Consider the following 115343-nt stretch of genomic DNA (forward strand, 5'->3'; position numbering starts at 1 on the left):
TTTAATAATGTTTTCACAATACGTCTTATTACTTATATTATAACAACAAGCTTTATAGTTCAAGTTTTCACATACAAACTTTCGCGTAAATCTACCGATTATCATATTCCTGAGACCGCTATAATGCAAATAAACATCTTATGTATATTAGACTAATCCGTTAATTATGTTTTCACAAAGTCTACAATTAAATCCTAAACCCGCTTTTTGTGTTTGAAATCACAAGTAGCTTTATAAAAAAGCTCCACTACAAATTTTCATCAATTTATATTGGAGTATTATTCTAATCTTAGCGTCTGTTACTCTTTTCTGATTTAGGTAAAATAAGTGTTGCTTCAGGATAAGTAAAACGTGAGTCTTTGCGATATAATTGACGATAGTTTTCTATAATTGCATTTTGAGCGACATCTTTACCTTTAATTATGCTTGAAAAATATTTAGTATTCATTCTAAATCCTCCTGCTTTTGCTAGTTTAATACAATGTATAATTTACCATATAGGTCTGACGTCTTTCTTTAAAGTATAATAAGAATCCTCTACTCTTTTGATTAAATATTTTTATTACAAAATGTGATTTTCTTATATATGCTTATTATTTGCTCATTCTTTCCCATATATTGGCAAAGAAAAAAACAGCTGTAAAATACAGCTGTTCCTTTAAAACTTTTTAAAAATTACTCTGCTGACTCTTCAACTGGCTCTTCTTCAGTTGTTTCTTCCGCAGCCTCTTCTTCGGTCGCTTCTTCTTCTGTAGTTTCCTCTTCAGTCGTTTCCTCTGTTGATTCTTCAGAAGTTTCTTCTGCTGCAGCTTCATTGTTAGCATTTGCTAAATCAATTAAATCTTGTACAGCACCTTGAAGATCTTCGTCGTTAATTTCATAACCAGTATCTTGAATTAAGTTACCAATTACTCCATAAGCAAATTGGCTATCTGCAAAGCGAGAAGTAACATACTGCTCTTCAACTTCTTCACGGATATCTTCTAATGGTTGCTTTTCACCATTGTTAATAGTACGAATAACATGGAATCCATATTGTGATTCTACAGGAGTTTCTGTCATTACTCCGTTTTCAGAATTCTTAACAGCTTCTTCAAACTCGGGAACCATTTGACCAGCAGGGAATGGTTGTAATAAACCACCATTTTGAGCTGTTGAGTCCAATGATACCTCTTGAGCAACTGCGTCAAACTCTTCCCCATTGTTGATACGTTCAATCGCATCTAAAGCTTCTTCTTCAGTTTCAACTAAGATATGTTGAGCTTCCATTAATGGTGAATATTCGTTTTCGTAGTAGTTTGTAATTGCTTCGTCAGACATATCAATCTGACTTTCCACTACTTCTTGGAACATATTTCTAACAAAAATTTGGTAAGTGTATGTTTCAATATCACTTAAACCTTGGTAAGCAAGTAATTGTTGGAAGACTTCTTCTCCACCAGCTTCATCAATTTGAGCTTGAACTTCTTCTTCCGCTGCTGTTCTTAATGCTTCTGCATCAGATACATTTTGTTCTAGGACAGTTTCAAGGATGATCGTTCTCAATGTTGTATCGCCAGCGATAGCTTTCATCGATTCATATAATTCATCTTTTGTAATATCTTGTCCACCTACAGTTGCAATGACCTCGTCTGTTGATTCTTGTGCCATTACAGGTGCAATATTACCTAGTCCTGCAAGTAACAATGTTGATGTTAAAGCAACTAATGTCACTTTTTTTAGCGTTTTTTTCATAAAGTTTTTTGCTCCTAACTATTTTTAAATATGTACTATAATATATCATACATTTCATATTTGAACTCTATGTTAATATATTAGTCTAGAAAACTTCAAACATATTGCTTTAAGTTCATTTGATTCAGTTTTTAGTTATATTAATTTCTTCAGCTTGCTCTTCTAGATTTTCCGTCAAGTCTTCAATATGTTGTTGTATACGATTAATGCGTGGCGAAGTTTCTTCTTCGAAGTGTTGTAGGGAAGTTTGAATACCATCAGTAGCAGTCTTCACGCTTTCCATACCTTCTTGTGTTAGCTTTTGAACGGACACTCTCAAATTATCTATTTTATAACGAACATCGTTAACGTCATCCGTTGTTATTTCTATATAGTGTTTTAGATCTTCCCGCGTTTCTTTTCCACTTTTTGGTGCATTCATTAATCCAGCTAAGCCACCGAAGAACGCTCCCCAAAATAATCCTGATTTAAAACTAGCCATAAATATACACCTCTCTAATTTTCTTTAATATATGATCTAATTAATGCTGCTCGCTCATTAAATTCTTCTTGTGTATAGCTATCTTGATTATTACTAAATTCTATTGAAAATTTATCTTCTTCGCTGTATCGTGGTAAAAGATGCCAATGTGTATGAAATACAGATTGATAAGCTAATTCCCCATTATTATTGACAATATTCATACCTTTCATTTCTGGATACGCTGCTTTAATTGCATTCGCAACGTTTGGTAAACGTTTTGCAATCTCCACCGCAACAGATTCATCATATTCAAAAATGTTCTCCACATGCTTTTTTGGAACTACTAAAGTATGACCTGGTGTAGCTTGGGACATATCTAAAAATGCAACCACTTCATTATCTTCATATACTTTTGCTGATGGTATTTCACCATTTACTATCTTGCAGAAAATACAGTCTGTCATCTTAATCTTCCTCTCGTATATTACTTTCCTTGTTAATCATACTAGATTTAATTGAAATTACAAAAAATAATATATTAAAATAGAAATTAATTTCACAGTTTATTCATAAACTTTAATATTTTTAGTAAAAAGTTCAATATTTATTACCCGAAATCTTTACACACATATAGATTGTATATGATATACTTTTATCACAGTAGAAGTAAATGGAAAGTAGGTGGCTATTTTGCGCATCAAATTTGATGTCAACATGCGTAAATGTTTAACCGTTTTTTTAACAGTAATTTTATTAAGTATATATAATGAGCAAGTTATTCACGCCCAAGAAAATGATTTTGATCGTTCACAGGAATCAGAACTAGTCGAAACCTCTATGGATGAGGATTCCGATGATGTGGAAAACTCTGTGATTACTAATCCAGAATCTAATTTATCTTTTGAAGACTTTATCCCTTATGCAAATTTCACGAATTATCAATACCAAGGTGATCACGTGTACTTCGGTGCTCAAGATATTATTATGGAATATGCTCCAGATAATAATGGTATCTTCCAAGTAACATCTTTCAGTGGTCAAGAGGCAATCGCCTATGTTTATCAGATTCGTGAAACAGGTTTTTATGAATTAGCATCTTTTAATGACTATTATGTCGTAGAAGATTTGAGATACTCACCGGAAGCAAGTGACAACAGTGAATCGCTTGTTCTTTCAAGTGATTTATCAATTGGCTCAAGCTTTTCAAGTGGCTACAATAATGAAAATAGACGTACCGTATCTGAAGTGATTAATTCTTATGCAGTTGGAGGACAAACATTTAATGATGTTCTTCGGATTGAGGAACAAGCACAAGATGAGAGTGGCCCAGTCACTTATAATTACTATTTCGCACCTACAGTGGGTATAATTGTTGTAGAGCGAACTGGTACTGATGGTACGACTCAGCGTGTACTACAACTGATATCTGCACAAGGTTCAATTAACTAATTATAAAAAGAAGTCAGTGTCATGAGCTCATGACACTGACTTCTTTTTATTTTCTCATCATTTCTTATCAAAGAGCCAATTCTCTTGTTCCGTATTAGCTACTAATTCCTTATGATACATCTGTAATACTGTAATTCGCTCTAGAAGAAAATTACCCAAAAAGCCCACGACAAACCCAGCTAAAATTCCAGAAAATGATAGTACTGGTAAGTAATTCATAACCGAGAATGATCTGGCAAACAAAGCCGCAACACTTAGTTGCCCAACATTATGCATGACCCCACCAAGTACAGAAATACCAATAATACTTACTTTTTTGGGTCCTAATTTCTTCGAGAATAGCATCGCAAAGTAACTCAATAACCCTCCTGATAAACTATAAAAGAACGTCGATAAATTCCCTCCAATTAAAGCAGTTAATATGATACGTATAAAGACGACTTGTATACTTTTGGTAAAAGGTAAAGTAAATATAGCTATAACTGAAATTAGATTAGCTAAGCCTATTTTAGCACCTGGAGCGAAGGAAAGAGGTGAAGGTATTGCTCCTTCTAGAATACTTATGACTACTGCTTGTGCAGCAAGCATAGCAATATAAACCATAATTTGATAACGACTGCGTCTCATCTTACTCCTCCAATAAACACCTTTGATTATAATAACACCTAAAAGTTTTAACTCGATTAGTTATGACTATATAACTTAGTCACCTATTGTCATAGTATACACATATTTATTTATATTGTTAACCGTTGTATATAATTTAAACTGATAAAGTTAGCCATACACGAAAAAAGACACTTTCCAAAATGGGAAAGTGTCTTAAATCATTAATAAATCGAACGCCGCCAGAAGGAATCGAACCTTCATTATAAGAATCGGAATCTTATGTGATATCCATTACACTATGGCGGCCTAACTACTCTATTATATCTGTCTTCCCCTTACTTATCAAGATACAAAAAAAGAAGTAGTAAATTATATAACTACTTCTTTCTCTACTTAATTTTAATTTTACAGCGCTTGAATGACTGCTTCAGTAAATCCTTTCGTAGACATGCTACCTCCAAGATCACCTGTGTAGTTTGTTGAGTCGCTTAAAACAACGTCTAATGCGTTTCTTAATTGTTCAGCTGCGTCGCTCTCATTAATATGGTCCAACATCTGACATACGCCTAATAGAAGTGCTGTCGGATTCGCTACACCTTTTCCTGCAATATCAGGTGCAGATCCGTGCACAGCTTCGAATATCGAAATATCATTCCCAATATTAGCGCCTGGAACCAAACCTAGACCACCAATTAATCCAGCCATTAAGTCTGACAAGATATCACCGTATAAGTTTTCGGTAACGATAACATCGAATTGTCTTGGATTAATAACTAATTGCATAGCCATGTTATCAACTAAAATCTCTTTGAATAACATTGATGGGTATTCTTTCGCTACTTCACGGGCGACATTTAGAAATAGTCCGTCTGTTAATTTCATAATATTCGCTTTCGTAACCACTGTCACGCTCTCACGATTATTCTTCACTGCATACTCAAAAGCTTCACGCACTATACGCTCTGAGGCAGAACGAGTAATTATTTTTATACTGTGAGCTTCATCATCTGAAATTTGTTTCTCCACACCAGCATATAAATCTTCAGTATTCTCTCTAAAGAGTATAAGATCAAGCCCTTCGAACAACGAAGGAACTGTACCTAAGCTTTTTACTGGTCTAATGTTAGCATATAAGTCGTACTTTTTACGTAATGATACGTTGACACTTCTAAAACCTGTTCCAATGGGTGTCATAATTGGCCCTTTTAAAACAACTTTATTCTTTTCAATACTTTCATACACTTCATTAGGTATCAACTCACCAGAGTTATTATAAACTGCTTCTCCAGCCTCAACAACATCCCACTGAATGCCTAAGTCTAATGCATCAACTATACTCCGTGCACTTTCAGTTATTTCGGGACCAATCCCGTCACCTGGTATTAATGTAATATTCACACTAATTGCTCCCTTCGTTTTCTAGATATTATTATTTATAGAGATATTGGCATAACACCTGTAAATGCTCCAACTATAACAAAAATAATAAAGATTCCTAGTGACACAACCAAACCTTTTTTCTGCCACTCGCCCCACTCTACTCCCGTCATACCTAATAATACGTAAGCGAAAGGTACTAATGGACTGAATAAGTGGAATGCTTGCCCCATTAATGAAGCAAATGTTAATTCTAAATTTGTAAACCCATAAGCAGTTCCCGCTTCTCCTAAGATCGGCATCATACCATAATAAAAGGCATCGTTATGTAAGAAGTAAGTACCAGGAGCTGATATTAGAGCAACGATAATTCCAAAGAAGCGACTCAAGCTTTCTGGTACCACAGCAATTAAACTTGATGCAATCCCATCATTCATACCTGTAGCCTGTAGTATTCCCATGAATACCCCCGCACCAAACACAGTCATAACAACTTGATTCGCTTCACTAGCGTTATTATCAATTCGTGCTTTTTGAAGAGACATCGAACCATAGTTAACAAGTAAAGCAATCACTGTCCCAACCATAAAAATAATAGCAGATGGCACAACGTTTGCAATTAGTAAACCAATTGCCACAAAAACAATAATAGCATTTATCCAAACATTTTTAGGTCGACGAATTTCAAGTGTTTCTTCATCTTCAATTACCATTAATTTCTCTAAATCATTAGATGATAAATTTACTACTCCTAGACGCTTACGTTCACCACGTCCAATAACATAAGCAACAATAAACATGTAAATCACACCGGCAATCATCATTGGTGTTAATCCTCGCATAACCTCAGCTTCATCTACATTCATAACAGCAATCGCACGTGCTGTTGGCCCACCCCATGGTAGTAAGTTGATTATTGAATGTGATGTCATAGTTAGTACAGCTAAATCTAACATCTTTAAATTTAATCGTTTGTATATCGGTACAAAAGCCGTACAAACAATAATCATTGTTGTTGTTCCATCACCATTCAATGAAACTGCTGCAGTTAAAGCTACAGTAGCTAACATCACTTTCAATGGATCCCCTTTAGCAAAGCGAATCATTGCATTGGACAATGGATCGAATAGCCCCGCATCAATCATAATAGTAAACATATAAATTGCAAAAAATAACATAATACCTGTCTGCGCAGTAGTCATCAGACCATCCATCGCAGCTTGTCCAATATCAATATTCCATAGACCAAGCAGTTGGCCCACTATCGCCCATATAATTGGTAGAAAAACTAACCCAACAAATGGCGAGATTTTTTTCCACATGATTAAAATCATGAAAACAATTATTAACGAATATCCCATCGTAGCAACCATTTAAACACCTCTTTATTTCATGTTAATTTTAGATGAAGAAATTGTGATTATAACATCTAATTTTAATTATTATTTAATTATATATAACTTACTTAATTTTGACAAGCTCGCTCTTGTTTTTACTTATAACTTCTAGTTAAAAATGTATTATTCATCCTATTCTTATTGAATAATATTACTTTATCAAATTATATATATTTTTATATGTGCTTAATTTACGTAAAAAAATATGATACGCAGTAGAAAGTATTATAACTCTCTACTGCGTATCATCATAAAAGGATTTAGTCTAATAGTGCTTCAAACTCAGATAATCTTTGTTCAAATACATCTAATGTTTGTTCAATATAATCAGATTGGGTCATATCTAGACCAGCGGTCTTCATAGTATCAATCGCGTATTGACTTTTACCTGATTTTAGGAAGCCTAAATAACTACTCAATGCTTCAGAATCACCTTCTGCAATACGATCAGCAAAAGCAGTCGCTGCAGCAAAACCAGTTGCATACTGAAAAACATAGTAATTCATGTAGAAGTGAGGTATACGACTCCACTCGTTCTTAATTTCTGAATCTGAATTCACAGAAGGTCCGTAATATTTAGCGTTTAATTCTTTATAACTTTCTGAAAGAAACTCAGCTGTTAAAGGCTGTCCTTTCGCATCTTGATCATGCATAAAGTGCTCAAACTCTGCAAACTGTGTTTGACGGAAAACTGTTCCTTTTAATCCATCTAAGAAATGATTAAGAACATAACGTTGAACTTCTTTATCTTCATACGTTTTCAACAGATAATTCGTTAATAAGTTTTCGTTCGTTGTTGATGCAATTTCTGCCAAGAATATTGAATAACTTCCATATTCATAAGGTTGATTCTCGTGTGTTAGATAGCTATGAGCACTATGGCCTAGTTCATGAACTAATGTATATAATGAATTAATGGTATCTTGCCAATTTAATAAAATATAAGGTTTACTATCGTAAGTTCCTGATGAATAAGCTCCACTACGTTTACCTTTATTCTCATAAACATCAATCCACTGGTCATCAAAAGCATTCTGAATAATTTCTAAATATTCTTTACCTAAAGGTTTAAGAGCTTTTAATGTGATTTCTTTCGCATCTTCATAAGTAAAGGTAATTGGAGGTTCTCCAAGTAATGGTGTGTACATATCGTACATTTCTAAATCAGTAATATTCAGTAATGTTTTACGCAAATCTACATAACGGTGTAATAAGTTAAGACGCGTACTTACAGTATCTAATAATGTGTCGTAGACTGATTCTGGAATATTATTCTTGAATAAGGCAGCTGCTCGCGCTGACTCGAACCCTCTTACTTTAGCGTAGTAATTATGAGTTTTAATTTCAGTTGTTAATGTTTGAGCTAATGTATTCTCAAATTGTTTATAAACTGAATAGAATCCTTCAAACGTATCTTTTCTCACACGTCTGTCAGTACTTTCTAACAATTTACCATATAAACCATGAGTCAATTGAACTTGGTTACCTTCAGCATCTTTAACTGTAGGAAATTGAAAGTCAGCATTATTTAAGTAACCAAAAATACGTGTTGCTCCACCAAAGACCTCGCTAGCACTTGCTAATAAAAGTTCTTGTTCTGGCGGTAATACGTGTTCACGATTACGTGCAATATCGTCAATAAATTGCCCTAATTCTTGAAGTCTATCGTTTTTAGCAATCATTTCTTGAAGCTGATTTTCTTCTATTGCTAGTAACTCTGGTCGGAAATATGAAGTAACTTGACTATATTTAGAATAAAGTTGATCAGTTCGCGCATTCATTTTTTGATATATCGGATTTGTTTGATCTTGATCATTTTTCAAATGTGCATACACACCTAAGTTAGAAACTTCACGTCCTAAATCTAATAAAGTATCAATGGCTTCACTAAGTGTTTCTGCATTTTCATCAAGCTTACCTTGGTAAGATGTGATCTTATCTAAATTCTTTTCGGCCTTAACATAACCATCTTCAAATTCTTGATCTGACGCAAATAATGGCGTTAAATCCCATTGATCTTTCGCATCAATTTGTTCTCTTGCTTTTACTTTTGATTCTGTCATCGTTATCCCCCTTGTTAAAAATCATAAGACTAGTGTATCATATGCCGTTTTTCTAAACCAATTTGATGAATTAATTTTTTACAATCCATATGTGTTTACTTTTCATTTCGATTATTCCCTTTCTCATAAACAATACTAGAATCGACATTGATAAGATTGAATATACATCTTCATGAATGAGTGGCGTATCAGCTAATTGGATTTCAGTACATGTTCTAATTTTTTCAGTAAATTCCTCAGTATTGAATGTGCCATTCATCTGTTTAAGCAATGTCAATATCCATGAAAAAACTAACCAACTTGGTGTTTTTGTTATTAATATTTGCCACTCATCTATAAATACCCACTTTGGCAACTCAGCCAAAATTGTACCATGTTGATATAATAGGTATATATTCTGTCGATATGTTTCACTGTTCGTTATGCTGTTTAGCTGACGGAAATATTGTTTTTCTTTAGTTTTTGAACTTGATACTCTAATTATTTTGCTATGACTATTCTTTGCTCTATTAATTTTCTGAAAATCTTCTAAAGTTACTCTTCTTTCTTTATATTCAATATTATCCTTTTTGAATATTACAGGTAAGTTATGTTGAATAACAATCTCCTTACTGTGTAAATCCAATAGCTTAAGATGAAATCCGTCATCTGCACAGTAATTTAACATTGTCTGTATCCATCTTTGGTTTATCTGTAACTTTTTAGTTGCATGGTAATCAATTAGCCAATGAACTTGATCAACCTCTTGTTCATAATTATAATTCCTCAAATATACTTCATGTGCCGGTATAATTGAACGCTGAAATTCAAATATTATTGTGTTTATACTATGTCCCGTTGTTTTAACAAAAACGTCCGCATGTTGGTTAATCTGTGAAAAAAAGAACTCCGATTGAACATATTGATTATCGACACTTTGTAACTCACTTAAAATTATCTCTTTACCAAGTAAATGTTCCTCTGTTTCAAGAGGCTTTATCCGTGACTCGTTATGATTACATTTTGTAAGATGGCTAAAAAATGACTTTCCCCTATGACTAACTTTAAAAAATACACGTTGTGAACAGTGTGGACAATAGAACTCTGTTGTACTTGTATACTTTGATTTAACTTCACTTGCGTAAATTAATTCACCTTCTGTTGATACAGCGACTAACATATTATCATTCCTCCTTCATGTATAAATACACAAAAAAAGGCTGTTTCCATTATTAAATTTTTGTTAAAAAAAAGAGCTAACCAGATAAATCCAGTTGGCTCTTTAATATAGTCTTAGAAATTCTCTCCAAAATATTTCAAAGCATCTTTACTTCTTAACACTTCACCGTGTTCTTGGAGTACTGACTCAGTCACTTTGACTTTCTCACCATATTCAAGCATTGTTAATAGTTTATTGTATGCATACTCCTCAACAATTGAAGAATCGACAAAATCAATTACTAAGAAATAATTTGAATTCATATGATAAAGATCAGCATGAATTAAATCGGTAGTTACTTCTCGTGATAAATTAAGAAAATCCTCTAAGTTAGCGAATTTTATAATTTCACCTTCAACAGATTGTTTGATTTCAGCATCTTTGTTCTTATCTTGGTTATCAAATAAATCTAAAATTGTTTTTTCTGATTTATTCTCATCTTGGTTTGATTTTTTATCATTCATTTTTCGTTTACGCTCTATGAGATGTTTTGTTAATTCATCTTCCCATATTTCATCCATTTCATCAAAATTTGTTCGGCTTATATATAATTCTAAACCATTTTGATTAGGCATTACTTGGAAAGTGACAGCTTCTGAGCCTTGAAAATGCTTATCAACATCTACCTCTTCTAATATCGAGTAGAAAAAGCTCTCAATACTCGATTGATCACCTATCAAATCTAAAAAGTCTATTCCACGCTCTTCCAAATCTTCCTGTCGTATTAACACCTTAATTAAATTTTCATTAATGTGTTCCATTTCCATATCCGTACACCTCCTCAAATCTACTTACCTCTATTATACGAGTTATCTATCAATATACAACTCAATAGTGTGACGTTATCATACCAATCAGAATGTCATGTTTCAAGTAAAAGAAACAAAAAAAAGACCGATTATGAGATAATCGGTCATAGTTATAATTATAGGTTTTACTCGTTAACCAATGCGCGTGCTTTTTGTAACTCTAATGCACGAACTGCTCGTGGTAAGAAACGACGAATTTCGTCTTCGTTATATCCAATTTGTAGTCGTTTATCATCAATGATAATCGGACGACGTAATAGCCCAGGCTTTTCTTGGATCATACCAAAGAAATCATTTAAAGGAATTTCACTTAATTCTACATCTAATTCAGAATATGCTTTTGAACGTGTAGAGACAATATCCTCTGTTCCGTTTTCTGTCATACGTAAAATTGACTTAATTTCTGTAGTTGATAATGGCTCAGTAAAAATATTACGCTCCTCGTAAGGAATTTCATTTTCTTCTAACCATGTGCGAGCTTTTCGACATGAAGTACAGCTTGGAGTGATGTATAAAGTAACCATAATATAGTTGCTCCTTTCAATTTAAGACAAAGTTTATATTAAACTTTGCGGCCCCTGTTTAGTACACTAGCAGCTCTTTTGTGAAAAAATAAATTGATACAAAGACAATAAAATTACACTTTATTTCTAATGTGTTTTCACAATTTGTATCGCTTTATGTTTATCATTATAGCATTTCTAAATGATAAAATCAATTTTATTTCTAATGTTGTCTTATCGTATTATTAAGTTTTTAACAACAATTCACAAAGTCGAACTATGATTAATATGATAGGCCTTACAACTTATTAATTATTTTTATTTTTGTCCTTTTTCAATAAGTACGTTATAATAATTCTATAATTTAAGAAATATTTAACATTTGAAATGAGGCTATTTTATGAAAGAAAAAGTTTTTTCGGGAGTTCAACCTTCTGGGATACCAACAATTGGAAATTATATAGGTGCAATGAAAGGGTTCGTTGATTTACAAAATTCTTATGATGCTATTTATTCTGTGGTAAACCAACATGCAATCACAGTCCCACAAGATCCTAAACTTTTAAAACAAATGACCCGTCAACTTGCTGCATTGTACTTAGCCATCGGAATTGATCCAAATAAAGCTATATTATTCGTTCAATCTGATGTCCCTGCTCATGCACAAATCGCTTGGATTATCCAGTGTATGACTGGTTTAGGTGAATTAGAACGTATGACTCAATTTAAGGACAAGGCAACAAAACAAGAAGCAGTCAATGCTGGATTACTTGCTTATCCTACATTAATGGTAGGTGATATCGTCTTATATGATGCTAAGTTCGTACCAGTTGGTGACGATCAGAAACAACATTTAGAATTAACACGTAATTTTGTAGACCGTTTTAACTCACGCTTTGGTGACAACTTATTAGTGAAACCAGAACCACTTATTCCTGAAGAAGGCGGACGTATTATGAGTCTGCAAGACCCTACGAGCAAGATGAGTAAGTCTGATACTAATACGAAATCGTTCGTATCAATGTTAGATACTCCAAAACAAATTACTAAAAAAATCAAGAGTGCTGTGACTGATTCACTAGGTACAGTTAACTATGACAAAGAAAATCAACCTGCTATCGCAAATTTACTCCAAATATATGCAAGTTTCAGTGGTAAATCAATTGATTCAATTGTTGCTGACTATAGTGGACAAGGTTACGGAAACTTTAAAGGTGATTTAGCTGATCTTGTTGTTTCTAATCTTGAACCTATTCAAGATCGCTACGAAACTTTATTGACGAGCTCTGATTTAGATGACATCTTACATGATGGTGCTAAAAAAGCTTCGGTTATTGCAGAAACTACATTAGCTCGTGTTGAGAAAGCAATCGGTCTTACTTATTAACTTTCTTATATTACTAACTATGAAACAATACGTTCGATTGATTTAAATCCAATCGAACGTATTGTTTTATTTTCTAATTACCTATTTATACTTCCTTTTTTGTAATATCTTTATAACGATAAGAACCTTTACTATTACTCAAATTTTCATTATAATCAGTAACATTATATTTAGTTAACTCTATTTCTTGAATTTTTCTGAAAAACGAGTAATATTAAGTTAATTAAAATCTACATTAGGAGAATAAAAACATGAAAATTGGCGCGCGGGTCTTAAAAACAGGACTAGCGATTTCACTTGCGACATACTTATCCATGCTACTCATTCCAGATAATAGTGCAGCTTTAGCTGCGATTGCCGCAGTAACAACAACGATGCCCTCTGTAAAAAAGTCTTTCGATATGTTTACTCGTCGATTAGTCGGTAATATTATCGGTGGTCTCGTGGCTGTATTTATGTTATTTGCAATAGGTAGTAATCCAGTTGCAATTGGTATTGCTGCTGTAGTAACAATTGCAGTTTTAAATGCCTTAGGTTTGTCTGATGTTTTATCTTTAGCAGTCATCACTGTGGTAGCAGTGATGTTGTCTTCACTTGATAATTACTACCTAGCTGCCCTATACCGTGTCTTAGAAACAACGATTGGGGTAATTGTATCTTTTATCATTAATTGGTTAGTGTACCCACCTCAACATGATAAACCCTTCTATTCAACTTTAGTCAATCTAACAAACGAAGTCTTAATATTTATCCGAGCTACTTTAAGAAAGAATGTAACCTTTTCAATTTTACATCGAGATATTCAGTGGGCCAGAAAAGAATATTCGTCTTTAACTAATTTGTTTGATTTGATGAACAATGAAGTGACATTTTCAAAATCTGAACGAATGGGTAAAGCTAGACGTTTAGTGATATACCGTCAGATGATAAAAACTACTAAAACTGTCATCGATTTATTGGACGCACTTCATTCCAATGATCATGTATTCCAAAGTTTCCCAGTTGATTTGCGCATTATGCTTCGTGAGCATATCGAAACACTAATGGTAGGTCATGAACAAATCCTTCTTAAATTCAGTGGTCGCGTTTCAGCGAGTGAAGTAAATTATATTCACTCTCAAAAAGACTTTAAATTAGAATTTATGAAGCGATTCTTTGATCAAGCTTGGGATGAGTTGGAAGCTGATAGTAGTTATGAAAATGATAGTAACGGTGTTATTCATATTATGTCAGCTACTTACAATTACGAAGAATCTCTGATTAAGCTGAATAATATTATTAGAATCTATAAAGAACGTTACATTGAATACCATGATGAAGATGAACAACTTGGTAATGAACATTTCTAAACTATTTACATTCCATTTAAATAAAGAGCCATATATAAATTAGATCAAGCTAATTTATATATGGCTCTTTATTTATTTAACTGACTTAAAATACAATAACTGGCATACCATATTCAACTAATTCAAATACTTGCCCCATCATACCCGGCGGTGTGTTAATACATCCTAGTGATCCCGCAGTTTGATAAGCATTTCCTCCGAACGAAGATTGCCATCCAGCATCATGAATACCTTGCGCTTGGTCATCAAATGCAATCCAATACGAAACCGGCTGAACGTAATCTTGTTCTGTAATTGTATTGTATCCAACTAAATCTGTATCTCGTTCCATATTCCAGACTTGATACGCTCCAGGAACTGTTTCAGCACCAATGATTCCTGAAACAATTGGTGTATCGAGCACAAGTTGTCCATCCCTATAAATGAACATCATTTGGTAAGCTATATCCACTTCGACATAATTTTCACCAATATAGTCCCCCATACCATAGCCACTACCACCAATGACCGGTTCTCTAGTAACTTGAGCACCATTATGAATATCTTCAACAATTAAAGCCGCTTCATCATAACGATCAATAAACCATCCATAAGTTCCTGGTTGAACCTGTACTTCACCTTGGTATGTACTATTAAACCATCGTGGTAAGAATAAACCTGCATACTGTTCATTTAAGGATAAAATATATTCTTCAACTGCTTCTTGATCCACTTGTGGGTTATTTTCCTCATCCAGATAAATCCAAGATACAATTTGATCTTGAGGTATCTTCACTGAATTCCCATCAATTTCTAAAGTGATCGATGTACCTTTCATTGTTTCAATAGTATCTGCTCGTTGAATCAGGCTGTCACTTTCAGTTAATTCCTTAGGTTTAACATAAGCCTCTTCAATATTTAACTGTCCGCTCCCTTTACCAATTGTCTGAATAATAGCTTGAGTTAACGTTTCTTTTGTTACTTGATTTCCATATTCTTCTTGAGAAATATTAATAGTACCATCAGAACTCTTCACTAACATAGCATCGACCGTTGGATCTCGATCGTCATTATTAATTCCTAAACTAGGAACAAGCCCTGCCACAATATCTTCATTGATTTGAATTTGATCTTGTATATTAACAATTTTTTCCCCAGTAAAGAACGCAAATGGCCATATCCAGCCGTTCTGATTATCCAATGACTGAGACATCAACTCATTCACTTCAGCACTTATATCTAGTTGATTTAATTCTATATACCCGATATTATTTTCATTTTCGTTAAAAATCAAAGTACTTGCTTCAATATCTTCTTCTACGGCCTCAGCAGCTCTTTGTGATGTCATCTGACTAACTTCAACAGGCCCTGCATAAGTACTCGGTAAAAAATGTGAATTGAAGTAAAAAGCACCAACAAAATAAATCAGTAAAGTTAAAAGAATTACAATCGCAATAATGACATATCGCTTAGGAAATTGTCTAATTTTATCCAATAAATCCACCTCCTGTATATATTGGATATTATGATTCTGATGCAACTTGGTCTAATACATTTTTAAAGACCTCTACAGGTTGAGCACCTGAAACTGCATATTGATTATTAAATACAAAGAAAGGAACGCCTTGAACTCCAATTGAGCCCGCAGTGGAAATATCTCGTTGAACTTCTTGATGATTCACTTGGTTATCATTTAAAATAGATTTGACCTCATCCAGATTCAGTCCTACTTCAACACTTAACATTTCGATTGTCTCACTATCTTCAAGATTCAATCCATCTACAAAGTGAGCTTTATAGAAACGAGTAAAATACTCATTACCTAAGCCTTTTACTTTAGCGTATTGAAATACTCGGTGTGCGTTCAATGTATTAGCGTACTTTGCATTGTCATAATTAATTGGCAAATCAACTTCTTTAGCCATGTTTTTAACACTTTCCATCATTTGTTGAACTTTCTCATTCGGCATTCCTTTTAATTGTGAAAAAGTCTCGTAATAGTTTAAGTCTGGATTATGCTTTCCAGTAGGATCTAATTGAAAACTATTATATTCTACAGTTACATCATCTTTTCCTTCAAATATATCTAGTGCTTGCCTCAAGTGCTCTTCCGCTATGTAGCAGAACGGACAAACAAAATCAGACCAAATTGTAATTTTCATAGTAATAATCCTCCTAAATGATGTATTCGTACATTAAATATTCTGCTAAACCAGTATCCTCGTAATATAATTCCACTGTATCGACTAATACAAAACCAGTAGATGGATATAATTTCTTCCCTGCTTCATTAACACCGTAAACATCGATTCGAATTGCTTTATAATTATGGGTCTTCCCGTAATCTTGAGCAAACTTAACGAGTTTCTTTGCGATTCCTTTTCCTCTAGCAGTTGGCATAACACCCAGCGCATGAATAGATATAAATTCACCCTCACGAGCTGCTATTTGCCATTCTACACTCTCATAGCCATCTGTATAAGCTTCGTTAATAATCATTCCACCAACTATTGTATTGTCTAATTCATAGACATAATATTGGTTGTTATCAACAGCATCTTGAATCATATTATCATCAGGATATATACCATTGACCCAGCCAGCACCAGAATCCACTTGTCCTGGATATTCTGTCATAATTAAATAATTATCCATTATTTCATCAAAGTCTTTCTTTGTAGCTAACCTTATCGTCATCCATACACCTCTTATTAAGTAATCAGTTAATTAATTATTCCTTAAGTAAATAAAACTACTTATGGATTAATTTACCATAGTATCGGCTTTGATACCATGATAAAGCTTGACTTAAAAGTCTTTTCTAATATATATACCAATATATCATCATTCAAATGTAGTTTGAACAACTCATCTTCTCTAAAGAAGCTATCCTTGTGCGAAAACGAAAGAATTCCACTGACAGCGTGGAATTCATCGCCGCTGTTACTCCAATATGCTTTATTCGTATTTTAATTATAGATAATTCTTCAAATGTATTTTTTCTATTTTATTGTATGTTGCATTAATTCAAATATCTGAAATTATGCTTATGAAAGAGTGAATGGTGAGGAACCACAGTATCAGGACGACTGTATGCACATTAGTACTGGAGATGTAGGCGTTCAAAGACGGTTACCGAACCGTTCTCATTGAAATAAGCACCTAACTTTAACTAATACAAAACGATATGTTCCATATACTGAACTATGAAAAAACGACAGATTATGATTATCTGCCGTTTTTTATGCATATTAATTTTGTAAACTTGCTTGGTAAGTTAGGATTGGCTTACGAGCAGCTGTTGTTTCGTCCAATCTTCTTACTGATGTTAAGTAAGGAGCTTGTTTAACTTTTTCTGGATCTTCCATAATTTCTTTAGCTATATTAATAAACGCATCTGCAATTTGATCTAATTCTCGGATTGATTCTGTTTCGGTTGGTTCAATCATCAGGCATTCCTCTACAATAAGCGGGAAATAGGTCGTAGGTGAATGAATACCATAGTCTAAGAGACGTTTACCAACATCTTTCGCATTCACATTATACTGAGTTTTTTGTTGCTTACAACTCACTACAAACTCATGCATACAGTGCTGAGCAAATGGTACATCATAATAATTTTTGATACGTTCTTTAAGGTAATTTGAGTTTAGGACTGCATCTTTAGAAACTTGAGTCAGACCTTTTGCTCCCATTGTTCTAATATAAGAATATGCACGAACATTGACTCCAAAGTTACCAAAGTTCCCCTTAATTCGACCAATACTTTGAGGGTACTCTGAATTAATCACAAACAGATTGTCTGCCTTTTCAATTCTAGGAACAGGTAAGAAAGGTTCTAAGAACGCCTTTACTCCAATAGGTCCTGACCCTGGTCCTCCACCACCATGAGGTCCAGTAAAAGTCTTATGTAAGTTCAAATGAACCGCATCGAATCCCATTGTTCCAGGATTTGATATCCCCATAATTGCATTGGAATTGGCTCCGTCATAGTAAGCTAAACCACCAGCTTCATGAACAATATCTACAATTTGTTGAATATCTCGCTCATATAGACCAGCAGTATTCGGGTTCGTTAACATTATTCCCGCTGTCTCTTCATTAACTACTTGTTTTAAGGCTACAATATCGATAATTCCTTCACTTGTAGATGGAATTTCAATTGATTCGTAACCAGCAACTGTTGCGGTTGCTGGATTTGTTCCATGGGCTGAATCGGGAACAATTATATTCTTACGCTGTGCGCCTTCACCATTTGCTTCATGGAATGCTTTAAACATTAAAATCGCAGCGAGTTCTCCATGGGCACCTGCAGCAGGTTGTAAGGAAATACTATCCATTCCCGTAATTTCTGCAAGATGGTCTTGTAAGTTATATAACAATTCCAGGGCGCCTTGAGCCGTTTCCATTTCTTGTTGTGGATGAATCTGACTGAATCCATCTAACGCTGCAATCGTTTCATTCACTTTTGGATTATACTTCATCGTACATGATCCAAGTGGATAAGGTCCTGATTCAATTCCAAAGTTTTTAGTCGACAAAGCTGTATAATGTCTTACTAATTGTAGTTCCGACACTTCTGGTAATTTCGCATCATCCTGACGAATTAAGTACTCTGGCAAGTCTTTTGTTAAATCATGCGTTGGTACGTCATTTTCAGGGAGATCATAGCTGACATGGCCTGGCTGTGAAATTTCAAAGATTAAATCATTGTATTCTTTAAGCATGGCCATTCACCTCCACTAAACTTGATACAAACGCATCAATTTCTTCTTTTGTACGTTTCTCAGTCGCACATAGTAAATATGAATTCACTACGCCGGTTGAATCAGATGCATCATAACCACCAATAAAGCCTTTTTGATGAAGTGCGATATTAACCTCTTTGACAGATTGTTCTAACTGAACAACAAACTCATTAAAGAACGGTGACTTATTCAATACTTTAAATCCTTTTGCTTCTAATTGAGCTTTTAAATAATGGGATTTATTAATATTTTGTCTTGCCATTTCCACAATTCCTTCTCGGCCTAAAGCAGACATAGCAATCGCAGATGCGAGTGCGTATAATGCTTGGTTAGAACTATAGTTACTCGTTGCTTTCTCCCGACGTATATGTTGCTCACGTGTAGCTAAAGTCATAACAAAGCCGCGTTGACCGTTTTCATCATTTGTTTGTCCAACAATACGGCTAGGAATTTTACGCATAAGTTTTTTAGTTGTAGCAAAGTAACCACAGTGTGGTCCCCCGTAAGACATTGGTACTCCAAACGGCTGAACATCCCCAACAACAATGTCAGCACCTAAGTTACCCGGTGCTTCTAAGACACCTAAAGCTAACGGGTTAGCAGATACAATTAATAACGCTTTTGTGTGACTCATTGTTTCTTTTATTTCTTTAAGATCTTCAATTGAACCTAAAAAATTAGGGTATTGAATAATCACTGCTGCTACTGAATCATCTAATTGCTCTTTAAGTTGATTGATATCTGTCGTATCATTATTTAAAGATATTTCTTCGATATCGTATTCCTTACCAAAACCATACGTTTTTAAGGTGTCAATCCCTTGCGGATTCACTCCTTTAGAAATTAAGATTTTTGATGATTTTCTGACAGATCCAATTGCTAAGTTAGCTGCTTCAGCAATTGCATTATAACCATCATACATACCACAGTTAGACACTTCCATTTGAGTTAGTTCACAAATCATTGACTGCCACTCAAATAAAGCTTGTAACTCCCCTTGACTAATCTCAGGTTGATACGGAACATATGCAGTTAAAAATTCTTGTCTTGATATAATGGGTTGAACAATTGATGGGATGTAATGATCATAAGTTCCTGCTCCAATAAAATACGGCACTTGAGTCGCATTTGTATTCTTACCAGCTAATTGTCTAGTATGCTTAAGTAATTCAAGTTCACTCAACTCTTTTGGTAAGTTCATAACTTCCTTCGTTCTTACTGCTTGTGGAACATCTTCATACAATTCATCAACGGATGTAACTCCAATAGTATCCAACATTTTCTTTCTGTCTTCCTCTGTATGAGGCAGATAACGAAACTTTTTCAAATAATTCATCCTTTCACATTAAAGAGCATTGTTTATGCTCTACTGTATATGGTATAAATTTTAATCTTTATTAATAAACACAGTGTACTCTTCTAATGATATTAAGTGCGATGTATCTACAGCATTTTCACTTGTCATCTCACAAATCCACCCGATTTCGTATGGGTCTTCATTTACATTCTCAGGTTCATCTTCGAGTGTTTCGTTAACTAATGTAACTGTTCCTGCGATAGGTGCATAGATTTCTGATGTTGATTTAACTGATTCAATATTTGCAAAAGACTCTTCTAAGTCATATGTTTCGTCCATTTCTGGTACTTCTACATAGACAATGTCACCTAATTGTTCCACTGCATAATCAGTAATACCAATACGTACCTTGTTGTCATCTAATAATTGAACCCACTCATGATCTTCTGTATAAAATAATTTATTCTTTTCCATTATTAATTCCCCCTATTATTTATTTTTTAACCAATCTTTTTTAGTAATTATTGCTGGTATCCGCTTATTTCGTATTTCAATAAAGAAATTATTGTTTAATTTAGCATATGGTTTTCTTATTTGAACAAAGCCAAGTGCTTTCTTCAAGGTTGGAGATTTCGTTCCAGATGTCACCTCACCGATAATTTCGGTACTATCTTCTGTTTCATAGATTTTGTAGCCTTGGCGAGCAATTCCTTTTCCAAGTAGTTCAAAACCACGAGACATGAAGCGTTTCGGATCGTTTTTTACTTTTTCTAATGCCTCTTTACCAATAAAGTTCTCTTTATTAAAGTCCACAGCGAATGAGATTCCGCCTTCAATCGGAGTGATTTCTTCACTTAAATCATTCCCGTATAATGCCATACCCGCTTCAAGGCGCAATGTGTCCCTTGCTCCTAACCCACATTCTTTTAGGCCATAACGCTCGCCCACTTCAAGCAATGTCTTCCACACTGTAGTTGTTTGGTTCCAAGGTATATATAATTCATAACCTAATTCACCAGTGTACCCTGTTTTGGAGATATGTACAGATCCCACCCCAGCAACTGTTTGATTTTGTAGAATCTGATAATAACCTAATTCAGTCGCTGCCCCATCCGTGATTTCTTTTAAGACTGCGTCAGATTGAGGTCCTTGTACAGCAATCAGACCATATTCGTTTGATTGATCAATAATTTCTACAACACCATCTGTATTATGATTATTCAACCAAGCCAATACTTTATCTTTATTTCCCGCATTAGGTGTAACGAATAATTGATTATGATCGATATAATAATAAATCAAATCATCTAAAGTATACCCATCTTCATTCACGATGGCTGTATATTGAGCACCATTTAGTTTATTTTTTAGTGTATCATTCGTGATAATTTGATTAAACCATTCAAGTACGGTAGGACCGGTAATTAATATCTCACCCATATGTGATACTTCAAAGATACCTACTGCTTGACGCACTGCATCGTGTTCTTCTTGTATCTTAGTAAACTGGATAGGTAAAGCCCATCCTCCAAAGTCAGTCAACTTCAATCCCTTATCTATGTAATAATCATAGAGTGGTGTTTGTTTTAATTCTTGTTCGACCATTGTTAATTACATACCTCCTCTTTAATATTTAAGTTTTCATTTCACTAGCTTACAACCTTATAAACATTGATTTGTAACCGTTAAATCGACAAAGCTTTTATTCAATAAGTTTCACAATTTTCTTTTGTATTTATATAAAGTCTACACAATATATTAGAGAAAAAACGTTGCACTTCTTATTTCTAATTATAGTATATCTAACTTTCAAATGACTAACAATAAAGTAATTGAAAGCTACTAAACTTGATAATGTACGTGTTTAGGATTAATATGAACTAAGAAAGAATTAACCGTAGGAGGGATACATATGTTAGAAAAATTACTAACTAAAATAGAAGAAAATAAAGATAAGATGATTGATATTCGTCGTTTCCTGCACGAAAATCCAGAACTATCTTTTGAAGAAGTGAATACATCTAAATATATCGCTGATTTTTATAAAGATAAAGATGTTGATGTTCAAACTAATGTAGGAAACCATGGAGTTAAAGTTACAATTGACTCTGGTAAACCTGGCAAAACATTAGCTTTACGTGCTGACTTCGACGCATTACCTATTGAGGAAGCAACAGGTCTACCTTTTGCTTCTAAAAATCCTGGTGTGATGCATGCTTGTGGACATGATGCTCATACGGCATACATGCTTATACTAGCAGATGCTCTTATCGAAATGAAAGATCAATTCGAAGGTAAAATTGTTATCATTCATCAAGATGCTGAGGAGGTTCCACCTGGTGGAGCAATTGGTATGATTAAAGATGGTGTCTTAGACGGCGTTGATAATGTCTATGGTATTCACGTTATGTCTAACAAACCTTACGGAGAAATTCATTATGTTCCTGGTGAGGCCCAAAGTGGTCGTGCAAAATTTGTCCTTAAAGTCCAAGGTGTTGGTGGACATGGTTCAAGTCCTCACGAAGCAAACGATGCAATTGTTGCGGCAAGTTACTTTGTTACTGCTATTCAAACTGTTGTATCTCGCCGACTTAACCCGTTCGAGACAGGTGTTGTTACAATTGGTTCTTTTGATGGTAAAGGTTCATTTAATGCCATTAAAGACTCAGTTGTTTTAGAAGGTGATGTACGTGCTATGTCCGAAAATGTTCGGAAAAAAATTGAAGAAGAAGTAACACGTATCGTCAAAGGCCTTGAAGTCATGTATGACGTAACTTGTGAGTTAGATTACGCTAACGACTATCCTGTCCTTTTTAATAATCTTGAATTAACAGAACATATTGGTAAAGTACTAACCAATGCTAACATCAATGATGTTACAGAAGTTTTAAAAGCAGGTCCTATGTCACCATCAGAAGACTTTGCTTATTATGCAAAAGAAGTTCCTAGTTCATTCTTTTACGTGGGTGCGGCTCCTGTGGATAAAGAAGCATTTCCGCATCACCATCCAAAATTCGATATTGAAGAAGGTTCAATGATGATTGCGGCAAAAGCTATGGCTACTTTAGTAGCAGATTACTTTGATAATGAATAAGGAAGTAGGAATGACTATATGATTACAGGTGTAGAAATTGATTTCGTTGTTGAAGACTCCCTAAAAGCTTTAGAACAGTATCAAGCTATCTTCGCAGATGCTTTAGATGTTGTCGAGAAGACAAGCTTTCCAACTGGCTTAAATGAAGCGGTATTCACATTATATGGCACTCGTTTTCATCTATTAGATGCTAACCCTGAATACGAATTATTTGCTCCAACTGAAGAAGACCCAAAAACTTTATGGTTCAATATTATGGTTGCTGATATTAAAAGTACATATCAACGCGCTATGGATAATGGCGCTTCTGTCATTCAAGAGCTTTCTCATCTGCCAGAGATGGGTGTAACAAATGCAATGTTCCTAGATCAGTCTAATTATATTTGGATGTTACATGAAATCCACGAAGAAATTAGTTTTGAAAAACGTGAACAGTTCTTTAAAGATGAATTCAATTTAGATTAATACTTTAACAAAAAAACACCCCTTACTACTCCAATGACAATTGTCCTGATGAGTAAGGGGTGTTTTATTTTAAACCAGATTAGAGAGTCATTAGGGAATTCACGTAGGAAAAAAACGAACGACTGTAATTGAATCTGTATGAACGAGCAATGGGTTACAGTTTCAATAGATAGTCGAATGTCAAGCTCCTTAGTGGAAATATGCGAGACCATTACGCTTTTATACTCTCTATTTTACATTGATTTTTTAATCGAAATTGTCTGAATCTGTCATAAGCTGCTGCCTTTCTTCCATATTGGCATTCTTCACTTCCCAGTGAACAACAAAACTCAGTACAATTCTTAATATTACGACAACAGTTAAAACAATTAATTCTTGAAAATCACGAATCACCACAGTCTTAATGACCTCTGCCCCAAGCTTAAACTGTAAACTCAAAGCTAATACTTCACCTAACGTAATCGTGATGGCTTTATCATGAAAGTTAAAACCAGATTTAAGAAATATCCACAAGACCTTTAAACTTCCCAAAAAAATAATGAAAATTCCAATTAATTCTAAAACATGTATAATTGGCGGACTCACAATTTGAATCAATTCTTCTAAAAACACTGATTCACAACTCCTTTCTACTTTTAATTTAATTTAATTTTAACTATAAAATGAGCAAAGCGCAAAAGAAAGATTAATTTGACAAATAGGAAGGAGGTTCTTAAAATGAAGTTAGATTATAAGATATTAATAAAATTATATTATTTATCAATTTAAAATGAGGTATGTAACAAATGGAATATATTAAAATATTCGGTCCTAATCATTTATTTTATTTTATTGTTTTGATTATCTTCACAGCTTTATTATTTACAAATCAAACTTATATCAGAAAACACAGCAATACTATCTCAAAAGTTATTGTCGTAATTTCTATACTTCAACAATTCTTATTGTACGGCTCTTATGCCTTACTCGGTGAGTTTACATTGCAAGAATCACTTCCATTCCACATTAGTCGAATTAATACGATACTTGGTATTATCTTTTTATTTACCAAATCCAAAACTTTATTCAATATAGTAGCCTATTTTTCTGTATTTGCTTGGTTAAGCTTTATAGTTCCAGCAAATATCGAACCAATTACTCATCCTAGAGGCGTTAGTTTTTTAACAAATCATGTTATTACATTACTTCTCCCTTTTTATGGCATGATTGCTTACGGTTACAAAGTTCAAGCTTCTGCTCGTAAAACAGTCATCGGTTGGTTTTTATTATACTTTATTTTTGTTGCCTTTTTTAACCCTTTAGTTAATGGAAATTATTTTTATTTAAGAGACAAACCGATTTTCGCTTCTTTGCCTAATATCATTTATTATCCGGGTGCCATTGTTGTTTCTATCATATTATTTTTTATCATAGAACAGATTTACCGATTTGTTAACCATTCGTTTATAAATAATAAAACAGACGAACGTGTTCAGTGAAGAACACGTTCGTCTGTTTTTTCTTATTTCGATACTTTATCTAACCATACTTTTGCTTGCATAACTGTATCGCCATTTAATTCATGAGAATTCACCCAAAATTTAGTCACATCTGCACCACGTTTTTCAAATATATCAATAACATTTTCACTATCATGTAGTGGAACAATTGGATCATTTTTACCCATCGATAAGTAGACAGATACATCTTTCATGTTTTTAATGTTTTGAGATACATCAACTGGATACATTGGTGCAAATAATGCACCTTTGTTAATTTGACTGTCTTCTCTTAGCAAGATGTTTAGTGCAATATTTGACCCATTAGAAAACCCTACAAAGATTGCATCATCTAATTTAAAATTATATTCTTCACTCGATTCAACGATAAATTTATGTAATGCTTCCCCGCGTTGGTTTAAATCATCTATATCGTATCGCCCTTCGCCTTGACGTTTGAAATAACGTAACATTCCGTTCTCATTCACATCACCGCGGATTGATAAAACTGTTGCTTCAGAATCTAACACTTCACCAAGTGGTAATAAGTTAGTCTCATCGCCACCTGTACCATGAAGTAAGATAAATACTGGATGATCTGCTTTACCTTCTTTAAATATATGTTGCATAAATTATTAACTCCTTCTAATCTGGTCGTATTAAGTCGAATTGATCGCCTAATTTAGCGTAATCAGCACCAGCTAAACGGCTCACTGGTTTTAACTTGTCTGCAATAATATAACCGGTTTCTTCATCATAAATCTTCCCTGCAAGATGGAAACCAACAACTTCTAAAACGATCAAGTCAGCGACTATAAGTTCTTCTGAGTTCTTTATTTCCATAGCATTGTATAGAGTTGTTTCATAACGGACTGCAGCTTCTCTAATCCCCGGTGTTCCAATGATATTCGATTCAACTAAATTAAAATTTGACACCTTTAATTCACTTTCATCTGCCGGTAAAGTAGCTGAAGTTTTATTCGCTTCTTTGACTATATCCTCATCAACTATATGAACTGTTGCTTCTTGTTTAGCAAGAATATTTCTTGATGTATCTTTCAATTCCCCATTCGATCGTTGGATTGCAATCGAAAGTAATGGTGGATCATTTGAGACAATATTAAAATAGCTGAACGGTGCTATATTAATGACTTCATCTGATTGTGTCATCACCAAGGCAATAGGTCTAGGTATAACAGTGCCAGCTAATTTCTTTTTCTTGTCTTTTGAAGACAAGTTATCTGCGTTAAAATAATGCATAATCCCTCCTACAATTCGACTTTTGGTAGTGTACTTTCAATTTCTTCCCGTTGACTTTCATATTGTTCAGGAAGCATTAACTTTTGTCCGAGTGTTTCAATTGGCTCATCAACTGCAAATCCTGGGCCGTCAGTTGCGTATTCATATAATACATGCCCTTTTTCACGCATATATATTGCTTTAAAGTAGTTTCGATCCTTTACCTCAGTCACTCGATGCCCTTGGCTTTCAAGGTATTCTTGCCACTCAAGTTGTCTAGCGTCATCAGGCATTGACCAAGCAATATGATGAACTGTTCCTACACCATCTCTACCTCTTTGTGGTGCTACTCGAGGTATAACGATATGATGACGTTCTTCACCATCAGTTTCTAAATGATAGAAATCAGTTGTTGAATCTAGTTCATTTAAACCTAATTCTTTTCTCAGTGTATCATGCGTTTCTTCAGGTTTAGCAGAAAGCAATTCTACCCCATAAAAGCCAATAATGTCATTACTGTCTTTCACTTTATCTGTTTCAACGATAGCTAAACGTAATGTATGATTATCCTCAAAAATAATTCCGTCTTGGCCAAACATATTCGATTCATTGAAATCAATATTATGTGTCTTTAAGTGGTTCTTCCAGTGATTCAATGACCCACTAGGTACAGAGAATGCGATTCTTCCGACTTGTCCACTCCCTTTTACACCACGATTACGTGTATCCCAAGGGAAAAATGTCAGAACCGTGCCATCATCCATATCTTTATTCGAGAAGTAAAAATGATATGTATTTGTATCATCAAAGTTGACTGTTTGTTTTATTAATTTTAAGCCTAAAACATCACGATAAAAATGCAAGTTTTCTTGCGGTGGTCCAGCAATAGCAGTAATGTGGTGAATGCGTTTGATTGGTTCCATATATTAATCTCTCCTATTTAAAATTTAACTGACAAGAAATTATCTTAGTAATAATCTCTTGCCAGTATTTAATTTTAATTATTTGTTACGTGTTGTATCAAACGGACGAACCATTGATTCGATTTCATCTCGTTTTTCTTCTAAGAATGGTGGTAATGATAATTTCTCTCCGAGTGTTTCATAAGGCTCGTCTCCCATGAATCCAGGTCCATCTGTCGAAATTTCGATTAGGATATGTCCAATACGTGCATATAAAGCTTCAAAGAAGAATCGATCAACCCATCCAGAATGACGAATTCCCATTTGGTTATACTTCGCTTCCCATGCTTTGATTGCTTCATGGTCTTCGACTCTAAACGATACGTGATGAACTTCACCGTATCCTTGTACTCCAACAGGTGTTTCTTCATCTTTACGAACGATAACACGTGCACCGTTTCCACCTTCACCCATTTCAAATACAGCAACTGTATCTTCTTCAATGATAGGTTTCATATTATAGATAACTTGTAATAATTGTTTGAAGTCCTCAAAGTAACTTACTGTAATTTCGATTGGGCCTAAACCGTAAATTGCTTTATCAGTTGGTACAGGTCCATTTTGCCAAGGAGTTCCTGCTTCTACACCTTCGTTTGTTTCGTCTGAGAATAGACGGTAGCGTTGTCCATCTTCTTCTTCAAACTCTAAAACCTTTGTCCCAAATAGTTCCGTAATTTCTCCATGTTTAACGTCAAACTCTTTAAAACGATCTGCATAATATTCTATTGCTGCGTCGTTAGGTACACGTAAACCAATTCGAGAAATTGAATTCGATCCGTATGTTCCTGATGGAATATTTGGGAAATCAAAGAATGTTAAGTCCGTTCCTGGTGAACCAAGATCATCAGCAAAGAATGTATGATATGTTTGGATGTCATCTTGGTTGACTGTCTTTTTAACTAGACGCATACCTAGTGTATCTGTAATGAATTTATAGTTTCTTTCTGCGCTATTTGTGATTGCTGTAACGTGGTGGATTCCTTTAAGTTCTGTTTGTGTCATTTATATTTCTCCTTTATTAATTGTCTAAACCGTTCAATTTTTTTAGTAAGTATCGTAATTGTTCAAGTTCTTCATCGTCTAATTTGTCGAATGATTTTGTAATTAATTGAGCGTGTGATGGAAAGATTCTTTCGATCAATTCTTCACCACTTGGTGTTAAAGACGCGTATATAACACGTCTATCTTGTGAATCTACAATCCGTTCAACAAGTCCTTTGTCACATAACTTATCAACTAAGTAAGTTGTACTACTACTAGCAATTAATATTTTTTCTTTAATTTGCTGAATAGGTTGTGGTCCTTTATTAAGTAATAATTCAAGTACTGCAAATTCATTTAAGTTTAACCCGTGTTTTCTTGAGTCTTTTCTGACTATTCTATCTAATATCTCGCTAGTTCGTTGAATACCTACGAACGCTTTTAATGATTCTACGGTTCTGTTCATTATTGCTCCTCCTAAGATTTTGTTCTTATTAAAACATCTCGTTTTCGAATTATATGTTGAAAATTATAAGCGATTTGAAGCATTTAAAATTTTACTTTATATGTTTACATCTCGATTTCGAATTAATAATAACATGAATAAATTTAGAGGTCAAATCTGTTGTTTTTTTATTAATGAATGACGAAGTATTATCTCGACTTCGAAATAATAACATGGATATCATTTGGATGCAAGAGTTATTCTTGATTTTATTTGAATGTCTTCAAATTGACACCCTTCGCTATAATTGATAAATTCAATAGAGAAATAATTAAAGGAGCGGTGAGCGAAGTGACTATGAAACAAACTTTAAAAACAAATATTAATGTAATTCAAAATACAATTGAAAATCATCTGCCTGCTGGAAACGAAAAACCAACGGTGATTGCGGTGACTAAGACCGTTGATGAAGATACGATGCGTGATTTGCACGCTCTTGGAGTAAAACACTTTGGGGAGAACCGCCCGGATGTATTTTTAAAGAAATATGAAAATTTGGTAGATATTAATGAAGATATCCAATGGCACTTTATTGGTAATTTACAAACGAGACAAGTGAAGAAGATTATTAATGATATTGATTATCTCCACTCTCTGGACCGTCTCTCTTTAGCAAAAGAAATTCAAAAACGCGCTGAGCAGCCGGTTAACTGTTTCATTCAAGTTAATGTGAGTGGTGAAGATAGTAAATCTGGTTTCCAACCCGACGCGTTGGCTGACACTTTAAAAGAGTTAGAAGCATATGATAAGTTAAATATCATTGGCCTAATGACAATGGCTCCTATTGATGCCAGCCAAGAGGAAATTCATGAATATTTCCGCTTTTTAAAAGAGTTACAAGTTGAAGTGGAACAAAGTAACTTTACAAATGCTCCTTGTACAGAAGTTAGCATGGGCATGAGCCAAGACTATCCCATCGCTGTTTCAGAAGGAGCTACTTTCATACGTGTAGGTACTGCCTTTTTCAAAGATGCTTTATAAGAAACAAAAAACAACAGTCCGATTTTTTCGAACTGTTGTTTTTGTTTATCAATAATATGGTTGTCCATTCGATTGTGTCCAAAGCACAACTTCTCCTTGAGCCAAACTTTCTTGGACATCGATAATGCGTTGATTCGTACTGCCTCTGAATTGCCTTGTGAGGTCTTTTTTATTAATGTCAAAACGACCATCGACTAGCACATCGATTAATGATAATAGTTCTAACTTATCCTCTGATTCCAACAGTAATTCTTCCCATGTGTAACCCGTCCATGACCAAATATCTTTTGTTTGTTGGTATTTTTCTCGGATTGATCTACATAAAGGGACTACGATATTAGTATTTAACATAGGCTCTCCACCTAGTAATGTTAAGCCTTGGCAGTATGATGCAGCGAGGTCTTCAATGATTCGTTCTTCTAGTTCTTGCGTATAAGGTGTTCCGTAGTTAAAGTTTTGAGCGACACGGTTGTAACAACCCACACAGGCAAAGGGGCAACCACTGACGTAAAGGCTGCATCTGACTCCTTCACCATCCACAAAATTATACGGTTTGTAATCCGCAATCTTACCTAGACTTAAATCTTCAGCTAGCCATTCTTTTGGTTTTGGATTTTTCATTCGAGTACGCTCCTTGAGTCGTTTGCTATTTTCGCTTTCTGATTGCGTTTCAATTTCACAATGCTATCGGGAATGTGTTTCACACGCGCGTTAATTTCTTTATGTCTTCCACGCACCATAGGTCTTTTCTGTGGATTTCCTAAATAACCACAAGTTCTCTTTACTACATCTGAGGTGTCAGGATTCTGATTGCCACATTGTGAACATTTAAAACCGCGTTCGGTCGCTTCAAATTCACCATCAAAGTCACATTCATAACAATGATCAATTGGTGTATTTGTTCCTAAATAACCAACCTTGTCATAAGCAAAGTCCCAAACTGTTTCTAACGCTTTTAAATTTTGGCGCATATTCGGATACTCACAGTAATGAATAAACCCGCCACTACAGTATTGTGGATAATCTTTTTCGAATTCGATTTTCTCAAAAGGGGTTGGATTTTTTCTGACATCATAATGGAAAGAATTCGTATAATAATCTTTATCGGTAATATTAGGAATCGATCCAAATCGTTCTTTATCCATCCGACAGAATCGATCTGTTAAACTCTCTGAAGGAGTGCTGTACACACTGAAGTGATAGCCGTACTGATCACCAAGCTCGTCTGCCTTGGCTTTAAGAGTTTTAATCACATCTAGTGTAAAATCTTTAGCTTCTTTATTCCTTTCCCAATCGGGACCATAAAAAGCAGTTGCCACTTCATATAGACCTATATAGCCTAGTGATACCGTTGCGCGTTTGTTTTTAAATAATTTATCAACGGATTCGTCTTCATTCAATCGCTCACCAAATGCTCCATATTGATATAAGATGGGGGCATTCTCTGGTAAAGCTTCCTTCACTCTTTCAACGCGATATACTAAAGCATCAGTCATAATATCGAGTCTTTCCTCTAATATTGACCAAAACTGCTCTTTGTTCTCGCTAGATTCAATCGCTATTCTCGGTAAATTTAATGTGACAACCCCTAAGTTCATTCGACCGTCATTGACTTCATTTCCATTGTCATCTTTCCATCCTTGCAGAAATGACCGGCACCCCATTGGCACTTTAAAGCTGCCTGTTAACTCAACTAATTTGTCATACATTAGAACATCCGGGTACATTCGTTTAGCAGTACATTCAAGTGCTAACTGTTTGATGTCATAATTCGGATCTGCTTCTTTTAAGTTCACTCCGTCTCTTAAAGTAAAGACAAGTTTAGGGAAAATGGCAGTTCTTCTCTCGCTACCCAAGCCCTCTAATCTAACTTTCAAAATGGCAAATTGGATTTCCCTTTCAATCCATGAAGTCCCTAGACCAAAACCAAGTGTCGTAAAAGGCGTTTGTCCTTGAGAAGTATAAAGTGTATTAATTTCATATTCCAAACTTTGCATCGCATCATAAATATCTTTTTTCGTCTTACTCATCGCAAATGCTTTTTGTTTATCCTCATCTTCAATCCACTCATGCGCCATCTTTAAATTCTTATGATAATTTTTCTCTGCATAAGGAGCTAAAATCTCATCAATTCGGTTTGCACTAGTTCCTCCGTACTGACTACTTGCAACGTTGGCAATGATTTGAGCCATTTGTGCCGTAGCCGTTTGGATCGATTGGGGTGACTCGACTTGGGCATTTCCTATTGTAAATCCTTCATTAAACATTGTTTCAAAATCAATCAAACTACAATTTGTCATCGGTGCATATGGTTGATAGTCCAAATCATGGTAGTGAATTTGTCCTTTTAAATGAGCGTTAGCTACATGAGGAGGAAGCATTTTTAACCCAATTGCTTTAGCCGTGACACCTGCAGTCAAATCTCTTTGTGTATTAAAGACACGACTATCTTTATTCGCATTCTCATTCACTAGTGTACTTTCTTTTGCAGTTAGGGCTTTAATACTTTCATTGATATCGACAGATAACATGCGTTCTTGTTCTCTTTGTACCCGGTAGCTAATGTAAGCTTGGGCAACTTCGTTGTATTCAGAGGCCACTAGTACCTCTTCTGTTACTCGCTGTATTTGATTAATCGTCAATTCTTGACCATATCTAGTAGATAGTTTTGTGATGATGTCTTTAACCAATTCCGATATTTCAGCATCCTCGCTTGAATATACATGAGTAAATGCTTTGTTAATCGCTGCTTTTATCTTATTCGGATTAAAGTTTACAACTCGCCCATCTCGTTTGATAACGATTGTATTTGTTATATTTTCCTTAATACCTTTAAATGTTTGCTCCATTTCCATCCTCCTCCAACACAATATATAGTGTTCACTTAATAATAATAGCACATATATTGTGTTAGTCGAGGAGTTTTTACCGTTTTCATAAATATTATTTATTTAAAATTGTAAGTAACTGCGATGTGAAAGGATTGGAGATGATATTTTTTTGTGCAATAAAACTCTGTCTACGATGATAATGACAGAAATGAACTTAGTCCACGAATGAAACGGGCATGTCTCTAGTTGTCCACGTTTATAGGACCAGTATATAGATGGAATCGAGTACTCGGATTTTTTTCGAATGCGTGTTTAGCCGGAATCTAGCACTCGGATTTTTTTCGAATGCGTGTTTAGTCGTAATCTAGTACTCGGATTTTTTTCGAATACGTGTTTAGCCGGAATCTAGGACTCGAATTGAATTCGAATGCACGTTTAGCCGGAATCTAGCACTCGGATTTTTTTCGAATGCGTGTTTAGTCGTAATCTAGGACTCGAATTGAATTCGAATGCAGGTTTACCCATTTTCCCAACAAAAAAAGAGCTGCAACCACAGCTCCTTCAATCAACACTTATTATTCTATGACTAGCATGTTATTATCATCGAACTTCCAGCTATCACCATATGCAACTTCCCAATAATAACCGTCAAGATCTTGGAAGTAACCACTATACCCGCCCCAATCCGTAGGTTTAGGATATTTCGCGATCGGCCCACCAGCAGACTCAACCAGTTTAACAAATTCATTCACTTCAACTTTAGTTTTAAAGTTGATTGCTAATGTGATTCCACTAAAACCTGTATTAATGACTGGAGGGTTGGTTGGATTTATTTCTTTGGCTAAATCTTCAAGTGAGAATAACTCTAGTTTGGTTCCATCATTATCAAAAAATACAATCGGTGGGTTGTCAGCCTCTTCATAGGTTTTAAAGCCGATATCTTTATAAAATTTCATTGCCCTACCGATATCTTTGACACCTAAAGCAATTAAGTTAATTCGATTCATATTCATGACTCCCTTATTCATTTATTTAAAAAAACGCTTAGGCCTACACAATGATTGTTGTAAACCTAAGCGATAATCAGTTCTATCTGCTTATTCAGCTGTTTTGTCTGGAATATTTGATTCATCTAGGCTCGAAATCTCGACACTTTCGCTACTCTCTTCGCTTTCTTCAATTGTATTGAGTTCCACAATATTCCCGTCAGCATCGACTTCAGCCATGACATAATTTAACGAGTCAGTGTCATCACTATTTCGAACCCAAGCATATAGCCAACTTTCATCTTCGAATCGATATGTTACTTCTGAAGGTTCACCAATTATTTCCTGTAACTCTTCAAACGTATTAAACTCACGATTGTCACTCTCTGCATCTTGCCAAGTTTCAATTTCTTCTAAGGTAATGTTTAATGGCTCAAAGGCCGTCTCATTCACTAACAAGAAATTCACTTCTGTTAAATAAGGCGTAGCAAAGTCCTCTTCTGTTTCTGTACTTTCCACAGAATCTGTCGAAGCTGCCTGTCCACTACTTGCTTCCGCTGCCTTTTCTTCTGAGAAGATTTGTGCATATAGAATAGCTGATTCATCATCATTCATTGAATAATACAATAAGAATTCACTTGCATCTGCATCAAACGTTTCAGCAGGCTCGCCCGCTAATTCAATCACTTCTTCTTTAGTCATATCGGTTGAACCTTCGGAAATGAGCGTCTCAAACGTAGACTTCAATTCATCTAAAGGTGTTTGGGGCAGATCGTCATAGGCTCCAAACCAGCGAATATAATTCACTTTATCCTCTTCAGTTAATTCTACCTGTTCCAGTTCTTCATCACTTGTACTAGAGCTACTTTCTGATGCTGTTATGCTTATTGGGTTGAATAGCATCGCGAATAACATCGCTGCTAAAAAACCTTTATTTCTATGACTCATCTCTATCCATCCTCACTTCAGATTGTTACTTTAGACAAGTATAGCATAGGCCTCGATTTTTCTAAATATTTAAGGTCTTCGCTTATTTATTGTAAAATACCTTGATTGCTTCGTATAAGTAATCTGCTGCACCTTCTGTTATATCTTCATAATATTTCTTGAAACGCTCATCTTGTGTATACATTTGAGCTAGGCCAATGTGTGCTTCTTCAGAGTATAGATCATCTGGCCAAACCATGATTAGCCATTCTTTATGTAATTCAGCAACTCGTTGCCCTTCTGCACTTTCAGGCTTCCCTTCTGGTACGGCATTTACTAAAGCTTCACTGATTTCTTCATTAAGCTTTTCAATACGTTCGTACTGTTCTTGAGTTAAATTACCGAATTTCTTATTCGATTCATCGATGATATTCTCACCGTACTTTTCTCTAATTTCTTCACCGTATTTTTCTTCATTCACTTTAATTTTTTGTTGTTTAAATCCTTCAAATTCTTTTTTAGACATAGTTAAACCCTCCTGGTATATTCTAATAGTTTTTTTGACTGTATTCATCAAATGACCAATACGGTCTTTTTCTGCTTCGAGGTGGCGGTAATGTGTTTCCAACGCTTTAAGACGATCAAATTCTGAGGAATTAATAATCTCATGGATTTCCTCAAGTGTGATGTCAAATTCTCGATAAAACATAATTTGTTGTAGCATTTTCACTTCGTTTTCACTATAAATTCGGTAACCATTCTCGTCGATATAAGCTGGTTTTAATAAATCAATCGCATCATAATGACGCAAAGTCCTTGTACTAATCCCGGCTAGTTTTGCTAATTCTCCAATTGAATAATTCATTTCCTCACCTCTTCATACAGATTACACCTTAACGTTACGTCAAGGTCAAGACATTTTATAATATATTTTCCAAAAAAATAAAAAATCAGCCGGTGCATTAACTTGCACAGGCTGATCATCACTCTATTGGGTTGCTTTTTGATGTTGTAATTCAACTAACTTCTTATTGCGTCTATAGTAAGCTGGAACTAAGGCTAGCACAGCACCCAACCAAGCCATTGGATTGGAAATAACTGGACCGGCAAAGCCGATGAGTCCACTTAGACCAAACGCCGCTATGATTCTCATCGTTAATTCCATCACCCCTGCGACTGTTGGGATAAAACTTTCTCCCAACCCTTGGAGAGTGTAACGAAGGACAAAGAGAATTGCTAGAATCCAATAAAATGGACCGGTTAATTGGAAGAAGTACTGACCATAACTTCTTAGAATTTCTTTTGATGAACTATCTCCAAAGATACTTGTTAACTCACCACCGAAAAGTACTAAAACGACAGTAAAGATTAAAGAAACTGATACTGAAAGAACAAGCACTTGCTTAACGCCTCTTAAGATACGGTCGTATTTTTTAGCACCGAAGTTTTGACCCACATAGGTTGCCATCGACACTCCGAATGACATTAGGACGAATACGACAATTTGATCAATCTTTTGAGCTGCTGAGTATCCTGCAACTGCTTCAGCTCCCAGTGTATTCAAGGCAATTGTTACTGACATTGACCCAATCGCAATAATAGAAGATTGAAACGCCATCGGAAATCCAATTCGGCAATGGTGAATGACTTCATCTTTACGCATTTTAAAATGTCTTGCTTTGACTTTTAATAAATAAACTTTCTTATGAATATAGATTAAACAAATTAAAGAGGCAATTAATTGCGATACCATTGTCGCAGTAGCTACCCCAGTTGCTCCCATATCAAATACTAGGATAAAGACATAGTCCAGGATAATGTTAATTATAACCGCAATGACTAATGCAATCACCGGTGTTCGACTATCTCCTAAAGCTCTCATTAAATTACTTAACATATTGAATAGAATTGTGATTGCCATAAATCCAAAGATAATAATTAAGTAATCATAGGTGTATTGAATAATTTCAGCGGGTGTATTCATTAAATAAAGAATATCCCATAAAAAGTACATACTCAATGCCGTCATAACTAAAACAACCAACGTGGATAATACCCAATTAATTGCTACACTACGACTGACTTTTTCATAATCACGCGCTCCGTACGCTTGAGCCGTTGGAATCGCTGTTCCAGCAGTGAACCCTTGCGAGAAACCAACCACAAAGAACATGACACTCCCTGCTGCACCAATACCTGCCAGAGCATTCACTCCCATTGTTCGACCGACAATAAAAGTATCAACCATGTTATAGAATAATTGAAAAATATTACCTATGATTAAAGGAATTGAAAATAATAAAATTCGCTTTATCGGTGACCCCGATGTCATATCTTTCACACTTATAATCCTCCTACTTTTTAAATTCTTAAGTAAGTATAAGTTAAATAAAAAAAGTATACAATAAAATTAGTTCATCTTCCTTATTAGAACAAAAAAGCACTTTCAGTTAACTGAGAGTGCTCTTGATGATAAAAAGTTGTCATTGTATAAAAAACGAAAGACTTTTTCAAATTTCCGGTGGAAGGCGAAATCCATTTTAGCCGTTGGGTCTCCTTTTTGTCGGAACATGAATTTCCCCTTCCAATATACTTTTTTTCTGAAGTAGAATACTTTAAACTCGTGTTATTAAAATAGCCAATAAATTATATTATTTAAATAGTGATAAAACAGTTAAGCTTATGGAAGTGAGTATGGGAAGGTACCGCATCTACCACCGTATCATTCTCACTAAGGTAAGTGATTTCCGTTTTCTGTTGATTATTTCCAAGCAAATATCCTATCGACTTAAGTACCGTTCTAAAAATAACTTAGTCCGTTCTTCTTTCGGATTTGTAAATAAATCTTCTGGTCTACCTGCTTCCGCAATCACGCCTTGATCCATAAAAACAACTCGGTCAGATACATCACGTGCAAACTCCATTTCATGCGTTACAATAACCATCGTTAAACCATTATCAGCCAAATCTCGCATGACTTTTAAAACTTCCCCAACCATCTCTGGGTCCAGAGCTGATGTCGGTTCATCGAATAAGATCACATCTGGCTCCATAGTTAAAGCCCGAGCAATTCCTACTCGTTGTTTTTGCCCACCAGATAGTTGCTTTGGCTTGGCATTAATATAAGCCGACATCCCCACTTTTTCGAGATAATCTTTCGCAACTCGTTCAGTTTCTAACTTATTTTTATTTAATACTTTTATTGGGCCAACTGTACAATTCTCTAATACAGTCATATTGTTGAATAAGTTAAATGATTGAAATACCATACCAATACGGCTTCGGTAGTTTGTTGCCTTATAAGAACTATCTAATACATTACTTCCACGGTATACAATCTCACCTGAAGTCGGCTCTTCTAATAAGTTAATACAGCGAAGCATTGTTGACTTACCAGAACCAGATGAGCCAATGACAGTCACTACTTCCCCCTCATTCACCGTCAAATTAATATCCTTCAATACTTCATTTTGACCAAATTGCTTACTCAAATGATTTACTTCAATAATTGTTGTCATGCTTACTCACCACTTTCCTTAGGTACCGTAACCTGTACTTGATTGCCTCCAATTAATGCATAACTAGAATCTCCAGCTAAATGTCTTTCCAGTAATTGTAATAACTGAGTTACAATAAAAGTTAGTATATAATAAATAACTGCTGTAACAAAGAAGGTCTCAAAATATCTGTAGTTTTGTCCTGCAATTGTATTTGTTGTAAAGTATAATTCATTCATCGATATAACATTTAATACGGAAGTATCTTTAATGTTTATGACAAATTCATTCCCGATTGATGGCAGTACATTACGGAAGGCTTGTGGCATAACAACATTTTGCATTATTTGCCAGTGACTCATCCCTATCGCTTGTGCTGCTTCATATTGACCTTCATCAACAGATAGAATGCCTCCACGAATCACTTCTGACATATACGCACCTGTGTTAACAGATACAATTAATAATGATGCAGTTAAAGGTGTTATATTCCAATCCCAGAGAATAGCCGTCCCGAAGAAAATAACCATTGCCTGTACAATCATTGGTGTCCCTCTAAAGATAGAGATATAAGCACTCAACAACCACTTGATAAAGCCAACTGCAATTCGCATTACCTTATTTTTGGGAGTTGGAATGGTTCTAACAATCCCAACAAATAAACCAATGATTACCCCAACAATCGTACCGGTTAAAGCAATAAGTAAGGTCATTCCAGCTCCACGGATAAAGTTTTCTCTATTATCCATAAAGATTTGATACATCGTATTTATAAATTCACTCATTTTATTTCACATTCCTTTATGATAATGACGTACAACATAGAAACACTCACCATAACCACAACGTGTTAAGGTGAGCTGAATGAGGTTAATATTATTCTTGATTAGCTGGTTGATTAACAATCGCTTGTTCTAAGAAATCTGCACGCTCATCATCTGTAATAGAAGCTAAAGCCTCATTCACTAGGTCTAATAATTCAGTATTGCCTTTTTTAATACCAATTGCTAAAGTCTTATCCGCAGTGTCTACATCAAAGTTTGGTTCAGGTATTATGTAAGCTAACTCTTCGTTCACTGAAGTCGCTGATTCTGCTTCTGGTACTTCAGAGATATAGCCGTCAATACGACCTGACTCCAGTGCAACACGCATAATCGGGAATGAACGCATCGCTTGTTCTTGTTGAACATCTTGAATTTGTGTAATTAAATCATAGTGGAGTGTACTCAATTGCCCAGTTAAACGCGCTCCTGAAAAATCTTCTAAGCTTGTCGCATTCGCATATTCTGAATCAGCATTTACAACAATTGCAAACTGTAATTCATAATATGGATCTGTAAAGTCAATAGCTTGTGCTCGCTCTTCTGTTGGAGACATACCTGCAACAATTATATCGATACGATCTGACATTAACGCTGGAATTAACCCTTCCCACTCATACTTAGCAACAATCACTTCTCGTCCTAGTGCTTCACCAAGACGGCGAGCAATCTGAACATCATACCCATTAGCAAAATCATTTGAATCAGCAATAGGTAACGCATCATTGGAATCATCTGACTGTGTCCAGTTATAGGGAGGATACGCCCCTTCCATACCGACAATTAATGGTTCATTATCTTGAGCACCAACGTGTGAGGAATTAATTGATGTGACTAGCGGTAACATCACAAGTACTAATAACAATTTGAAAAACTTTTTCATTTGAATACATTCCTTTCTTTTGACAATAAGAGAATCGAAACTTCAAAGCACCTAAAATAATGCTCAAAAAAAGACCACGAACAAAAGGTTCGTGGCCTAAAAACTTGTTTGGCTTCCTTTTGCCCGGTAGTTGATTGCACGTAATAATTAGCAGGGCAGCTAATTAATACAGTGACAAACCTATTATGGCCTGCCCCCAGCGTTTTGCTTCGGCGAATTCCCCTTTCCAGTTTTAACACTGTACTCTTGTCATCCGCGCCTCGCCCAATACCTAGTCTAATTTGATTTTAATCTTATCAAAATCTCATATACTTGTCAACATGGAAGCACTTAATGATTTTATTAGAATTGTCGGAACTAACTCAATCAACTAGAACGATTAGCTCAGATTGTTCTAGCTAATTCAAAAAAAATACCTACTGAAAGACGGAAGTCATTCAGTAGGTATTTTTAAATTTGGCGTAAATTATTATCTGGATTAACAATGAGTTGATGCTCTCGGTACTCTATATCCGAACTTATTAGTTTATAGATTGCCGAAGCAATCGGCACACCCAAGAAAAACCCTGCTGGTCCAAGAATTCCACCACCAATTGTCACAGCGATAAAGGTCCAAATACCAGGTAAGCCTATTGAACCACCAACTACACGTGGATAGATAACATTACTTTCGATTTGTTGTAAAATAATATTGAATAACAGGAAGAACAGGCCTTGTATTGGGTTCTGTACAAAGATTAACAATGTTCCGATGATAGCAGATAATATCGCCCCAACCATTGGGACTAGAGCTAATGCGCCTGATAATGCACCTATCATACCGGCATATGGGAAATTAAATATCATCATTCCAATCGTAACTAAGGAACCATATATAATCGCCTCAATAAGCATACCAGTAATAAAGCCAGAAAATGATTCATTTGTCACCCGCATTATATATCCTAATCGGCGATAACGGTCTTTCTTTAAATAAGCCTTTGCCAACCGTTTTACTTGGTTTTGAAGTTTTTCTTTAGAGAATAATGCATAAATTGCAACGACTAAAATAATGACCAGACGGAATAGTGATGAGGTTAATATTTGAAACGTAGTAAAAGTAGATCCAAGGATATTATTTGCAAAACTCGCAGCATCACGAGCGATATTTTCCCAATTGATATTTAAGTTATTTATTAACGTGTCAATCTCAGGGTAAATTTGTTCCAAATCCTCAATCCATCTTTGAATATAAGTAATCATCAGCGGTAAGTTCTCTAATAAGGTTTGTACCAATGAAATCAATTGCGGAATGATGAGCCATAGCACTAGTACAATTACGATAATAACCGTAATAAGTGCTAACAATATCGAGATTGGACGTCTTAAACGAAGCAAATGTTCGTTATTCGTTTCGGGAAACCAAACCCCCTCATACATCACCATAATTAAATTCAATATATAAGAAAACACAAAACCATAAACAACTGGAGAAATTATATTCCAAAACTCACTTATCCCATAAAATATATGCTGATAATTAAAGATTACTAAAATAAATACAGCACCTAAAATAACATATTTCATGACCATTCGATCTAAACGACCTAATTTATCCATTCATTCCCCCCCTTTATTTGTATATATAATATAACACGATTCTGTTGATTATTTCGTACAGTTTTATTACAAAATGACATTATTTTATCCTTGCCACACGACGAGTAAAATCGACATAATTATAATTGATATAATAATCGATAGTGAATTAATAACAGCTGACAACTCAAAATTTTCACCATACATTCTTGTATACATAGTAGCTACTCCTGATACAGGCGCAAAAGCTAATATCGCTAATGTTTGGCGAATCTCTAAACTAAATGGTAAAAAGAAATAAAGCAACACCGATATTCCTGCAGCGATAATATAACGCATTGATAACGTCTTAAATAAAAGTTGAAAGTGATTGCTATTTACTTTTAAATCCAATGCCACACCAATCATAAACATTGATAAAAATGTATTCCCGTTACCTATGATTTTTGTAACGTCAATGACAAAACTCGGTAATTGAAGAGACAGTAGTGAAAGTATTATCATAACAATATAGGCAATAACCGATGGAGAACTCATCATTGTTCGAAGAATATATACAACATCTATTTTTGCTTCACCATCACGCACTCCTTTAGCCATTCCATAATTTCCGCCAAGTACCATAAAAGCACTACCCGCATCAAACAAGCTTACAGCCAGAATAGCTACTTCTGAGAAGAAAAATGAAATGAACGGTAGCGAGAAATTCCCTATATTATATCCATTCATATTAAGCATTAAAAAGCCTTTTTCAGTAGGTGTCTTCCCCACCCAGTTCGAAAAGAAAATATAAATCCAGTTACACAAGAATCCAACAATACTAATTATAATTAAGGTTGGTGGAAAGCTTAAACCATTTAGATTAGATATAATCGCACTAGGTAAAGTAAGATAAAAAATTAGTTTTGAAATCGTATCAAAATCTCGCTCTCTTACAAAAAGACCTCGTGCCGTTAGGACATTTGCGATAATAATAATAGAAACTAAAACTGATGCTTTAATAATTGTTTCAACCATTGTGACGTCCCTTCTTAATCCGCTATTTCTTTAATCATAGCTTATTACTTCTTAAATTGTTACTTAATTCGATTAGTTTTTTAAATTCACATGTAAATTATTACTCTATTATCACTCGGACCTGTATTTCGCAACCATACTGTTCAGATTGACTCAATCATTTTGAGTAGAAAAACTTTTACAAAAGACATTACTAATCTAACTATTTCTGCTTAAATTTAATAGTTCCATTTATACTCTTTATGATTTAATTCTGCTTGATCAATGAGTAGTAGAAGATAGCTATTTAGGAAACTCACTTCTTCACTTGTGATTGATTCGATTGTTTCTCCATATGATGATACGGTTGCTTCCCATATTTCTGATATATTCCCTGCGAAGAAAGCTAGGTTGAGTTCTTTAGCTAGACTCGTCATATCGTCACTATCTTCATTATTTTGGTTAATATGTTCATTGGCTTTCGTAAAAACTGATTGAATATAACTATTATAGTTTAAGATGTTTGAATCCACTTGCATTGTCTGTTGTGCCCAGTGCTCCACTTCTAATAACACTTGGTGATAGGATCCACCATATTCCCCTATGGTTATCTCACCAATCACACTCGGTTGAACCGAAAATGCACCGGTGGCAATATCTGCTATACTTCCAGTATTATCCTGATATGTATATTGCCCAATATGTTGTGCATGCATATGCCCACTTAATGTGACTGGTATGTGGTGTTCTTCTAGTATCTCAGTGAGTCGGTCACTATTCTCCACAACAAATCTTTCCCCAAACTGTTCGATATGAGATATAGAACTATGGTGTAAGACAAAGGTTACTCGAACATCTTCTTCCTTAATTAAGTCTAATCTTTCGCTCAACCAATCAAGTGTCCCGTCACTAAGTCTCCCTTTGGATTCAGGAGGTTGATTATTAAACTCATTCAAGTAAATATTACTATCCAGCATAACTAACCAATGGTCATCTCTAAGTTGAGTTATATAACTTAAACTTGATACATCATGATAAATCGCCTCTTGATAACCGAATGAACTCATCAACTCTTTGAAATCCTGTGGTGTAATTTGTTTATTTCTCACTGCTCTACTCTCAGTAAATGAACTCGCCCATCCATTATGAATATCATGATTACCGGGTATTACATATACTTCTGTACCTAATTGTTCAATTTCCGAGAATATTTCCTGAAGCTCTACTAAGCTCATGTATTCTCCATTAAGCGTCAAGTCTCCCGAAATGATTAAGGCATGAGGCAAGTTGTCAGCATGTTCTATCTGATATGTTAGTGCTTGGAGCCGTTCAGTTGAGTAAAATATTTCAAGTCCTGCACCAGTTGTTTGCATCTCTTGAATTCGAGGCCCTTCCTCATATAAAGTGGGAGACAAATGATGAAGATCAGTAATGACCCACAATCTCAATTCATCCTCAACACTTGATGCCTCAACACTCCTCTCTTGACTCATTCCATACAAAAGACTTATTAAGACACATAATTCTAAAAGCTTCAATATCTTTTTAATCATTAACCCCTCCCTTCAAATAAAGTTCTCAAAAAAAAGACTATGAAAGTATCTCATAGTCTTATTATCCTATATTATTATTTTAATTCAAAACAGAATTAGTTGCTTCAGTTAAATATTTTGTGTCTAGTAACTTACAGACTATGAATGAATTATTTATGAGAGTATTCAAATTCCACGTGATAGATGGGTATCGGTGAACGCCCTGCCTTTTCAAGTGATTGTAATAGTAACATTAACCAACTGAAAGCAAGAACAAAAGCTACGATTTCAAAACCAGTCAAAGTAATATACCAGCCTGTTATATAATAATAAGTAACAGCAAAAAGCATTATACCTAAAACATAAGACGTAATCATAAATTCACGTGATATGTTTGGAACGAGCCACTTTATACCAATAATCATTGCAATAACCATATACACAAGCATAGCGGCTGATTGATTATGATATTCTGGCATGTTCCCAGGTCCATCACTGGGGAAGTAGCCTACTAGTCCTAAACTTATCGCTGTAATCGTGAGTAATATTCGCAAAACTGTTAAACCTCGATGTTTTGGATACATTTTTTTAAGTCCGACAAATAAATAATCGACTAAAGCAATCATCATTAATGCTGATAGAATCAGTGTTAAGTTAAACTGCCAAGAGCCACTTGCTTCTTGTGTTCCTAAAAAACTTAAGTTTCTCTGCCACCACTGCGCTTCACTATTCGTAATCATTGAGATAATCACACCACTTAAAATAACTACGACTAGCAACTTTGTCATTAATGAAGGAGATAGCACCATAACAAAACTAATCATGGCATAATTAATAATTGATAAAAAGATAAATGTAAGTAAAGTTGATAAATAAATATCTAATACAAGTCCCTCAAAAAGCAAACCTAGTAAATAGAAGAAGAACAACATAACTAATGCTATAATAATCGCAAAAGAAAACAATATTGTAGGGAAGTTTCGCCAATAGACATTTTCTAAATTAGCTATTTTTTTCTTTTTTCCAATTATAAAAAAAACTGCGAAAGTTATAATTCCACTGATGGAACCAATTAATAATATAGCACTCGCAACGGATATTCTCCCCACGAGCTGTATAAATAACTGATCTCTCGTGCTAAAAAAGATAAAATAGAAAATGGTTCCAATTATTGCTGGAATTAAGAAAAACCTTAAAGCGAGTTTTTGATGATTACTCGAATGGTTGTCAGTTCTCAATACAAATTCTTGGTTATCTATCATAAGAACTGCTTGATTTAGCTGTTTTAATTCTGATACTTTTTTATTCTTAACGATTATCTTTAAATCTTGTTTGTGTTCATTAGTCATAATTCACCCTTTATTAATATTTTTATTTTAAATATAATCTTATTTCTTTGATTAAGGCTTCTTTTTTAGTATTCTCAAACGTATAAAACGAGCCGAAGTGAATGGTCTCCCCTTTTGTCGTCACTGCTACACCATCAGCAGCTCCATACTTTCCATGGGATAATATACTAATCAAATTCAAACTACTCAGCTTCACCTTGTGCTTTAAAAGATAGTCAGCCAGTTCATCTAAGCCATTTAAAGACTGTTCGCCATTAATCTCAACATGAATTTCTTGATTGGCCGTTTCTTCAAGTTGGCTTTTATTTCCTATCCATAACCCTATCACAAAGTCCCTTATTACGCGTCGTTTTGGAGCGTTGTCACAACTTAAGTCACCTAATAATAAGAAGTCTGGTCCGTATGGATGTGCTTCACTACTACTAAACGTTAAACCATTGTCTGATAAAGCCTTTTGTAAAGTCTCTACCGCCTTTGGCCCTACCCCATGGAGCTTTAATAATCCATCCTTACTAAACACTGAAACTTGTTCTAAACTAGTAACATCAATCGATTTCAATGCATTTGTAGCTGGTTTCCCTATGTTTGGTAAAGCATGTGACATTAAACCATCTCCTTATTATTAACTCTTTATTATATAACTATAGTAATATATAAACCTTCAGACTAAAAGGGAAACCTTCTAGTATTGATGCTGAGTTAAGATAAATAAGAATTAACCCCTTATTTCTGTGAAAACGTTTATGTGATCGTAGTGGAATGAATTCCCCGCTGATACAGAAGTATGCGATATACTCACATATTTTACACAATGAAATTATTTATACATGAGTAAGTTACTTACAAATCAAAAATAAACACGTTAATGATTTTGAATTGTTTATACAACTCAAGTCATTAACGTGTTTAAAAGGGGATCAAATTTAGATATCTCTTTTCAAACCGAGATACATTAACAAGCTAGAAGATTAATCATATTCTACTTGTTTTTCTTTGTATCCATAATAAGCATGTTCAAGTATTTCTTTCATCTCATTCACTAATGCCAACCTTGGATTCACTGGAGTACATTGATCTTCAAAAGCTAAGTAAGCCATTTCTTCAGTCTTACTCATAAACTCTAATTCATCAATGCCTTGATCTTTAAGACTCATTTTAATACCGACACGCTCACCTAAATCATAAACTGCTTGAGCTAAATTCTTTACTCCTTCTTCCGGCGTGTTTGCAGTTAAACCAAGAAGCTTAGCGATCTCTTGATATTTTATATCTGCTTTATAGTAATTATATTTTGGCCAATTTGCTTGCTTAGATGGGCGTGTGCCGTTGTAGCGAATAACAAATGGTAAAAGTATCGCATTCGTACGCCCGTGAACTGTATGGAACATTCCACCAATTTTATGAGCCATTGAATGGTTGATTCCTAGGAAAGCATTACCAAAAGCCATACCTGCCATTGTAGAAGCGTTGTGCATCTTTTCTCGAGCTTCTGGATCGTTGTACTTTACTGATGCTTCTAAGTACTCAAATGCAAGTTTAATCGCCTGTAAAGCGAGTCCGTCAGTGAAGTCATTAGCCATAACTGACACATATGCTTCAATTGCATGTGTTAATACATCCATCCCTGTATCTGCTGTGACGAAGTCTGGAACCGTTTCAACTAAAGCAGGGTCAACAATCGCAATCGTTGGTAGTAATGAATAATCTGCTAAAGGGTATTTCATATTATTTTTCTTGTCTGAGATAACCGCAAATGGTGTTACTTCAGCTCCTGTTCCAGAAGTTGTAGGTATCCCAACGTATTTTGCTTTGGCACCCAGTTCTGGGAACTTAACTGCTCGTTTTCGAATATCTAAGAATTTTTGAACTAAATCTCTAAAGTCCACTTCTGGTTGTTCATAGAAGAGCCACATTACTTTGGCCGCATCCATAACTGATCCACCACCTAAGGCTACAATCGTATCGGGTTGGAACTGTCTCATCGCTTCCGCACCTGTTCTTACTGTTGTAATATCTGGATCTGGTTCAACATTATGGAATATCTGATAGTTTACTTTGTTTGAACGTGCCTCTAGTTGATCTATTATTCGTTGCGTGAAGCCTAACTTCATCATCGATTCATCAGTAACAATCATGACACGTTCTACATCTTCCATCGTTTGTAAGTATTGGATTGAGTCACGTTCGAAATAGATTTTTGATGGAACTTTAAACCATTGCATATTATTTCGACGTCTCCCTACTGTTTTTATATTTAATAAATTCAATGCTCCGACATTTCCACCAACTGAGTTACGTCCATATGAACCACACCCTAATGTCAGTGAAGGAATGAATGCATTGTATACATCCCCAATTCCTCCAAATGTTGATGGTGAGTTCCATATAACTCGAATAGCTTTTACTTGTCGACCAAATTCTTTTGCTAACTCTTTGTCTTGTGTGTGGATGGCTGCTGAATGTCCTAGACCATAAAACTCAACCATTTGAGCTGCTTTTTCTATTCCGTCATCTGTAGACTCTGCTTTTAGCAAAGCAAGAACTGGTGATAGTTTTTCTCGTGTTAGTGGCTCATTTGGCCCTACTTCTGAAACTTCAGCGACTAGGATATTCGTCTCTTTAGGTACTGTAAAACCAGCTTGTTCAGCAATCCATGTGGCAGGTTTACCAACAATGGCACTATTTAACTTCGCTCCTGCACAGTTTTCACTGTTTGCTTTTGCTCCAAAACAGAACTCTTCCAACATCACTTTTTCTTTTGAGTTAACGATATATGCATGATAACTTAGCATCTCTTCTTTGAATTCTTTATAAATCTCTTTGTCAACAATCGCTGCTTGTTCCGATGCACAAACCATACCATTATCAAACGATTTACTTAATACAATGTCATAAACTGCTTGTTTTACATTGGCTGTTTTTTCTACATAAGCTGGAACATTTCCTGCTCCAACTCCTAAAGCTGGCTTTCCACATGAGTATGCTGCTTTAACCATCGCATTCCCGCCTGTTGCTAAGATTGTAGCGATACCATCATGATTCATTAAAGCATCGGTTGCTGCTAACGATGGTTCGGTTATCCATTGAATACAATTTTCAGGAGCACCTGCTTCGACCGCTGCGTCACGTACTATTCGTGCTGCATGAGCTGATGATTCTAATGCTGCAGGATGGAATGAGAAAATAATTGGATTACGTGTTTTTAAAGCGATAAGTGCTTTGAAAATAGTTGTTGATGTTGGGTTTGTAGTTGGTGTGATTGCGCAGATAACACCGACTGGTTCCGCAATTTCAGTTATACCAGTGACAGGATCATCACTAATAACACCCACTGTTTTCATATTACGCATGTAGTTTACAACATGTTCACAAGCAAATAAATTTTTCGTTGCTTTATCTTCAAATACTCCCCGACCTGTTTCTTCTGCTGCATGCCTCGCTAACACCCCATGTTGATCCAATGCTGCTACCGATGCTTTTGCAACAATATAATCAATCTGCTCTTGGTTAAAATCTTTAAATGTCTCTAGAGCTTTCAAACCGTTTTCAACTAAATTATTAATCGTATTACCTAAACCTTGTACTACTTCTTTTTCAATCAGTTCAGTCATTTTAATGCTCCCCTTTGCTTTCTTTATACTTACATGTTACCTTTTTCACAAATGGATGTAAAGAGTTTTTACAATACAAATTGTTACACATCATTGTTTTACCAACATATAATACAGTTTTTAATTCTGTTTCATTATCCATCCCTTATATCATGTGATTGTGTGAGCATTGTTTTGATCTGTTATATAACAACATTGTTTTAATTATTATTACATTTGGATATCTTCGTAAAACTAGAAAATAGAAAATCGTCAGCACCATAAGATATCAATATACATTCAAGCTACTAAGAGGAAAAATTTAATCACAAAAAAAGCGTAACACTCTCTGTCAGTGCTACGCTTTCTATAGTAAAACCTATTTAATCATCTAGATAACCTTTGTAACGCTCTGTTCTCAGTAATCGCTTCGCATTCTCAACCCGCTCGACTGAAGGCGGCTCTACCCCTTTTAAGCGATAAGGTATACCAAGTGCTTCGTATTTATACACACCTAGCTTGTGATATGGTAGAACTTCAAATTTACGCACATTACTTAGTGTTTCAACATAATCCCCCAACCTAATCAAATACTCATCATAGTCGGTTCGAGTTGGTACCAAGACGTGGCGAATCCATACAGGTACATTCAATTCTGAGAGTAACTCAGCCATCTGCATGATATTTTCATTACGAACGCCAGTCAATTTCGCATGACCTTTTGGATCGATATGCTTAATATCAAACAGAAATAAATCAGTGTAATTCATTAGCTCTTCAAATTGTGAACGGAATGGCTCCTCTAAAGTAAAAGGTGCTCCACATGTATCAATGGTTGTATGAACACCATTTTCTCGACAGATTTTGAAATACTCAATTAAAAATTCAATCTGAAGTAATGGTTCCCCTCCACTTACAGTTACGCCACCGCTACTTCCCCAAAAAGAGCGATATTGAACTGCTTCATCAAATAATTGTTGAGGTGTGTATTGAGTACCGCCTCGCATATTCCACGTATCTGGGTTATGACAAAACTGACAACGGAGACGGCATCCTTGCATAAAAGAGATAAATCGTATCCCAGGACCGTCAACCGATCCAAAACTCTCAGTCGAATGAACATTCCCTATTATTGGTGTTTTAACTTCTGACAAGATGTATTCCCCTTTCAACAAGAATTTTAACTCCTAACTAATTACATTGAACTGTGCATTGTACGGTTAATAACATCCATTTGTTGTTCTCTCGTTAACTTAATAAAGTTTACGGCATAACCAGAAACTCGAATTGTTAGTTGAGGGTATTCTTCTGGTCGTTCCATTGCATCTAATAACGTTTCGCGGTTAAAAACGTTAACGTTTAAGTGGTGTCCACCTTCTTTAACATACCCGTCCAACATATTCACTAAGTTATCTTGTTGAATATCTTCATCTTTACCTAATGCTTTTGGAATGATTGAGAATGTGTTTGATATTCCATCTAAAGCATATTCGTAAGGTAATTTAGCTACAGACAATAAACTTGCTAAGGCACCATGAGTATCACGACCATGCATTGGGTTTGCTCCAGGTGCAAACGGCTCACCTTTACGGCGCCCATCAGGTGTGTTACCTGTCTTCTTACCATACACTACGTTAGACGTTATTGTTAAGATTGATGTCGTATGCATTGCATCACGGTATGTAGGATGTTTCTTCACTTTATTCATGAATGCTTTAAGTAAATCAATTCCAATTTGATCCGCACGTTTATCATTATTACCATATTGTGGGAAATCACCTTCGATTTCGTAATCTACTACTAGACCATTTTCATCACGAATTGTTTTCACTTTCGCATATTTGATTGCTGATAATGCATCGATGGCCACTGAGAATCCGGCAATACCTGTTGCCATTGTCCGTTTTACATTTGTATCGTGTAAAGCCATCTCGATACTTTCATAACTGTATTTATCATGCATGTAGTGAATGATATTTAGTGAATTAATATACAATCCAGCTAACCATTCTAACATGTCATCGTATCTTTCCATGACATCATCGTACTCTAAGTATTCCGATGTAATTGCTTGATATTTTGGCCCAACCTGTGCCTTAGACATCTCATCTACTCCACCGTTAATAGCGTAAAGTAGAGCTTTTGCTAAGTTTGCACGCGCTCCAAAGAATTGCATTTGTTTTCCGACTTCCATAGCAGACACACAACATGCAATCGCATAGTCATCACCATAGATAGGACGCATAATATCATCGTTCTCATATTGGATAGCTGATGTATCAATCGACATTTTCGCTACAAAACGCTTAAAGTGTGTTGGTAAACTTGGCGACCATAACACTGTTAAGTTTGGTTCTGGTGCTGGTCCTAAATTTGATAACGTATGTAAGAATCTAAATGAACTCTTCGTTACTAACGGGCGCCCATCGATTCCAACACCTCCAATTGATTCTGTTACCCAAGTTGGATCTCCGGAGAATAATTGATTGTAATCGGGTGTACGTGCGAATTTCACTAAACGTAACTTCATAATGAAGTGATCTACTAATTCTTGTGCTTCTTTTTCCGTTAAAGCTCCAGTTTGTAGGTCACGTTCAATATAGATATCTAAGAACGTTGACGTACGACCTAACGACATTGCTGCTCCGTTTTGTTCTTTAATTGCAGCTAAATAACCTAAGTATAACCATTGGAAAGCTTCTTGAGCATTTTGTGCTGGGCGTGTTAAATCAAAACCATAAATATTACCTAATTCAATTAAGTCTTGTAAAGCACGGTACTGTTGACTTACTTCTTCACGTAAACGCATCACATCTTCATTCATTTGGCCATTTCCGATATTCGCAAAGTCATTTTGTTTTTCTTTCATTAAGCGGTTCACACCGTATAAAGCAACACGTCGATAATCTCCAATAATACGTCCTCGACCATATGCATCAGGAAGTCCAGTAATAACACCTGACTTACGAGCTGCACGCATCTCTGGTGTGTAAGCATCGAATACACCTTGATTATGTGTCTTACGGTATTTTGTAAAAACATGTTCAATTTCTGAATCGATTTTGTAACCGTAGGCTTCTGCTGATTGGACAGACATACGAATTCCACCAAATGGTTGTAAACTACGTTTAAATGGTTTCTCTGTTTGTACGCCCACAATTTTTTCGATGTCTTTATTCAAGTAACCTGCATCATGTGATGTAATCGTTGATACTACTTTCGTATCCATATCAAGGACTCCACCTGCGTCACGCTCTTGTTTAGTCAGTTCCATGACTTGATCCCATAATTGAAAAGTCTCAATTGTTGCGCCTTCTAAGAAAGTATCATCACCTTCATAAAGTGTATAGTTCTCTTGAATAAAATCTCTAACATCAATTGCTTCCTGCCACTTTGTTCCAATAAATCCTTCCCAAGGATTTAAATTTGCTCTTTCTTTTTCTACTTGTTCCATGGTTATCCCCTCCATATTATATCAAAACAACATTATTACTTGTGAATCATTACACATTTATGATAAACTATTTTTATACCTAAATCAATCCTTTATAAGTATTATTTATTAACTTTGTTCTTTTTATCAAAAAAAGCCCTGTTATCTTAACAGAACTTAATTCGTAGTAAATATTTACTTATTTATTTATTCACTTGGAATACCTAAAGCAATACGAGCAAATCGAGAGATGCGAGATAAATCCCAATGCGGTTCAAAGACAACTTTTATATCGATTTCAGTAATTTTATCAAAGTTAGCTAATTGATATCTCACGTCACTATCAATGAAGTCTGCTAAAGGACAACCGGCAGTTGTTAAAGTCATTATGACTTCAACCTTCCCTGCTTCATCCATATCTACTTCATATATTAGGCCTAAGTTCGCAATATCTATGCCTAACTCTGGATCGATGACTCCTGTTAATTGCTCTAGTAATTCTTCTTCGTACTTTAATGCTTCGTTTTTGAATAGAATACCAAATTCTTCATTCATAAAAGATGTTCCTTTCGTTTAAATAATATATTTATTTTATTCATATTGCTTTTGAAGTTTTTGTTCGCTAGTATTATATAATATAGTACGTTTAGTTTATACATAAATAGATTTAATATCAATCGAATTTTATAAGGAGTAAGAAAATGGAAAATCAAGTGGACCTTAATCAACCTGTGAAACATGTCCTTGATTCACACCCTGAACTTCTCGACATACTTGTCGATCTAGGCTTTAAACCTTTAGCTAATCCAGCTATGAGACAATCGGTTGGAAAAGTTGTCACATTAAAACAAGGCTGCAAATTAATCAACTTACCATTAGAACAATTAATAAATGAACTACAATGGAACGGCTATACTGTCATCGGAGGTGACGTGAATGAGTAATAATACAGATAATCGCATAGATATATTAGAAGGTATTCTTCTTAAATTGCATCACGGAGCAGATCCTGACTCAGTTCAGGATGAGTTTAATGAGCATTTCACGGGTGTGAGTGCCATTGAAATCTCCATGATGGAACATCAATTAATGTATGGTGATAGTGTGATTACCTTTCAAGATGTTCTAAAGCTATGTAATGTTCACGCGAATCTGTTCAAAGGTGCGATTGAAGATGGTAAAGCGCCAGATGCTGACCAACCCGGACACCCAGTGACTGTATTCAAAGAAGAGAATATGGCCTTACGCTCTGCCCTACTTCGAATTAACAATATACTAGATACCTTTGAAGATATGCCGGTTGAAGAATTAACTGAGGGTATGATTAAAGGACTTAAACGTCAATATGATATCATCGGGCAGTTTGATAACCACTACAAACGTAAAGAACATTTATTCTTTTCGGTCATGGAAAGTTACGGCCATGATGCCCCACCAAAAGTTATGTGGGCAAAAGATGATGAGATTCGTGACCTATTCAAACGCGCATACAAAGCCATGGTAAAATTCCCAGATATTAAGTTTTCAAAAGTAAGAGACACTTATGAGGCTTTTCAATTTGAATTCAATGAAATGATTTTTAAAGAAGAAGCCATATTAATTAATATCTTACTGGAGAGTTTCAATCAATTGGATTGGTACAACATCGCCCAGCAAAGTGATAATTACGGCTATGCGATTATTCGTCCACGCGAAACTTGGGAACCAGAAAATCTGGCAGACTTACTTAAAGAAGATTCGGAAAAAGCTGAAGAATTGTCGATTCAAGAAGTACCGATACCAACTAAGACAGCTCAAAAAGCTGTGAGTAAAGTGGAAAGTAAAACAATCGAAACACGAAAAATTACCGTTAATGGCGGTCAATTTACAGTACTTTGGGAACAAGATGAGACGCTTGACTCAAGCAGTAACCAAATCATGAACCCAACAGTGCCTCTTCCGGTCGGTGATGGTTACTTGAGCCTAGAACAAATCAAAGTCATCTTTGATTACATCCCAGTGAAAGTTACTTTTGTTGATCAAGATGATATCGTACAATACTTCAATCACAAGAAGGAGTCATCAATATTACCACGACATGCTGAAGATATCGGTGCTCAGGTAGAAGATGTCTATCCAGAAGCTGTCTGGGATACATTAGAACCCATTGTTCAAGCTTTCAAAAATAACACATTAACTGAAGAAAACTTTTGGTTTGAACATGAATCAGAATTCTTATATATTTCGTATAAAGCACTCTTTAATGAAGCCGGGCAATATCAAGGGTTCGTTGAAATAATACAAAACATCCAACCTATCTTAGATATTCAAACGGATAAATGGCGTAATTTACTCCCTCAAAGTAAGGTTGATTTAACACTTAAGGATCCAGCTAATTTAACTCAGGTTAATCACAAACATCAGTCTCAAGCAGAATCACAAGTACTTCAATTTGGTAAAGGACAGTTGGAGTTCAACTGGTCTGTAAGCAATGAGACAGTAGTCAATGATCCAAAGGATTTTTCTAACGAACAATTGATTAGTATCGGCGAAGGATATTTAAGTTTAAAACAAGTGAGACTCATTTTGGATTCAATGCCCTTTGAGATTACTTACGTTGACGGCGATCATAAGTTCAAATACTTTAATAACATTGGTCCTTATGACGAGATGTTATTCCAAAGATCGCCTTTAGAAATTGGGCGTGACTTAGAATATTGTCACCCAGCTAGAGTTTGGCCAAAGGTTAAACGCTTATCTGAAGACCTTCAAGCACAACGTCGTTTTATTGAACCTATGTGGTTCTCACCTGGGAATAAACTTATTTATATCTTATATATTGGTGCGCAAGATCAAAATGATAATTATCATGGTATTGTGGAGACTGTTCAAGATGCTTCAATGTATGTTGAATTGGACGGAACAGAGAAACGATTGTATTAAAAAAAGGAACTTGCTATTTTGTAGCAGGTTCCTTTTTAATTTACTAACGCCAGTTTAATGGTAGTATCTCTTCTTCAATAACGTCTGTAAATTCATTCTTTACATGTTTCCAGAATTTTAATCGATTAACTCCATTTTCAGTGTTTTCTTTATAGGCATTATAATCAGCACTTCTTTTTAATTCTGTCTCACCGATTTGTTTTTTCTTAGCTGGGTTATAGTTTTCTACTAAGAAAGCGAAATCTTCCTTATTTAAGAAATATTCTTTAGTAATCTTCTCTTCAATCGTATCTATCTTTTCTTCAATCTTTAACTGAAGTTTTTGAGATACATCTAAGTTTTTCAATTCTTCTTTTGGTAAATGTTGAACTTCATTCCAGATATCGTCAATAATGACAGCTAATTTTGGATTTGTTTGTTTAAAGTCAGAAATATACTTTTCAATTTCATTAACTCTCTTTTTACTTGGTTTATCATCTTTTTGATTGTATCTTTCATTCGATAAGTTTTGAATGAGTAGAATAAGATACTCGTAATCAATCTTATCCGTTCCAATTGATGATAATTTATAGTCAATATCGAATAATATTTCTTCTACATCATTCTCGCCAATCCGTTCTTTAATTTCTTGCAATGCATTTTCGTATTTACCGTGATAATCTTCAATCAACTCTACTTTTAATCCGAATTCTTCTCTAAAGTAATCTTCATCATAATTAGAGTATACTTTGATTGAACTGAACGTTTTATCAAATTGTTGATAGTTTTTTACAAAGAGCTTTAGTGCTTCTGTCTCATCATTCATATCAATATTATCTGGATTGGGAGCTATAAATCTTAACTCCTCTAAAGCAAAAGTGAATTTACTAAACGCTTCATCCCAATCTGGAGCTTGAATAGCATTTTCGCCTCCATTAGAATACAAGAGAAAAGCTTCTTGAACTGCCTCTTTAAATGTAGCTGGTGATTGGAATGTCATGATTTGTCCGTATTGTTTAGTATGGTCATAAATACGGTTGGTTCTAGAAAAAGCTTGGATCAGACCTTGTGGTCTCATCGGTTGTCTATCGACAAAAAGTAATGCTAAAGAAGGCGCATCGAACCCAGTTAATAGTCGATCAACAACTATAACAATATCAATTTGTTCTTCTCTATATTTATATATTTCCTTTTTCCGAGCTAATCTATCATTTAAATTTCTATTGAATCCTCGAAGATTACTTAAATCATAATTCGTATTGTACATCTTGTTATAATCCTCTATGACACCTTTTAAATGACTTTGGTTCTCAAATGAACTCTCCTCAGTTTCTGTTACTGAATAAGTGACACTCACTTTAGGAAAGTCAACGACTGCTTTTTTCACTTTGTCAGAAATAACAACTGAACTTCTGCCCTCGAGGACTTCTCTAAATAAATCATAATATCGTTGAGCTTCTTTAATAGAACTCGTCGTCAATATTGCACTGTAAGTATTTCCGATTCCTTGATCCAGGTTAAATTTATTTTTTGAATGATTAATAATTGTATCAATAACTTCTAATTTATGTTCATCAGAAGAATAAATTCGTGATGGAATGTATCTTTCTTTCTGAACTTCATCCATATGGAGCACATTATCAACTTTTGCTTCTGCTTTGACAATATCTATTAAATCATCATCACTAATAGTATTGTTGTATTCAACTTGAAATCCAAGCACTGCATTGTCGTTAATTGCTTCTTTGACTGTATATTCATGTAATCTAGGGCCATATTGTTCTTCAGTAGTTCGTGCTAAATTTCCCTGTTCTTGACGAGCATTTTCTACAAAAAGTGGTGTTCCTGTAAAACCATACCAAAGAGCATAAGGAAAGAACTTATTAATCTCCTGTTGTTTTTCTGGTGAGACCGCCCTATGACATTCATCTACTACAAAGGCTACATTCAATGATCGTAACTTTTTATAATTCCGATTGTTTTCGTTATCTCCATATCTTTTCATAACATAATTCAATTTTTGAATGGTCGTCACTATAAGTGTTCTATCATTTGAAACTAGTTTTTTTACTAAATCAGAGACATTATCAGTCTGATCTATATCAATAACATCATTCTCTGCATAAGAAGTAAAAGATGCCGTCGTTTGTTGATCAAGATCTATTCTATCAACGATAAATATTGTCTTATCTATTGAAGGTATTTGAAGTAAGTTTCTCGCTACCTTATAAGAAGTCAAAGTCTTTCCTGATCCAGTCGTATGCCAAACATAACCTGACTCTCTTCTTCTAGATGCCCTTTCCACTGCTTCGATAGCATGGATTTGATAAGGTCTCAGTAAAATTAGTGATTTCTTTTCGTTATCTATTACAGTAAACTGTGTGACTAATTTATGCGCATGCGGAATCGATAAAACATGTTCCGCAAATTCTAAATAATTATTCACTCGCTTATTATCTTTATCAACCCAAGTTGTAAGGAACTTAGAATTAAGTTTTTCTCCTCGACCTGCTGCAATGTACCGTGTGTCGGAACCATTTGTAACGACAAACATCTGAGTCGTTGAATAAATTCCATTAAACTTACCTTCGTTTAAGTACTTATTAATTTGTTCATAAGCAGACATATACCCATCAGATTTGTTTTTCAATTCAATATGAATCATAGGTAGCCCATTAATTAATAAAGTTACATCAAAAATCCTTTGACGATCAACAGGACTCACTTGTGTAGTCCGATACTGATTAATCACCTCATAGACAGATGTACCACCTGCAATATCTTGGCGACGAATGACTTGCAATAATATGGTTCCCTTGCTAGCATCTTCTCGTTGAACCGTCGCCTTAGCAACACCATTCTCTCCTGTTAACCAAACTGCAGCAGCATAAAAAGAGCTAAAGTTCAATTCTGCTTTAACTTGTTCAAATTCTTGGTCAGTTAATGGAACACCATCCAGAACGCTTACATTATTTGCTTCCAAAATTTGTCTGAAATTGTCCCATAATTGATCTTCAGTCTTTAAATCATCTCGATATGTCCACTGTGACTCACCTTGAATTAATTGATTTATTATATTTTTTTCAAATTCTGCTTCACTAGTAAAAGACGGCATGGCTCTCCCTCATTCATTTTTAATAGTCTAATTTATCTCATTATAGCATGGAAAGCTTAGCAAAATAGTATTTAAGAGTAGTATTTTCGCTCGATTGAAGGAAACAGAATTTTTTGGGAAATATATTTGATGTACAAGGAATTTTCTGCGATTCCTCTCCTATTTTTGGGAACAGCGTAAGTTACAGAATATTTTAGAAGTAAATTCAGGGAAAGACTATAAGCATTTAAATGATGGGGATATTCCAGTATATGGAACAGGTGGATTAATGCTTCAAGTAAATGAGGCGTTATCTTATGATCAAGATGCAATTGGAATAGGTAGAAAAGGAACAATAGATAAACTGTTTCTTCTTAAATCACCATTTTGGACTGTTGATACATTATTTTATTGTATTCCAAAAATTAATAGTAATTTATTTTTTATATATGGTGTTTTTCAAAAGATAAATTGGAAGAAAATGGATGAATCGACTGGTGTACCTAGTCTTTCAAAAAATACAATTAATAATATTAGCATAAACATACCCACACTGAATGAACAGAATAGAATTGGAAAATTACTAATAGTTCTTGATAAATCAATTGCTCTTCATCAGCGTAAGCTTGATAGATTAAAAAACTTAAAAAAGGCTATCCTACAGCTTATGTTCCCTGAAAAAAATCATAGTGCTCCCAAACTAAGATTCAATAATTTCTCAGAAGTATGGGAACAGCGTAAATTGAGTGAAGAAGCAGTGATTACGATGGGACAATCACCTAATGGTAAGAATTATACTGATAATCCAAATGATTACATATTAATTCAAGGAAATGCTGATATGAAAAATGGGAAAGTAGCTCCGCGAGTATGGACTACGCAGGTAACTAAAACTGCAGACCCTAAAGATATTATATTAAGTGTACGCGCACCCGTTGGTGATGTGGGAAAAACAGATTTTCATGCTGTCTTAGGCAGAGGTGTCGCCGGTATTAAAGGTAATGAGTTTTTATACCAAGCTTTAGTATGGATGAAAATGTTCGGTTACTGGACAAAAGTTAGTACAGGATCGACTTTTGAATCTATAAACTCAACTGATTTGAAGAATGCAATAATTAGTTGTCCTGGAAATAATGAACAAAGATGAATTGGTAAACTTTTAAATCATTTAGATAAAGCTGTAGAGCTTCATCAGAGAAAATTAGATACTTTAATAGAACTTAAAAATACATATTTACAATTATTATTTGTTTAGTTTATAAGAAATAACTATTTAAAATTGGGAGTTCTTTACTATATACAAAATGCCGTTAAAACCTTGATAATTGATATCAGGATTTTTCCTAAAATATTCAAGGAGGTTTTATATTGGTAAAAAATAGAAAAACAAATCAATTATTCTCAGTCTATTTTAAAGATTGGGTGGCGCTTTACAAGGAAGCTGCAGTTAGGCAAGTAACTCTTCAGAAATATTATATTAATCAAAGAAGAATTGAAGAATTAGCACCAAATTTAAAAATGGGTGAACTAACTCGAACTTCATATCAACAATTATTGAATGATTATGCATTAACACATGAAAGACAAACTACAATGGATTTCCATCACCAACTCAAAGGTGCGATATTAGATGCTGTAGATGAAGGTATATTACCCCATAATCCAACTCGTAAAGTAATAATTAAAGGCAAAGAACCTAGAACCAAAAAAATAAAGTATTTAAATCAATTTGAAGTTCAATCTTTAATCAAAGAATTTGAATTAACAAATGAAATTAATTGGGACTGATTCTTTCTATTAATTTTAAAAACAGGATTACGTTTTTCAGAAGCACTTGCATTGACTCCAAATGACTTTGATTTCTCTACTCAAAAATTAAAAGTAGACAAAACGTGGGATTATAAATCTCCTATAGGAAAATATTTGCCAACAAAAAATCCATCATCAGTGCGAACAATTCAATTAGATTGGCAAACAGCTATGCAGTTTTCTCAGCTTGTACGGAATCTGCCTTCTGATCAATTGATATTTGTAAGAGAGAGAATCTTTAACACTACGATTAATAAAAAACTTTCACAGCTCTGTAATGATGCTGGAGTTCCAGAAATAACTATTCATAGTCTACGGCATACACATGCTTCTTTGTTATTGTATGCCGAAGTATCTGTTGCTTCAGTTGCTAGAAGGTTAGGTCATTCTAGCATGACAACTACACAAGAAACCTATTTACATATCATTCATGAATTAGAGAATCAGGATAATGATAAAATCATGCGTCATTTATCCACACTAATTTAAAGAAAACCAATAAATACTTCTAAATAAGATTAGAAGTATTTATTGGTTTTTTAAATTGAAAAGAATTATAAATCTAAGTTAGATAGATATTAATAGTCTGATTAGGGAAATAGTAGTTGTGAACATGCTCTTCTTAAATATTTTAACAAGTCTAATTTTTTTTGACAATTGGTTATTGCAATTTCTAACTTCATCAGGAATAAACCTATTTTCTTTTGTTCATTAATTGAAGGTACTTTTACTTTGATTTTACTTAGAGCTGGAAATTGGATCCTTTGTCGCTCAATTAACGATCCAGTCGCATATATTTTGTATTTTTTAATAGCTATAGGTGACTTCAACCAAAAATTAAAGTATTTACTGTCAAAGTAAATAGTAGTTTTCATAGTGATATAATATCCTGACACTGCCACTGTTTTTCCTAATGTATTTAAATCTACTGCACCAAGTGTCATATTCATTGGGTTATAAGTAAACTCATTATTGTTTACGGTTTTAAACTTATCATTTTTTTTTACGAGGAAGTCTCTATTATACCTTGCTGTTTTTGGAGTGAGCCCTTTTTCAACAGTTAAACTCCAAAGTTCGATCTTTTCAGTTTTAGGATTAACATAATTAGTTGTCTGCTCAAATACTTCTCCTAGTTTATGATTTTCCCATACTTCTGAGAAATTATTGAATCTTAGTTTAGGAACACTATGATTTTTTTCAGGAAATATTTGTTGTAGATAGGCTTCCTTTAAATCTTTTAATCTATCAAGTTTACGCTGATGAAGATCTATAATTTTATCAAATTTATCAAAAAAACCCCCTATTTTTTTTTGTTCAGTAAGAGTCGGAAGTTTTATACTGGTCTCTAGTATATTCTTATTATATAAACGCTTTATCGTACTTCCTTCTAATCCTTCCCATTTAACAATCGAATAAAATTGGTTCAAAAATTTGTTGTCTATTCGTCCTTCATGATTCAACCAAACAATATTAGAGTCTTGAAAGTATTCATCTCCACCCTGATATACGACGGTTCTTCCTATACTTCCAGATGCAGATATTAGTATATCTCCTTTTGTAGGATACGGGTATTTGGATTTATAATCTTCAAATAATTCTCGAGAAATATATGCGTCTGGCACTCCCCCAAATGTCCCAATTTTATAGAAAGGCACATCGCCTGATTCAAAGGTCTGATCTTTGAATATACGTTTGTTCATTGAAACTTTTCCTAAATCCCCCAATTTACCCTGTTCCCAATCAGCCGTAAATCCTTTAAATCTAAGTTCCGGTTGTCTTCTTTCTTCCTTAGCCATTATTGAAACACCTCTTTCATCGCTTGAATGATATCTCGTGTTTCATCCGTCACTTGAAAGTCATCAATCATTGAAAGTAATTCTTTCTCAGTTTGCTCAATTTCAGCATCAATTTCGCGAATATCTTTACTCAATTGAACCACATCAATGGGTTCTGGTTCTTCAAAAGTATCTACATAACGTGGGATGTTTAAATTATAGTCATTCTCTACAATCTCATCATAAGGTGCTAAATAAGCATACTTATCTACAAATTCGCGCTTCTTGTAAGTTTCAAGTATCTTTTCAATGTTTTCTTCAGTTAATATGTTTTGATTTTTTTCTTTTGTGAATTCATTTGATGCATCAATGAACATCACATCACGATTTACTCTGTTTTTCTTTAGAATAATGATTGTAGTTGGGATACTTGTATTCACAAAAATATTAGCTGGTAAACCAATCACCGCGTCAATGGCTCCGTTTTCTAGTAGAGCTTTACGTATCTTCCCTTCAGATGCACCACGGAACAATACGCCATGTGGAAGTACAATTGCCATAACTCCATCATTACGTAAATGATAATAACCATGTAGTAAGAATGCAAAGTCAGCCTTAGATTTCGGTGGTAATACGCCAAATGAAGAAAATCTTGGGTCATCTAAAAAGCCTTTAGATGCTGACCATTTTGCTGAGTATGGAGGGTTCATTAATACACCTTGGAAGTTTGTCGGCTCATCTGTTGGCCAATCCTCATCAAGTGTATCACCATTACGTAACTTCTGATTCTCAATAGGCACTCTATGAAGAAACATATTCATACGTGCTAAGTTATAGGTAGAAGTGTTTAATTCTTGTCCAAAATAGCGGACACTTAATGGTTCATTGGAATAGCGTTGTGCGTTTAGAAGAAGCGATCCCGATCCCATAGTTGGGTCATAAATTGTGAATCCCTTTTGATCCTCTTTACCCATTAATACTATTTGCGTCATTAATCTAGCTACTTGTTGCGGTGTATAGAATTCTCCCGCTTTCTTCCCTGATTCTGAAGCGAATTGACCAATTAGGTACTCATATGCATCTCCGAGCGCATCTCCGTCATAATCAACAAGATTTAAATCAGCGAGTTCTTTCATTAATAATGAAATTGTTTGGTTTTGTTTCTGAGGATTAGGTCCTAGCTTTCTTGAGTTTAAATCAATATCTTCAAATAAGTCTTCAAAGATAGGATTTGATTGCTCAATGTCTCTTAATCCTTGTTGTAGATGCTCTCGTTGGAATGTATTATTGTTAATTTCATCAATAAGTGCAGAGAAAGTTAGCTCTGGTTTAATATCATAGGCAATATCATCTTTCAATGCTTCCCTTAGATCTTCGTGGGTGTCCGCATCTTTATATGCGTTAGCATAAATCAACTGAGCTTTTTCTAAATCATGTGACTCTTCTTCTAGTAACTCTGTAGAATGTACTAACATTCTATCAGATAAATACTTATAAAAGACAAGACCCAATAAGTATGATTTGTATTCATTGGCATCCATTTTAGATCTTAATATATCAGCTGAATTCCATAATGCTTGGTATAAACTTTGCGAATTTGACTTTTCCATCATGATTCTCCGTTCTAATTTAACTTACGCTGTGTTAAAGCGAAACTATTCTAAGTATATCATAGAATTTTAACTTTCCTATACATAAGTTGTTCATAAAAATAGTCATAAAAAAGAAGTGTTGTACATTAGCTACAACACTTCTTAAATAATCTCTATTCAAACTCAGCCGACGTTTGTTCTTTTATCAACTGTTCTACTTCATCGTAATACTCATTGTATAACTCCATTGTATCTGGAATAGGTTTGTTATCAATGATCGCAGCAATTTTTTGCATACAAATTAACCAATCCGTCACGTCTTTCGGACTATGCTCTTCATCAATATGATGAATCCATTGAGTATAATTCAGTTGCGTCGTTAAGTCGTCATTGCTAACAAGGTCAAAGGTTACAATGTTTCCTTCTCCCCATTCAAATGACAAGTGAGACGGCACTTCAACATCATAAACCATCATATCAATATGCATATCTTTAGAATCAAATACAAGCTTTCCGCCTGACTTTAATGATTCAAATTGTAGTTCTGGAAACCATTGTTGAACATACTCATTCGAGGTCAAAACTTCCCAGACTTTTTCAATCGGTGCATCCAAATCACCTTGCAAGACAATATCTGTACCGTGATTGTGATTCAAATCATCGAGTTCAGAATGATGATGGTGGTCGTGATGTTCATGGTCGTGTGAATGATTATGATCATGGTGATGATGTTCTTCTTCATGAATGTCCATAACTGTCCTCTTTTCTCGTCTTACTTTTTAAATTTTGGTTTATAGATTTGACGACGGTCTAAAGCGAATATTTGTGGAGTGAATTCGCCAGGCTCAGTCTTATCTAAAACATCCGTAATCATATTAATTTTAGCATCCATATCATCAATATAATGAATTAATTCTGCTTCTAATAATTGTGGTAAAACTGGACTACCAAACTCCATCTTTCCATGGTGCGCTAGTACAACATGTTTCAATAACAGAATAGACTCATTCTCTGAATCAATTCCGATATCAGCACATGCCCTGTCAATCATTTCTGAGATGATAACAATATGTCCCATCATCTTACCTTTAAGGGTATACTCTGTAGAGATAGCTCCACTTAATTCAACAGTCTTACCAATATCATGAAGAATGATTCCTCCGATCAGTAAGCTTGGGTTAATTTGTGGATAGATTGATAATAGATTTCGAGCGATTTTAACCATAGATAAAGTATGATAACTTAACCCACCCGCAACAGCATGATGTAATCTCTTAGCTGCTGGATGAACAAAGAAATCTTCTTGTGTTTGGTGAAGTATTTTTCTGACTACTCGTGCAATGTTAGCTTCTGTAATTAATAATAGCGCATCATCTAATTCTGCTTCTAAGTCCTCGCGCTTTACATTAATCTTCTCAACATATAATGTTGGATCGTCTGGCTCTCCTGCTTCTGCAAGTCGCATAGAATCAATCTTCACTTGTGGTGTTCCTTGGTATGTATCACGTTTTCCGCGCAAGAACACAACTTTACCAGTTTGATATAAGTTAATTTCTTCATCTGTAGCTGACCAAAACATACCATCCATAGACCCCGAACGATCTTGGAATCTGAATGCTATAAACGGCTTTCCATTACGTGCTGTACGAAGATCCGCTGCTTTAATTAAGACAAAAATCCCGAATTCTTCTCCGTTTTTAATTTCGAATAATTGTGCCACAATATACCTCCTTGTATATATACAAATAATTATAGTTCCTTAAACAGATATACATAATAATCACACTCTTATTCTATCATATTATCTTCATAAAAAAATATCCGAGCTTTTAAATAATAATGATTTCATTATTATCTACTGGCTCAGATATCGCATCATACTTCATTATATTAATCAGTAACTGATTCTTTTGTTGATTCCATTGCTTCATCTAAAGCTTCTTTGTACTCATTCGTATCCTCTTCAGGTAAATCAATCGAATTAATGTCTTCAAGGTTAATAATATATTTTGGATGGAATGTATCATTAGCTTGTTGATCAAATGTAAAGAATAAAATTTGAATATCATCACTAATATCTTGAAGCACTTTATACATGCTTGTTTTTCGGAACTCATCAAAATTCACAAAAGCATCATCAATAATAATCGGCATCTTGATCATTGTCTGTGCACTGATAACAAAAGCTAATCTTAAGGCAACATACAATTGTTCTAAAGTACCTTGTGATAATTCATGCGGTGAGAACAACACATCACTGAACTGCTTCACTTTGATATCTTTTTTATTCATCTTGATTTGTGTGTAACGGCTAAAACTTAGGATATTAAATATTCGGTCCGCAATAGTATTCATTTCACTTACTGGGTTATCCAATCCCTTACGCAATGTTTGGTTAATCATATCCATTGCTAGACGTTTTGTTCCCCATTCACGAATCACTTCTAATATTTCAGTCTTTTTATTCTCAAGTTGTTGAGTTAATTCTTGATGTGTGCCATCTTGTTCAAGGTGTCTAATTTCAACAATTAAGTTCGCACGCTCACGAATATATGGATCCAACTTCCCTTTAAGAATCGCATGTTCGCGTTCTGATTCATTGAATGATTCATTCAGACTCTGCTTACTTTCAATCATCGCTAATTCATTTTCAAAACCAATTATTTGTTCTTTATAAATTTCTTTCTTGCTTGTTAAGTCCTCTATCTCTTGATTGATAGAGACACGTTGCTCGAATTCTAAGCGATTTGTAACATCTGTTTCGTTATAAATTGCTTGGATTTCAACTTGTTTCGCATCGATTCGTTCTTTATTCTTCGTTATACGATTTGATGATTCAACCAAACGCTCTTTCAAGCTGTTACCACGTTGTTGTGATTGAACGAGTGATGCTTCTACTTCTTCAACATGACGTATTAGAACGCGTGTTGATAAATCATTAGCAGGGAACCTTTCTAACAATGGTTCAATTGAGTCTTTCCAATCTTCAATCTGAGAATTTAATTTTGCTAACTCAGTTTCATAAGCTTCGCGTTTTTCAATTTCCATAAAGTACTGTTTAACTGGATTAGTTTTTAATATCCATTCAGGGTCAGCCGTTGGATAAAATCCAATGTCTGTCAACCAGTGATTTTGCTCTTTAATAATTTCAGCTCTCAGATCTTCTTTTTCATTAATCATGTCTTCTTTTTCGTTAATTTCAGTACCTAGTTCACGACTTTGCTCGCTCACTTGTTTCTCTTCATCTTTTAAATAATTTGCCTTATCTAACACTGGGCTATTATTAAAATCATTCATTAAGTTTCGATGTTTTACGAACACAAATGATACCGAAGCTAACCCAACGATAGTCATAATGACACCTAACCAAAAAATAATATTCGCCATACTCGCATTATTTACTAGATTGAAAAATACGATAATAATCCCCACAATCAGCAGAGTTAAGCCGATAAAGTACTCAGATAGACGGGTATTCTGAATTAATATCTCTTCTTCATTCACCCGTTGGCTTTCAATCTTCGCCACATTTTGGCGAAGATTCGCACTTTTGTTTTGAAGATTCTTTCTTTGCTCTAACAACATTTTGCGTTGGATACGAATTGTTTCGATTTCAGAATTCATATCGATTAATTTCGTTTGAATTAGTAGCCCTTTTTCAACTTTCACTTCATATGCCTGGCTGTTTTCAATCTTCTCTGGATAAAATTGTCCTTTATGAGCTAATTGCGCCATCGCTTCATTTGTTTCATGAATACGTTGATTCATTTGCTCAAACTTAGTTTGGATTTCTTTAATCTGTTCTGTATTTGCCAACCATTTTTTCCGGTCTTGTTCGTGATTATTCGCCCAGTTATACCGAGTCAATTGTGCTAAATCATTTTGGATATGCGCAATACGTTCTGTTAAAGTTGTCATCTCTTCTTCTAAGTTCTGAATTGATTCAACATTATCTTTAATTGTTTTCGGTGCGTTCTCAGGAATTGATGTGAATACTAGTCCTTGTAAAGCTTTCTCTGTCGCCTTTAATTTTAAGTAAGCGTCATACCGTGAGATAAGTTTATCTTTTTCACGGATATCTTGCTCTACTTGATTTAATTGCTGATTGGTTTCTTTGATTGCAACATCAATCTTATCTCGACGTCTTGCTAAATCATTATAGCGGCCCATATTGCGCTTGGCTTCATTCGCTTGCTCAGACAGATTATCGAAATCATTTAACAAACGGTTTAATTCTGGCTTAACACCTTTTTGCTTATATAATTCATTCGTTTGCTTCTCTAAATCTTTAGATATACTTAAAAACTTATCGCTTCCAAGTGTTCCAATGCTTAGGAAGTAATCGTTTAATTGATCTGCACCGACATTAGACAACGCTTGAAGATTAGCTAAATTAAACGCATAAAAGTTATCGAATAAATTCTCATCCAGTCCACCTAATATTTCATTCAGTTTAGAAATATCGAGTTCTTCACCTGTATCATTATACAGTTTCAAGTGTTTATCCGTACGTTCAATCCATACGTCCCCATTATTTGTTTCAGTTAATAGAATACGTCCCCCGTAAATATCACTGTTCTTAGGTTCATAACGATTCGCCTGATTCACTCGTTTACGGCGGCTAGGAAAACCAAATAAAATTGATCGGATAAATGACTGCAAAGTTGATTTCCCTGATTCGTTACGTCCGTAAAACAATTGAATATCATCGTTTATATCAAACTTTTGATTCACCCAACGCCCATATCCGTATATATCTAATGTTTTAATCCTCATCAGGCTCAACCTCCATCTCAGTATCTAACCCAATCATTTGAGCGATTAATTGGCGAGCCGAATGTATCATATCTTTTCTAATTTCCTCATTATGTTCAAGATTAAAATGTCGTTTCACTAGAGGATGACTATATAAGTCAGATACAACAGCCTTAAAACGATCCCCTTCATCTAATTCTTCAATAACTTTATCAAAACTTTCTTCTAAGCTTTTATCAAAATCAAAGACATCTAAAGACACATTCAACTTCGGAGTCATGCGGTGAATCATTACAAAAGGACTCTCGTCATAGTCATGATTTAATACGTGGAAGAATTCACCTTCTTGTACTTGTTCAAGGAGATGAGCATCAAGTCTTTGAGCTTGAGTTAATTCAACATGCACGAAATAAGTTTGTTGATTTGCATGTGCTTCATCTTTAAAGTTTTCAATAATTTGTTTTAAATGCTCTATGACATCCGATGCTTGCCAATCAGACTGACATTCTATTTTTGCACTTTCCCAGACTATAGAAGCAAGTGAATAAAACGTGTTCGTCGATTTTTGGCCCTTCTCTAATTCAATGATATAACAACCCTTATCTCCAGATTCATTAATATGACGCCCTTGAATTGTACCAGCATACTGTATTAAAGGTTCCTGATTCAATACTTCAGCTTTATGTATATGACCTAGTGCCCAATAATCATAGTTTTTAGATAATAACTCTTCTAAACTAAAAGGAGCATAATTTCCTGATTCAGATTCAATTCCTTCTAATGCACCGTGTAGTAATCCAATGCTAAACATTTCTGCATTATGATTAACAGGATATTCTTTAATGACACGTTCCTGAACCCACTTAGTTGTATAGCTAAAACCATGTATCTGTACAACACGACCGTCTTCTAGTCTGAAATCAAAGCTAGATACTTGACGTGAGTCTAATGCATGAACGTTTTGTGGATAAACCATTCGTGCTTTATCCGATCTTAAATAATCATGATTTCCATGTATTAACACAACAGGAATATCTACTTTATCTAAACGCTCCATTTGATTCATAAAAAAATGTTGAGCGACAATTGATTGTCGCTCACTGTTATAAATATCACCAGAAATAAGCATTACATCGACGTCTTCATTGATTGCAATACTGACACATCGTTCAAACGCTTTAAAGGGAGCATGAATCAATTCTTTTTGTAACTTTGGTGAATCATTACCAATCCCGACAAAGGGACTATCTAGATGTAAATCACTAACATGTAATAACTTCAACTTACTTGCTCCTTTCATTTAATCATTTTTATATAAGAGAGAAAATTTACGTAAAGGAAAAACCAGCCAAAAGCATCGAGCGTCTCGAAAACTTCCAGCTGGCAATAAAGTTCAGCAAATAATTACTGGCTCATGTTTTGGTATACTTCATTTAATGGCGTAGTAATAATTTGGTTGATATCGTTAATCGTTTGGCTTACTTGTTGTTCACTAGCCATTAAACGATTAATATGTTCATCTTCTTGAACTTTAACAGACATTGCTTGAATGTTTGCAATCTCTTCTTCTGTTGGTGCTTCACCTTGCATTTGTTTCTGTTGTAATTGCTGAGAAATCGCACGGAATTCACTAAATAATGCACGACTTTCCTCGTTCGCTTCAATTGCTTCAACTGATTCTTTTAAATCAATATATGCTGGCAATGTTCTTAAGTCACGCTCTAATTGATTCGCTGTATCGTAAATGTTATTGTTTTCTGTCATAATCTCTCTCCTTCTTAACTTCTAACCTAATCTTAGCAAAATTAAGCTCTTTTTACTACCAGAAACGGTTATATATTCTAATTTAATTAAAAGTATGACTTAATCACTTTCAAAACCGTTTTGTCACAGCTTAATCAAATAGATTAATTAATCCAACCTGATACTTCATCAACAATATTTGATCCAATTCTTCCCATCTGATCGATAAGATTACTTCCATGTTCTGTGATAAACTCACCTGCATCATCTAAGAAGTAAGCAGCTTGTTCTTGCCAATTGTTAGCAGTTTCAACAATATTCGTTGTTTCTTGCGTTTGAGATGCATAAGTTACATTGAAAGGTGTCTGCGGTGATTGATTCATTAAAGCAGTAGTCTGTAGATTGAACAAAGCACCCATACCCGTAGGCATTATTTCATCCAGAGATACATCGCCAATCTCATCTAACCCTGACCAAGATGCAATCACAAAGTCTGGAGTATACCCAACCATCCATCTGTCACGAGTATCCATATTCCCCTCACCAACTTCAGTACTTCCTGTTTTACCCGCTAACATACCATAGTCAGGCCCTGATCCATAACCAGTACCGTATCCTCCATATGTATCTAACATCATGCTTGTCATATCAGCAGCGACATTCGATGTCATAACCATATGTTTAGCAGGTTTTTCATTGTTATAAACGACACGTCCGGATGCATCTTCAATTCGACGAATAAAGTTACTGTCATATCTAATACCTTCATTAGCAAAAGCAGAATAAGCATTGGCTAGTTGTAATGGTGTTACTCCTTGACTAAATGCTCCTAAAGCCATGGTCAATTGTTGATCTTCTTGAGGAACATTAATTCCAAACTGTCTTAATTTTCTAACTGCCTCATTAATACCTATTTCATTCATAAGGTGTACAGCCGTTGTATTTTTACTTTGAGCTAAAGCATAATACAATTCGGTCTCTCCACCTGGTTCTGTGTAATGATTGTAGTTTTCTGGTGCATAATTATTAGTTCCATATCCTTGTACGACATCTGGAACAATAGAGTGCATATTATATCCGTTCTCTAATGCCGGTACATACACTGCCATTGGTTTGATTGTAGACCCTGGTGAGCGGTACATATCTGTCGCTCGATTAAAACCACGGTAAACATAATCTCCACGACCTCCATACACTGCCATAATCCCACCTGTCGTGGGATCAATGACAACACTTGCACTTTGAACTAACGGTTCACCCGTTCCGTCATCTGGGAATATCCATGTATTCTCATATGAACTATCAATGGCATTTTGATACGCCGGATTTAAGTTTGTATAAATTTTATAACCCTTAGACAGCAAATCATCCTCCGGAATATTAGTGAGTGCTACTGCCTCATTGATTACACCATCGAAGTAGTACGGATAAGTATAACTATCTTCTACAAAATAATTATCATAGAGATAAATCCCTTCAGCCATTATCCCATCAGCATCTTCTTGAGATATAACACCATCATCAGCCATTAATTGAGCTATGACATTACGGCGATCAATAGCCGCTTCATAATCATCAATAGGATTAAATATCGATGGCCCCTTGAGTGTACCTGTTAAAACCATACTTTCATTATAGTTTAATTGGGAAGCAGAGTGTCCAAAGTATTTCTGAGACGCATCTTCTATCCCCCATACACCGTTACCATAATATGAATTATTCAAATACATCTCCATTATTTGATCTTTCGTGTAGTGTTTTTCAACTTCTATAGAAAGAAATAATTCTTTAATTTTCCGCTGAAAAGTTTGATCAAGTGTTAAGAAGGCATTCTTAACTAGTTGTTGGGTGATAGTACTCCCCCCACCTCCACTCGTATCTTGATTCATTAATAAACGGACAAACGCACGGCCAATACCAATCGTATCAAACCCATTATGCTCATAGAACCGTTTATCCTCTACAGCTACGAGCGTTTCACGCATCTGCGGGGATATTTGTTCTAATGGCACGTATGAACCTTTTTGGGCCATCAGTGTCCCTGCGCTTGTATCATCATAAGCATAAATAGTTGTTTGCGACATGAGTCCTTCCTGCAACGTTGCGACACTTGTCGTTTTCGCTATTAAAACGGAATAACTTGATAGTAGTAAGGCAAACGTTAAGCCTAGAAAGATTAACCACTTCCAACCACGATAATACTGCCACACTGATTTTACTTTGTCCCATGTCATATTATTTTTGGGAGTTCGGTTTATTTTCTGATTTCTATTTTCTTCCATAGTTTGCCTCCTTTCATTTTTTATTGTTGTAAATAATATAGTACATTCTACATAGTTTGTTATCAGCCCTTAGGCTGATAGCTTTATCTATTATATAGATAAAATTAACCAACACAAGTTGTATCACACTAATTTAACTTAAGCTCATTATAAGCAATAATTGTGAAAAATAAATGAAATATTAGCTATATTAATAGGTAATGTTTCAAAAGATGATAGCTGAATACGGTATACATCACACTTGTTTTGTCCGGGCCATGGTAATATGCGATTCACTTTCGCTTTTACACAAGAATAGTGTCTTGATTTACGTGTATGCAAAAGAAACTGTTGGAGAGTGAATAAGGTGTAAAACCTTATTCACTCTCCAACAGTTTCTATTTATAAATTTATTCAGTTATCAATTCGTTGTATAGATTAATATACTCTTTCGCTGGACCTTCCCAACTGAAATCACGACTCATCGCTTGTTGAACTAACTTTTCCCAAGCTTGTTTATCATTACGGTATACATTCAACGCTATATTAATAACTTCCATCATTGTATTAGCATTAAATGGTGCGAAGCTAAACCCTGTTCCTTCACCTGTATATTGATTATATGGTTCAACAGTATCAACCAGTCCACCTGTTTCATGAACAATTGGTAATGTTCCATATCTCATTGCCATCATTTGAGATAAACCACATGGCTCAAAGGCACTTGGCATTAGAAACATATCACTACTAGCATAGATAAGTTGAGCTAATTCGATATCGAACATAATACAAGAACGCATCTTGTCTCGATATGCATCTTCAAAATATCTAAACGAATGTTCAAATTGTTCTTCTCCTGTACCAAGTAACACAACTTGAACGTCTTGTTGTAAAAGATCATTTAATTTTTCTTCAATTAACTGGAACCCTTTTTGATCAGTTAGGCGACTAACCATCCCAATAATTGGTACATCCGGATTCTCAGGCAAGCCTAAACGTCTTTGCAGTTCGCGCTTATTATCTACTTTCCCTTTCATATCATCAATCGAGAAATGATGAGGAATGAGTGGATCAGTTTCCGGATTATTTGAATCATAATCAATTCCGTTAATAATGCCACGCAACTTCCATCTATTGTGACGAATCACTTCATCAAGTCCTTCGCCAAATTCTGCTGTTGTAATCTCATCAGCATAAGTAGGACTCACTGTTGTGACACGGTCAGAGAAATTAATTCCACCTTTTAAATAATTCACTAATTCATTCCATTTAACTCCATCATCAGTAAATGTATTGAAGCTCGTTCCAAAGACATTCGTTAATATACTAGGCTCGTATATTCCTTGGAAGCGAATATTATGAATAGTAATAACTTTACGGATTGATTTCAATGCATCCTTCCAATGGTATCTATCCACCAACATTACTGGAATCATAGCTGTTTGCCAATCATTACAGTGAACAATATCTGGAATAAAGTCAACAACTTCCATCATCTCAATTATTGCTGTTGAGAAATATGCAAATCGTTCTCCATCATCCCATTCTCCGTAAAGATCAGGACGATCAAAATTACTTAAGTTATCAATAAAATAATACATCACATTATCATGTGATAAAGTTTTTATACCACAATAAACATTTTTATTCCCTAATTGAAAACGGAAATGTGAATGTTCTTTTAGTTGACTCTTATATTTTTCTGGCATCTTAGTATAGTTTGGTAAAACGACTCTAATATCAACACCTTGTTTGACTAATTCTTTAGGTAGTGCAGCGGCAACATCTCCAAGTCCTCCAGACTTAAAAAACGGTGCTGCTTCGGCTGAAGCAAATAAAACCTTCATTTTTCCCCTCCTAGTCAGCATAAATGTGCGAGTTTTTTCCGATTACTTTTATATCGTCAGGTGATCCGATAATTTTGGCACCTGCTTCTACCGTTGTATTCTTATCAAGAATTGCATACTCGATTTGCGCACCTTCACCGACTTTAGTTCCTTGTAAAAGAATACTGTTCATAACAATAGCGTCTTTTTCAACAACAACACGACGGTTTAAAACCGAGCGTTTGACTGTTCCTGAGATAAACGTATCACTTCCGACAAATGATTCTCTTACTTCAGATTCAGGTGAATAATAAGTAGGCGAACCGTGTTTCGTTTTTGTTAAGATTGGAATACTTGTTTGGAATAATGAAGCGAATGTCGGGAAACTCAATAACTCCATGTTCGCTTTATAATATTTATCAATTGTGTCAATATTTGATGCGTATCCTGTATATTCAAAACTATTCAACGAACAAGTAGTTGAATAATGTTGTAACAATTCATTTAGTTCTAGATAAACTCCTTCTTCTGTAGCTTTGTCTATAATACTAAGCATTTTATCAACACCTAATAAATACATATTTAAACTTAGATTTACTTTTCCATCTTCTGAAGGTGTAACATAATCTGTGAATTTTTCGATGTCATCACCGTCAAAGACGATACCATGAGCTAGTAATTCTTGATCAGAAATTTGATTTTTATCAAAGTGTTTATAAACAACTGTCACGTCTTTTCCGCTTTGAATATGTTGTTTTCTCACTGCTATTATATCTAGATTAGCAATAATTTTACTTCCTGCTACAAAAACATACTCAGATTTTGATCTTTCTAAGAATAAACGATGGTTATAGTAAAAATCTTCATTTTCATGCGCATTTGGATTATTGCGCTTCCAATCTTGATGAGAAAAAGTAAATATACCTCCAGCTACTTCAGATTGTAAATCCCATGCACCTCCAGATCGAACGTGATCATAAATCGATCGACCTGATTCACCAATAAATAAACCGACAGAGTTAATCTCAGCATGAGCTAAGTCTGAAAGCATAAAATCAATAATACGATAACGTCCTGCGAATGGTAGTGCCGCGATTGGACGGTTATTTGTTAGTGGTTTTAGTTCCGTTGCATCCTCAGTTAAATTTATAATTGCACAAATATTATTCTTCACCATCATTTTTTGGGCCTCCTACCTTATCGAAAAATCCAACAACTGCTATTTGATCTCTAGTCCCTACAACTTTAGCTCCGTCTGCAATAACTGCACCTTCACCAATAATTGCATAATCTATAACACAATTCTCACCAATGACTGCATTCGACATAATAACTGAGTTGGTTACAACTGCATTTTTTGACACTGTCACATCTTGTGAAATAATCGAGTCTTTGACTTTCCCAGCAATATAACTTCCATCTACAATCAATGCGTTAGATATTTCAGCATCTTCGGTCAAGAACTGTGCACCCGTTACCGGGTTAGAAGTATAAACTTTCCACGTATTACGCGTTTGATTTAATGGATGCTCTGGGTTTAAGTATTCCATATTAGCTTGCCAAAGACTTTCAATAGTCCCAACGTCTTTCCAATAACCCTCAAATGAATAAGCAAAAGTATTTTCGCCATTATCTAAGTACGATGGAATAACATCATGCCCAAAGTCTTCTAATAAACGATCTTTAGCTGAGTCATTCACTAAATACCTGCGTAATGTTGGCCAGTCAAAGATATAGATACCCATAGATGCTAAATTGCTCTTTGGTTCTGCTGGTTTTTCTTCGAATTCAATAATACGTTGGCTATGATCCGTATTCATAATTCCGAACCTTGATGCTTCATCCATGTCTACTGGAATTACCCCTACAGTTAGACTAGCGTTATTTTCTACGTGGAAATCAAACATTTCACTATAATCCATCTTATAGATATGGTCACCTGATAAGACAAGTACATTTTGAGGATTTAATGAATCTATGTAACTAATGTTTTGATAAATAGCATTAGCAGTACCTTTAAACCATTTTTCTCCATCTGAACTAGAGTAAGGTTGAAGAATAGTTGCTCCACCATTACGGCTATTTAAGCCCCACGGTGCTCCTTTACCTATATGCTCGTTCAATTCTAAAGGTTGGTACTGCGTTACGACTCCAACATTTTTAACTCCTGAGTTAGCACAATTACTTAAAGCAAAATCAATAATACGATACTTACCTCCAAAAGGTACGGCTGGTTTAGCAATGTCCTTTGTAAGAACTCCTAATCGAGTTCCTTGCCCACCAGCTAAAATCATTGCTATCATTTCATGTTTCATTATACAGTTAGAATATTGTTGAACGTCGGCGAAACGGTTTAACTAAGTTAACCAATATTCTATCTCCTTTCCTATTTCTTTACGCCTAAAATACGTTTGGGACGGATGTACATTACAGATGTAGCAGGAACAATTGTCTTAATTGAATAAGGTTGCTCATTTTCTTTTATTTTCTCAGCTTTTAGATCTGGTATTGCGTCTAGCCATTCACCGCCAAATTCTTTCATTTCAGAATTTAATAAAACTTCGTATGTACCATTGAATGGCACGCCAATTCGTACATCATTTCTTTGGACAGGAACAAAATTGCAGACGATAACTAAGAAATCTTCTATATCTTTACCATGTCTGATAAAGGTCAGAACCCCTTCTTCAACATTATCGGCATCTAAAATAGTAATTCCATCAGCTGAATGATCTAATTGATGTAGCGGTTTCTCATTAATTCCAAGATGATTTAGAGTACTCATATAGTGTTGATATTCACTGTTAAATTCTCTTTCCAAATCATTCCATTCTAATTCATCATAATAACGCCACTCTAAGTATTGACCTATTTCATTCCCCATAAAATGTAATAGTTTACCAGGTTGCGCCATCATATAACCATGGATTAAACGTAGTGTTGCAAATTGATTGTATCGATCACCTTGTATCTTACCAAGCATCGAATTTTTTCCATGGACTACTTCGTCATGTGAGTATGGTAGTATATAATTTTCTTTCAATTGATACATAAAAACAAATGTAATTAATGTTAAGTTTTTCGGACGATATAAGGGATCCATCTCAAAGAACTTCAATGTATCGTTCATCCAGCCCATATTCCATTTATAATCGAAGCCAAGACCACCTTCGTCAACGCTCCTAGTAATACCTTCCCAGTTTGTACTTTCCTCTGCCATCATTAATGCTTTCGGACATTCTTCATGTACAACTGAATTTAATTTCCTCAGAAAATCTACGCCTTCTAGCTTATGATTCGTTCCCTTTTCATTAGGCGCCCATGGCCCTTCATCAAAGTCAAGATAAAGCATATTTGATACAGCATCAACACGAATTCCATCTATATGAAACTCTTTTAACCAGAATAACGCATTAGAGATTAGAAAACTTTGAACTTGTGGCTTCCCTAAATCAAAATTCAATGTACCCCAACCTACATTATTGGCTTTATTCAAATCTTGATATTCATAAGTTGGTGTTCCATCAAAGTAAGCTAAACCATTTGAATTACGTGAATAATGTCCTGGCACCCAGTCTACAAGAACTCCGATATCTTCTTGATGCGCCATATCTATAAATTCTTTTAATTCATCAATGGTTCCATAGCGTCCACATACAGCAAAATATCCAGTAATTTGATAACCCCAGGAAGCATCTAATGGATGATCCATGAGTGGCATAAATTCAATATGCGTATACCCCATCTTTTTTACATAAGGTATTAAAGTTTGTGCAAGTTCTTTAAAACTATAGTTACGTCCATCTGAATGTTGTCGCCATGAACTAAAATGTACTTCATAAATTTGTAAAGGTTGTTCAAATAAATTTTTATTTCGTTGTTTTTTAAACCAACGTGAATCATTCCATTGGTAATCGGGCAAATCCCATACAATCGAGGCATCTTTTGGTGCTACCTCATGTCTAAATGCATATGGATCCATCTTATATTCGATATGACCCATCCCATTATCAATACCATACTTATAATGTTGACCTTTTAGATCTTTATTAAAATAAATCGTCCAAATGCCACCATCGATAAATTCTAATTCTCTCAAGTCCCAGTTGGTAAAATCTCCTTGTATGAAGACTTTACTTGCATTTGGTGCCCAAACATTGAATCGATATCCAACATTTTCACCATCAACTACACGTTGACTCCCTAAAAATCTATAAGCTTGTCGATGAGTCCCTTGATTGAAGTAATAAATATCTTTTTCAAAACTCGAAGTATTAGCAAGTTCGTTGTTCATTAACTCCCCTCCTCTTTAGCAGCTACTCTTGCTCTGCTATCATTGTAACACGAAAGCGTTTTATAACGAACCATTCTTTCTTCTCCCGTAACAATATTTTGTAAAAATATAAAAATAATAGCTTTTCTATTTTCATTATAACCTATATCCCATTTTTTTTTAATATATTTTAGAAATATTTACATTTTCTTAACAATTATATTTATTTTTACATAAAAAAAACCAAGAAGAATAAATTCTTCTTGGTTTTATTCGAGCGGTGAAATTAATAAAATTAATCGAAGGCTCCCTTCACAGCGGAGTGCTTACTATACTCGTCTTCCCGACGTGGAAATTAATCCATAGTATATCACCTTGCAATCTATCAGATTGCTTTTCGACTCATCGCATAATACCATTATATAGCATTATCATTTTTTATCAAACTATTTTTGATTCTTTTAAATTATTTTTTGATTAGAAGAATGTTTTTGAAAATTAATCTTGCTCATTTTATTGATCTTAATTCAACATTTCACTACTTAAATCCTCACATATTTTCATGAATTTTATTTATCATCTGACATTTGCTACCAATAAATTTGTAATCCTACTTCTATATTATCTCATAAATAAGCCTTACAAAACAATTTACTATGAATTTTTATTCATTTTGAGTTAAAATGCATTTTATTAGAATTTAATTAAAAAAAGGGGTTGATTTTTAATTTACTATCATATAAGATATATTCACCAACAAAAAGGAGGCAAAGTTACTATGAATAAAACAATTATAACCACACAGTTTCAAAACTCACTACGCTTTGTCATCCCATTAACAGCTTTATTATTATTATTAGACATGTGATAGGATTTTAATCTTACGATTAGAGTCCTCTTCCTCGTGAATCGGGCTCATGACTAATGACGAGCCTGAGAAACCTCAGGCTCGTTTTTTGTTGACTAATTATACAAAGAGGTGATAAAAGTGGATAGCTTATCTGACTTATCGGATTTATCAAATTTATACATTACTTTTGAAAACACAAATTATCATACAAAAATTAGGAGGAACTTAAATGTTCAAATCAATTAGAAAAAACTTTGCAAAAATAATTACCGTCTCTACTATCGCTGCAAGTGCTATCGCTCCCTCTTATTCAGTCTATGCCCAGGACGAAGATCCAATTAATCTTGGTGTTATATACGAATTATCTGGTGCGGTTGCTGCATATGGTGTAACACAATCTAATGCTATCAAGATGGCGGTTGATGAAATTAATGAAGTTGGCGGCGTCATGGGACGTCCTTTTAATATTGTTGAATATGATACGAAGTCTGATGATACAGAGGCAGCAATGGTTGCAACGCGTCTAGCAACTCAAGATGATGTTGTTGCAATGATCGGACCGGCTACAACAAGTCAAATGCAAGCAGCTATCCCCGCCGCAAATGAGTACCAAATTCCATTAATTGCTCCATCGGTGACTAACAATGATATTACATTTGATGATGAAGGTAATGTTCATCCATTCGTTTACCGTACATCATGGCCAAATTCATTCCAAGGAGCAGGTATTGCTAAATTTGGCTATGAAAATCTTGGCGCAGAGAAAATGATTGTATTATATGATAACTCTAGTGACTATGGAACTGGTCTTTACGATAACTTTGTTGAAGGATACGAAGGAGAAATCGTTCATACTGAAACGTTCACTCCAGAGATGAATGATTTTAGTGCTATTATCTCTAATATCGCTGCACAAGATTTTGATGCTATTACAGTACTTGCGTTTTATCAAACTGCTGGACCAATTGTCAAACAAGCTCGTGAATTTGGTATTGATGCTCCAATTCTTGGATCAAACGGATTCGGTAATGATATTATTTATGAATTAGCTGGTTCGGAGAACATGAATAATGCATATTATGCTTCTCTATACCCTATTCAAGATGACGATGATTTTGTTACAAAATACCGTGAAGAGTTCGGATCAGAACCTGATATGTTCGCAGCTCTAGCATATGACACAGTTTATATGGTTAAACAAGCTATCGAGCAAGCAGAAAGTGATGATCCAGTTGCTGTCAATGAGGCTTTAGAAAATCTCGGTGAATTCTCAGGTATAACAGGGGACTTTGTCTTCGATGAGAATCACAATCCAACTAAAAACGTTGTGAGTATGATTGAAATCCAAAACGCTGAAGAGACTGATGTTCACGAAGTTGTCTTCGATTAATTAAATACATAACAAAACCGTTATAAGCATTCGATGCTTATAACGGTTTTTGAATTTATTATTTATTTGACATAACTTCTAGTCGGTATCCATCTGGATCCGAAATAAAGAAGTAAGTTGCTGAACCATCAGAAAGTGATTTCATCTCAGTCATTTCATAACCAGATTCTTTCGCTTTTTCAAATGTTTCTTCAAGATTATCTACCCCTAAAGCTAAATGACTGAAGCCATCTCCAACTGTATATGGACCTGATTCATAATTATAAGTTAACTCTAATTCGAAGTCGCTTCCTGGAACCGTTAGATATGATAAAGTGAATTTATCTTCTGGATAATCTTTTTCACGACTTACCTCAAAATCAAATACACCCATATAAAATTCTTTTGTTGCTTTTAAATCTTGTACACGAATACATGCATGTAATAATGTTTGTGCCATTATGTCACTCCTCTAGTTTAATAATTTAAATATATCAAATTACTCTCTTACTAACAAATTTTATGGGTTAATAGATTATTTACATATCCATTGTAGAAAATGCATATGGTACTAACTCTTCTAAATTCGTTTCTAGAACTTTACCATCATTACGAGTTAAGTATACAGGTGTGTCTGGATCACAAAATTCAACCATTACTTGTCTACAAATACTACATGGTGGTAAAAAATCTTCTGTATCTCCTGAAACAGCAATACCTTTTATTGACTTAGGTGAATATCCTTGGCTTATAGCTGTAAAAATCGCACTACGCTCAGCACAGTTAGTGGCCCCGAAGGAAACGTTTTCAATATTAACACCAGTAATAATTTCTCCATCATCCATCTTAATTGCTGCACCTACTCTAAATTTTGAATAAGGAGAATAAGAGTTTGGTTTAATATTCTTTGCTTCTTCTACTAACTTATCTATTTGTTGTTTATTCATACTAACACCATCCTTAAAGTTGTAGCTCTATTATAACTTACATTCACTTAAAAGAATAAAGTTTTATAAAAAAAAGCTTTTTAAATAAAGAATAACTTCTTTATTTAAAAAACCTTATTTATATCTATTGTTCAAATTTCTCTCTCAATTGACTCCCATTAAAAAGATATTCTTTATCTTTGGTAATTAAGACAGGTATACCAACTTCATTATTTGCTTTTTTCTCATCAAATACGTCTTGATTATCTCGCTCTACCAAAAAGTCTTTAAGATTAGACATCGATTCTGTAATATTAACACTTTGGAAACGAACTCCTAATCTGTTTAATTCACTAAGAAACGATTTTGTATCCGGGCATACATCACTGTAATATAAAATATTGTTTCCCATTTTTTTCACTCCTATTTTTTGCCTACTTTATTTATACGTTAAATTCATCATAATTTCAAATATTTTGATTTGCTCATCTTTCTACTTTTCAGTATAATTACACAAGTTATGGTAAAATATTATAGGTTAGTAAGCCTTTAGTCAGATGACATAAAGTACTAATTCTAATAATATATTTTTAGTTCATATTAATGGAGGTTGAGATGGAAAATAAAGTACAAAATGACAATCAAGGATGGTGGCTTCGTTTCGTTAAAGGAATGTTTGTCGGATCTGGTTTTATCATACCAGGGGTTAGCGGTGGAGCATTAGCTGCTATATTTGGAATTTACGAAAGAATTATTAACTTTTTAGCAAATTTAACAAAAGATTTTAAAGAGAATGTTAAATTCTTTATTCCAGTTGGTGTAGGTGCCCTTTTTGGTATTGCGATTCTATCTTGGGGTATCAGCTACTTATTAGGTTCATTCGAAGTTATTATCACTTGGTTCTTTATCGGTGCTATCGTGGGTACTGCTCCGGCATTATGGAGCGAGGCTGGAAAGGAAGGACGCAATAATAGAGACTACATCATTTTAGTGGCAGCCTTTATATTCGGTATTGTCTTACTTGGTTTTGGAATTCAACTATTTGATGGTTCGGTGCAGCCTAGCTTTATAGCATGGATGGTATGTGGTGCACTAATAGCACTAGGTATATTAGTACCAGGAATGAGTCCATCTAACTTCATCTTTTATATGGGGTTATACCAAGCAATGGCAGATGGCTTCAAAACATTAAATCTTGGCATCATTATTCCAATTGGTATTGGTGGGTTACTTACTGTACTATTGTTAGCTAAAGTCATCGAGAAAATTTTCTCTACTAATTATAGTGAATTTTTCCACTTTATTGTAGGAATTGTATTAGCTTCTACTATGATGATTATTCCAGTTGGTTCTGCTTATAACGGATTTACTTTTTTAAATTACTTTATGTGTTTTGTATTATTCTCTTTAGGTGCCTTTTTAGGTTGGTGGATGTCTCAATTAGAAAATCGTTACAAGTAATATCAAAAAAAAGAGAGTGGAATTTCCACTCTCTTTTTTGATTGTTTAAAATTTCATTACAATACTAATTCCGCTTCAACAATTTCTTGGAAGTATCGCTGCGTTGAATTTTCTTCAGTATTGTACGATATAATATCTAGAAGCATTGATAAAGCACTATTCCCTAATTTTTGAGCATGTATATCCATAAATAATTCATGCTTCTCACGTGTTGTTTGGGATTCATAAGCTTTAAATGTGGCCATTGGAATCGGTTCTTTACCTGCTGTTTCCCATCCTGAACGTATCCCCCTAGCAACAAGTTGATCAGCGATAACCACACCATCTAGATTCGATAATTTCAGTAATTCTTTGACTAGTTCATAACCGACGTTTGATAAGAATTGAAAATCATTAAATACTAAAGATGTATCTAATTTGATTTCATTCTCCTCAAGCGCTTTTCGATAACCTTCATATCTCAATTCAATAAAGTTTAATGTCTTGTCCCCACCAACAAAAGCAATTCTCTTACCACCTTGTTTAATAATTTCATCTGTCACTTTGTAGGCCATTAACTCATTGTCATTATCGACAGAATTTACAGGTTTCAACGAAGGTGTTCCAATAACTACAAATGGAAAGCTTATTTCTTTTAAAAATTCTATAATCTTATCATTGATTTTTGAATATAAAAATATAAGACCATCCACTTGCTTACCAAAAACCATTGTCTTAATTCGGTCTAATCGTTCTTCTTCAGTATTACCCGAACTTAACAATAACGAATATTTTTGGTCATCTGCTACTTCATTCATACCACGTAAAACTGTTGGAAAGAATGGATTTTGATAGAATGTATCTGTATTATCTGGCAATACTAAGCCAATAATACGTGAGGTACTATTAACAAGACTTCTTGCGTTCATATTTGGAAAATACTTTAATTCATCCATAATTGTTCTAACTTTTGTCTTTGTCTTTTCACTGATTGATGGGCTATTTGATATGACCCTAGAAACAGTAGAGGGAGAAACTCCTGCTACTCTAGCAACATCCTTTATTGTTACTGACATTTATACACCTCAACTTTATAATTTGCCACTCTTTACGCAAACGATTGCGTTTTTATTATTATACTAAAACATCGCCACTAAAGCAATTACAGAGTGTTGTTAAAATAATTAATCGCTTTCAATGCGAAAACGTTTGTTTTTTTACTACTTCTCTTCTATAATAGAATTGTATTAATCAAATATCCCTTCTCATTATGTAAAAAGTGCGTATTTACAACAGTATATCTTTTTTACATAACGGGAAGGATGAGGTAATAACATTTATAGTAGGAGGTTACATTATATGACACGTACAAGCGGTGTATTGATGCACATTTCGTCATTACCAGGTCCTTTTGGTATTGGAACGTTCGGACAATCCGCTTATGACTTTGTAGATTTTCTTAAAGAAACCAAACAAACATATTGGCAAATTTTACCATTAACAACAACAAGTTACGGAGACTCTCCATATCAGTCCTTCTCAGCTTTTGCAGGGAATACATATTTTATAGATTATAAACTCTTAGAAGAGGATGGCCTATTAGATATAACAGATTATGAATCAGTTAATTTCGGAGACGACCTTGAAAAAGTTGATTACGCTTTAATTTATAAGGTTAAACGCCCTATTTTAGAAAAAGCTGTTGCTAATTTTATTCAACGCGGTGACTTCGATGATTACTACCGTTTCGAAGAAGCAAATCGTGAATGGCTCGTTGATTTCAGTGAATTCATGAGTATCAAAGAAAGCTTCGATGAAGAACCTTGGTATAATTGGGATGAAGCGAGTATTAATCGAGAACCTGAAACAATGAAGGAATATCGTGAGACACTCAGTGATCAAATTACTTATCATAAAGTGACTCAATATTTATTCTTTAAACAATATAATCAATTAAAGAAATATGCGAATGACAATCATATTCAAATTGTTGGGGATATCCCTATCTACGTATCTAGAGATAGTGTAGAAATGTGGGCAACACCTCAATACTTCAAAATGAAGAACAAAGTAGAACCAACGCACGTTGCTGGAACACCGCCAGACAGCTTTTCAGATGACGGGCAATTCTGGGGGAATCCGATTTATGATTGGGAATATATGAAGGAAAATGGCTATGACTGGTGGATTTGGAGATTAAAAGAAAGCTTTAATCTATACGATGTTGTTCGTATTGACCATTTCCGTGGATTTGAATCTTTCTGGGAAGTTCCTTACGGATCAAAATCATCGGCAGCGGGTCAATGGACAAAAGGTCCTGGTTATGACTTATTCAAACATATTACTGATGCCCTTGGTGAATTAAATATTATCGCCGAAGACTTAGGTTTCATGACTCAAGAAGTTATTGATATGCGTGATAAGACTGGTTATCCTGGTATGAAGATTTTACAATTTGGTTTCAATGGTTTCGAAGATAGTATCGAACTACCCCATAACTATATTCCAAATACTGCAGCCTATGTGGGAACACATGACAATATGACTGCTCGTGGATGGTACGAAGATACTACGAACCAAGCAATGAGAGACCAATTAGATTCTTACTTAAACAGACGTCCTGGAGAAAAAATATCTGAAGCATTAAACCGTGGAATCGCTTCTTCTGTGAGTAATTTCGCCATTTACACAATGCAAGACTTACTCGATTTAGATAATAGTGCCCGAATGAATGAACCATCTACCATTGGGCATAACTGGCAATGGCGTATGTTAGACGGTGCGATTGATGAACCTCTTAAAGAGTCATTAACTAAACTCACTGTCGAGTACTTCCGTGCACCTCAACAATATAACCCTGAGCAAACTGAAGAAAACACAGATGAATACGTTGAGTTGGAAGCATCAGATGCTAAAGGTGAGTATCACCCAGCACCAGAATTAGATGATGTGGAAACCGATATATAAGAGTTATTATTATCTATTTACTTTTATAATCAGTAATAAATAAATGTAGTTCGTTACTTAAAATAGATCAACCCATAAAGGAGTTCAAAATGAGTATTTTAGAAAATTATGTTTTAGATAACTTTGATAAGCCGATTCGTGAGTGTACGGATCAAGAGATGTATAAGGTGTTATTAGATCTTGTTCGTGACAAATCTCGTGAATTACCTACAAATGATGACAAAAAGAAGAAATTATACTACTTTAGTGCGGAATTCTTAATTGGTAAATTATTATCAAATAACTTATTAAACTTAGGTATTTATGATGAAGTCAATAATGAGCTGATTGCCAACGGTAAAAATATCATGGATATTGAGCAAGCAGAATCAGAGCCTTCATTAGGTAACGGCGGTTTAGGTCGTTTAGCTGCTTGTTTCGTAGATTCAATTACAACTTTAGGTATCAATGGTGATGGAATTGGACTAAATTATCATTTTGGTTTATTTAAACAAGTATTTAAAGACAATCAACAAACTCAAACACCTGATCCTTGGATTACACAAGACTCATGGTTAATTAAAAACGAACGAACATATGAGGTTCCATTCAAAAACTTTACCCTATCATCTACTTTATATGATATTGATGTTTTAGGATACAATAGCGATACACGTAACCGACTACGACTTTTCGACTTAGACACGGTTACAAGTGATATCATCGATGAAGGTACAATTCACTTTGACAAAACAAATATCAAAGAAAACTTAACGTTATTCTTATACCCAGACGATTCCGATCGCGAAGGTGAATTATTAAGAATCTTCCAACAATATTTCATGGTATCAAATGGTGCTCAATTAATTATTGACGAAGCTATTGAGCGTGGAAGTAACTTACACGACTTACCTGAGTATGCTGTTATCCAGATTAATGATACTCACCCTGCTTTCGTTATACCAGAAATGATTCGTCTTTTAACAAAACGTGGAATCGATTTCGACGAAGCAGTTCAAATTACTCAAACAATGACTGCTTTCACTAACCACACAATCTTAGCTGAAGCTTTAGAAAAATGGCCTGTAGATGAATTAGAACAAGTTATGCCAGACATCGTTAAGATTATCCGTGAATTAGACAGTCGTAAAAAGGCTGAATTCCCTAGTAATAATGCTGTAACGATTATCGATGAACATAACCGAGTTCATATGGCTCACATGGCTATTCATTACGGATACAGTATTAACGGAGTTGCTGCTTTACATACAGATATCTTGAAAAATTCTGAATTAAAAGCTTTCTATGATATTTATCCTAATAAATTCATCAACATGACAAATGGTATTACATTCCGTCGTTGGATTATGGATGCAAATAAAGAACTTGCTGACTTCATTGATGAACTTATTACTGATGAGTGGAGAACTTCAGCAAACCTTGAGCCATTATTAGATCACCAAGATGACGAAAGTGTTATTACTAAATTACGTGCGATTAAATTTAATAACAAGCAACGTCTAAGTCATCGCTTAGAAACAATGCAAGGTGTTAAAATTAACGAACATTCAATTATTGATGTTCATATCAAACGTATTCACGAGTACAAACGTCAACAAATGCTATTACTTTACATCATTCATAAATACAATGATATTAAGAATGGTAACATCCCTAAAACACCAATTACAATTCTATTTGGTGGTAAAGCTGCAGCTGCCTATACGATAGCTCGAGATATTATTCATGCGATTTTAACTATATCAGAGTTGATTGCCAACGATGAAGATGTTAACAAGCATTTCCAAGTTGTTATGGTAGAGAACTACAATGTAACGCATGCACAATACTTAATTCCAGCTACAGATATTTCTGAACAAATTTCACTAGCATCTAAAGAAGCAAGCGGAACTGGTAACATGAAATTCATGCTGAATGGTGCTTTAACATTATGTACATTAGATGGTGCCAACGTTGAGATTGCTGAGTTAGTTGGAGAAGAAAACATTTATATCTTCGGTAAACGTAGTGAAGAAATCGTGGACCTATACGCAAATAATGCATACAATGCTCGTTCGTACTATGAACGTAAAACAATCAAACCATTGGTTGATTTCTTAATGGATCCTAAGATGATTGAATTAGGCAACCAGGGACGTCTATCTCGTCTACACTATGACATGATTAATAAAGATTACTTCATGGCGTTAATTGATTTAGAAGAGTTTATTGAGATTAAAGAGCGTATGTATGAAGATTATGAAGATCATGATACGTGGACACGTAAGGCTTTACTTAACATTTCTAAAGCTGGTTTCTTCTCATCAGATAGAACAATCAATGAGTACAACCGTGACATTTGGCATTTAGAGCAAAGCATCAAAAATATTCAAAACTAATTAACAAGTAAAAAAGCAATTCCCTTATAATTGGGAATTGCTTTTTTGATTTTAAATTACTTTTCGTTCGAATGGATCGATACTTATTCCATTCTGTAAAACTTGTTTAGCATATTCTTTTGCAGCAAATAATGAGTGATCCTTATAATTTCCACATTCAATTGCGGTTGTTGCTTCAATTACATCTGCTTCAATAACGATATTTAAAACATTCTTTAATCCTTCTGCAATTTCTTCCGGTGTATGATCGTTCCAAATCACCATGTAGAAACCTGTACGACAACCCATTGGAGAGATATCAATCAATCCTTCCAACTCATCACGCATATGAATTGCTAGAAAGTGCTCTAATGTGTGAACTGCACCGGTTGGTAGTGCATCTTGATTAGGTTGCAAGAATCGTAAATCATATTTTTCGATGACTGCACCCTTTTCATGTTCTTCTTTACCCGCTAACCTTACATATGGTGCTTGTACTTTGTTGTGATCTAATGAAAAACTTTCTACTTTTGCCATAAATATATCCTCCTATTTTCATATTAAACTATTTACTCTTAAATACACTGAACAGTTTAACTTTGAATTCATTTAACATCTTAACATAGACTTGAATAAAGGTCATTTAGGAATCGTTCTAAATAATAAAAACCAAGCAAACACCGGGGGAGATGTCTGCTTGGTTCGGAGATTTTGAATGTTTTAAGAATTTATTTATCTTTCCAAAGTTTTGTATCCCATAGACCACAGAATGCGTCTACTGAACTTACGCCTTGGAATTCAGATTCGCCAGCTAATTTCTTAACTAGCTCTTCCATTGTAACTAGCATTCCATCATATGTATTGATGTATGTTCCAACTTGTGGCACATCTGCTAAATCAAATGGATTTTGTACTGATACGTAAATAGTTGGGATTTCATGTACGTAGAACGGAATATCTGGAGTACCTTTCGATGCTGGCCAGATAGTACGTTGAATCGTACCACCACTGTTAACGTCACCAACGTTAATGATTAAGTCATAGTTGTCAGTTAAGTTAGAGATTGGTTGTTTTTGTGCATAAACGTTAGCAATTGCTGCTCCACGCTCTTCTTCTGGTAATTTCATGATTTTCTCTTCTGTAGATTCCCAGATAGAAACTTCATGTCCGCGTGCTTCTAATAGACTCTTCAAGTGGTCATGAGCTTTAGGTTTATTACCTGCAATCATGGCACCGAATCCACCTTTAATACCAGATACTGGTACTAATAAGATACGTTTGTAACGCTCAGGTGTAATTGGGAAGATATCTTTTTGCTTATCTTTAACTAATGTAATTGCTTTATCAGCAACTTCACGTACAACAGCCTTGTTTTCTTCAGTTCCAATTCTTGATAAAGCTTCTTCTTTTGGTAACATAATCTCTTCACGTGGAGTATTATGTAAGCCAATTTTCGCTTTTAATCCTAATGTACGACGAATTGCATCGTGTAGACGTTCTTCAGTCAATATACCGTTTTCTAGTCCTTCTTTCATCCATTGGAAGTCTTCCACTGGATCATTGAAGAATAAGAAGATATCACACCCTGCTTCAATAGCAGTTGGTAACATTTCACGACGTGGTAATGCCGCAGTCATAGCAACCATGTGAGATGCATCCGTTACGATAATTCCGTTGAATCCAATTTTACCACGTAATAATTCATCTAATAATGTTTTGTTTAAAGATGCTGGTAAGAAATCATCTTCATCACGTTCAGGATGTAATGCTTTTTCGTATTCTGGTAAATGGATGTGTCCAGCCATGATTCCTGGTAATCCGGCTTCTGTTAATTCACCGTAAATACGACCGAATGTTTCATCCCATTCTTCCACTGTCATTGGGTTTGATGCGTATGATAAGTGATGATCACGCTCATCGATACCGTCTCCAGGGAAGTGTTTTGCAAATGGCATAATATTATGTTCCATAATACCACGCATGTATTCTTTAGATAATTCAATCGTTTGGTCAACATCATCACCCCAAGTACGGTTAGCAATGATTGGGTTACGCCAGTTACGAGTTAAATCAATAATTGGAGCAAATGATGCGTTACATCCAACAGCTGAAGCTTCTTCACCTGAAATACGACCTAATTCATAAGCATATTTTGGATCATTAGTTGCAGCAACTTTTACCTCATCACCAACTTTAGTTCCGTCAGTAACAGCTCCGTCACCACCAGCTTCTGTGTTAGCAGCGATAATTAATGGAATCTTACTTTTTGTTTGAAGTATCTTGTTTTGATCATACACTTCACTTGCAGTACCTTTATTATAACGCACTGCTGCGATATGATATTCATCCATTACCCCAGTTAAGTATTCCTCAGTACGATCAGCACCCATGTTTACGAATAATTGTCCAATTTTCTCATCTAAAGTCATATTAGATAATGTATCTTCAACCCAATTGATCGCTTCTTGATCTAAGTTATAAGGTTTTTTTGTTAAGTCTACTAAATTAGTCATTCTTAATTTTCTCCTTCTTTATTTATCCAAGTTTGTCCAGAATGCTTTATTGAATGCTTCTTGATCTTCTTCAGCGAACTGTCCAGCAACAAATTGCTCTGCAGTTTCAGTGCGAATTTTGTCCCATGATGCTTTTTCATCACCAACAATAATTGGGAAGAATGCAGTATTGTTTAACTCAGCTGCCTCTAAGTCTCCTGGTGAGTCACCAATCATTACGATGTTAGTTGGGCTATTACCCTCTTTAATGAAACCTGCAATCACATCCGCTTTCTTACCACGGTCTTGACAATATAAATCATCAACATATTCCATTAAACCATGACGAGTCCACTCATCTTCTACAGCCTCACGGTTCGCTGAACTTACAACGTACACAGTACCGAGTTCTTTTAATTTCTCAAGTCCTTCGAGTGCACCATCAAAAGCTTCATCATGCCCTTCAGCTTCTTTTACTTGCTTGTTTACTTCATTCGACCATTCTAAAGCTAATTTAAGATCTTCAGAATCATTTTTAGCAATTTCTTCTGCTAAAGAATCGTTAGATAATGAACTAGTTTCATTAACCCATTTTGTTAAGCTATCAATACCTTGATAACCAACTGATTCTAATCCCATAACTAATCCAACGAATCGGTTTACACCACGGGTTCTAGAATATAAGTTAATATTCTCCCAATTTTTTTGGAATGTTTCTTTATCTTTTACTTCGTATTTGTCAGCAGCTATAGGACCAAAGAACAACTCATGCTTATATGTCATTGTATCCATTGCACAACCGTCTGAGTCAACACAAAAAATATATTTGCTCATTTAAAAAACTCCTCACTAATAGTAATAGTACGCTCAAAAATAACATAAGAGGCTTTAAACCTCTTATGAATTTAGTTAGAATTAAACACCCGAGTAAGCGTTGAATCCACCATCGATTGGTAAAACAACACCGTTAACAAAACTTGACATTTCTTCTGATGCTAAGAAGAATGTACCACCAACTAATTCGCTTGCTTCACCGAAACGCCCCATTGGAGTATTGTTAATGATTTTTTGTCCACGAGGTTTTAATGTTTCGTGATCTTCTTCGAACATTAAATCAACGTTTTGATGTGTTACTAAGAATCCTGGTGCAATTGCATTACAACGGATTCCAACGTGTGAAAAGTGAACTGCTAACCATTGAGTAAAGTTTGCGATAGCAGCTTTTGCTCCAGAGTATGCAGGAATTTTTGTTAATGGTGTAAATGCGTTCATACTTGCGATGTTGATGATGTTCGCACCTTCACGTCCAACCATATCTTGTGCAAAAACTTGAGTTGGTAATAAAGTACCTAAATAGTTTAAGTTGAATACAAATTCAATTCCACCAGTATCTAAGTCAAAGAATGATTTAGTATCTTCTGGTAAGTCTGTTTCGTGGAATTCGTTATCAGTTGTTGCTTTAGGACTATTTCCTCCAGCACCATTTACTAAAATATCAGTTTTACCTAAGTCAGCGTTAACTTGCTCACGAACGCCTTCTAAAGCTTCTTTATCTAATACGTTAGCTTTATATGCTTTAGCAACGCCACCAGCTTCAGTGATTTCGTCAGCATATGCTTGTGCTGCATCTAAGTTTAAGTCTAATAAAGCAACTTTTGCTCCAGCTTTAGCGAATTCTTTTGCTAACTCAGCACAGATAACTCCACCTGCACCAGTAACTACTACAACTTTATCAGTAAAATTAATTTCCATTGCCATTTTTAAAAATCTCCTTTTGAATTGAATGTATTATTTAGCGTCTTTGTCTACAGCTTCCCATAAACCGTGTAAGTAAGTTGCTCCTAGAGCACGGTCATATAGTCCGTAACCAGCGCGTCCAGTCTCTCCCCAAATCATACGACCGTGGTCAGGACGGATTGCACCTTCAAAGTTATGGTCATGTAAAGCTTTAACAACTTCATACATGTCAATCGATCCATACTCACTTGGGTGAGCTGATTCTTCGAATGATTTACCTTGACCAGTTAATTTAATATTACGAGCATGCATAAAGTTAACGCGGTCTGCTTCTAATGCGTAACGTAAAATGCCAATTGTGTCGTTAGCTGGATCTGATGCATATGAACCAACACACATTGTAATTCCGTTGTTTTTGCTGTCATATAATTTAATGAAACGCTCAACAGCATCTTGACCAGTAATGATACGTGGTAAGCCAAAGATAGAGTAAGGTGGGTCATCAGGGTGAATTGCCATCAGTACATCAGCTTCCTCAGCTGCAGGGATAATTTCTTTAATGAAGTACTCTAAGTTAGCCCATAATTGTTCGTTGTCAACTTTAGCATACTCATCCATGATGTTTTTCATTTCTTCTTTAGTGTAGCTTGAGTCCCAACCTGGTAACGATAGTTCTCCATTCACTGGGTCCATTTTTGATGCTACTTCTTCATCAAAGATTAAAGCATTTGAACCATCTTCAAGTTCATATGCTAAGTCAGTACGCGTCCAGTCAAATACTGGCATGAAGTTATAACATACAGTGTTTACACCTTCTGCACCTAAGTTACGAATAGTTTCTTTATAGTTAGCAATTAATTTATCACGTGAAGGTTTACCTAATTTGATATCTTCGTGAACTGGAACACTTTCAATAACTGATAATTCTAATCCAGCTGCTTCTACAGTGTTCTTTAATTGTTTAATACGATCTCTTGACCAAACTTCTCCTACTGGCACATCATAAATCGCTGAAACAATTCCTTTCATACCAGGAATTTGGCGAATTTCTTCTAATTTAACTGGATCATCTTCTCCATACCATCTAAAAGTCATTTTCATAATTTATACACTCTCCTATTTAATATTAATTATTGAAATAATTGTATGCATTTTTGTAACTAATGTTTTCCATTAATGTTGTCAATAAATGATCATCATTTGGAATTTCTTCGCTTTCAACCCACTCACCAAGGTAAGTAGCTAAGATACGACGGAAGTAGTCATGTCTTTGGTAAGATAAGAAACTTCTCGAATCTGTTAACATACCTAAGAAGTTTGCTAACATACCACTATCAGCTAAAGCGTTCATTTGGTTGATCATACCTAGTTTAGTATCACCAAACCACCATGCAGCACCAAACTGCATATAGTTTTTGATTCCTTCTTCATTTGCTTGATAGTTTTGCAACGTATTCGCAAGAATGAAGTTGTAAGCAGGGTTCAAGTTATACCAAATCATCTTTGGTAACTTATCTTCACGTGCTAAGCGATCTAGAAGAGCATTTAAGTTTTTACCTAAATCTACTTGATCATCAATTGAATCGAATCCAGCATCTGGTCCAATTTGACTTGAATATTTCGTATTATTATTACGAATTGCACCAAAGTGTACTTGTGATACTAAATTATTTTCTTTATATAGACGGCTAAGTTCAACAAATACTTCTGTTTGCCAAGCTTCTTCCTCTGCTTGTGTTAAATCTTTACCGTTCATAGCTTTATCAAACATCTCATCTAATTCAGATACTTCAGCTTCACGATATACAATCTCACCAAAGCTGATGTCTGTTGCTTTCGCTCCATTAGCCACAAAGTGAGCAATACGTTCTTCCATTGCTGAAACAAATGAGTTGAAATCTGTAATAGTTGCGCCAGCTTCGTCTTTCAAGCGGTCAACAAACCCTGCAAAGTTTGCATGGTTTATAAATGCTTCGTCAGGACGGAATGTTGGAGCTACTTCTACATCAAAGTTTTCATCTGCTTTAATCTTCGCATGCCATTCTAGCGTATCTAATGGATGGTCTGTTGTTCCAATAAATTTAACGTTTGAACGAGCGATTAATTTACGAGGACTCAATTCTTCACGTTTGATATAATCATTTAATTCATTATAGATACGTTCCCAATTCTCACTTGTTAAGTACTCATCTATACCAAATGCATCACGCATCTCAAGATGAGACCAGTGGAATACTGGATGTCCTACAGCGAATTCAATAGTCTCAGCAAATGCTTTGAACTTCTCTTTATTCGACGCATCACCAGTAATGAATTTTTCTGCTACACCATTTGCACGCATTAAACGCCATTTATAATGGTCTCCACCTAACCACACATCAACAATATCTTCGAAAGGCTTATCTTCAAAGACTTCTTGTGGATCTAAGTGACAGTGATAGTCAAAAATTGGTTGTTCTTTAGCAACTTCATACAACTTCTTACTAGCTTCATTGTCTAGCATGAAATTTTTATCGTTAAAACTCACAATCCCACTCCTTATTTTAAAGCATTGACAAATTGTCTTGCTATATCTGTTACACTTTCATAGCCTTTTGTATCTACATCTTTACTTAACGCGCTACCAACACCAACTGAAATGGCACCTTTGTCAGCCCATTCTTTGATGTTATCTAGTGAAACTCCACCTGAAGGCATTAATTGTACTTCTGGAATTGGACCATGAATATCTTTAATAAATCCAGCACCTAATTGTCCACCAGGGAATAATTTAATAATTTTACATCCTGCATTCATTGCAGTTACAATTTCAGTTGCAGTTGCACAACCTGGCATGTAATCAAGGTCGTTATCTACAGCATATTTTGCGATTTCTGCATCAAAATGTGGACTCACTAAGAATTGTGCTCCAGCAGCTTTAGCTTTCTCTGCTAGTTCAAGAGTCATAACTGTACCTGCACCTACTACAACTGTTTCGTCTTCTTTATAAAACTCAACTAAGTCACTCATAACTTTTTCAGCGTTTGGCGTACTAAATGTTACCTCTAGATTCTTGATTCCACCCTCGACAGCAGCTTTACAAATTTCATAACCTGCAGTTTCATCTTTTCCGCGTACTACGGCAAAGATATAATTCTTTTTCAATGTTTCTAGGACGTTACTCATTTTGTTCCTCCTTATTAAATCATCTGATGACTTTATTATACTTGGTATTTTTTTCTGCGTCAACACAAAAGATAAACGTTTTCAAAATAGTTTTTCCTCCTTATATTTTTAAAAACAAACAAATAGCCATTTTTTTCAAAAAAATAATCTGACGATTTCCATATTAAAATCTGACAAAGACACATTGTATTCGGTTTCATTTTAACACAAGTAGAACTATATATATAACGGTATACTCTCTTGAAAGTAAAAAACTTGAAAAACAGCATTCTAAAATGTTGTTTTTCAAGTTTTTTTATTTTTTATTTTGCTCAAGATGTCTTTTCTTATTCTGAGCTAAACTTCGACGGTTCGTTACTATATGAATACGCATAACGTCTTCAGCTAGAATTGGATCACGATTTCTAATCGCATCAACAATTTCTCTATGTGACACCACTGTCTCATCCTTAATATGATCACTTGTATAATAGTCATTATAAAGTGAGATCGATTGATTAATGACTGGAACGATATTTGACATTGCGACGTTTCCACTCATTTCAGATACTAACTTGTGAAACTCAATATCTTTTTCAAAATGTTCATCACTGAATGTCCCCATCTTCTCTTCTATATCAAGACGGATTCTGTCTAACTCTTGAATTTGTTCTTCTGTTGCATTAGTAGCTGCTAGTCCTGCAACACGTGGCTCTAAAAGATATCTTATTTCAAATAAATCTTCGGTTAATTTTAATGTGTCCTTTACAAAGCTGAATCCAAGAGGATCATCGACAATACCCGTATTCTCACTAACATAAGTTCCAGACCCTTGTCTTACTTCCAATATATTTCGTGAAACTAGAGTGCGTACTGCTTCTCTTAGTGTACTTCGCCCTACATTAACTTCCTCGGCCAATTTATACTCATTCGGTAGTTTGTCCCCAGTGGCTAAGTTGTTTGTAATAATATAATTTAATATTGCTTCGCTTGTTTGTTCAATTAGCGACTTTGCTTGCCCTTCCATTTTCTTGCCTCCATATCATCTGATGTTTCATATATAATTCTACACTTTTTTGCATTGTTTGCAAATGCTTTCAAGCTGATTACGTTAAATAACGAAAGAACAAAATATATGTGGTAACTTTTATACTTTGATAACGACTAATGCATCATTCATTTCACTATGCATATCATTAGATCGCCATTCTTTTACGTATCCTAAAGAATTCGTTAGGAAGACTGTATTATCTCTTTCTACTTTGCCTCTAAAATGAACATGTCCCATTACACTTTCTCTAATCGGGTATTTTTCATATAAGTACGCTAAATCATCTGTTGCGATGTACGCATTAAAAAAGTCGAATACTCGGTGTGGCAGGGGCATTGTAAACTCTGGTATTGTTATCATATGAGTGACTAAAATATATTCTTTTGCGTTTAATTTTTGAATATCACTTTCTATTATCTTTGCAAACCGTCTCGACATCTCACGGTCTCCTTCAGGCCAGTGAATATATTTTTTATCCTGCCAAGTGACTCCTTTATACTTACCTTTTTTTATTTCTTCCAATGTAAATTTCTCATCATTATATTTTACATAGTTGTACCAAGCAGTATGACCAACAAGTCCAACGTGATTGTTTAACATGAGAGGCGATTCAATTAAACATTGAGGATGATTTTTATACTTATTATAGATAGATATTGTGTCAATGTTTGCTTTATCAGATTGTCTATCCCACAAATCATGATTTCCTGGAATAAAATAAACATCTATATTCGATAATTTTTGTAGTTTTTCGACAAATTCCGTAGTTGTTTCATAACTATTGCCTATGTCTCCGCCAATTACGAACATATCTAATTGATTATTATTAATTATTTCTGTAGCCACTTTCAAATAGTCCGCTACCTCGTATTTAAAATTATCAACATGTAAATCAGAGATAAACCCAACGTTCATATTTTCCCCTCCATTAATTTATAATATAGTAGTGAATATAAAAAAACGATTAATGTTCATTGCAAATGAGCTACGTTAGGAGCTACATTTAAAACTAACAAATAACCGTTTTAATTTAATTATTTAGTTTACTTTAAAGTGATTGTAGCGACTAAATCGCCTTGTTTAACAGCACCACTTGCTTTGAAATCAATGTTCTCAATCACTTCAGTACCATTAGTAAATACGATAATCATATCTTTATCTTTACCATTTTCTTCAAGCTCTGCTAAATTAACATCAGCAATATTATCGCTTGTAGATACTTTAGTATTCTCATTCACGTGGATTGTAAATGGCTTCCCTTCTAACGAAACCGTGTCAATTCCCATGTGTAATAGAATTTCTAATTCACCAACTGTAAAACTAACAGCGTGTTTTGTAGGGAAAATGTTATCTACTTGACCCTCAACTGGTGAATTCATTGCACCACTTGTAGGTCTAATAGCAAAGCCGTCACCCATCATTTTTTGGGCGAATACTTCATCTTGTACTTCTTCAATACTTACAAATTCACCATCACACATTGCATAGACATTTACTTCTTTAATAACTTCTTTTTTATCTTTTTTCTTAAAAAAATCAAACATGTGTCATACCTCCAATTTATTTTTCTAATTAATTATAATCTTAAACTTGTATATTACAAAATGATATCCCTTATGGGAGTTCTCTGCCACCACTTCTATAAACATCATACCATTCTTCTCTACTTAATTGAACTGAGAAAGCTTCAGCCATTAACTTGATACGATTTGGAGACATAGAGCCCACTATAGTTTGAATCTTAGCAGGGTGACGATTAATCCAAGCAATCACAATGGCTTCGACTGATACTTTATAATGTTCTGCTAAGTTTTCAATCGTTTTAGTCATTTCTTGGAAGTCTGGGTGGTTAATAAACAGCCCTTCACTTAATGACACTTGGTATGGTGACCAAGATTGAATCGTTATATTATTCAATCGACAATATTCAAGTATCCCTCCATCGTGATTTACAGACAAATTATTCGTCATATTTACATTAAAACCAGCGTCAATCATTGGCGTATGCGCTGGACCAAATTGCAATTGGTTTGCGATTAACGGCCTGCTTAAGTATTTCTGAAGCAGTTCTATTTGACCTGGATTTTGATTCGATACACCAAAGTATCTTACTTTTCCACTAATATATAAAGCTTCAAATGCTTCAGCAACTTCTTCAGGATCCATTAAAGTATCTGGCCTATGAAGTAATAACATATCGAGATATTCTACATCTAAGCGTTCCAAGATTCCATCAGTCGCATTAATAATATGCTCTTTTGAGAAATCAAAGAATCCATCTCGAATACCTACCTTAGATTGCAACACAATCTCATCTCGCTTTATATTTGTTTCTTTTAAAGCTTTTGCAAATATTTTCTCTGATTGTCCTTTTCCGTAAATATCCGCATGATCAAAAAGTGTTATTCCCTGTTCGTATGCCGTATCAATCACTTTAACTGCTTTATCTAGTGATTCACTAGCCATTCGCATGCAACCTAGCCCTAATTGACTAGTAGATAGTTGTGATGATCCAATCTTAATTTTTTCCATATATAAGCCGCCTCTATCATTGTTTATTATATTTAAGTTCTCCATTTAAGAATGTTGCTTTTAACTCTAACTTATCATCAACAACAATAAAGTCTGCATCCATTCCTTCTTGTATTTGTCCACAAACATTGTCGATGTTTACTGATCTCGCAGGTGAATACGAAGCCATTCTCAAGGCATCAGCTTGAGACACAATACCCCATTCAAACATATTACGTACACTTTCATTCAATTTAAGGACAGAACCTGCTAGATTGCCACCTTCTTTCAATCTTGCTTGTCCGTCTTTTACTATGACTTCGAGTTCTCCTAATATAGACTGACCATCGCCTAAACCACCAGCTCGCATACAATCCGTCACTAACACAGTTTCTTTCGCACCACGTGCTTTAACTACAACTTGAGCAGCTCCCGGGTGTACATGATGGCCATCGCTTATTAATTCAGCATACACATCATCTAATCCAAGAGCAGCACCAACCATTCCTGGATTACGATGATGAAGTCCACTCATCCCATTAAATGTATGGATGAAAATATTTGCGCCCGCTTCAACTGCATCCTTTGCTTCTTCATAGCTTGCATCACTATGAGCTAATGCTGTTTTTACCCCAATAGAATTCGCATACTTGATAAACTCTTTAACTCCCTCTCGCTCAGGTGCAATGGCAATTTTTTTGACTAAGTTATTTGATAACTCACTCCAACGTTTTAATTTATCTATTGATGGATCACTCATGTAAGCTAGATTTTGTGCTCCTTTGTACTTCTCAGTAAAGAATGGTCCTTCTAAAAATATTCCTCGTATCTTTGCCCCATCAACATCTTGGTAATTATCTCCAATTGTCTGACACACTTCGTCTAATTGTACAGTAGGAGCCGTTAATGTTGTTGGTAACCAAGATGTTACTCCACACGCCAGTAGTGCAGTAGATATCTCTTGAATTCCTTTAAAGTTATTATCCATGACATCGTGCCCAACGTATCCATGTATATGAGTATCTACGAGTCCTGGAGCAATTGTATCCTCAGAATAATCCAAGATATCTCCCTCAGTTGGTTTATCCAAAGTTACCCCTTTGAATTTACCATTTTCAATAGCTAAATAGCCATTTTCAATCACTTCATCAGTTAAGACAATCTTCTTAGCATGTATATATTGTGTCATTCAATTCACTCTTCTCTTTTCAATTTACTTATAAGATTATCATACCATTTTTTCCATTGAAAATGCCTTCATTATAAAAAAAGTTTCCTACTTTTTGATAAAATAAATTAAATTTTATAATACTTTCAAAAAAAACACCCGTTGAATTTGTAAGTTAATGACAACTTTGGTTAGAGTCAATTATTACTTCAACGGATGATTTTTTATTTTTTAATCACTTCTTCAGTATCTAAGTCAAAGAAGTGACCTTTATTCATATTAAAAGCTAATTCTACTTGTTCTCCTACTCCATGAGTATCACGTGCATCAACACGTGCTACAAATGTTGTTTCTCCCACTTTTGAATGGAGCATTGTCTCAGATCCCATTAATTCAGAGACAATAACCTCTGCATTAACTCGAGCATTTGCATGTAAGTCTAAAGCCACTTGCTCGGCATTAATGTCTTCTGGACGAATACCGAAGACAACCTCTTTACCTTCATATCCTTTTTCGTCGAGCAGACGGCGTGCGGGTTCGTACACTGCTACGTCAATCGCTTTTCCATCAGTAATGCGTCCATTTGAATACGTTACATTAAAGAAGTTCATTGCTGGAGAACCCATGAATCCAGCCACAAACATATTAACTGGGTGATCATATACCTCTCTAGGTGAACCAATTTGTTGAATAATCCCTCTATCCATAATGACAATTCGTGTAGCTAATGTCATTGCTTCCGTCTGATCATGTGTCACATAAATTGTCGTTGTTTTTAAAGAATTATGTAACCTTGCGATTTCCGTACGCATCTGAACACGTAATTTTGCATCCAAGTTAGATAAAGGCTCATCCATTAAGAATACTTTTGCGTCACGTACAATCGCTCGCCCAAGCGCAACACGTTGTCTTTGACCACCTGACAAAGCAGCTGGCTTACGTTCTAGAAATTCTGTTAAACCTAATGTTTCAGCAGCTGATTCTACACGTTTCTTTATTTCATCTTTCGAATACTTACGTAATTTTAAACCATAAGCCATATTATCATATACAGTCATATGTGGATAAAGTGCATAATTTTGAAATACCATTGCGATATTTCTATCTTTTGGTTCAACATCGTTCATCACTTCATCATCAATAACAAGCTCACCTTTTGATATATCTTCAAGTCCTGCTATCATTCTTAGTGTAGTCGATTTACCACATCCTGAAGGACCAACAAATACGATAAACTCTCTATCATCAATCTCTAAATTAAAATCAGAAACTGAGTAAGTATCATTACCTGGGTATTGTTTGTGAATATTATTTAAATTTATTTTAACCATTATAGTATAGCTCCTTTACTTTTTGGTAGTAGCAATCAATTAATTATTATGTTGTTTAATCATCACATAATTATCGTTAAAATGTGTCTTCCAATAAATCCATATTAACATGAGTACGAATAATAGTCCTTGTGTTGTCAACATCATTATTGGATTCCCACTGATTAAGCCAATAAACATTGCTATCAATGTCGGTAAGCCAAGACTATTTAAAACGATTGTTAAAGCTTCATTGAATGATTTAATATCGAACAAGTCATTTTTTTTCATTAATGATAGAAAGAAACTTGATCCTAATACTAATAATATCAAACTTGTTGTAATTAGAACATTTAATTGAATATAATTTGTTAATACAATTGATGTACGATTACTCCAGAACCATTGTTGTGACATAAGTTCTTTCAAACTCAATACATCATCTATTTCATTCATTAATACATCACCTGTATAAGGTTGATAAAAGAGAGAGTCATCCTCGCCCAGAATATATTGATCTGGAGTATAGATAATACCTCCTCGTTCATGCAAGTGTTTTTCAGCTTCTTCTTGCGTCGGAGCCGATGCAATAATGAGTTCATTATTTTCTTTGATGATTTTTTCTTCAGTAATAATCAATTTTGATTCATTGTTATCAAGACTGTTTAATTCTTGCACAACAGATTCATCGATAAAATTCATTGCTTTTGGCACATAGTTTGTTAAGTCTGCACTTGTCGTTCTCCCCAATTGTAATGATAAAGGAATCATCATTAAAGAATTGAGTAGAATAATAACAATGACTTTTTGCCAATGCTTTAAGTAATTTCTATGTGTGAAACTCTTGACTGCCGAAAATGCAGTTATAAAATAATTAATTGGAAATACTTGTGCCATATAAAAACCTTCCTTATCTAACCTTTTGTACCACCACTAGTCAATCCTGATACAAAATTCTTTTGTAACATAAAGAATAGAATTGATATAGGTACTGCAATTAAGATTGCTCCTGCAGCAAATAGTGATACACTCTGATTTCTTGGGTCATTAATAAATGTTTGTAATCCTACCGCTACTGTATACGAATCTTGACTACGTAATAAGAATCTAGCTAACATAAAGTCCCCAAAAGGTCCCATGAACGCCCACAATGCTTGCACTGCAATCATTGGTCTTACTAATGGAGTAACAATCTCCCAGAATGTTCTGATATGTCCTGCTCCATCAATTTTCGCTGATTCATCCAAATCATAAGGCACAGTATCGAAATATCCTTTCATTAAATAAGTATTCATAGGAATACCTCCACCAATATAAAGGAAAGATAAGAACCAAAATTCATTAATAGCATTCAATAAGAAAGCCATAACGAAAAAGGCAGTTAACGCTGCAGTTGTTGGAACCATTTGTATAATTAAAAACATCACTAAACTATTTTTTCGTCCCATAAAACGATAACGACTATATGCATAACCTGCTAAAGTAACTATAGTTACTTGAGCTACCATTGTCGTAGTCGCTATGATTAATGTGTTACCATACCATCTCCCATACATTGTCTCTTCGAATAGTCTTCTAAAATTATCAAGTGTCCATTCACTTGATAAGTCCAAACTAAAGGAAGTAACATTTCCAGACTGAAATGCTGAACTTGCTGTAACTAGTAATGGATAAATGATAATTATTGACAACACTATCATAAATAGATACGTAAAGAATTGGCCGATTAAACGTTTTGTTTTCGCTGAACCTTTCTTTTTCATAATTATTCATCCTCCATATTGAAAGCATTTGTTCGTTTGAATACGATAAGGGATACTCCAATAACAATAAACGAGACAATGATTGTTAATGCTGCAGCCAGTGAATATTGTGGTGAATTATTGGTTGTCAATTTGAATATCCAAGAAATTAAAATATCTGTCTGACCTGCTCCACCACCAGCACTACCGGGTCCACCATCATTAAATAGATAAATCATTGTGAAGTTGTTAAAGTTTCCAGTATATTGTGTAATGAATACCGGCGCTGCAACTGCCAGTACTGTCGGCATTGTAATATCTCTGAATCGTCTAATGGCTCCTGCTCCATCAATTTTTGCTGCTTCATACAAATCTGCAGGAATGGCTTGTAAAATACTCGTTGTCATTACATAGATATAAGGGAAGCCGAGCCAACCTTGAATCATTATAATCGCGACTTTTGTCCAATATGGATCAGTTTTCCAAGCAATACGACCAATATCTACAAACGGAATAAAGTTATTTAAAAACGGAATAACTTGTGTGTTCATTGCACCGATTGAATCATTAAACATATTCGAGAATGACATAATTGTTATAAACGCAGGCACAGCCCACGGTAATAAGAAAACAACTCCGAAAATCCGTTTACCTTTAATAAACGGTTGATTCGCAATAACGGCTGTAAATACACCTAAAACAATTTGTAAAGTTGTAGCACATAATGTCCAAATAATTGTCCAAGAGAATACCGACGTAAATGCATCACGGAAAGTACTCAATGTAAAAATATTAAGAAAATTTTGTAATCCAACCCAGTTTAGAAGTTTCGCTGGTGGCATATTCATAATACTATAATCCATAAATGCCATGAAAACTGTAACAAGCACTGGGAAAATAATTGCAAAAATCATTGCCAGATAAGCTGGTACGATTAATAGATACGGGAAACCATTTTTATATACATTATTGAAAAGTTCACTGAAAGTCTTATTTACATGAATTCCAGTATTCCAATGTGACGCCACTTTTTTAGCATCATAAATATTATATGCATAAAAGAATAGAAATATGACTGTGACCAATACTTGTAATGTCCCTCGGATCATCATAAATAATGAGTGATCTTCCATTGGTGTAACTCCAAGAGAAATTAAATCTTGAATGGCTTGGATACCAAATACATTTAACTCGTATACGAATAAAATAGCTACTAATAAAAAGAATATACCTTTAATAACTTGTCGATTATATAATTGCCCTACACCTGGGATGATCGATAAGGCAGCTGCCAAATTTTCATTACGAATTGACTCTTTTTTCACTTCCATAATAAAGCCTCCTCTAATACTTCCCAAACTAATGATTAAAAAATCTGGCTGGCGTTGGCCAACCAGACATAGTTAGTAATTTAAGTATTAATAATTTTGTTGAATAGTTTGCGTGATTAACTCTACCGCATCATTTGCTGATTCTTCTGCAGATTTTGTTCCTGAAGCTGCGTCAAACATTAAACTTTCAGCTCCAACCCAAACTTCTGCCATTTGAGGAATATTTGGCATTGGAATTGCATTTTCATACACTTCAATTACCGCTGCTGTTAACTCGCTGTCTGATTGTGCTGCAGCTTCACGAGCTACTTGGTTTGCTGGGATTTCTCCTAAGCGTTCGTACATTACTGTTTGTTGTTCTTCGCTTGTTGCCCAGTTTAAGAACTCTTGTGCTAATTCAGTTTTTTCTGTGAATGCTGAAATTGCCCATGCTTTCCCTCCACCGAATGGTTGATACTCTTCACCATTTGGTAATGTTGGAATTTTAGCTGCTGCGTAAGGTACGCCTGAATTATTAAAGTCATTCGCTGACCAAGGTCCAGTAATCACTGCTGCTGTACTTCCATCCATGAATGATTGGTTAATAAAGTCTTGTGCACTTGTTACATCTAACATTCCTTGTGGCCAGGTATTTTGGTACCAATTAGTTGCGTATTCAATTGCTTCGATAGCACCTTCATTATTAAGTCCGATATCTTCAGTATTTGTTCCATCTTCACCAAATACATACCCACCGTAACCTGCTAATAAACCATAAGTCATATAGAAATCAACCCAGTTAGTTAAGAATCCAACGTTACGTCCTTCTTCACCTTCGAATGCGAAGCGCTCATCTTGTCCAATGGCTTCTAATTCTTCGAATGTCGTAGGAGCCTCATCTAGTAATTCAGTATTATAGAACATAACTAAAGTTTCAATAACAGTTGGTGCTCCGTATATTTGACCATCCATTGTTACTTGTTGCATATCTGTCTCATTGTATCCTGCTTCTTCATTTAAAGTAACAGGTTGAATTAAACCTTGCATACCAAGTGATCCGATTCTGTCATATGGTGCGATTACTACGTCCGCTCCTGTTCCTGCTGGTCCATCTAATGCTAAGCCGTCTAAAACTTCAAACATGTCAGTATCCCATACTTCAACTGTTACACCATGTTCAGCTTCGAACTCTTCGATATTTTCAATAACATAGTCATAATGACCTGCTGCTGAAATAATTAAAGTCTCTTCTTGAGCTAATGCCTCTTGTGCTGGTAGTAACACACTTGCAGCTACTGATGCCCCAAGGATAGCAGTTGTCGCGCCAGTAACAATTTTTTTCCAATCAAATTTCATTGATTTTCCTCCTAATTTTACGTTTGTGTAAACGTTTTAATAACTACCATCATAATATCGCAATCGTTTGCATAAATCAAGCCTTTTTTATAAACTATTCATATTTTTTTCATATTTAGTAATTATTTGCAATGAAAACAATAGGTGTATGTGATATATCTATCTTCCCATCTTTTATATTAATTTTTTCATCAGTGATATAATTAGTATACTCACCATCTTGTACAGGTAGATCAATCATACCTTCTGAATCTTTTAAGTTAAAGGCGCCGACAAACGTCTGCTGAGCATTCTTATAGTTTAAAATAATAGTATTAGTCTTATTGTCTGCTTCAAGAGAATATAAGCCATCTAATGGTACATATTCTTTTTTTATTTGCGATAACTTTGCAATAAAGTCGCTTATATTATGGCCGCTTTCCCAATTAATTGTATCTCGATCAAACAAGCTTGGAGTCATCTCTGCCAAGACTTCTTGTCCGTTATACACGAGTGACGAACCTTTTTGCATAAAAGTAAAGGCTGTCCATTGCATCAATTCACTATCTTTTGGTATACGATGTCTAATACGTAGATGATCATGATTTTCTAAGTTTCGCATTTTTACATAATTCCATGGGTAAGTGTAATCTTGTACCTTAAGGCGTTCCACATATGCTTCAAGATCAATATTCCCTTCTAAATATGACTCAAAATGATCGTGTACATCATAATCATAAGTCATGTCGAATGCTTGATAAATCTCGCTATCACTCAAAGCTACCATATCGCGTGATCTTAATTCACGAATAAATTCAGGATGCACTGATTCAGATAACCAAATTACTTCTGGATTCACTTCTTCAACTTCTTTACGTGCTCTAAGCCAAAACTCTATGGGCACTAAAGGAGCTACATCGCATCTAAATCCATCTACTCCCCGCTTAACCCATTGTTTTAGTGTCTCAATCTGATAATCCCACAGATCAGGATGTTTATAATCTAAATCGACAATATCACTCCAATCACCTACTCGGTTTCCAAAATTTCCCTCTGCAGTTTTATAAAACCAGTCAGGATGTTCATTCGTTAGAATTGAATCAGGTGATGTATGGTTATACACTATATCTATCATCACTTTCATCCCACGATTGTGTATCTCCTCTATTAATGTTTCGAATTCTTCTATTGTTCCATAATTTGGATCAACACTTCGGTAATCCTTAATTGCATATGGAGACCCATCTGCACCTTTACGATTTACTTCGCCAATCGGATACATAGGTAAAAACCAGACAATGTCTGTCCCTAATTCTTTAAGTCTATCTAATTCTGGTATAACTGCATTAAATGTTCCCTCTTCAGTAAAATTACGGACGAAAACACTATATATTACAGATTTTCTTAAGTTTACACTCGTTTGCTTTGCCATATAATCTTCCTTTCTTTAAGTAAAACGTTTGCATAAAACATACATAAATAATCCCATTTTGTAAAGTAAAACGCCTACAATCAAATATTGATTTGTCTGTTTTTTACTGACTTAAATGGGATTATCTTGTATTAATTTTATTGTTACTTTAAATCTTCAAGTGCATGTTCTTTTATTGATTCAGCTAATTCAATTGTTTGTCGTTCACTTTCTTTTGAACTTAAATTCAACTTTTCAGTAATGATTGCTTGGACTGGTTCTACTAAAGCAGCCATCTCATCCGTTCTAAAAAGCATATAGTTAGTACGACGTAAGAAAAAGTCTTCACTCGTTAATATACCTTCTTCATAAATAGCATATAATAAACTTATCGCATCTTTCTCCGGCAATGATAATCTTGATGAATAATCCTTTGCTTGGTCTAAATATTTCAATACTCTTTCAACATTTGACCCATAAAGATTAGCTAGATACTCTGCATCTTCAGAATTAAGCCCTACTTCTTCATACTGCTTTGCAAAGCTTGTTATCGATTCTTCTACTTTGGATTTATCAAAATGACCTCCCGATACTTGATAAGTTTCAGAATTAATTAAACTAAAGGTTTGATTTGTCTTTTGCTTTAATTCATCTATAATAACTTTCATTGCCCCTTCAGCCATTTTACGGTAGTCAGTTATCTTCCCACCAGCTAAGGTCAATAATCCAGAGTCACTCATAGATAAATCACTTCCACGAGAGACAGCTGATGGATCATTACCAGATTCAGAATTATCACGATTAGCCTCTTTGATACCTTTTTCTACTTCAGCTCTTGGGACTCTACCTTCATTATATTCTGTAAATAATAAAGCTAAATCCTCAAAACTTTCGTTAGAAAGAGAACCATTGTGCCCACCATTATAGTCTGAACCACTATTTCCCGAGATAAGTGGACGAAGTCCTGCCCAACTTGCTTCTATATCTTCAATTCTAATATCCGCCTTGGGAAAACGACGATTAACTATCTCAAGTAAGTATTCAACATCATGTAAGCTTACTTGAGGATGCTTTAAGTCCCCATCATAATCTGTGTCTGTAGTACCAAAGTACGTTTTAGTTTCCCTTGGTAATACGAATACCATACGTTTATCTCCTTCACCACTATCAAAGTATACTGGTGAGTTAACTGGTAATTTCTTGGCATCAACAACTAAATGAACCCCTTTTGTAGGACGCATTTGTGGTTTTGAATCCACTTCTGTATCTAACTCTCTGATTGTATCACTCCATGGTCCTGTAGCATTTATCACAACATGACTATTCACTTCAAAAGTATCATTAGTAAATTTATCTTCGACTATAACAGAACGAATCTTTTGATTATCATCGTATTCAAATCCTGTTACTTTTACTCGACTTACTACCGCAGCCCCATCTTCACTAGCTTGTTTTATATTTTCGATGACTAATCTCGCATCATTATTACGATAATCTAAGTAAAAGCCACCACCTATTAAATTCTCTTGCGCTAAATTGGGCTGTTTTTCTAATACTTCTTCTTTAGACAAGAGCTTATTAGCATAATCTGTTTCTTCAACACCAGCGAGTCGATCATATAAATCCATCGCAACTTTAAGCTCTAAACGAGTAAAAGAGGCACCTGGTTCATCGTATAAAGGCAGTAGCATTGGATCAGGTTTTGGTATATGTGGTGCAATACCTTGTACAACCGCACGTTCCTGAACTGTCTCCGATACAACTTCTACATCGAATTGCTTCAAGTAACGTAAGCCACCGTGAACTAGTTTAGTTGAGCGACTACTCGTTCCTTCAGAAAAGTCTTGCATCTCAAGTAACGCCGTCTTCAAACCACTCGCAGCCGCTTGCAAAGCAAGTCCAGCTCCCGTAATACCGCCACCAATGATAACTAAATCAAACGTATCCGACTGTAATTGTTTTATTACTTCAGATCTTGAGCGATATGATAGAACTGTCACTATTTTTCTCCTCCTTGGCTCTTTTTAGCGTAATAGATTGTTGCGTCTACTGCATTTTCCCAGCCAGTGTATAATGAGTTACGTTTTTCGTCATCCATTTCTGGTTCGAATGTCTCTCCAACTTCAATCAAACGTTTTAATTCTTCTTGGTCTTTCCAATACCCAACCGCTAAACCAGCTAAGTATGCTGCACCTAATGCAGTTGTTTCTAATAATTTTGCACGAACTACTTTTACATTTGCGATATCTGCTTGGAATTGCATTAAGTATTTATTCATTGCAGCTCCACCATCAACACGTAATTCTTCAATCTCTAACCCAGTATCTTTATTCATCGTATCTAAAACATCACGAGATTGATAAGCGATAGATTGTAATGTTGCTTTAACTAAGTCCTCTTTTGTTGTGCCGCGAGTTAAGCCATACACTGAACCACGTGCATCTGAGTCCCAATGCGGAGCACCTAACCCAGTAAATGCAGGCACTAGATAAACTTCATCTTCACTTTCTGAGCTATAAGCCATTGCTTCAGTTTCTGGTGACTCTTTAAATAATTCTAGTCCATCACGTAGCCATTGAATAGCTGCTCCTGTTACGAAGATTGAGCCTTCTAAAGCATAATGAATCTTACCGTCAATAGCATAACCAATTGTCGTCAAAAGATTATTCTCAGATGACTTTGCTTCTTCACCCGTATTCATAATCATGAATGAACCTGTTCCATATGTATTCTTAACCATTCCTGGCTCAAATGCCATTTGACCAAATAATGCCGCTTGTTGGTCTCCTGCCATACCTGCTATTGGAACTTCCTGCCCATAAAAGTGATACGTTTTAGTATGTCCATATACTTCTGAGTTTGATTTAACTTCTGGTAGCATTGAGGCTGGAATATTCAATAATTCTAGAATTTCTTCGTCCCATTTTAATTCATGGATATTAAATAACATTGTTCGAGCAGCATTTGAATAATCTGTTACGTGAACATCTCCACCAGTTAAGTTATAGACTAACCATGAATCAATTGTTCCAAATAATAATTCCCCATTTTCAGCGCGTTCTTGAGCTCCTTCAACTTCATCTAAAATCCAGCGAACTTTTGTAGCTGAGAAATATGCATCAATAATTAGCCCTGTCTTTGATTGGAAAAAATCCGTATGTCCATCTTTAATTAATTGGTTCGCTATTGGAGCCGTTTGGCGAGATTGCCATACAATCGCATTATAAATTGGTTTCCCAGTCTCTTTATCCCAGACTACGGTTGTTTCACGTTGGTTCGTAATACCAATCGCTTCAATATCTTCGGGTTGTAGTTCACTTTCAATAATTGCTTTCGAAATAACACCTTGTACGTTATTCCAAATCTTACTGGCATTATGTTCTACCCATCCACTTTGAGGATAAATTTGTTCGAATTCCTCTTGACCGCTTCCGATAATTTCACCTTTTTTATTTACTATAATTGCACGAGAACTCGTTGTACCTTGATCAATTGACATAATATATTTTTCTGCCATTAATATTCTCTCCTTTTATATATAGACATCAGCGAGTACCAAAAAAATTAAATCCCTGCTAAAACTAAGTTATAAATTAAACCACCAATAACACCACCAACAATTGGTCCTAAAACTGGAATCCATGAATAACCCCAATCTGCCGTTCCTTTATTCTTCATTGGTAAGAATTGATAGACAATACGTGGTCCTAAGTCACGGGCTGGGTTAATAGCATAACCTGTTGTCCCACCTAGTGACAGTCCAATTGAAGCAACGATCGCACCAACTACAAATGGTCCAAATCCTGACGACAAATTATTAGGTCCCATAGCCATGACTCCAATAACTAATACTGCCGTACCTACAACCTCACCTAAGAAGTTAGATGGAGTATCACGTACAGCTGGTGCAGTTGAGAATGCTGCTAATTTTGTAGCTGGATCTTGTGTCATATCCCAATGTGGTAAATATTGTAACCATACTACAACTTGTGCTAACATCGCTCCAATCATCTGTGCAATAATATACATAAATGCAGTTCCCCATGATACTTGTCCTAGAACCGCAAAAGCGATAGATACTGCTGGGTTTAAATGAGCTGGACTATAAAACCCTGAAACCAAAACCCCAAGTGTAACTGCAAGACCCCAACCAAGTGTGATCATAATCCAACCAGTATTTTCGCCTTTAGTACCTTTTAATACGTTACCGGCAACAACACCATTACCTAATAATACAAGTATAAATGTCCCTAATAATTCCCCTATAAAATCCATAACCTTTACCTCCATTTTTTATTTATTAATTTTTAATTCATCTAATTGTGATTCTATGGCTTCAATACTTGCTTCGGCTTGTAATAAAGCTCCCGCTGTATAAGCTCCCTCGACAACTGGTACAGAATAAACTTTTATGTCTTTATCAGACATCTCTATTGCCATCTCAAGATTCATCTTTGCACTACCTAAATCAAAAAATGCGAGTAGTTTATCTTTTGGATTCTTTTCAATCATCTCAAACGCAGCATCAAAAGACGTTCCAATCCCTCCGTCTTCATCTCCTCCTGCATGAGTAATGCTTACATCTTTGGCTACTTCATCTAATAAGTTATGAACCCCTTGAGCGATATCTTTTGAATGTGATATTATGACAATTCCATATTCTGACATTACTTTATCCCTCCTGCTTCAATAAATGCTTCAAATAATAATCCTGAAGAATATGCACCGGGATCAATATGCCCAATTGAACGATCACCGACGTAAGAAGCTCGTCCTTTTGTCGCCTTCATGTCTTTTGTACTATTGACACCATCTTGAATAACCTGTGAATTTAAATCCCCCTCTTGAGCCGCTTTAGCTACTGGGGCCCACGTATCAATCATTGTTTTTTCACCTTCAGTGGCTTTACCACGTTTCTTTATTGCCTCCAATCCATCATTTAGTGCCTCACCTAGATCAGCATCATTTTGAACAGCCTTAGCAATTCCTAATATCGCTGAGCCATATAATGGTCCAGCCGACCCTCCTACTTTGCTAATAAGATTTTTCGCAACAACTTTTAAAGCATCAGCCGCTGTTTCTGGCTTATCGTTCTCTAGTGCTTCTGTTACAGCCTTCATCCCACGAGACATATTATTCCCATGATCTGCGTCTCCGATTGGTGTATCTAATTCTGTTAATTTCACTTTCTCTTCTTGGATCTTTTCATTAAACAAGTCCATCCATTTTAATACTACTTCTAATTCCATTTATGAACCTCTCCTATTTCCAGGCAATTGTCTTAGCAGGTGTATTTAAAGCTTCTAACCATTGATTATCTTCTAGTTTAATTAATGTTAAAGATAAACCTTGCATCTCTAATGATGTCATGTTATCCCCAACTTTTTTATAAACTACATCTAACTTACTATCTTCTAACAGTTGGCGAACATCATTTATAAAGACATATTGTTCCATTAGAGGTGTTCCACCCATACCATTAACAAACACACCATATTTTTCATTTTCTTTCGCTTCAAATGATTCTAATAGTTTAGACACTAACTCTTGCGCTAATCCTTTAGATGGTTTTAACTTTTCAGATCGATATCCCGGCTCTCCATGAATACCTACACCATACTCTATTTCGTCATCTGCCAGATTAAAACTTGGCTTCCCACCCTCAGGTGTTGTCGCACCCGTTAACGCTAATCCAATTGTATGAATATTTGGAACTAAAGTATCAGCAATTTTTTTAATTTCCGCTAACGTTTTTCCTTGCGATGCATAGTAGCCAATAATTTTATGCACCAAAACAGTACCCGCTACACCACGTTTTCCTTGTGTGTACAACGAGTCTTCCACACCTATATCATCATCTACAATAATCGTCTCAACTTCGATGTCATCCATCTCAGCCAATTCTTGCGCCATTTCAAAGTTCATGACATCTCCCGAGTAATTTTTGATTACTAAGAAGACTCCCACACCTTCATCTGCTGCTTTTATCGCTTCTACAATTTGATCTGGTGCAGGTGATGTAAATACCGGTCCACTCACTGCAGCAGATAACATACCCTCTCCTACAAAACCAGCGTGTGATGGTTCATGACCAGCTCCACCTCCAGATATAACAGCAACTTTATTGTTTTTTTCAGATTTACGGACAATTACATCAAACCCATCTAATCTTTCTACAATATCGTTGTGCGCATACGCTAAACCATCTAACATTTCGTCAACAATTTGACTAGGATCATTCATAATTTTCTTCATGAAATGGCACTCTCCTCTATATTATAATAACTTAATAATACTTGATGAAATCGCTTTAATCAATTAATACACTTGCATTTACATATTAAATATATTTATAACTAGTGTTAAAAACTTGCCTTTATAACTTATCCCGAATTGTATATTTATTCAGTAATCAAATGCATGTATAGTTAAAATAATTTGAAACAAAAAAACACGAATTTTTCTCATTGAAATTCGTGTTTTTTATACAAATTATATTCATTGATAATGTAGCCAATATAAACATCAATAGACTTAACTTTGTTTTACATCTGACGTAACGACGATTGAAGCGTAGTCTTACTTTATCTATTTTCTAAAGTAATTAAGTCTTGTTTTTCTACATTCATGATATATTTCAACTTAATCGATTGTTTTTGTTGTAACTACAGTCTTTTAACTTAAAAGTGTAAATAGAATACCGACAATATAAACAAAATTAGTCATTGAATCCTTAGTTCTTTCCGGTCTTCTGAGAATCCATTAACTTCAAGTCGATCAAGTTGCCGACAATAGCAACTCCTACCTGCAAACATCTTCAACTCATCACCACTAGAAGTCCATTTACAAGATACCATTGGAGTTAACTCAGATTCAGTTAGAGTTACCGCTATAATATCATCAGATAACATAAAGAATGAAGCTTTATCAATCCAACAATCAAAATCCTCTTCTGTCATTACATTATGACCAGCAATCACTGCATCATAGTTGCCTGTTACATATAATTACTCTGCTAACTTTTGATTTTTTTATTTCTTTACGCATCGCTTTCATCGACCCAGAAGCTACTCCAAAGACAGGTTCATTAACTCCATTCGACATATACATCTTCTTCACTCTATCGTTACCTAGGATTTCTATCGCCTACATTACTTCTCGATAATTCATTTACATCTCATTTTAGCTGTACTTTTCTCTTTAAAAATAACATAATATATGAAAAAATAACCAAAAAAAAAGACAGCCTAGTACTAGGCTGTCAAAATATCTATTTATTTAAAATTAGATTTTGTTGATGTTAGTTGCTTGTTCTCCACGTTGTCCTTCTTCAATATCAAAAGAAACTTTTTGTCCTTCTTCTAATGTTTTGAATCCGTCACCTTGGATAGCTGAGAAATGTGCAAAAACATCTCCACCGTTGTCGCGTTCGATGAACCCGAACCCTTTATCTGCGTTAAACCATTTAACTGTACCTGTATTCATACTAATTTCCTCCATTATGTGCTTATGCACGTTGTATTTGCAATATATCGTTTCAAAAAATAAATGGATTTAATCTGTAAAGAATAGAAAGCCAATTAATTTGTTAACTAATACCACAAGACATAGTATAGCATGAGTTTTTGGGTATGTAAAGCTTTTTAACAAAATAGTTTTAACTTTTTGTAATTCAGTTTCTAAGCTGTGTTTCTGAATGAAATA

The 115343-nt window shown here is 34.9% G+C and carries 99 protein-coding genes, 1 tRNA gene and 1 pseudogene; 15 read left to right on the top strand and 86 right to left on the bottom strand.

All coding sequences use genetic code 11. The annotated features are described in order from the left end of the window. Positions 1 to 289: 289 nt before the first annotated feature. The 4 genes from HYQ40_02955 to HYQ40_02970 form a co-directional block, all read right to left on the bottom strand. The gene (locus HYQ40_02955; protein ID MBZ6526721.1) at positions 290 to 448 is read right to left on the bottom strand and encodes a hypothetical protein; all 159 of its coding nucleotides are present in this window, start codon (positions 446 to 448) and stop codon (positions 290 to 292) included. A gap of 227 nt (positions 449 to 675) precedes the next feature. Then, positions 676 to 1734 (bottom strand): peptidylprolyl isomerase, encoded by a 1059-nt coding sequence (locus HYQ40_02960; GenBank protein ID MBZ6526722.1) that lies wholly within the window; start codon positions 1732 to 1734, stop codon positions 676 to 678. 124 nt (positions 1735 to 1858) lie between these two features. Then, entirely contained in the window at positions 1859 to 2215 is a 357-nt protein-coding gene (locus HYQ40_02965) for a YtxH domain-containing protein (GenBank protein ID MBZ6526723.1), read from the bottom strand. 14 nt (positions 2216 to 2229) lie between these two features. Then, positions 2230 to 2661 carry an HIT family protein gene (locus HYQ40_02970; protein ID MBZ6526724.1) on the bottom strand — a complete coding sequence of 144 codons (432 nt, stop codon included), beginning with the start codon at positions 2659 to 2661 and terminating at the stop codon, positions 2230 to 2232. Between the two features lie 226 nt (positions 2662 to 2887). Here HYQ40_02970 and HYQ40_02975 point away from each other — a divergent pair, with 226 nt between their 5' ends. Next, positions 2888 to 3646 carry a hypothetical protein gene (locus HYQ40_02975; GenBank protein MBZ6526725.1) on the top strand — a complete coding sequence of 253 codons (759 nt, stop codon included), beginning with the start codon at positions 2888 to 2890 and terminating at the stop codon, positions 3644 to 3646. A 57-nt stretch (positions 3647 to 3703) separates the two neighbouring features. Here HYQ40_02975 and HYQ40_02980 read toward each other — a convergent pair whose 3' ends face one another. From HYQ40_02980 to spxA, 8 genes are all read right to left on the bottom strand, one after another. Continuing rightward, on the bottom strand, positions 3704 to 4273 hold the full coding sequence (locus HYQ40_02980) for a Gx transporter family protein (protein MBZ6526726.1): 570 nt from the start codon (positions 4271 to 4273) through the stop codon (positions 3704 to 3706). A 216-nt stretch (positions 4274 to 4489) separates the two neighbouring features. Then, positions 4490 to 4561: transfer RNA gene (locus HYQ40_02985), tRNA-Arg, on the bottom strand. Positions 4562 to 4660: 99 nt separating this feature from the next. Beyond that, a complete protein-coding gene (locus tag HYQ40_02990) occupies positions 4661 to 5653 on the bottom strand; it encodes an NAD-dependent isocitrate dehydrogenase (protein ID MBZ6526727.1) in 993 nt (330 codons plus the stop codon). 35 nt (positions 5654 to 5688) lie between these two features. Beyond that, on the bottom strand, positions 5689 to 7005 hold the full coding sequence (locus tag HYQ40_02995; GenBank protein ID MBZ6526728.1) for a citrate transporter: 1317 nt from the start codon (positions 7003 to 7005) through the stop codon (positions 5689 to 5691). A gap of 284 nt (positions 7006 to 7289) precedes the next feature. After that, positions 7290 to 9092 (bottom strand): oligoendopeptidase F, encoded by a 1803-nt coding sequence (gene pepF / locus HYQ40_03000; GenBank protein ID MBZ6526729.1) that lies wholly within the window; start codon positions 9090 to 9092, stop codon positions 7290 to 7292. Between the two features lie 70 nt (positions 9093 to 9162). Further along, a complete protein-coding gene (locus HYQ40_03005) occupies positions 9163 to 10251 on the bottom strand; it encodes a hypothetical protein (GenBank protein MBZ6526730.1) in 1089 nt (362 codons plus the stop codon). A gap of 113 nt (positions 10252 to 10364) precedes the next feature. Continuing rightward, positions 10365 to 11057, bottom strand: coding sequence for an adaptor protein MecA (locus HYQ40_03010; GenBank protein MBZ6526731.1), 693 nt, complete (start codon positions 11055 to 11057; stop codon positions 10365 to 10367). A 167-nt stretch (positions 11058 to 11224) separates the two neighbouring features. Next, positions 11225 to 11623, bottom strand: coding sequence for a transcriptional regulator Spx (gene spxA, locus HYQ40_03015; GenBank protein MBZ6526732.1), 399 nt, complete (start codon positions 11621 to 11623; stop codon positions 11225 to 11227). A gap of 379 nt (positions 11624 to 12002) precedes the next feature. Between spxA and trpS the strand changes: the two genes are divergently transcribed. Then, a complete protein-coding gene (trpS, locus tag HYQ40_03020) occupies positions 12003 to 12989 on the top strand; it encodes a tryptophan--tRNA ligase (GenBank protein MBZ6526733.1) in 987 nt (328 codons plus the stop codon). A gap of 251 nt (positions 12990 to 13240) precedes the next feature. Next, entirely contained in the window at positions 13241 to 14338 is a 1098-nt protein-coding gene (locus HYQ40_03025) for an aromatic acid exporter family protein (protein ID MBZ6526734.1), read from the top strand. Positions 14339 to 14423: 85 nt separating this feature from the next. On the opposite strand, the gene HYQ40_03030 is transcribed toward HYQ40_03025, so the two are convergent. The 7 genes from HYQ40_03030 to gcvT form a co-directional block, all read right to left on the bottom strand. Further along, complete coding sequence (locus HYQ40_03030) at positions 14424 to 15812, bottom strand: peptidoglycan binding domain-containing protein (GenBank protein MBZ6526735.1); 1389 nt, start codon at positions 15810 to 15812, stop codon at positions 14424 to 14426. A 28-nt stretch (positions 15813 to 15840) separates the two neighbouring features. Next, a complete protein-coding gene (locus HYQ40_03035; GenBank protein ID MBZ6526736.1) occupies positions 15841 to 16479 on the bottom strand; it encodes a DsbA family oxidoreductase in 639 nt (212 codons plus the stop codon). A gap of 13 nt (positions 16480 to 16492) precedes the next feature. Beyond that, positions 16493 to 17014 carry a GNAT family N-acetyltransferase gene (locus HYQ40_03040; GenBank protein MBZ6526737.1) on the bottom strand — a complete coding sequence of 174 codons (522 nt, stop codon included), beginning with the start codon at positions 17012 to 17014 and terminating at the stop codon, positions 16493 to 16495. A 554-nt stretch (positions 17015 to 17568) separates the two neighbouring features. Next, positions 17569 to 19050 carry an aminomethyl-transferring glycine dehydrogenase subunit GcvPB gene (gcvPB, locus tag HYQ40_03045; protein ID MBZ6526738.1) on the bottom strand — a complete coding sequence of 494 codons (1482 nt, stop codon included), beginning with the start codon at positions 19048 to 19050 and terminating at the stop codon, positions 17569 to 17571. Then, a complete protein-coding gene (gene gcvPA / locus HYQ40_03050; protein ID MBZ6526739.1) occupies positions 19037 to 20401 on the bottom strand; it encodes an aminomethyl-transferring glycine dehydrogenase subunit GcvPA in 1365 nt (454 codons plus the stop codon). The genes gcvPB and gcvPA overlap by 14 nt, the downstream gene beginning before the upstream one ends. 51 nt (positions 20402 to 20452) lie before the next feature. After that, complete coding sequence (gene gcvH / locus HYQ40_03055; GenBank protein ID MBZ6526740.1) at positions 20453 to 20836, bottom strand: glycine cleavage system protein GcvH; 384 nt, start codon at positions 20834 to 20836, stop codon at positions 20453 to 20455. 15 nt (positions 20837 to 20851) lie between these two features. Beyond that, positions 20852 to 21967: a glycine cleavage system aminomethyltransferase GcvT gene (gene gcvT / locus HYQ40_03060; GenBank protein MBZ6526741.1), complete on the bottom strand. Its 1116-nt coding sequence runs from the start codon at positions 21965 to 21967 to the stop codon at positions 20852 to 20854. Positions 21968 to 22274: 307 nt separating this feature from the next. On the opposite strand from gcvT, the gene HYQ40_03065 reads away from it, so the two are divergent. Both HYQ40_03065 and HYQ40_03070 read left to right on the top strand, forming a co-directional pair. Next, positions 22275 to 23456, top strand: coding sequence for an amidohydrolase (locus HYQ40_03065; GenBank protein MBZ6526742.1), 1182 nt, complete (start codon positions 22275 to 22277; stop codon positions 23454 to 23456). A gap of 18 nt (positions 23457 to 23474) precedes the next feature. Beyond that, positions 23475 to 23921 carry a VOC family protein gene (locus HYQ40_03070; GenBank protein ID MBZ6526743.1) on the top strand — a complete coding sequence of 149 codons (447 nt, stop codon included), beginning with the start codon at positions 23475 to 23477 and terminating at the stop codon, positions 23919 to 23921. A gap of 246 nt (positions 23922 to 24167) precedes the next feature. Here the strand turns inward: HYQ40_03070 and HYQ40_03075 are convergent, their stop codons facing one another. Beyond that, a complete protein-coding gene (locus HYQ40_03075; protein MBZ6526744.1) occupies positions 24168 to 24533 on the bottom strand; it encodes a DUF1622 domain-containing protein in 366 nt (121 codons plus the stop codon). 173 nt (positions 24534 to 24706) lie between these two features. Between HYQ40_03075 and HYQ40_03080 the strand changes: the two genes are divergently transcribed. Next, complete coding sequence (locus tag HYQ40_03080; protein MBZ6526745.1) at positions 24707 to 25399, top strand: TIGR02206 family membrane protein; 693 nt, start codon at positions 24707 to 24709, stop codon at positions 25397 to 25399. 23 nt (positions 25400 to 25422) lie between these two features. Here the strand turns inward: HYQ40_03080 and HYQ40_03085 are convergent, their stop codons facing one another. The 5 genes from HYQ40_03085 to HYQ40_03105 all read right to left on the bottom strand — a co-directional run bounded on the left by HYQ40_03085 (position 25423) and on the right by HYQ40_03105 (position 29047). After that, the gene (locus HYQ40_03085) at positions 25423 to 26028 is read right to left on the bottom strand and encodes an alpha/beta hydrolase (GenBank protein ID MBZ6526746.1); all 606 of its coding nucleotides are present in this window, start codon (positions 26026 to 26028) and stop codon (positions 25423 to 25425) included. 16 nt (positions 26029 to 26044) lie between these two features. Beyond that, positions 26045 to 26659, bottom strand: coding sequence for a flavin reductase family protein (locus HYQ40_03090; GenBank protein ID MBZ6526747.1), 615 nt, complete (start codon positions 26657 to 26659; stop codon positions 26045 to 26047). A gap of 8 nt (positions 26660 to 26667) precedes the next feature. Continuing rightward, positions 26668 to 27561, bottom strand: a complete 894-nt coding sequence (locus HYQ40_03095; GenBank protein ID MBZ6526748.1) for a ring-cleaving dioxygenase — start codon at positions 27559 to 27561, stop codon at positions 26668 to 26670. Between the two features lie 78 nt (positions 27562 to 27639). Continuing rightward, entirely contained in the window at positions 27640 to 28602 is a 963-nt protein-coding gene (locus tag HYQ40_03100; protein ID MBZ6526749.1) for a ring-cleaving dioxygenase, read from the bottom strand. A 16-nt stretch (positions 28603 to 28618) separates the two neighbouring features. After that, entirely contained in the window at positions 28619 to 29047 is a 429-nt protein-coding gene (locus HYQ40_03105; protein ID MBZ6526750.1) for a MarR family transcriptional regulator, read from the bottom strand. A gap of 336 nt (positions 29048 to 29383) precedes the next feature. Here HYQ40_03105 and HYQ40_03110 point away from each other — a divergent pair, with 336 nt between their 5' ends. Next, positions 29384 to 30067 (top strand): YggS family pyridoxal phosphate-dependent enzyme, encoded by a 684-nt coding sequence (locus tag HYQ40_03110; GenBank protein ID MBZ6526751.1) that lies wholly within the window; start codon positions 29384 to 29386, stop codon positions 30065 to 30067. A gap of 48 nt (positions 30068 to 30115) precedes the next feature. Here HYQ40_03110 and nrdG read toward each other — a convergent pair whose 3' ends face one another. The 18 genes from nrdG to HYQ40_03200 form a co-directional block, all read right to left on the bottom strand. After that, entirely contained in the window at positions 30116 to 30688 is a 573-nt protein-coding gene (nrdG, locus tag HYQ40_03115) for an anaerobic ribonucleoside-triphosphate reductase activating protein (protein MBZ6526752.1), read from the bottom strand. Continuing rightward, complete coding sequence (nrdD, locus tag HYQ40_03120) at positions 30685 to 32922, bottom strand: anaerobic ribonucleoside-triphosphate reductase (GenBank protein MBZ6526753.1); 2238 nt, start codon at positions 32920 to 32922, stop codon at positions 30685 to 30687. The genes nrdG and nrdD overlap by 4 nt, the downstream gene beginning before the upstream one ends. 551 nt (positions 32923 to 33473) lie before the next feature. Beyond that, the gene (locus HYQ40_03125) at positions 33474 to 33905 is read right to left on the bottom strand and encodes a VOC family protein (protein ID MBZ6526754.1); all 432 of its coding nucleotides are present in this window, start codon (positions 33903 to 33905) and stop codon (positions 33474 to 33476) included. A gap of 90 nt (positions 33906 to 33995) precedes the next feature. Then, the gene (locus tag HYQ40_03130; protein MBZ6526755.1) at positions 33996 to 34832 is read right to left on the bottom strand and encodes a hypothetical protein; all 837 of its coding nucleotides are present in this window, start codon (positions 34830 to 34832) and stop codon (positions 33996 to 33998) included. 82 nt (positions 34833 to 34914) lie between these two features. Continuing rightward, positions 34915 to 35676: a MerR family transcriptional regulator gene (locus HYQ40_03135; protein ID MBZ6526756.1), complete on the bottom strand. Its 762-nt coding sequence runs from the start codon at positions 35674 to 35676 to the stop codon at positions 34915 to 34917. 123 nt (positions 35677 to 35799) lie between these two features. Then, positions 35800 to 37152 (bottom strand): MATE family efflux transporter, encoded by a 1353-nt coding sequence (locus tag HYQ40_03140; protein MBZ6526757.1) that lies wholly within the window; start codon positions 37150 to 37152, stop codon positions 35800 to 35802. Positions 37153 to 37591: 439 nt separating this feature from the next. Continuing rightward, entirely contained in the window at positions 37592 to 38329 is a 738-nt protein-coding gene (locus HYQ40_03145) for an amino acid ABC transporter ATP-binding protein (protein MBZ6526758.1), read from the bottom strand. Between the two features lie 2 nt (positions 38330 to 38331). Then, positions 38332 to 39093, bottom strand: a complete 762-nt coding sequence (locus HYQ40_03150; protein ID MBZ6526759.1) for an amino acid ABC transporter permease — start codon at positions 39091 to 39093, stop codon at positions 38332 to 38334. A gap of 91 nt (positions 39094 to 39184) precedes the next feature. Further along, complete coding sequence (locus HYQ40_03155; protein ID MBZ6526760.1) at positions 39185 to 40012, bottom strand: transporter substrate-binding domain-containing protein; 828 nt, start codon at positions 40010 to 40012, stop codon at positions 39185 to 39187. Between the two features lie 450 nt (positions 40013 to 40462). After that, positions 40463 to 41611, bottom strand: a complete 1149-nt coding sequence (locus HYQ40_03160) for an AI-2E family transporter (protein MBZ6526761.1) — start codon at positions 41609 to 41611, stop codon at positions 40463 to 40465. Between the two features lie 84 nt (positions 41612 to 41695). After that, positions 41696 to 42607 (bottom strand): hypothetical protein, encoded by a 912-nt coding sequence (locus tag HYQ40_03165; protein ID MBZ6526762.1) that lies wholly within the window; start codon positions 42605 to 42607, stop codon positions 41696 to 41698. 218 nt (positions 42608 to 42825) lie between these two features. Continuing rightward, a complete protein-coding gene (locus HYQ40_03170; GenBank protein ID MBZ6526763.1) occupies positions 42826 to 44139 on the bottom strand; it encodes a metallophosphoesterase in 1314 nt (437 codons plus the stop codon). Between the two features lie 149 nt (positions 44140 to 44288). Next, complete coding sequence (locus HYQ40_03175; GenBank protein ID MBZ6526764.1) at positions 44289 to 45467, bottom strand: DUF998 domain-containing protein; 1179 nt, start codon at positions 45465 to 45467, stop codon at positions 44289 to 44291. 22 nt (positions 45468 to 45489) lie between these two features. Continuing rightward, positions 45490 to 46071, bottom strand: a complete 582-nt coding sequence (locus HYQ40_03180; protein ID MBZ6526765.1) for a DNA-binding protein — start codon at positions 46069 to 46071, stop codon at positions 45490 to 45492. Positions 46072 to 46435: 364 nt separating this feature from the next. Continuing rightward, positions 46436 to 49078, bottom strand: coding sequence for a bifunctional acetaldehyde-CoA/alcohol dehydrogenase (gene adhE, locus HYQ40_03185; GenBank protein MBZ6526766.1), 2643 nt, complete (start codon positions 49076 to 49078; stop codon positions 46436 to 46438). Between the two features lie 362 nt (positions 49079 to 49440). Next, positions 49441 to 50211 carry a pyruvate formate lyase-activating protein gene (pflA, locus tag HYQ40_03190; protein ID MBZ6526767.1) on the bottom strand — a complete coding sequence of 257 codons (771 nt, stop codon included), beginning with the start codon at positions 50209 to 50211 and terminating at the stop codon, positions 49441 to 49443. Positions 50212 to 50252: 41 nt separating this feature from the next. Continuing rightward, entirely contained in the window at positions 50253 to 52511 is a 2259-nt protein-coding gene (gene pflB, locus HYQ40_03195) for a formate C-acetyltransferase (GenBank protein ID MBZ6526768.1), read from the bottom strand. Between the two features lie 186 nt (positions 52512 to 52697). Then, positions 52698 to 53045, bottom strand: a complete 348-nt coding sequence (locus HYQ40_03200) for a metal-sulfur cluster assembly factor (GenBank protein MBZ6526769.1) — start codon at positions 53043 to 53045, stop codon at positions 52698 to 52700. 146 nt (positions 53046 to 53191) lie between these two features. Here HYQ40_03200 and HYQ40_03205 point away from each other — a divergent pair, with 146 nt between their 5' ends. Further along, positions 53192 to 53434: a DUF1858 domain-containing protein gene (locus HYQ40_03205; protein ID MBZ6526770.1), complete on the top strand. Its 243-nt coding sequence runs from the start codon at positions 53192 to 53194 to the stop codon at positions 53432 to 53434. Continuing rightward, on the top strand, positions 53427 to 55412 hold the full coding sequence (locus tag HYQ40_03210) for a DUF438 domain-containing protein (GenBank protein ID MBZ6526771.1): 1986 nt from the start codon (positions 53427 to 53429) through the stop codon (positions 55410 to 55412). The genes HYQ40_03205 and HYQ40_03210 overlap by 8 nt, the downstream gene beginning before the upstream one ends. A 43-nt stretch (positions 55413 to 55455) precedes the next feature. On the opposite strand, the gene HYQ40_03215 is transcribed toward HYQ40_03210, so the two are convergent. Then, a complete protein-coding gene (locus HYQ40_03215; GenBank protein MBZ6526772.1) occupies positions 55456 to 58506 on the bottom strand; it encodes a type I restriction endonuclease subunit R in 3051 nt (1016 codons plus the stop codon). Between the two features lie 145 nt (positions 58507 to 58651). Here HYQ40_03215 and HYQ40_03220 point away from each other — a divergent pair, with 145 nt between their 5' ends. Then, positions 58652 to 59632: a restriction endonuclease subunit S gene (locus HYQ40_03220; GenBank protein MBZ6526773.1), complete on the top strand. Its 981-nt coding sequence runs from the start codon at positions 58652 to 58654 to the stop codon at positions 59630 to 59632. Positions 59633 to 59853: 221 nt separating this feature from the next. After that, positions 59854 to 60783, top strand: a pseudogene (locus HYQ40_03225) (site-specific integrase). 101 nt (positions 60784 to 60884) lie between these two features. Here HYQ40_03225 and HYQ40_03230 read toward each other — a convergent pair. The 12 genes from HYQ40_03230 to glgB form a co-directional block, all read right to left on the bottom strand. Then, positions 60885 to 62090: a restriction endonuclease subunit S gene (locus tag HYQ40_03230; GenBank protein ID MBZ6526774.1), complete on the bottom strand. Its 1206-nt coding sequence runs from the start codon at positions 62088 to 62090 to the stop codon at positions 60885 to 60887. Beyond that, complete coding sequence (locus HYQ40_03235; protein MBZ6526775.1) at positions 62090 to 63679, bottom strand: type I restriction-modification system subunit M; 1590 nt, start codon at positions 63677 to 63679, stop codon at positions 62090 to 62092. The genes HYQ40_03230 and HYQ40_03235 overlap by 1 nt, the downstream gene beginning before the upstream one ends. 155 nt (positions 63680 to 63834) lie before the next feature. Beyond that, positions 63835 to 64413, bottom strand: coding sequence for an SRPBCC domain-containing protein (locus tag HYQ40_03240; GenBank protein MBZ6526776.1), 579 nt, complete (start codon positions 64411 to 64413; stop codon positions 63835 to 63837). A gap of 20 nt (positions 64414 to 64433) precedes the next feature. Next, positions 64434 to 65381, bottom strand: a complete 948-nt coding sequence (locus tag HYQ40_03245) for an HD domain-containing protein (protein ID MBZ6526777.1) — start codon at positions 65379 to 65381, stop codon at positions 64434 to 64436. Positions 65382 to 65551: 170 nt separating this feature from the next. Further along, positions 65552 to 68437, bottom strand: coding sequence for an AAA family ATPase (locus HYQ40_03250; protein ID MBZ6526778.1), 2886 nt, complete (start codon positions 68435 to 68437; stop codon positions 65552 to 65554). Beyond that, positions 68427 to 69698 carry a DNA repair exonuclease gene (locus HYQ40_03255; protein MBZ6526779.1) on the bottom strand — a complete coding sequence of 424 codons (1272 nt, stop codon included), beginning with the start codon at positions 69696 to 69698 and terminating at the stop codon, positions 68427 to 68429. Before HYQ40_03255 ends, HYQ40_03250 begins: the two co-directional genes overlap by 11 nt. 122 nt (positions 69699 to 69820) lie before the next feature. Then, positions 69821 to 70180 (bottom strand): YlbF family regulator, encoded by a 360-nt coding sequence (locus HYQ40_03260; protein ID MBZ6526780.1) that lies wholly within the window; start codon positions 70178 to 70180, stop codon positions 69821 to 69823. A gap of 143 nt (positions 70181 to 70323) precedes the next feature. After that, complete coding sequence (locus tag HYQ40_03265) at positions 70324 to 72393, bottom strand: PBP1A family penicillin-binding protein (protein ID MBZ6526781.1); 2070 nt, start codon at positions 72391 to 72393, stop codon at positions 70324 to 70326. A 437-nt stretch (positions 72394 to 72830) separates the two neighbouring features. Next, on the bottom strand, positions 72831 to 74267 hold the full coding sequence (gene glgA / locus HYQ40_03270) for a glycogen synthase GlgA (protein MBZ6526782.1): 1437 nt from the start codon (positions 74265 to 74267) through the stop codon (positions 72831 to 72833). A 10-nt stretch (positions 74268 to 74277) separates the two neighbouring features. Continuing rightward, on the bottom strand, positions 74278 to 75423 hold the full coding sequence (glgD, locus tag HYQ40_03275) for a glucose-1-phosphate adenylyltransferase subunit GlgD (GenBank protein ID MBZ6526783.1): 1146 nt from the start codon (positions 75421 to 75423) through the stop codon (positions 74278 to 74280). Then, positions 75410 to 76561 carry a glucose-1-phosphate adenylyltransferase gene (locus tag HYQ40_03280; GenBank protein MBZ6526784.1) on the bottom strand — a complete coding sequence of 384 codons (1152 nt, stop codon included), beginning with the start codon at positions 76559 to 76561 and terminating at the stop codon, positions 75410 to 75412. The genes glgD and HYQ40_03280 overlap by 14 nt, the downstream gene beginning before the upstream one ends. A gap of 71 nt (positions 76562 to 76632) precedes the next feature. Then, entirely contained in the window at positions 76633 to 78540 is a 1908-nt protein-coding gene (gene glgB / locus HYQ40_03285) for a 1,4-alpha-glucan branching protein GlgB (protein ID MBZ6526785.1), read from the bottom strand. Positions 78541 to 79598: 1058 nt separating this feature from the next. Between glgB and HYQ40_03290 the strand changes: the two genes are divergently transcribed. Then, positions 79599 to 80759 (top strand): ABC transporter substrate-binding protein, encoded by a 1161-nt coding sequence (locus HYQ40_03290; GenBank protein ID MBZ6526786.1) that lies wholly within the window; start codon positions 79599 to 79601, stop codon positions 80757 to 80759. A 58-nt stretch (positions 80760 to 80817) separates the two neighbouring features. On the opposite strand, the gene HYQ40_03295 is transcribed toward HYQ40_03290, so the two are convergent. From HYQ40_03295 to HYQ40_03305, 3 genes are all read right to left on the bottom strand, one after another. Beyond that, complete coding sequence (locus tag HYQ40_03295; protein ID MBZ6526787.1) at positions 80818 to 81198, bottom strand: VOC family protein; 381 nt, start codon at positions 81196 to 81198, stop codon at positions 80818 to 80820. Between the two features lie 79 nt (positions 81199 to 81277). After that, a complete protein-coding gene (cdd, locus tag HYQ40_03300) occupies positions 81278 to 81685 on the bottom strand; it encodes a cytidine deaminase (protein ID MBZ6526788.1) in 408 nt (135 codons plus the stop codon). A gap of 124 nt (positions 81686 to 81809) precedes the next feature. Beyond that, positions 81810 to 82076, bottom strand: coding sequence for a glutaredoxin (locus HYQ40_03305; protein MBZ6526789.1), 267 nt, complete (start codon positions 82074 to 82076; stop codon positions 81810 to 81812). Positions 82077 to 82279: 203 nt separating this feature from the next. On the opposite strand from HYQ40_03305, the gene HYQ40_03310 reads away from it, so the two are divergent. Then, the gene (locus tag HYQ40_03310; GenBank protein MBZ6526790.1) at positions 82280 to 83125 is read left to right on the top strand and encodes a DUF368 domain-containing protein; all 846 of its coding nucleotides are present in this window, start codon (positions 82280 to 82282) and stop codon (positions 83123 to 83125) included. 56 nt (positions 83126 to 83181) lie between these two features. Here HYQ40_03310 and HYQ40_03315 read toward each other — a convergent pair whose 3' ends face one another. Further along, a complete protein-coding gene (locus HYQ40_03315; GenBank protein MBZ6526791.1) occupies positions 83182 to 84180 on the bottom strand; it encodes a LacI family DNA-binding transcriptional regulator in 999 nt (332 codons plus the stop codon). A 283-nt stretch (positions 84181 to 84463) separates the two neighbouring features. Here HYQ40_03315 and malQ point away from each other — a divergent pair, with 283 nt between their 5' ends. Next, positions 84464 to 86071 (top strand): 4-alpha-glucanotransferase, encoded by a 1608-nt coding sequence (malQ, locus tag HYQ40_03320; protein ID MBZ6526792.1) that lies wholly within the window; start codon positions 84464 to 84466, stop codon positions 86069 to 86071. Between the two features lie 89 nt (positions 86072 to 86160). Further along, positions 86161 to 88449 (top strand): glycogen/starch/alpha-glucan phosphorylase, encoded by a 2289-nt coding sequence (locus HYQ40_03325; protein ID MBZ6526793.1) that lies wholly within the window; start codon positions 86161 to 86163, stop codon positions 88447 to 88449. 51 nt (positions 88450 to 88500) lie between these two features. On the opposite strand, the gene HYQ40_03330 is transcribed toward HYQ40_03325, so the two are convergent. From HYQ40_03330 to HYQ40_03455, 26 genes are all read right to left on the bottom strand, one after another. Beyond that, positions 88501 to 88965: an S-ribosylhomocysteine lyase gene (locus tag HYQ40_03330; protein ID MBZ6526794.1), complete on the bottom strand. Its 465-nt coding sequence runs from the start codon at positions 88963 to 88965 to the stop codon at positions 88501 to 88503. A gap of 191 nt (positions 88966 to 89156) precedes the next feature. Continuing rightward, positions 89157 to 90941 carry a beta-hexosaminidase gene (locus tag HYQ40_03335; protein MBZ6526795.1) on the bottom strand — a complete coding sequence of 595 codons (1785 nt, stop codon included), beginning with the start codon at positions 90939 to 90941 and terminating at the stop codon, positions 89157 to 89159. 18 nt (positions 90942 to 90959) lie between these two features. Continuing rightward, positions 90960 to 91754 carry an HAD hydrolase-like protein gene (locus tag HYQ40_03340; GenBank protein MBZ6526796.1) on the bottom strand — a complete coding sequence of 265 codons (795 nt, stop codon included), beginning with the start codon at positions 91752 to 91754 and terminating at the stop codon, positions 90960 to 90962. Between the two features lie 81 nt (positions 91755 to 91835). Further along, positions 91836 to 92678 (bottom strand): SDR family oxidoreductase, encoded by an 843-nt coding sequence (locus HYQ40_03345; protein ID MBZ6526797.1) that lies wholly within the window; start codon positions 92676 to 92678, stop codon positions 91836 to 91838. A 30-nt stretch (positions 92679 to 92708) separates the two neighbouring features. Further along, the gene (locus tag HYQ40_03350; protein MBZ6526798.1) at positions 92709 to 93758 is read right to left on the bottom strand and encodes a mannonate dehydratase; all 1050 of its coding nucleotides are present in this window, start codon (positions 93756 to 93758) and stop codon (positions 92709 to 92711) included. Positions 93759 to 93783: 25 nt separating this feature from the next. Next, the gene (gene uxaC / locus HYQ40_03355) at positions 93784 to 95184 is read right to left on the bottom strand and encodes a glucuronate isomerase (GenBank protein MBZ6526799.1); all 1401 of its coding nucleotides are present in this window, start codon (positions 95182 to 95184) and stop codon (positions 93784 to 93786) included. An 11-nt stretch (positions 95185 to 95195) separates the two neighbouring features. Continuing rightward, positions 95196 to 95822, bottom strand: a complete 627-nt coding sequence (eda, locus tag HYQ40_03360) for a bifunctional 4-hydroxy-2-oxoglutarate aldolase/2-dehydro-3-deoxy-phosphogluconate aldolase (protein MBZ6526800.1) — start codon at positions 95820 to 95822, stop codon at positions 95196 to 95198. Positions 95823 to 96117: 295 nt separating this feature from the next. Beyond that, positions 96118 to 96828: a FadR family transcriptional regulator gene (locus HYQ40_03365; GenBank protein MBZ6526801.1), complete on the bottom strand. Its 711-nt coding sequence runs from the start codon at positions 96826 to 96828 to the stop codon at positions 96118 to 96120. 120 nt (positions 96829 to 96948) lie between these two features. Beyond that, positions 96949 to 97767 carry a metallophosphoesterase family protein gene (locus HYQ40_03370; protein ID MBZ6526802.1) on the bottom strand — a complete coding sequence of 273 codons (819 nt, stop codon included), beginning with the start codon at positions 97765 to 97767 and terminating at the stop codon, positions 96949 to 96951. Between the two features lie 128 nt (positions 97768 to 97895). Beyond that, positions 97896 to 98396, bottom strand: coding sequence for a PTS glucose transporter subunit IIA (locus HYQ40_03375; protein MBZ6526803.1), 501 nt, complete (start codon positions 98394 to 98396; stop codon positions 97896 to 97898). Between the two features lie 70 nt (positions 98397 to 98466). Further along, positions 98467 to 99384, bottom strand: a complete 918-nt coding sequence (locus tag HYQ40_03380; protein MBZ6526804.1) for an aldo/keto reductase — start codon at positions 99382 to 99384, stop codon at positions 98467 to 98469. A 16-nt stretch (positions 99385 to 99400) separates the two neighbouring features. Beyond that, complete coding sequence (gene nagA / locus HYQ40_03385) at positions 99401 to 100552, bottom strand: N-acetylglucosamine-6-phosphate deacetylase (protein ID MBZ6526805.1); 1152 nt, start codon at positions 100550 to 100552, stop codon at positions 99401 to 99403. Between the two features lie 203 nt (positions 100553 to 100755). Beyond that, positions 100756 to 101862, bottom strand: a complete 1107-nt coding sequence (gene ugpC, locus HYQ40_03390; GenBank protein ID MBZ6526806.1) for a sn-glycerol-3-phosphate ABC transporter ATP-binding protein UgpC — start codon at positions 101860 to 101862, stop codon at positions 100756 to 100758. 39 nt (positions 101863 to 101901) lie between these two features. Next, on the bottom strand, positions 101902 to 102738 hold the full coding sequence (locus HYQ40_03395) for a hypothetical protein (GenBank protein ID MBZ6526807.1): 837 nt from the start codon (positions 102736 to 102738) through the stop codon (positions 101902 to 101904). A gap of 17 nt (positions 102739 to 102755) precedes the next feature. Then, the gene (locus HYQ40_03400; GenBank protein MBZ6526808.1) at positions 102756 to 103604 is read right to left on the bottom strand and encodes a sugar ABC transporter permease; all 849 of its coding nucleotides are present in this window, start codon (positions 103602 to 103604) and stop codon (positions 102756 to 102758) included. Between the two features lie 2 nt (positions 103605 to 103606). Continuing rightward, positions 103607 to 104914: a sugar ABC transporter permease gene (locus HYQ40_03405; protein ID MBZ6526809.1), complete on the bottom strand. Its 1308-nt coding sequence runs from the start codon at positions 104912 to 104914 to the stop codon at positions 103607 to 103609. Positions 104915 to 105001: 87 nt separating this feature from the next. Then, positions 105002 to 106249: an extracellular solute-binding protein gene (locus tag HYQ40_03410; GenBank protein MBZ6526810.1), complete on the bottom strand. Its 1248-nt coding sequence runs from the start codon at positions 106247 to 106249 to the stop codon at positions 105002 to 105004. 115 nt (positions 106250 to 106364) lie between these two features. After that, positions 106365 to 107660, bottom strand: a complete 1296-nt coding sequence (locus tag HYQ40_03415; GenBank protein ID MBZ6526811.1) for an alpha-amylase — start codon at positions 107658 to 107660, stop codon at positions 106365 to 106367. A 143-nt stretch (positions 107661 to 107803) separates the two neighbouring features. Then, the gene (glpO, locus tag HYQ40_03420; protein MBZ6526812.1) at positions 107804 to 109639 is read right to left on the bottom strand and encodes a type 1 glycerol-3-phosphate oxidase; all 1836 of its coding nucleotides are present in this window, start codon (positions 109637 to 109639) and stop codon (positions 107804 to 107806) included. Beyond that, positions 109639 to 111162, bottom strand: coding sequence for a glycerol kinase GlpK (gene glpK / locus HYQ40_03425; protein MBZ6526813.1), 1524 nt, complete (start codon positions 111160 to 111162; stop codon positions 109639 to 109641). The genes glpO and glpK overlap by 1 nt, the downstream gene beginning before the upstream one ends. A gap of 41 nt (positions 111163 to 111203) precedes the next feature. Next, on the bottom strand, positions 111204 to 111914 hold the full coding sequence (locus HYQ40_03430) for an aquaporin family protein (protein MBZ6526814.1): 711 nt from the start codon (positions 111912 to 111914) through the stop codon (positions 111204 to 111206). 18 nt (positions 111915 to 111932) lie between these two features. Continuing rightward, positions 111933 to 112307 carry a PTS-dependent dihydroxyacetone kinase phosphotransferase subunit DhaM gene (locus HYQ40_03435; GenBank protein ID MBZ6526815.1) on the bottom strand — a complete coding sequence of 125 codons (375 nt, stop codon included), beginning with the start codon at positions 112305 to 112307 and terminating at the stop codon, positions 111933 to 111935. After that, positions 112307 to 112888: a dihydroxyacetone kinase subunit L gene (gene dhaL, locus HYQ40_03440; GenBank protein MBZ6526816.1), complete on the bottom strand. Its 582-nt coding sequence runs from the start codon at positions 112886 to 112888 to the stop codon at positions 112307 to 112309. Before dhaL ends, HYQ40_03435 begins: the two co-directional genes overlap by 1 nt. Before the next feature lie 13 nt (positions 112889 to 112901). Further along, entirely contained in the window at positions 112902 to 113894 is a 993-nt protein-coding gene (gene dhaK, locus HYQ40_03445) for a dihydroxyacetone kinase subunit DhaK (GenBank protein ID MBZ6526817.1), read from the bottom strand. Positions 113895 to 114361: 467 nt separating this feature from the next. Further along, the gene (locus HYQ40_03450) at positions 114362 to 114598 is read right to left on the bottom strand and encodes a hypothetical protein (protein ID MBZ6526818.1); all 237 of its coding nucleotides are present in this window, start codon (positions 114596 to 114598) and stop codon (positions 114362 to 114364) included. Between the two features lie 325 nt (positions 114599 to 114923). Beyond that, positions 114924 to 115124 (bottom strand): cold-shock protein, encoded by a 201-nt coding sequence (locus tag HYQ40_03455; protein MBZ6526819.1) that lies wholly within the window; start codon positions 115122 to 115124, stop codon positions 114924 to 114926. Between the last annotated feature and the right edge of the window lie 219 nt (positions 115125 to 115343).

Source organism: Aerococcaceae bacterium DSM 111021, from assembly GCA_020112395.1.
Lineage (GTDB): Bacteria > Bacillota > Bacilli > Lactobacillales > Aerococcaceae > Ruoffia.

Coding starts and splice junctions, on each gene's coding strand:
- HYQ40_02955 (MBZ6526721.1), bottom strand. CDS start 448: ATGAATACTAAATATTTTTCAAGCATAATTAAAGGTAAAGATGTCGCT.
- HYQ40_02960 (MBZ6526722.1), bottom strand. CDS start 1,734: ATGAAAAAAACGCTAAAAAAAGTGACATTAGTTGCTTTAACATCAACA.
- HYQ40_02965 (MBZ6526723.1), bottom strand. CDS start 2,215: ATGGCTAGTTTTAAATCAGGATTATTTTGGGGAGCGTTCTTCGGTGGC.
- HYQ40_02970 (MBZ6526724.1), bottom strand. CDS start 2,661: ATGACAGACTGTATTTTCTGCAAGATAGTAAATGGTGAAATACCATCA.
- HYQ40_02980 (MBZ6526726.1), bottom strand. CDS start 4,273: ATGAGACGCAGTCGTTATCAAATTATGGTTTATATTGCTATGCTTGCT.
- HYQ40_02995 (MBZ6526728.1), bottom strand. CDS start 7,005: ATGGTTGCTACGATGGGATATTCGTTAATAATTGTTTTCATGATTTTA.
- pepF (MBZ6526729.1), bottom strand. CDS start 9,092: ATGACAGAATCAAAAGTAAAAGCAAGAGAACAAATTGATGCGAAAGAT.
- HYQ40_03005 (MBZ6526730.1), bottom strand. CDS start 10,251: ATGTTAGTCGCTGTATCAACAGAAGGTGAATTAATTTACGCAAGTGAA.
- HYQ40_03010 (MBZ6526731.1), bottom strand. CDS start 11,057: ATGGAAATGGAACACATTAATGAAAATTTAATTAAGGTGTTAATACGA.
- spxA (MBZ6526732.1), bottom strand. CDS start 11,623: ATGGTTACTTTATACATCACTCCAAGCTGTACTTCATGTCGAAAAGCT.
- trpS (MBZ6526733.1), top strand. CDS start 12,003: ATGAAAGAAAAAGTTTTTTCGGGAGTTCAACCTTCTGGGATACCAACA.
- HYQ40_03025 (MBZ6526734.1), top strand. CDS start 13,241: ATGAAAATTGGCGCGCGGGTCTTAAAAACAGGACTAGCGATTTCACTT.
- HYQ40_03035 (MBZ6526736.1), bottom strand. CDS start 16,479: ATGAAAATTACAATTTGGTCTGATTTTGTTTGTCCGTTCTGCTACATA.
- HYQ40_03040 (MBZ6526737.1), bottom strand. CDS start 17,014: ATGACGATAAGGTTAGCTACAAAGAAAGACTTTGATGAAATAATGGAT.
- gcvPB (MBZ6526738.1), bottom strand. CDS start 19,050: ATGGCCATGCTTAAAGAATACAATGATTTAATCTTTGAAATTTCACAG.
- gcvPA (MBZ6526739.1), bottom strand. CDS start 20,401: ATGAATTATTTGAAAAAGTTTCGTTATCTGCCTCATACAGAGGAAGAC.
- gcvH (MBZ6526740.1), bottom strand. CDS start 20,836: ATGGAAAAGAATAAATTATTTTATACAGAAGATCATGAGTGGGTTCAA.
- gcvT (MBZ6526741.1), bottom strand. CDS start 21,967: ATGGTCGAACAAGAATTAAAACAAACACCACTCTATGATTATTACATA.
- HYQ40_03065 (MBZ6526742.1), top strand. CDS start 22,275: ATGTTAGAAAAATTACTAACTAAAATAGAAGAAAATAAAGATAAGATG.
- HYQ40_03070 (MBZ6526743.1), top strand. CDS start 23,475: ATGATTACAGGTGTAGAAATTGATTTCGTTGTTGAAGACTCCCTAAAA.
- HYQ40_03080 (MBZ6526745.1), top strand. CDS start 24,707: ATGGAATATATTAAAATATTCGGTCCTAATCATTTATTTTATTTTATT.
- HYQ40_03085 (MBZ6526746.1), bottom strand. CDS start 26,028: ATGCAACATATATTTAAAGAAGGTAAAGCAGATCATCCAGTATTTATC.
- HYQ40_03090 (MBZ6526747.1), bottom strand. CDS start 26,659: ATGCATTATTTTAACGCAGATAACTTGTCTTCAAAAGACAAGAAAAAG.
- HYQ40_03095 (MBZ6526748.1), bottom strand. CDS start 27,561: ATGGAACCAATCAAACGCATTCACCACATTACTGCTATTGCTGGACCA.
- HYQ40_03100 (MBZ6526749.1), bottom strand. CDS start 28,602: ATGACACAAACAGAACTTAAAGGAATCCACCACGTTACAGCAATCACA.
- HYQ40_03105 (MBZ6526750.1), bottom strand. CDS start 29,047: ATGAACAGAACCGTAGAATCATTAAAAGCGTTCGTAGGTATTCAACGA.
- HYQ40_03110 (MBZ6526751.1), top strand. CDS start 29,384: ATGAAACAAACTTTAAAAACAAATATTAATGTAATTCAAAATACAATT.
- nrdG (MBZ6526752.1), bottom strand. CDS start 30,688: ATGAAAAATCCAAAACCAAAAGAATGGCTAGCTGAAGATTTAAGTCTA.
- nrdD (MBZ6526753.1), bottom strand. CDS start 32,922: ATGGAAATGGAGCAAACATTTAAAGGTATTAAGGAAAATATAACAAAT.
- HYQ40_03125 (MBZ6526754.1), bottom strand. CDS start 33,905: ATGAATCGAATTAACTTAATTGCTTTAGGTGTCAAAGATATCGGTAGG.
- HYQ40_03130 (MBZ6526755.1), bottom strand. CDS start 34,832: ATGAGTCATAGAAATAAAGGTTTTTTAGCAGCGATGTTATTCGCGATG.
- HYQ40_03135 (MBZ6526756.1), bottom strand. CDS start 35,676: ATGAATTATTCAATTGGAGAATTAGCAAAACTAGCCGGGATTAGTACA.
- HYQ40_03145 (MBZ6526758.1), bottom strand. CDS start 38,329: ATGACAACAATTATTGAAGTAAATCATTTGAGTAAGCAATTTGGTCAA.
- HYQ40_03150 (MBZ6526759.1), bottom strand. CDS start 39,093: ATGAGTGAATTTATAAATACGATGTATCAAATCTTTATGGATAATAGA.
- HYQ40_03155 (MBZ6526760.1), bottom strand. CDS start 40,012: ATGAAAAAGTTTTTCAAATTGTTATTAGTACTTGTGATGTTACCGCTA.
- HYQ40_03160 (MBZ6526761.1), bottom strand. CDS start 41,611: ATGGATAAATTAGGTCGTTTAGATCGAATGGTCATGAAATATGTTATT.
- HYQ40_03165 (MBZ6526762.1), bottom strand. CDS start 42,607: ATGGTTGAAACAATTATTAAAGCATCAGTTTTAGTTTCTATTATTATT.
- HYQ40_03170 (MBZ6526763.1), bottom strand. CDS start 44,139: ATGATTAAAAAGATATTGAAGCTTTTAGAATTATGTGTCTTAATAAGT.
- HYQ40_03175 (MBZ6526764.1), bottom strand. CDS start 45,467: ATGACTAATGAACACAAACAAGATTTAAAGATAATCGTTAAGAATAAA.
- HYQ40_03180 (MBZ6526765.1), bottom strand. CDS start 46,071: ATGTCACATGCTTTACCAAACATAGGGAAACCAGCTACAAATGCATTG.
- adhE (MBZ6526766.1), bottom strand. CDS start 49,078: ATGACTGAACTGATTGAAAAAGAAGTAGTACAAGGTTTAGGTAATACG.
- pflB (MBZ6526768.1), bottom strand. CDS start 52,511: ATGGAACAAGTAGAAAAAGAAAGAGCAAATTTAAATCCTTGGGAAGGA.
- HYQ40_03200 (MBZ6526769.1), bottom strand. CDS start 53,045: ATGAATGAAGAATTTGGTATTCTATTCAAAAACGAAGCATTAAAGTAC.
- HYQ40_03205 (MBZ6526770.1), top strand. CDS start 53,192: ATGGAAAATCAAGTGGACCTTAATCAACCTGTGAAACATGTCCTTGAT.
- HYQ40_03210 (MBZ6526771.1), top strand. CDS start 53,427: ATGAGTAATAATACAGATAATCGCATAGATATATTAGAAGGTATTCTT.
- HYQ40_03215 (MBZ6526772.1), bottom strand. CDS start 58,506: ATGCCGTCTTTTACTAGTGAAGCAGAATTTGAAAAAAATATAATAAAT.
- HYQ40_03230 (MBZ6526774.1), bottom strand. CDS start 62,090: ATGGCTAAGGAAGAAAGAAGACAACCGGAACTTAGATTTAAAGGATTT.
- HYQ40_03235 (MBZ6526775.1), bottom strand. CDS start 63,679: ATGGAAAAGTCAAATTCGCAAAGTTTATACCAAGCATTATGGAATTCA.
- HYQ40_03240 (MBZ6526776.1), bottom strand. CDS start 64,413: ATGGACATTCATGAAGAAGAACATCATCACCATGATCATAATCATTCA.
- HYQ40_03250 (MBZ6526778.1), bottom strand. CDS start 68,437: ATGAGGATTAAAACATTAGATATATACGGATATGGGCGTTGGGTGAAT.
- HYQ40_03260 (MBZ6526780.1), bottom strand. CDS start 70,180: ATGACAGAAAACAATAACATTTACGATACAGCGAATCAATTAGAGCGT.
- HYQ40_03265 (MBZ6526781.1), bottom strand. CDS start 72,393: ATGACATGGGACAAAGTAAAATCAGTGTGGCAGTATTATCGTGGTTGG.
- glgA (MBZ6526782.1), bottom strand. CDS start 74,267: ATGAAGGTTTTATTTGCTTCAGCCGAAGCAGCACCGTTTTTTAAGTCT.
- glgD (MBZ6526783.1), bottom strand. CDS start 75,423: ATGGTGAAGAATAATATTTGTGCAATTATAAATTTAACTGAGGATGCA.
- HYQ40_03280 (MBZ6526784.1), bottom strand. CDS start 76,561: ATGAAACATGAAATGATAGCAATGATTTTAGCTGGTGGGCAAGGAACT.
- glgB (MBZ6526785.1), bottom strand. CDS start 78,540: ATGAACAACGAACTTGCTAATACTTCGAGTTTTGAAAAAGATATTTAT.
- HYQ40_03290 (MBZ6526786.1), top strand. CDS start 79,599: ATGTTCAAATCAATTAGAAAAAACTTTGCAAAAATAATTACCGTCTCT.
- HYQ40_03295 (MBZ6526787.1), bottom strand. CDS start 81,198: ATGGCACAAACATTATTACATGCATGTATTCGTGTACAAGATTTAAAA.
- cdd (MBZ6526788.1), bottom strand. CDS start 81,685: ATGAATAAACAACAAATAGATAAGTTAGTAGAAGAAGCAAAGAATATT.
- HYQ40_03305 (MBZ6526789.1), bottom strand. CDS start 82,076: ATGGGAAACAATATTTTATATTACAGTGATGTATGCCCGGATACAAAA.
- HYQ40_03310 (MBZ6526790.1), top strand. CDS start 82,280: ATGGAAAATAAAGTACAAAATGACAATCAAGGATGGTGGCTTCGTTTC.
- HYQ40_03315 (MBZ6526791.1), bottom strand. CDS start 84,180: ATGTCAGTAACAATAAAGGATGTTGCTAGAGTAGCAGGAGTTTCTCCC.
- malQ (MBZ6526792.1), top strand. CDS start 84,464: ATGACACGTACAAGCGGTGTATTGATGCACATTTCGTCATTACCAGGT.
- HYQ40_03325 (MBZ6526793.1), top strand. CDS start 86,161: ATGAGTATTTTAGAAAATTATGTTTTAGATAACTTTGATAAGCCGATT.
- HYQ40_03330 (MBZ6526794.1), bottom strand. CDS start 88,965: ATGGCAAAAGTAGAAAGTTTTTCATTAGATCACAACAAAGTACAAGCA.
- HYQ40_03335 (MBZ6526795.1), bottom strand. CDS start 90,941: ATGACTAATTTAGTAGACTTAACAAAAAAACCTTATAACTTAGATCAA.
- HYQ40_03340 (MBZ6526796.1), bottom strand. CDS start 91,754: ATGAGCAAATATATTTTTTGTGTTGACTCAGACGGTTGTGCAATGGAT.
- HYQ40_03345 (MBZ6526797.1), bottom strand. CDS start 92,678: ATGGCAATGGAAATTAATTTTACTGATAAAGTTGTAGTAGTTACTGGT.
- HYQ40_03350 (MBZ6526798.1), bottom strand. CDS start 93,758: ATGAAAATGACTTTTAGATGGTATGGAGAAGATGATCCAGTTAAATTA.
- eda (MBZ6526800.1), bottom strand. CDS start 95,822: ATGAGTAACGTCCTAGAAACATTGAAAAAGAATTATATCTTTGCCGTA.
- HYQ40_03365 (MBZ6526801.1), bottom strand. CDS start 96,828: ATGGAAGGGCAAGCAAAGTCGCTAATTGAACAAACAAGCGAAGCAATA.
- HYQ40_03370 (MBZ6526802.1), bottom strand. CDS start 97,767: ATGAACGTTGGGTTTATCTCTGATTTACATGTTGATAATTTTAAATAC.
- HYQ40_03375 (MBZ6526803.1), bottom strand. CDS start 98,396: ATGTTTGATTTTTTTAAGAAAAAAGATAAAAAAGAAGTTATTAAAGAA.
- HYQ40_03380 (MBZ6526804.1), bottom strand. CDS start 99,384: ATGGAAAAAATTAAGATTGGATCATCACAACTATCTACTAGTCAATTA.
- nagA (MBZ6526805.1), bottom strand. CDS start 100,552: ATGACACAATATATACATGCTAAGAAGATTGTCTTAACTGATGAAGTG.
- ugpC (MBZ6526806.1), bottom strand. CDS start 101,862: ATGGTTAAAATAAATTTAAATAATATTCACAAACAATACCCAGGTAAT.
- HYQ40_03395 (MBZ6526807.1), bottom strand. CDS start 102,738: ATGGCACAAGTATTTCCAATTAATTATTTTATAACTGCATTTTCGGCA.
- HYQ40_03400 (MBZ6526808.1), bottom strand. CDS start 103,604: ATGAAAAAGAAAGGTTCAGCGAAAACAAAACGTTTAATCGGCCAATTC.
- HYQ40_03405 (MBZ6526809.1), bottom strand. CDS start 104,914: ATGGAAGTGAAAAAAGAGTCAATTCGTAATGAAAATTTGGCAGCTGCC.
- HYQ40_03410 (MBZ6526810.1), bottom strand. CDS start 106,249: ATGAAATTTGATTGGAAAAAAATTGTTACTGGCGCGACAACTGCTATC.
- HYQ40_03415 (MBZ6526811.1), bottom strand. CDS start 107,660: ATGGCAAAGCAAACGAGTGTAAACTTAAGAAAATCTGTAATATATAGT.
- HYQ40_03430 (MBZ6526814.1), bottom strand. CDS start 111,914: ATGGATTTTATAGGGGAATTATTAGGGACATTTATACTTGTATTATTA.
- HYQ40_03435 (MBZ6526815.1), bottom strand. CDS start 112,307: ATGTCAGAATATGGAATTGTCATAATATCACATTCAAAAGATATCGCT.
- dhaL (MBZ6526816.1), bottom strand. CDS start 112,888: ATGGAATTAGAAGTAGTATTAAAATGGATGGACTTGTTTAATGAAAAG.
- dhaK (MBZ6526817.1), bottom strand. CDS start 113,894: ATGAAGAAAATTATGAATGATCCTAGTCAAATTGTTGACGAAATGTTA.
- HYQ40_03450 (MBZ6526818.1), bottom strand. CDS start 114,598: ATGACAGAAGAGGATTTTGATTGTTGGATTGATAAAGCTTCATTCTTT.
- HYQ40_03455 (MBZ6526819.1), bottom strand. CDS start 115,124: ATGAATACAGGTACAGTTAAATGGTTTAACGCAGATAAAGGGTTCGGG.